General features: G+C 38.9%; 89 protein-coding genes and 6 pseudogenes. 46 read left to right on the forward strand and 49 right to left on the reverse strand.

Going from position 1 to position 114218, the window contains the following annotated elements; translation table 11 throughout:
- The 10 genes and pseudogenes from ACFIKJ_RS02600 to ACFIKJ_RS02645 all read right to left on the reverse strand — a co-directional run.
- Window positions 1-494 (reverse strand): annotated as a pseudogene (locus ACFIKJ_RS02600) (cell envelope biogenesis protein TolA); the annotation flags it as partial.
- A 105-nt stretch (window positions 495-599) separates the two neighbouring features.
- Window positions 600-1052 carry a protein TolR gene (gene tolR / locus ACFIKJ_RS02605; protein WP_375625263.1) on the reverse strand — a complete coding sequence of 151 codons (453 nt, stop codon included), beginning with the start codon at window positions 1050-1052 and terminating at the stop codon, window positions 600-602.
- Between the two features lie 15 nt (window positions 1053-1067).
- Window positions 1068-1781, reverse strand: coding sequence for a protein TolQ (tolQ, locus tag ACFIKJ_RS02610; protein ID WP_375606538.1), 714 nt, complete (start codon window positions 1779-1781; stop codon window positions 1068-1070).
- A gap of 1740 nt (window positions 1782-3521) precedes the next feature.
- Window positions 3522-3962: a tol-pal system-associated acyl-CoA thioesterase gene (gene ybgC, locus ACFIKJ_RS02615; RefSeq protein ID WP_375635534.1), complete on the reverse strand. Its 441-nt coding sequence runs from the start codon at window positions 3960-3962 to the stop codon at window positions 3522-3524.
- 212 nt (window positions 3963-4174) lie between these two features.
- Window positions 4175-5269: a Holliday junction branch migration DNA helicase RuvB gene (gene ruvB, locus ACFIKJ_RS02620; protein ID WP_375648417.1), complete on the reverse strand. Its 1095-nt coding sequence runs from the start codon at window positions 5267-5269 to the stop codon at window positions 4175-4177.
- Between the two features lie 13 nt (window positions 5270-5282).
- Window positions 5283-5897 carry a Holliday junction branch migration protein RuvA gene (gene ruvA, locus ACFIKJ_RS02625; RefSeq protein WP_375626548.1) on the reverse strand — a complete coding sequence of 205 codons (615 nt, stop codon included), beginning with the start codon at window positions 5895-5897 and terminating at the stop codon, window positions 5283-5285.
- Window positions 5894-6409 carry a crossover junction endodeoxyribonuclease RuvC gene (gene ruvC / locus ACFIKJ_RS02630; RefSeq protein ID WP_375626550.1) on the reverse strand — a complete coding sequence of 172 codons (516 nt, stop codon included), beginning with the start codon at window positions 6407-6409 and terminating at the stop codon, window positions 5894-5896. Before ruvC ends, ruvA begins: the two co-directional genes overlap by 4 nt.
- A gap of 1319 nt (window positions 6410-7728) precedes the next feature.
- Window positions 7729-7989 (reverse strand): annotated as a pseudogene (locus tag ACFIKJ_RS02635) (DUF1465 domain-containing protein); the annotation flags it as partial.
- A 12-nt stretch (window positions 7990-8001) separates the two neighbouring features.
- Complete coding sequence (locus ACFIKJ_RS02640; protein ID WP_375670225.1) at window positions 8002-8520, reverse strand: DUF1465 family protein; 519 nt, start codon at window positions 8518-8520, stop codon at window positions 8002-8004.
- A gap of 181 nt (window positions 8521-8701) precedes the next feature.
- Window positions 8702-9844, reverse strand: coding sequence for an OpgC family protein (locus ACFIKJ_RS02645; protein WP_375670226.1), 1143 nt, complete (start codon window positions 9842-9844; stop codon window positions 8702-8704).
- A gap of 366 nt (window positions 9845-10210) precedes the next feature.
- Between ACFIKJ_RS02645 and ACFIKJ_RS02650 the strand changes: the two genes are divergently transcribed.
- Window positions 10211-10873 (forward strand): thiamine phosphate synthase, encoded by a 663-nt coding sequence (locus ACFIKJ_RS02650; RefSeq protein ID WP_375670227.1) that lies wholly within the window; start codon window positions 10211-10213, stop codon window positions 10871-10873.
- 310 nt (window positions 10874-11183) lie between these two features.
- Window positions 11184-11933: a TIR domain-containing protein gene (locus ACFIKJ_RS02655; protein ID WP_375670228.1), complete on the forward strand. Its 750-nt coding sequence runs from the start codon at window positions 11184-11186 to the stop codon at window positions 11931-11933.
- A gap of 266 nt (window positions 11934-12199) precedes the next feature.
- Here ACFIKJ_RS02655 and ACFIKJ_RS02660 read toward each other — a convergent pair whose 3' ends face one another.
- Both ACFIKJ_RS02660 and ACFIKJ_RS02665 read right to left on the reverse strand, forming a co-directional pair.
- Window positions 12200-12487, reverse strand: a complete 288-nt coding sequence (locus ACFIKJ_RS02660; RefSeq protein ID WP_375653597.1) for a type II toxin-antitoxin system RelE/ParE family toxin — start codon at window positions 12485-12487, stop codon at window positions 12200-12202.
- A complete protein-coding gene (locus tag ACFIKJ_RS02665; protein WP_375653596.1) occupies window positions 12487-12675 on the reverse strand; it encodes an antitoxin in 189 nt (62 codons plus the stop codon). The genes ACFIKJ_RS02660 and ACFIKJ_RS02665 overlap by 1 nt, the downstream gene beginning before the upstream one ends.
- Before the next feature lie 497 nt (window positions 12676-13172).
- Here ACFIKJ_RS02665 and ACFIKJ_RS02670 point away from each other — a divergent pair, with 497 nt between their 5' ends.
- The 9 genes and pseudogenes from ACFIKJ_RS02670 to ACFIKJ_RS02710 form a co-directional block, all read left to right on the forward strand.
- Window positions 13173-13538: a helix-turn-helix domain-containing protein gene (locus ACFIKJ_RS02670; RefSeq protein WP_375653595.1), complete on the forward strand. Its 366-nt coding sequence runs from the start codon at window positions 13173-13175 to the stop codon at window positions 13536-13538.
- Between the two features lie 371 nt (window positions 13539-13909).
- Window positions 13910-14302 carry a helix-turn-helix domain-containing protein gene (locus ACFIKJ_RS02675; RefSeq protein ID WP_375625254.1) on the forward strand — a complete coding sequence of 131 codons (393 nt, stop codon included), beginning with the start codon at window positions 13910-13912 and terminating at the stop codon, window positions 14300-14302.
- A gap of 314 nt (window positions 14303-14616) precedes the next feature.
- Window positions 14617-15660, forward strand: coding sequence for a tetratricopeptide repeat protein (locus ACFIKJ_RS02680; protein WP_375625253.1), 1044 nt, complete (start codon window positions 14617-14619; stop codon window positions 15658-15660).
- 602 nt (window positions 15661-16262) lie between these two features.
- The gene (locus tag ACFIKJ_RS02685) at window positions 16263-16631 is read left to right on the forward strand and encodes a helix-turn-helix domain-containing protein (RefSeq protein WP_375625252.1); all 369 of its coding nucleotides are present in this window, start codon (window positions 16263-16265) and stop codon (window positions 16629-16631) included.
- 630 nt (window positions 16632-17261) lie between these two features.
- Window positions 17262-17660, forward strand: a complete 399-nt coding sequence (locus ACFIKJ_RS02690) for a hypothetical protein (RefSeq protein WP_375637572.1) — start codon at window positions 17262-17264, stop codon at window positions 17658-17660.
- Between the two features lie 338 nt (window positions 17661-17998).
- A complete protein-coding gene (locus tag ACFIKJ_RS02695; protein WP_375670248.1) occupies window positions 17999-18352 on the forward strand; it encodes a helix-turn-helix domain-containing protein in 354 nt (117 codons plus the stop codon).
- Between the two features lie 598 nt (window positions 18353-18950).
- Complete coding sequence (efp, locus tag ACFIKJ_RS02700) at window positions 18951-19526, forward strand: elongation factor P (protein WP_015856958.1); 576 nt, start codon at window positions 18951-18953, stop codon at window positions 19524-19526.
- Between the two features lie 11 nt (window positions 19527-19537).
- Window positions 19538-20329 carry an inositol monophosphatase family protein gene (locus ACFIKJ_RS02705; RefSeq protein ID WP_015856959.1) on the forward strand — a complete coding sequence of 264 codons (792 nt, stop codon included), beginning with the start codon at window positions 19538-19540 and terminating at the stop codon, window positions 20327-20329.
- Window positions 20330-20402: 73 nt separating this feature from the next.
- Window positions 20403-20769: pseudogene (locus ACFIKJ_RS02710) on the forward strand (inositol monophosphatase family protein); the annotation flags it as partial.
- 429 nt (window positions 20770-21198) lie between these two features.
- Here the strand turns inward: ACFIKJ_RS02710 and ACFIKJ_RS02715 are convergent.
- The gene (locus ACFIKJ_RS02715) at window positions 21199-22647 is read right to left on the reverse strand and encodes a hypothetical protein (RefSeq protein ID WP_375670229.1); all 1449 of its coding nucleotides are present in this window, start codon (window positions 22645-22647) and stop codon (window positions 21199-21201) included.
- Between the two features lie 723 nt (window positions 22648-23370).
- A complete protein-coding gene (locus tag ACFIKJ_RS02720) occupies window positions 23371-25161 on the reverse strand; it encodes an ABC transporter transmembrane domain-containing protein (RefSeq protein WP_375670230.1) in 1791 nt (596 codons plus the stop codon).
- A 187-nt stretch (window positions 25162-25348) separates the two neighbouring features.
- Between ACFIKJ_RS02720 and rpmE the strand changes: the two genes are divergently transcribed.
- Window positions 25349-25570 carry a 50S ribosomal protein L31 gene (rpmE, locus tag ACFIKJ_RS02725; RefSeq protein WP_015856961.1) on the forward strand — a complete coding sequence of 74 codons (222 nt, stop codon included), beginning with the start codon at window positions 25349-25351 and terminating at the stop codon, window positions 25568-25570.
- A gap of 709 nt (window positions 25571-26279) precedes the next feature.
- Window positions 26280-26528 (forward strand): annotated as a pseudogene (locus tag ACFIKJ_RS02730) (ABC transporter); the annotation flags it as partial.
- Between the two features lie 373 nt (window positions 26529-26901).
- On the opposite strand, the gene ACFIKJ_RS02735 reads toward ACFIKJ_RS02730, so the two are convergent.
- From ACFIKJ_RS02735 to tkt, 5 genes are all read right to left on the reverse strand, one after another.
- Window positions 26902-27339: a hypothetical protein gene (locus ACFIKJ_RS02735; protein WP_375670231.1), complete on the reverse strand. Its 438-nt coding sequence runs from the start codon at window positions 27337-27339 to the stop codon at window positions 26902-26904.
- A gap of 662 nt (window positions 27340-28001) precedes the next feature.
- A complete protein-coding gene (locus ACFIKJ_RS02740; RefSeq protein WP_375648187.1) occupies window positions 28002-29033 on the reverse strand; it encodes a class I fructose-bisphosphate aldolase in 1032 nt (343 codons plus the stop codon).
- Window positions 29034-29140: 107 nt separating this feature from the next.
- Window positions 29141-30334, reverse strand: a complete 1194-nt coding sequence (locus ACFIKJ_RS02745) for a phosphoglycerate kinase (RefSeq protein ID WP_375626658.1) — start codon at window positions 30332-30334, stop codon at window positions 29141-29143.
- Window positions 30335-30860: 526 nt separating this feature from the next.
- Window positions 30861-31868, reverse strand: coding sequence for a type I glyceraldehyde-3-phosphate dehydrogenase (gap, locus tag ACFIKJ_RS02750; RefSeq protein WP_375626574.1), 1008 nt, complete (start codon window positions 31866-31868; stop codon window positions 30861-30863).
- A 197-nt stretch (window positions 31869-32065) separates the two neighbouring features.
- Window positions 32066-34072 (reverse strand): transketolase, encoded by a 2007-nt coding sequence (gene tkt / locus ACFIKJ_RS02755; RefSeq protein ID WP_375653588.1) that lies wholly within the window; start codon window positions 34070-34072, stop codon window positions 32066-32068.
- A gap of 334 nt (window positions 34073-34406) precedes the next feature.
- Here tkt and ACFIKJ_RS02760 point away from each other — a divergent pair, with 334 nt between their 5' ends.
- Together ACFIKJ_RS02760 and ACFIKJ_RS02765 are read left to right on the forward strand one after the other, a co-directional pair.
- The gene (locus tag ACFIKJ_RS02760; RefSeq protein WP_005774573.1) at window positions 34407-34682 is read left to right on the forward strand and encodes a DUF4164 domain-containing protein; all 276 of its coding nucleotides are present in this window, start codon (window positions 34407-34409) and stop codon (window positions 34680-34682) included.
- 12 nt (window positions 34683-34694) lie between these two features.
- Window positions 34695-35078 carry a cell division protein ZapA gene (locus tag ACFIKJ_RS02765; protein WP_375625245.1) on the forward strand — a complete coding sequence of 128 codons (384 nt, stop codon included), beginning with the start codon at window positions 34695-34697 and terminating at the stop codon, window positions 35076-35078.
- Between the two features lie 1486 nt (window positions 35079-36564).
- On the opposite strand, the gene pyk is transcribed toward ACFIKJ_RS02765, so the two are convergent.
- Both pyk and ACFIKJ_RS02775 read right to left on the reverse strand, forming a co-directional pair.
- The gene (pyk, locus tag ACFIKJ_RS02770; RefSeq protein WP_375625244.1) at window positions 36565-38001 is read right to left on the reverse strand and encodes a pyruvate kinase; all 1437 of its coding nucleotides are present in this window, start codon (window positions 37999-38001) and stop codon (window positions 36565-36567) included.
- The gene (locus ACFIKJ_RS02775) at window positions 37998-38486 is read right to left on the reverse strand and encodes a DUF1036 domain-containing protein (protein WP_375625243.1); all 489 of its coding nucleotides are present in this window, start codon (window positions 38484-38486) and stop codon (window positions 37998-38000) included. The genes pyk and ACFIKJ_RS02775 overlap by 4 nt, the downstream gene beginning before the upstream one ends.
- Before the next feature lie 263 nt (window positions 38487-38749).
- Here ACFIKJ_RS02775 and ACFIKJ_RS02780 point away from each other — a divergent pair, with 263 nt between their 5' ends.
- Window positions 38750-39010 carry a DUF2312 domain-containing protein gene (locus ACFIKJ_RS02780; protein WP_039760779.1) on the forward strand — a complete coding sequence of 87 codons (261 nt, stop codon included), beginning with the start codon at window positions 38750-38752 and terminating at the stop codon, window positions 39008-39010.
- 536 nt (window positions 39011-39546) lie between these two features.
- On the opposite strand, the gene rimJ is transcribed toward ACFIKJ_RS02780, so the two are convergent.
- From rimJ to ACFIKJ_RS02800, 4 genes are all read right to left on the reverse strand, one after another.
- Window positions 39547-40110 (reverse strand): ribosomal protein S5-alanine N-acetyltransferase, encoded by a 564-nt coding sequence (gene rimJ, locus ACFIKJ_RS02785; protein ID WP_375625242.1) that lies wholly within the window; start codon window positions 40108-40110, stop codon window positions 39547-39549.
- Between the two features lie 558 nt (window positions 40111-40668).
- A complete protein-coding gene (locus ACFIKJ_RS02790) occupies window positions 40669-42531 on the reverse strand; it encodes an ABC-F family ATP-binding cassette domain-containing protein (RefSeq protein WP_375653690.1) in 1863 nt (620 codons plus the stop codon).
- Window positions 42531-42917 carry a hypothetical protein gene (locus ACFIKJ_RS02795; protein WP_375625241.1) on the reverse strand — a complete coding sequence of 129 codons (387 nt, stop codon included), beginning with the start codon at window positions 42915-42917 and terminating at the stop codon, window positions 42531-42533. The genes ACFIKJ_RS02790 and ACFIKJ_RS02795 overlap by 1 nt, the downstream gene beginning before the upstream one ends.
- A 104-nt stretch (window positions 42918-43021) precedes the next feature.
- Entirely contained in the window at window positions 43022-43657 is a 636-nt protein-coding gene (locus ACFIKJ_RS02800) for a thiamine diphosphokinase (protein WP_375625240.1), read from the reverse strand.
- A gap of 156 nt (window positions 43658-43813) precedes the next feature.
- Between ACFIKJ_RS02800 and ACFIKJ_RS02805 the strand changes: the two genes are divergently transcribed.
- Complete coding sequence (locus ACFIKJ_RS02805; protein WP_375625239.1) at window positions 43814-45391, forward strand: M48 family metalloprotease; 1578 nt, start codon at window positions 43814-43816, stop codon at window positions 45389-45391.
- Window positions 45392-45707: 316 nt separating this feature from the next.
- On the opposite strand, the gene ACFIKJ_RS02810 is transcribed toward ACFIKJ_RS02805, so the two are convergent.
- Window positions 45708-46619 (reverse strand): RNA polymerase factor sigma-32, encoded by a 912-nt coding sequence (locus ACFIKJ_RS02810; RefSeq protein ID WP_015856975.1) that lies wholly within the window; start codon window positions 46617-46619, stop codon window positions 45708-45710.
- Between the two features lie 582 nt (window positions 46620-47201).
- Between ACFIKJ_RS02810 and ACFIKJ_RS02815 the strand changes: the two genes are divergently transcribed.
- The 3 genes from ACFIKJ_RS02815 (at window position 47202) to ACFIKJ_RS02825 (ending at window position 50034) form a co-directional block, all read left to right on the forward strand.
- Window positions 47202-48782: a hypothetical protein gene (locus ACFIKJ_RS02815; protein ID WP_375653585.1), complete on the forward strand. Its 1581-nt coding sequence runs from the start codon at window positions 47202-47204 to the stop codon at window positions 48780-48782.
- A 21-nt stretch (window positions 48783-48803) separates the two neighbouring features.
- Window positions 48804-49145 carry a ferredoxin FdxA gene (gene fdxA, locus ACFIKJ_RS02820; RefSeq protein ID WP_375648180.1) on the forward strand — a complete coding sequence of 114 codons (342 nt, stop codon included), beginning with the start codon at window positions 48804-48806 and terminating at the stop codon, window positions 49143-49145.
- A 304-nt stretch (window positions 49146-49449) separates the two neighbouring features.
- Window positions 49450-50034, forward strand: a complete 585-nt coding sequence (locus tag ACFIKJ_RS02825; protein WP_375626593.1) for a CarD family transcriptional regulator — start codon at window positions 49450-49452, stop codon at window positions 50032-50034.
- Between the two features lie 1924 nt (window positions 50035-51958).
- On the opposite strand, the pseudogene ACFIKJ_RS02830 reads toward ACFIKJ_RS02825, so the two are convergent.
- A pseudogene (locus ACFIKJ_RS02830) lies at window positions 51959-52027 on the reverse strand (50S ribosomal protein L32); the annotation flags it as partial.
- Window positions 52028-52126: 99 nt separating this feature from the next.
- Window positions 52127-52306, reverse strand: a complete 180-nt coding sequence (rpmF, locus tag ACFIKJ_RS02835; RefSeq protein WP_005774555.1) for a 50S ribosomal protein L32 — start codon at window positions 52304-52306, stop codon at window positions 52127-52129.
- Window positions 52307-52729: 423 nt separating this feature from the next.
- On the opposite strand from rpmF, the gene ACFIKJ_RS02840 reads away from it, so the two are divergent.
- A complete protein-coding gene (locus ACFIKJ_RS02840) occupies window positions 52730-53632 on the forward strand; it encodes a polyprenyl synthetase family protein (protein WP_375626595.1) in 903 nt (300 codons plus the stop codon).
- Window positions 53633-54196: 564 nt separating this feature from the next.
- Here ACFIKJ_RS02840 and ACFIKJ_RS02845 read toward each other — a convergent pair.
- Both ACFIKJ_RS02845 and ispG read right to left on the reverse strand, forming a co-directional pair.
- A complete protein-coding gene (locus ACFIKJ_RS02845) occupies window positions 54197-55348 on the reverse strand; it encodes an MFS transporter (protein ID WP_375670232.1) in 1152 nt (383 codons plus the stop codon).
- Between the two features lie 340 nt (window positions 55349-55688).
- Entirely contained in the window at window positions 55689-56930 is a 1242-nt protein-coding gene (ispG, locus tag ACFIKJ_RS02850; RefSeq protein WP_375625233.1) for a flavodoxin-dependent (E)-4-hydroxy-3-methylbut-2-enyl-diphosphate synthase, read from the reverse strand.
- 864 nt (window positions 56931-57794) lie between these two features.
- On the opposite strand from ispG, the gene ACFIKJ_RS02855 reads away from it, so the two are divergent.
- Entirely contained in the window at window positions 57795-58079 is a 285-nt protein-coding gene (locus ACFIKJ_RS02855; RefSeq protein WP_375625232.1) for a hypothetical protein, read from the forward strand.
- A 477-nt stretch (window positions 58080-58556) separates the two neighbouring features.
- Here the strand turns inward: ACFIKJ_RS02855 and ACFIKJ_RS02860 are convergent, their stop codons facing one another.
- The 8 genes from ACFIKJ_RS02860 to ACFIKJ_RS02895 form a co-directional block, all read right to left on the reverse strand.
- The gene (locus ACFIKJ_RS02860; RefSeq protein WP_375625231.1) at window positions 58557-59564 is read right to left on the reverse strand and encodes an HlyD family secretion protein; all 1008 of its coding nucleotides are present in this window, start codon (window positions 59562-59564) and stop codon (window positions 58557-58559) included.
- A gap of 30 nt (window positions 59565-59594) precedes the next feature.
- Complete coding sequence (locus ACFIKJ_RS02865) at window positions 59595-61223, reverse strand: MFS transporter (protein WP_375625230.1); 1629 nt, start codon at window positions 61221-61223, stop codon at window positions 59595-59597.
- 24 nt (window positions 61224-61247) lie between these two features.
- Window positions 61248-61664: an ATP synthase F1 subunit epsilon gene (gene atpC, locus ACFIKJ_RS02870; protein WP_375625229.1), complete on the reverse strand. Its 417-nt coding sequence runs from the start codon at window positions 61662-61664 to the stop codon at window positions 61248-61250.
- A 108-nt stretch (window positions 61665-61772) separates the two neighbouring features.
- A complete protein-coding gene (gene atpD / locus ACFIKJ_RS02875; protein ID WP_375670233.1) occupies window positions 61773-63416 on the reverse strand; it encodes a F0F1 ATP synthase subunit beta in 1644 nt (547 codons plus the stop codon).
- Between the two features lie 19 nt (window positions 63417-63435).
- Window positions 63436-64347 carry a F0F1 ATP synthase subunit gamma gene (locus tag ACFIKJ_RS02880; RefSeq protein WP_375625227.1) on the reverse strand — a complete coding sequence of 304 codons (912 nt, stop codon included), beginning with the start codon at window positions 64345-64347 and terminating at the stop codon, window positions 63436-63438.
- A 20-nt stretch (window positions 64348-64367) separates the two neighbouring features.
- Window positions 64368-65903 (reverse strand): F0F1 ATP synthase subunit alpha, encoded by a 1536-nt coding sequence (gene atpA, locus ACFIKJ_RS02885; RefSeq protein ID WP_375625226.1) that lies wholly within the window; start codon window positions 65901-65903, stop codon window positions 64368-64370.
- Window positions 65903-66487 (reverse strand): ATP synthase F1 subunit delta, encoded by a 585-nt coding sequence (atpH, locus tag ACFIKJ_RS02890; RefSeq protein ID WP_375626606.1) that lies wholly within the window; start codon window positions 66485-66487, stop codon window positions 65903-65905. The genes atpA and atpH overlap by 1 nt, the downstream gene beginning before the upstream one ends.
- Before the next feature lie 1995 nt (window positions 66488-68482).
- Window positions 68483-70678, reverse strand: coding sequence for a primosomal protein N' (locus tag ACFIKJ_RS02895; RefSeq protein WP_375653575.1), 2196 nt, complete (start codon window positions 70676-70678; stop codon window positions 68483-68485).
- 1112 nt (window positions 70679-71790) lie between these two features.
- On the opposite strand from ACFIKJ_RS02895, the gene fsa reads away from it, so the two are divergent.
- Window positions 71791-72444: a fructose-6-phosphate aldolase gene (gene fsa / locus ACFIKJ_RS02900; protein WP_375625222.1), complete on the forward strand. Its 654-nt coding sequence runs from the start codon at window positions 71791-71793 to the stop codon at window positions 72442-72444.
- Here fsa and lptE read toward each other — a convergent pair.
- Entirely contained in the window at window positions 72441-73037 is a 597-nt protein-coding gene (lptE, locus tag ACFIKJ_RS02905) for an LPS assembly lipoprotein LptE (RefSeq protein ID WP_375670234.1), read from the reverse strand. The genes fsa and lptE overlap by 4 nt on opposite strands.
- Window positions 73024-75666 carry a leucine--tRNA ligase gene (leuS, locus tag ACFIKJ_RS02910; protein WP_375670249.1) on the reverse strand — a complete coding sequence of 881 codons (2643 nt, stop codon included), beginning with the start codon at window positions 75664-75666 and terminating at the stop codon, window positions 73024-73026. The genes lptE and leuS overlap by 14 nt, the downstream gene beginning before the upstream one ends.
- Before the next feature lie 165 nt (window positions 75667-75831).
- Here leuS and ACFIKJ_RS02915 point away from each other — a divergent pair, with 165 nt between their 5' ends.
- The 6 genes from ACFIKJ_RS02915 to ACFIKJ_RS02940 all read left to right on the forward strand — a co-directional run bounded on the left by ACFIKJ_RS02915 (window position 75832) and on the right by ACFIKJ_RS02940 (window position 83602).
- Complete coding sequence (locus ACFIKJ_RS02915; protein WP_375670235.1) at window positions 75832-76521, forward strand: YggS family pyridoxal phosphate-dependent enzyme; 690 nt, start codon at window positions 75832-75834, stop codon at window positions 76519-76521.
- A 1101-nt stretch (window positions 76522-77622) separates the two neighbouring features.
- Complete coding sequence (locus ACFIKJ_RS02920; RefSeq protein WP_375651714.1) at window positions 77623-77937, forward strand: hypothetical protein; 315 nt, start codon at window positions 77623-77625, stop codon at window positions 77935-77937.
- Between the two features lie 883 nt (window positions 77938-78820).
- A complete protein-coding gene (acs, locus tag ACFIKJ_RS02925; protein ID WP_375670236.1) occupies window positions 78821-80764 on the forward strand; it encodes an acetate--CoA ligase in 1944 nt (647 codons plus the stop codon).
- A 556-nt stretch (window positions 80765-81320) separates the two neighbouring features.
- Window positions 81321-81980, forward strand: a complete 660-nt coding sequence (ftsE, locus tag ACFIKJ_RS02930) for a cell division ATP-binding protein FtsE (RefSeq protein WP_273723097.1) — start codon at window positions 81321-81323, stop codon at window positions 81978-81980.
- Entirely contained in the window at window positions 81973-82926 is a 954-nt protein-coding gene (locus ACFIKJ_RS02935; protein WP_375625217.1) for a cell division protein FtsX, read from the forward strand. The genes ftsE and ACFIKJ_RS02935 overlap by 8 nt, the downstream gene beginning before the upstream one ends.
- Window positions 82927-82930: 4 nt before the next feature.
- Window positions 82931-83602, forward strand: a complete 672-nt coding sequence (locus tag ACFIKJ_RS02940; RefSeq protein WP_375651712.1) for a YdcF family protein — start codon at window positions 82931-82933, stop codon at window positions 83600-83602.
- 1355 nt (window positions 83603-84957) lie between these two features.
- On the opposite strand, the gene ACFIKJ_RS02945 is transcribed toward ACFIKJ_RS02940, so the two are convergent.
- The 8 genes and pseudogenes from ACFIKJ_RS02945 to ACFIKJ_RS02980 all read right to left on the reverse strand — a co-directional run bounded on the left by ACFIKJ_RS02945 (window position 84958) and on the right by ACFIKJ_RS02980 (window position 100661).
- Window positions 84958-89916 (reverse strand): DEAD/DEAH box helicase, encoded by a 4959-nt coding sequence (locus tag ACFIKJ_RS02945; RefSeq protein WP_375670237.1) that lies wholly within the window; start codon window positions 89914-89916, stop codon window positions 84958-84960.
- Window positions 89917-90885: 969 nt separating this feature from the next.
- The gene (locus ACFIKJ_RS02950) at window positions 90886-92895 is read right to left on the reverse strand and encodes a MacB family efflux pump subunit (RefSeq protein ID WP_375625214.1); all 2010 of its coding nucleotides are present in this window, start codon (window positions 92893-92895) and stop codon (window positions 90886-90888) included.
- 3 nt (window positions 92896-92898) lie between these two features.
- The gene (locus ACFIKJ_RS02955) at window positions 92899-94125 is read right to left on the reverse strand and encodes an efflux RND transporter periplasmic adaptor subunit (protein ID WP_375625213.1); all 1227 of its coding nucleotides are present in this window, start codon (window positions 94123-94125) and stop codon (window positions 92899-92901) included.
- The gene (locus ACFIKJ_RS02960; protein WP_375670238.1) at window positions 94122-95603 is read right to left on the reverse strand and encodes an efflux transporter outer membrane subunit; all 1482 of its coding nucleotides are present in this window, start codon (window positions 95601-95603) and stop codon (window positions 94122-94124) included. The genes ACFIKJ_RS02955 and ACFIKJ_RS02960 overlap by 4 nt, the downstream gene beginning before the upstream one ends.
- Before the next feature lie 61 nt (window positions 95604-95664).
- Window positions 95665-96480 (reverse strand): exodeoxyribonuclease III, encoded by an 816-nt coding sequence (locus ACFIKJ_RS02965; RefSeq protein WP_375653566.1) that lies wholly within the window; start codon window positions 96478-96480, stop codon window positions 95665-95667.
- A 30-nt stretch (window positions 96481-96510) separates the two neighbouring features.
- On the reverse strand, window positions 96511-97119 hold the full coding sequence (locus ACFIKJ_RS02970) for an outer membrane lipoprotein carrier protein LolA (RefSeq protein WP_375651709.1): 609 nt from the start codon (window positions 97117-97119) through the stop codon (window positions 96511-96513).
- A 121-nt stretch (window positions 97120-97240) separates the two neighbouring features.
- A pseudogene (locus tag ACFIKJ_RS02975) lies at window positions 97241-97488 on the reverse strand (DNA translocase FtsK); the annotation flags it as partial.
- A 731-nt stretch (window positions 97489-98219) separates the two neighbouring features.
- Window positions 98220-100661, reverse strand: coding sequence for a DNA translocase FtsK 4TM domain-containing protein (locus ACFIKJ_RS02980; RefSeq protein ID WP_375651708.1), 2442 nt, complete (start codon window positions 100659-100661; stop codon window positions 98220-98222).
- 734 nt (window positions 100662-101395) lie between these two features.
- On the opposite strand from ACFIKJ_RS02980, the gene ACFIKJ_RS02985 reads away from it, so the two are divergent.
- The gene (locus ACFIKJ_RS02985; RefSeq protein WP_375670239.1) at window positions 101396-102673 is read left to right on the forward strand and encodes a ubiquinone biosynthesis hydroxylase; all 1278 of its coding nucleotides are present in this window, start codon (window positions 101396-101398) and stop codon (window positions 102671-102673) included.
- Between the two features lie 1548 nt (window positions 102674-104221).
- Here the strand turns inward: ACFIKJ_RS02985 and ACFIKJ_RS02990 are convergent.
- Window positions 104222-104509, reverse strand: a complete 288-nt coding sequence (locus tag ACFIKJ_RS02990; RefSeq protein ID WP_015857007.1) for an H-NS family nucleoid-associated regulatory protein — start codon at window positions 104507-104509, stop codon at window positions 104222-104224.
- A gap of 129 nt (window positions 104510-104638) precedes the next feature.
- On the opposite strand from ACFIKJ_RS02990, the gene ACFIKJ_RS02995 reads away from it, so the two are divergent.
- The 16 genes from ACFIKJ_RS02995 to ACFIKJ_RS03070 all read left to right on the forward strand — a co-directional run bounded on the left by ACFIKJ_RS02995 (window position 104639) and on the right by ACFIKJ_RS03070 (window position 113985).
- Window positions 104639-105253, forward strand: coding sequence for a hypothetical protein (locus ACFIKJ_RS02995; RefSeq protein WP_375626634.1), 615 nt, complete (start codon window positions 104639-104641; stop codon window positions 105251-105253).
- Window positions 105253-105876: a TrwN protein gene (locus ACFIKJ_RS03000; protein ID WP_375670240.1), complete on the forward strand. Its 624-nt coding sequence runs from the start codon at window positions 105253-105255 to the stop codon at window positions 105874-105876. The genes ACFIKJ_RS02995 and ACFIKJ_RS03000 overlap by 1 nt, the downstream gene beginning before the upstream one ends.
- A 124-nt stretch (window positions 105877-106000) precedes the next feature.
- Entirely contained in the window at window positions 106001-106300 is a 300-nt protein-coding gene (gene korA, locus ACFIKJ_RS03005; RefSeq protein ID WP_375626638.1) for a KorA family transcriptional regulator, read from the forward strand.
- A complete protein-coding gene (gene trwL / locus ACFIKJ_RS03010; protein WP_375653558.1) occupies window positions 106263-106580 on the forward strand; it encodes a VirB2 family type IV secretion system major pilin TrwL in 318 nt (105 codons plus the stop codon). Before korA ends, trwL (ACFIKJ_RS03010) begins: the two co-directional genes overlap by 38 nt.
- Window positions 106581-106716: 136 nt before the next feature.
- A complete protein-coding gene (gene trwL / locus ACFIKJ_RS03015) occupies window positions 106717-107031 on the forward strand; it encodes a VirB2 family type IV secretion system major pilin TrwL (protein WP_375670242.1) in 315 nt (104 codons plus the stop codon).
- A gap of 140 nt (window positions 107032-107171) precedes the next feature.
- The gene (gene trwL / locus ACFIKJ_RS03020) at window positions 107172-107486 is read left to right on the forward strand and encodes a VirB2 family type IV secretion system major pilin TrwL (RefSeq protein WP_375670243.1); all 315 of its coding nucleotides are present in this window, start codon (window positions 107172-107174) and stop codon (window positions 107484-107486) included.
- Between the two features lie 111 nt (window positions 107487-107597).
- Window positions 107598-107915, forward strand: a complete 318-nt coding sequence (gene trwL, locus ACFIKJ_RS03025; RefSeq protein WP_375653553.1) for a VirB2 family type IV secretion system major pilin TrwL — start codon at window positions 107598-107600, stop codon at window positions 107913-107915.
- Between the two features lie 112 nt (window positions 107916-108027).
- Window positions 108028-108348, forward strand: coding sequence for a VirB2 family type IV secretion system major pilin TrwL (gene trwL, locus ACFIKJ_RS03030; protein ID WP_375653550.1), 321 nt, complete (start codon window positions 108028-108030; stop codon window positions 108346-108348).
- A gap of 76 nt (window positions 108349-108424) precedes the next feature.
- Complete coding sequence (trwL, locus tag ACFIKJ_RS03035) at window positions 108425-108742, forward strand: VirB2 family type IV secretion system major pilin TrwL (RefSeq protein WP_375670244.1); 318 nt, start codon at window positions 108425-108427, stop codon at window positions 108740-108742.
- Window positions 108743-108866: 124 nt separating this feature from the next.
- Window positions 108867-109187 (forward strand): VirB2 family type IV secretion system major pilin TrwL, encoded by a 321-nt coding sequence (trwL, locus tag ACFIKJ_RS03040; RefSeq protein WP_375653545.1) that lies wholly within the window; start codon window positions 108867-108869, stop codon window positions 109185-109187.
- A 56-nt stretch (window positions 109188-109243) separates the two neighbouring features.
- Window positions 109244-109567: a VirB2 family type IV secretion system major pilin TrwL gene (gene trwL / locus ACFIKJ_RS03045; RefSeq protein WP_375670245.1), complete on the forward strand. Its 324-nt coding sequence runs from the start codon at window positions 109244-109246 to the stop codon at window positions 109565-109567.
- Window positions 109568-109695: 128 nt separating this feature from the next.
- Window positions 109696-110007, forward strand: a complete 312-nt coding sequence (gene trwL, locus ACFIKJ_RS03050; RefSeq protein WP_375670246.1) for a VirB2 family type IV secretion system major pilin TrwL — start codon at window positions 109696-109698, stop codon at window positions 110005-110007.
- Between the two features lie 125 nt (window positions 110008-110132).
- Window positions 110133-110441, forward strand: a complete 309-nt coding sequence (locus ACFIKJ_RS03055; RefSeq protein WP_375653538.1) for a conjugal transfer protein — start codon at window positions 110133-110135, stop codon at window positions 110439-110441.
- A gap of 12 nt (window positions 110442-110453) precedes the next feature.
- Window positions 110454-110762, forward strand: coding sequence for a type IV secretion system protein VirB3 (locus ACFIKJ_RS03060; RefSeq protein WP_015857019.1), 309 nt, complete (start codon window positions 110454-110456; stop codon window positions 110760-110762).
- Window positions 110763-110764: 2 nt separating this feature from the next.
- Window positions 110765-113236 (forward strand): VirB4 family type IV secretion/conjugal transfer ATPase, encoded by a 2472-nt coding sequence (locus tag ACFIKJ_RS03065; RefSeq protein ID WP_375653536.1) that lies wholly within the window; start codon window positions 110765-110767, stop codon window positions 113234-113236.
- Complete coding sequence (locus ACFIKJ_RS03070) at window positions 113233-113985, forward strand: type IV secretion system protein (RefSeq protein WP_375651699.1); 753 nt, start codon at window positions 113233-113235, stop codon at window positions 113983-113985. Before ACFIKJ_RS03065 ends, ACFIKJ_RS03070 begins: the two co-directional genes overlap by 4 nt.
- The last annotated feature ends 233 nt before the right edge of the window (window positions 113986-114218 follow it).

Here is a 114218-nt window from a genome sequence, read left to right on the forward strand (position 1 = left end):
GTGCTCAAAGGCATCTCAGGCGCAACCTTAGGAGTATCCTCCGGTGTGCTCAAAGGCATCTCAGGCGCAACCTTAGGGGTATCCTCTGTTTTTGCTTCTAATAATTCTGGTTTTGTAAGTTCGGGTGCAAATGTTTCTGACGTGTTCTTGCTTGGTGGTAGCGATGCTGTTTCAACAGAACGCAGTTTTTCCTTTGGTTGAAAAGGTGCTAGACTATCTATTTGTCCCTCTCCAATATGGCGTGCATCTTCTTTCTCTTGTGGTTGCATAGTTGGTTTAACGGCAGGAATTGCACGGATGGGAGCCTTCACGGATCCTTGTTGAGAGGACAACTCGTCCACTAAAGGAGCAAGAGTGATAGGAATTGCTTCCAATGGTTGTGGTAAAGAGACAGAGCTTGTAAACTGAACGGCTCCCCAACTGAGAAAAATGACATGGACCACAAGGGATAAAGCCAAGCCTCGTTTCATGCTATGATAGGAGTCTTTGTTCATTCTTTATGCCTTATTTATGACTTATATTTTTTCATTTTTAATCACTCTATGCTCTCTTAAAATATTTTAACAACAATCGTTTATGCGGATTTTATCACTTATTATTTATTGTGCTAGACTTGCTAACGCAACTTGAGAAAACCCCGCTTTTTGAATATCTGCCAGCAGTTTTAATACTTGCTGATATTCAACAGTTTTAGCAACCCGCACAAAAACCCGTTGATCTTTTTGTGTAGCATCTTCTTCCAGAAGAGTTTTAAGGTGTGCAATCAGTGCTTGTGACGTTTCATAATAATCTTGATTAATGGCAAAACGCCCTTGCGCGTCAAGTGAAACCGTAAGAGGCGTTTTTTGAGCTCGTACGGGACCTGCTTGACTACGAGGCAAATCTAGAGGAACACCGTTCACTAAAAGGGGAGCAGAGACCATAAAGATAATCAACAAGACCAGCATGACATCCACAAAAGGAGTAACATTGATCTCACTCATCAGTTGGCTTCGTGAATGATGGCGCCTACGTTTATTTTTCCGAGAAGAAGAAGCAACAGAAATTCCCATGGGATAAGCTCCTTTTTATAAAGAGGAAGGTGCTGTGCGTGTTTCATCAATACGCCGCGATACAATTGTTGAAAATTCATCGGCAAAATTTTCTATTTGTGCAATGATGCGCGCACTTTCATGAGTCAACTTGTTATAAGCAATAACGGCTGGAATTGCTGCAAACAAACCAATAGCGGTTGCCAAAAGCGCTTCTGCAATCCCTGGCGCGACAATGGCAAGTGATGTATTTTGAGAAGCTGAAATAGAAAGAAAAGACTCCATAATACCAATAACTGTTCCAAAAAGTCCGATAAAGGGTCCCGCAGATCCCAATGTCGCAAGAAAACTTAATTTTGATTCTATTTTTTCACTTTCACGCCCCAGCGTCAAATCCATAGCCTTATCAATTCTGCTCTGCAAACTTTTCGATGTATGGGTCCCTTTTTCAAGAGATTTTTTCCATTCAACCATTGCCGCCATAAAAACTGCGGATATACTATTGGTGCGTTGACTTTTACATGATGCATAAAGATCTTCTAGCGCTTTGCCTGACCAAAATGTACGTTCAAACTGCTTTATTTCACGCCGTATTCTCCGATACGTAAAAATTTTATCAAAAATAATTGCCCAACTCCAAATGGAAGCGAGCAGCAACCCGATCATAACACCTTTCACGATCCAACTCGCTTGCATAAACAAATGCAACATTCCAATTGTTTCCGGATTCGTTAGTTCACCATGCGGCATAATTTTTGTCCCTCTAAATAAAAGGTGTATTTTTTAAAATTCTATAAAACAGATTATTTTATAGTTTCTAAATTTAAGTAAAAAACTTCAGTCTCACATAAATCCATGCGCTAAAACAAGACTTGTTTTTTAAATTTCCTTAAAAAGTGATGACGAGAGACATCCCTCAACACACACACCCCTCATTTCACAACAGCATTTATGAAAAATATAACGATAAAGCCTTCCCCATAAATGCTATAAAAATAAAAGATATAAAAATGCGTGATATCAAATCTATTATGCACCACCATCTTTACGCTCATGAAAAGAAAGCTAAACCCTCATACACGTTTTAAGCTTAAAATGCAGTGATAAGTCTTAGCACTTGAAAACATTCATAAGAGGCATTTTTATTCCTTATCTTAAGTGTTTTTGTCCCCACTCACCAAGCCCGCTTGTGACATGTAAGAAAATGTTTTTTATTAATTGGCAGCAATAGAGCTTGAAAAGAAAAAATCTTACAAGTTTCAGAGTTATCTGAAAATGACAACGCAATAAATTATCATTATAAATAAATATGTTATAATCATGAAAGATTACGCTTTACCTCAGACTATTTTTTCTCTCATTTTGCATCAAATTTAATACGGGGACACCCTCGAACACAAAAAAACGACAATAAACCACCATAAAATGCCTCACAACAATGTGCCTCACCCATGCACCCTAATGTAAGTCCCATATAATAATCTATTGTAAGTCTCATATAGTCTCATTGTATTGTAAATTAATCCCTTTCAATGCCCATCATCTCTCTGACACCATGGCATGGTATAACGTAAAAGCTTCTGTAACATGAAAAAAGCCTTTTCACATCTTTACTTCATGAAAACAGGCTTCTTCGTTCTCTTTTCTCACTTGCGATATTTGATCGTTATTGCATTGAGAATGATCTATAAAAAATATTTTTACAATTTTTCAATGATTTATATTGCTCATCTTATGATATGTAAGCAAATGATTTCAATTGTTTCAACATGTACAGATTTGAAATGAAAGTATTTTACTCTCATTACTCTATTGGAATTTGTGCCCGTGAGAAGTGATAATTTACCTTTCTGAGTCGATCTATCATATAAAATAATATGCTTTTAAAACTTTAAATCAAAAATGCATTTCTGCTTTGTATACATTGACCTCTCACTCATTCACTGCGTTTAGAAGCACAGATAAAGCCATGTATTATGGATGAAAATGGATAGGACATGCGCTCTTGTGATGCCAAATGACAATCCAGTAAAAAACAAATCAAATTGCTTAAAACACCCTTTAAGTGTTTTGAGAGAATTTTCAACCTAATAGCTTATTATTACTTTATTGCAATATTTTGCTGGGTATGTGCATTTTTATAAAAATAAATCTTAATCCATTTTTTATTTCTTTTTTTGTTTTGTCCTTTTCTGCTGTTTTCCTATGCCAACGAACCTTTCTTCAAAAGAAAGAAAAGTATTTTCAGTTTATAGCAGAAAATGGATAATAAGACATTGATTTTGAATCATAACATAGATGAAGCGTGTTTAATTTTGTGGGATATCATCTTCAATTTATTGTAGCTACTGTAGTAGAGGCGCTTTCTTTTGATGTATCGCGTGACCTTGTTGGAAAACATTTAGGCTATGATAAATGTATGTCTTAGATTGTAGATTACTTTATATCCCCTGATCTCTCCTAAAGCTGCTCGTTCAATGAACAACACTTTTAACCAAGCATTTTTGCAAAAAGTTCTTTGGGTAAACGTCGCGGTTTTGCCTCCTCATTAATCAGAGCAATTTCAACTTTGGCTGTTACCAATGTGGTCGCCTCATGCAAAATAGATTGCTCCATAAAAAAGCGTGCCCCTTGGATATGAGTAACACGTGTTTTAACAACTAAAAGATTATCAATTTTAGCTGGTCTTGAAAAATTAATTTCCATATGACGCACAACAAAAAACAGTTTTTCCCCCTCAACCCCTGCTGCTAACATCTTATTATTAAAACCGGTATCCCGTAAAAACTCTGAACGTCCTCGTTCAAAAAACTCAAGATAACGCGCATGATAAACCACACCGGAAAAATCTGTATCCGCAACATAAACGCGGACCTGAAAATTATGAAAAGCATTTGTATGATTGCTCTTAAAAGGAGTTATTTCTGTCATTGGCTTCATGTCCCATAAAATCATCTAATATAGCAAATTGTTTATCAATCAAAAGATTGAACACATTTTTGTGTTGAAGTTGTGAAAAGCAAAAGCCCCCTTAATCGTGCAAGACCTTTTTGGTCAGAATATGCTAAAAGAAGCACGTCTCTTGTATTTTATGACCTTGCTATAAAATATTCACATAGTTTCTTTTAATTAAAGAGAATGTCTTAGTCATCTTCCCCATCCCATAAAGACGTCTGAAGTGATGAATTGTCTTGAGCATCAGAAAGTTGAGAACGCCTTTGTATAGACGTTGTAGAGACAGGAGCAGAAAGCCCTAAATGGCTCCAAGCCTTTTCAGTTAGAATGCGTCCACGAGCGGTTCTTTGAATAAAACCTTGTTGGAGCAAATACGGTTCAACAATATCTTCAATGGCATCGCGTGGTTCTGATAAAGCAGCAGCAATTGTTTCAATCCCCACCGGTCCCCCTAAAAAAGTTTCCGCAATCAGGAGCAAGTAGCGGCGATCAAGCGGATCAAGCCCAAGATGATCGACCTCAAGGCGGGAAAGCGCTTCATCAGCGATTTTTTGGTCAATTTGTTTTGCCTGTTTAACCAAAGCAAAATCACAAACACGCCGTAAAAGCCGCCCAGCAATACGAGGAGTCCCCCGTGCTCGGCGTGCAATTTCATGAGCACCATCATCACTGATCTTGACGGCAAAAAGCCGTGCATTACGCTGCACAATATATTCCAATTCTTCTATAGTATAAAAATTGAGACGAATTGGGATGCCAAAACGGTCTCTCAGCGGTGTGGTCAAAAGCCCCAAACGTGTAGTTGCCGCTACCAAAGTAAATTTAGCCAGATCAATTTTCACCGAGCGTGCGGCCGGCCCCTCCCCAATGATCAAATCAAGTTGATAATCTTCCATGGCTGGATAAAGAATTTCCTCAATCGCCGGATTTAAGCGATGAATTTCATCAATAAACAAGACATCACGTTCTTCGAGATTGGTCAAGAGAGCGGCTAAATCTCCTGCTTTAGCGATGACCGGTCCTGAAGTAGAGCGAAAATTAACGCCTAATTCTTTTGCCATAATCTGTGACAGCGTTGTTTTTCCCAGTCCCGGTGGTCCTACAAACAAAACATGATCCAGCGCTTCTTGCCGCGTTTTTGCTGCTTCAATAAATATTTTTAAATTAGCCCGTGCCGCTTCTTGACCAATAAAATCATCGAGAACTTGTGGTCTTAAGGAACGATCTGGATCGTTAGGAAGGGGTGCGGAACCCAGAAGGCGTTTATCTTCATCTTTATGCATTGTTACCTTGATTTTAAGTAGGAGAAGAAAGCAATTTGAGACTATGGCGGATCAGCAGAGCAGAAGAAACAGTTTCCCCCTCAAGAGCGTTCATCGCAAGAGCAAGAGCACGGGATGCATGCTCCCGCTCAAACCCTAGCTTCATTAACGCAGAAAGCGCATCATGCGCAGGTTGATTGGTCATCTCACGCTGAGGAACCGAAACAGTCTTGAGCGCTTGTTCAAAGGGGAGTGTTTTACTTTTCAACTCACCCACAATTCTTTCACTGACTTTTTTACCAACGCCCGGCGCTCGACTAATCATCGCAACATCGTTTAAGGCAATAGCCTGTGCGAGTTCATCTGGTGATAAAGTACCCAAGATTGCCAAAGCAACCTTCGCCCCTACTCCAGGAACATTTTGTAGAAGACAAAACCACTCCTGTTCAGCTCTTGTAGCAAAGCCAAAAAGGCGGATTGCGTCTTCCCGAACATGCGTTTCAATAAAAAGGCTTAACGCCTCCCCAACAGAGGGTAAAGAAGGACGGAGCCGATTTGACACAAAAACAACATAACCCACACCGTGAACATCAAGAAGGATATGATCATCAAAGATATGTTCAAGGGTGCCCTTTAATTTACCAATCATACCGCCATCCTTGCCTGATAAGATCGGTCAATACTCTTACGGTGCATACTATGACAAAGAGCAAGAGCAAGAGCATCAGCCGCATCACTGCTATCAAATTCAGCCCGTGGGAGGAGAACTTTGACCATCATATGAATTTGTTCTTTAGCACCGTGTCCAACACCAATAACCGATTTTTTCACTTTGTTGGGCGCATATTCAAAAACAGGAAGATTGGCTTGCGCAGGAACCAGCAATGCAATTGCACGTGCTTGCCCAAGTTTTAAAGTTGCTGTAGCATCTTTGTTGACAAACACATGTTCTACAGCGGCTTCATGGGGCATAAATTGATGCACAACCTCTGAAAGACCTTTGTGGATCTGACATAGTCTGGAAGCCAGCTCACACTTTACATCAGAAGAAACGGTCCCTGCTGCAATAAACTGAAGACGATTACCCGCAACATCGATAACCCCCCACCCTGTACGCCGCAATCCGGGATCAATGCCTATAATACGAATCGTCTCTGCCATAAACTACAGTCTATACACTTTTCCCCCCTGTGAATAAAGATGTGAATAAAGATGTGAATAAAGACAAGACCACAAAGAAAACAACAGCACAAGACAAAACCAGTAAAAAGATGATCATGCCCCCCAATTATAACACGCAACGAACAGCATCTTTATGAAGCATAACTGAAATCAATCAAAACCATTCACACATCACAAGCAAGCACCCTATCAAACACCTTATAAAACATAAAAATTCCCTTTCTTTATCATGTCCAATGCCATAACAGTTAAACATCGCAAGCGAGCAAATAGAGAGTGCTGGATTGTACATTCATTAAGTGTAAAGAGACTATGCAATAGATAGTATACACTTTACGGAAACTTTTTACATTATAACATGTTGCTACCACAGTAATTCAACAAATTGATTTATAAAGATAATTCATTATTTTGTATGTTGAATAAGAATCCCGAATATCCTAAGATTTTCTCATTACAAACCTCTTTATATTGAAGCAATCAAAACCATTCGCTCACATATGAAACGTGGGATTTCCCTATGGAGTAAACCTGTGCAAGAAAGGACTAAAAATGCCTCTCATGAACCATCTCTAATGCCAAGGGCTTATCACAACATTGGGGACTGGCAAATATGATGATCGTGCCGGCTTGCTCCGTTGCAAGCATAAAGATGAGGAGGCTCAATGGATGTAAGCAAGAACTGAGAGGTGTTTTTGAATATGCCCATTACACCACAATGACATTGCATGGAGAGGGACATTATGCATGGGACACAGAGAACCCCCGAGGCATTCATTATAGAGCACTTTATTTTGGATGTTTTATTTTACGCGAGGAAAAATAACTTCCATTCAAAACAAAAGAAGCCCAAAAACTGACACAATGTGTATCATCCTCATTAACACACGCTTTACAGCAACTTTATAGGCATAAATTATAGAGCATAAATAAATTGATGTACAAGCCCCAGCTCTATCTAGCGCCTGATTATTATCATAGCCAAAACAAAATCACACGATATATCAACAGAAAGTGTCCCAGCTGCAATCAACCGAAGCCGATTTTACAAGACCAACCATACCCCACATTCCATGCCATATTCGAAATCAATACCTATACACCCCCTCCCTCTACCCCCCTCTAAGCTATAAGCTCAAGATATTGCCTACGCTCAAATAGAAATTAGGTAGAAAAAAGCACTCTAGATTAGTTTTAGTTGTGAAATTTCGGTTGTAAAAAATGGGTAGATTGCTCTAAATATCGCAAGAAAGAAGCAAGGAGCTATTCTTCTCAGAACGCCCAAAAGCTGTTTTCAGTCATTCGATTTGTTTTCCCACTAAATTATCATTTCTTAAACTACAGCCTCTCCTTATTTACCAGAGTGCTTAAACTACAGCCGCATCTCTAAACGAAAAAATGCACGCTCTTAAAAGCAATGAATGAGAAACAAATTGGCGAAAAACTTCTGGCAATTCATGCCAATGAGGGGTTTCAAGTTCCAATGTCGGTGTATGAAGTGACACTTTTACAATTTCTTTTTTTATTTGTTCTGATGACATTTCCCCTTCACGCAGAGCAAGGAAATACCTCTAAGAACGCCCAAAGGCTGTTTTGAGCAATTCGATTTGTTTTCCTACTGGATTATCATCTTCTAAGGTACAGGAGGCTGCAGTTTCCCAACCAGCACGCATATACTGTATGCGCGCTTCTAAACGCAATGAATGAGAAACAAATTGGCGAAAAATTTCTGGCAATTCATGCCAATGAGGGGTTTCAAGTTCCAATGTCGGTGTATGAAGTGATACTTTTACAATTTCTTTTTTTATTTGTTCTGATGACATTTCCCCTTCACGCTCTGCGCGAAGAAGAAGGAGTTGAGAAGCGATTTGCATCAGTCGTGTACTTAAATACATAGCTTCTTTCGCATAGATTGCAGAAACTTCTGCCGAAAGGGAACGTGCTACTAATTTCCCTTCTGAATCAATATACGCTGCGGTTTTTTCAATCAGCGCCATTGTTTCTTCATAGAGACGATTAAAAGCATTTTCAAAAGCATTATGCTCAATCATGATAATAGGTTCATCATATGGACGTTTATGTACACTCACGCTTTTATACTCCAAGTATCAGCACAAAATTATACCACTCAACGAACAGAGTATTAAAAAGTTTCTTTTGTTGCTGTGTAGAACGCTTTTTTTAAAACTGCTACCTCTTTTAATTTTTTTGCGCAACGCGCTTTTTATACTAAGGTTAACGCACCCAACAAACACTATAGGAGCGTTTTTCTTATAAACGGATCAGTTTCCTTGAAAAGGACCACTGCCAAGATCGCCGTTTTTCACAATAATAGGCGACTCCAAATTGCAGAGCAATACCCGTTATTATTAAGAGGGTATCGGAAAAAAACGTTTCTGTCATCACTGTTTTTATAATTTGTCCAAACATCGCAAAAATGGTTCCCGTTACAAAGACCGGTAAACTATGTTTTCCTAAGATTGCTAAAGGATGTTTCTGAGAGACATAAAACCATTTATTGATGCTTGGCAAAGAAAGAATGAAAAAGGCTAATGCAAGAACATGGAGTAAACGTGGCAAGCTTAAAAAGGTTTTATTAAAGTTCAGCAATGGGGAAGACCAGCCAAGCCACCCCAAAATGCCCCACCAGTTTAAGCGAACCCATAACAGTGCCAACAAGAGATAAGCTGCCGCACAAACAACCCAAAAAGACCGAAAAGCGATTTTTTTTCCTTGTTTAAGCGCTAAAGTACTGGTCAATCCTATGACAAATAAGAATTGCCAAGACAAAGGGTTTAAAAACCACTTTCCCTCTAAAGGATAAGAAGGAGGAGCAATTTTATAAAATCCGCAGATAAGATACAGCGTAAACGAGCCCAAAAGCAGCCATTTTGTCTGTTTACAACTCAAATAAAGGATAAAAGGCGCAAAAAACATCAAAACGATATAAAGTGGAAGAATATTATTATATCCCAATTGATGCCCAAAACTTAAGGTACTCAAAAATGCGATACCAGGCTCTTTAAAAAAGAGTCTCATATTGTTCATTGATAAAAGTTTTTCTGTTTTCCATAATAAAAAGGCAGCAAAAAAAAGACTTAACGTGACAAAGGTAGTAAAAAGATATGCGCCATAGAGCTGCAAAGCTCTGTACCACAGTTTTCGGATGATAAAAGCAAAGGATTTTTGCTGTAACCGTCCATGAAAGCTTAATCCAAGCGCAATCCCTGAAAGCAAAACAAACACTTCTGCACAATCAGAAAAACCGAAATTTCTATGGGTAAAAGACTCATAGATCGTTCTGGGAATATGGTTGATGAAAATCGTCAATAAAGCTAAAGAACGAAAAACATCAATACGTGTATCACGGCGAAAAGGCTGAGTATTATGCTCACGAATACCTTGGTATTTCATCAGTGGACTCCCACACGCCACAAACCCCTTGAAGTCCCATAAAAATGGTGGTTACCCTTATTGCCAACAAGCATAAACAGGATGAAATTTTAATTTTTAAGAGTCAAGTTTCATTTTAAGCGTTTATTTTTTAAAAGGCAAAATTTTTTTAAAGGTAAAAGAACGAAAAGAATCCATACATGTATCACAGCAAAAAGGCGACATAATTATGCTTAAAAACACTCTCATTTCTCATAAGCAGGCACCCACACACCCACAAATCCTTTAAATTACGTGAAAATGGTGGTCACTTTCATCGCAAATAAGCATAATAGAATGAAACTTTAATTTTAAGCATTATTTTTCTCTAAGAAACAGGGATTTGACATGACAGAACAAAAAAATAAACCAATTGATTCACCTCTTTTCCCTCAGTTGATTTTAACACTTGATGTTCGGCGCAACACCCCACACACATTTTTGCAGCAAATTTTGCAAACAAAGTCTTTTGCATGCGTCATCCTCTATGATTCTGAAAAGTTGAAAGATGATGGCTCTTTTTTACAACAACAAGCGCAAACCTACGCAGAAGATATTCAACATCATAACGCAGCCCTTCTCATCGCTGATGACAGCCGCATTGCTGGACGCATAAAGGCTGATGGATTGCACATAGAAGATGATCTTAACGCTCTTGAAAGCTTCAAAAATCAGCAAAAGGAACAAAAAATCATAGGCTTTGGCAATTTACGCAATCGCCATAGTGCTATGCTTGCAGCGGAAACAGGTGTTGATTACCTGTTCTTTGGAAAACTCGGTGCTGATAAAAAAACCCAAGCGCACCCCCGCAATCTCCAGTTAGCAACATGGTGGGCAGAAATTATGCAACCCCCCGCCATTATCCAAGCAGGAAGCGATTTTTCAACCTTTGATGAAGTCTTAAAGACTGGATGTGAATTCATTGCTGTAGAAGAAGTGATTTTTGGGAACGACAACCCCTTAATACTGCTTAAAACAATGCAAGAAAAATGTGAAAACACCCCCTTGTAATATAGGAGGAGAATTTATAAATAAAGCGTTAATAAAAATCCAAACACTCACCACTATATTACTTATATAGAACACACAATAACAGATAAAGAGGATACCTCGAAACTCAATAAAATTGCTTAATAATTCAATCAAATTGATGAAAAATCTAGCGTCTTTTTTTCATATAATATATAGAAAAAAGGATCATAAAAACTTTCTCGTTCAATGTCTTATAAAGACAAAGCATTATGATTGGGGAAAATGGTCATTTTCAATATTGGTACTGAATACCAATAGCTGATGATACAAATATGCAGGGGACATAAAAATGCAATATAGCGGAACACTTGAAGATCTTAAAAACATAATTCGCAAAGCTGGATATCAAATCAAAGAAACTAAACCTCTATCACATCCATCCCCTGAAGGATATCAGATCAAAACCTACGAAGGAGGCACTATTAATTGGTTTAAAAGCACAGGAAAACTTCAAGTTCAAGGCAAAGAAAACATAAAACAAAAGTTAATAGAAGATTTAGCAAAGCATATAGAAGAAACATCAACGATTCCTTCCTCAAAAACTGCCCCCAATCCCTCAAATAAAAAAATCTTTATCGTTCATGGCCATGACCATATTGCTCTAGAGCAACTTGAACTTATTCTTCGCAGGCTTGATCTCGAACCATACATCTTAAAAAATACTGGTGGTAATGGTTTAACCCTCATTGAAATTTTGGAAAAAGAAGCTTGTAACGATTCTATAGGATTTGGTATTGTGCTATTTACTCCCGATGATATAGGCTATGCTAGATCTGACAAGGAAAAAAAAGAACAATTTCGTGCACGACAAAACGTTATTTTCGAAATGGGCATGTTAACCGCTGCACTTTCTCGCAAAAATGTCGCTATTCTAAAAAAACAAGACCTTGAACTCCCTTCAGATTTTGGTGGGCTTAAATACATTCCTTTTAATGAACACGTAAAAGAAACACTTCCGGATCTTTGTGATCGACTATGTGAAGCCGGCTACAATTTAGATGCAAAAAAATTGCTACAGCATCACGTTAAATTTGAATAATGCTTATGTTTATTTTTTAAAGCGCACGCCCAAAACCACAAGACACCCCACCACATTCCACAGACACACACATCCTATAGGCTTAAAGAAACGATCACCCCCACTCTTATTCAAACAGCAAGCGATTGTGCAAATTTTAATGAAGGTACCGAAATTCATTACCATAGAAGAAATCATTTTAATCCCTTTGATAAACACGGAGGCTGTTGTCATGATTTTGGTAATTGTTCCAGAGAGATTTAAGAAGCAGATAGCCTCTGATTAGATTAAAGAAAAATAGGAAATTCACGTCGGGCATGCACTACAGCTACAATTTCGATTTGATGTGCAGCTACTCGATACAATATAAGGTAATTTGGATGCGCTACAATTTCTCGTAATCCTAATACCTTCTCACTCTGTCTGTATAAATATGGATGTTCAGCCAATGGCAATACGGATGCTTCCAAAAACCTTTTCATTCGGCGCGTAGCAGATGAATTTTCGCGAGCAATGTACGTTAAAATCTGACGCAAATCATCGCGCGTCGAAGACAACCAAACAACCGGAAGCATCACTTTTTCTGTTCAGCTTCAAGCTGACTGATTATAACTTCCATTTCAGCCATAACCTCATCATGCGGAATAGGAGGATATGGATTTACAAGACTGCTCGCTACCTTATCGCGCAGCCATGCAGTGTAGCTGCTTTCCTGTTCAACGGTTTCGAACTCTGAAATTAGCGGAGAAAGGGTGGTCTTCATAATATATGTCCTTTCTATTCCTGAATATTGAAGATAATTACTCTTGGTTATGTTGTCAATATTAGCGAATTGAAAATATTTAACTTTTAAGCGTCCAAAGTTCTTTTGATCTTAAAACTTAAGGCTTTTTAACCCTCTCAAAAAACACGGGGGCTAATGTCATGATTTTGACAATCATTCCAGAGAGATTTAAGAAGCGGATAGCCTCTCATTAAAAAACAAATTTTGTAAGTAAAAAACTATTTTTATTGTAAATTTCTTAAAATTACTTTATGAATTAAAAGATGTTTTGGTCGCATACGCAACGACCAAGAGGGTCTTGAAAGCCCGAAAATCTAAACATGAATTTACCCCACTTTGTGGGTATCCCGGAATTCCGGGAGTTTTTGCTATGTCCAGGTGCTCTCAGCACTAAAAGCAAAAAAAGCTGATTAGATTTCAGTACTTTCAAGCTCCCGGAATACTCATGCGAGGGCGCTCGCAACCGGCGGGGAAACATGCAATCTCAAAATCTTAATATTGATCTTTTTATTGGCAAAAAAATTCGCTTAAAACGAAAAATGTTGAAGATGTCTCAAAAAACATTAGGTCAACATTTAGGCGTCACTTTCCAACAAATTCAAAAATATGAAAAAGGCTTAAATCGTGTCAGCGCAGGGCGTTTAATGGAAATTTCTGATATCTTGAATGTTCCACTTTCCTTTTTCTATGCCAATATCATTACAAAACAACAGCCCCCATACCACCATGATGAAATCGCATCAAGCACAGAGGAATATCTGCTGCTCAAAAGATTTAGAACTCTCACAACGGTAAAAAAGAAAGCCTTTTTAAAACTGATCTCTGAAGAGAATGCAAACTAACATCACACGGATAGCACGCACTATTCAAAGTCCCCTTTGTAACACTTTATTGCTTGAATGCAAAACATACCACCCCTCCATTTTAAAAAACGACACGTTAAGAGACACTATTTTAATTTTTATTGTAAATTTCCTAAAATTACTTTATGAATTAAAAGATGTTTTGGTCGCATACGCAACGACCAAAAGGGGCCTTGAAAACCCTAGATCCGAGCGTAAAGATGAACCCACTTTGTGGGTATCCCGGAATTCCGGGAGTTTTTGCTATGTCCAGGTGCTTTAAGCACTAAAAGCAAAAAGGCTGACTCGGATTCAGTGTTTTCAAGCTCCCGGAATACTCATGCGAGGGCGCTCGCAACCGGCGGGGAAAAATGCAATCTCAAAATCTTAATATTGATCTTTTCATTGGCAAAAAAATTCGCTTAAAACGAAAAATGCTAAAAATGTCTCAAACAACTTTAGGACACGCTTTAGGTGTCACTTTCCAACAAATTCAAAAATATGAAAAAGGCTTAAATCGTGTCAGCGCAGGGCGATTAATGGAAATTTCTGATATTTTGAATGTTCCACTTTCCTTTTTTTACGCGGATATCTTAACAAAACAGCAGTCCCCATATCATCATGATGAGATCGCATCGAACACAGAGGAATACCTGCTGCTCAAAAGATTTAGAACTCTCACAACGGTTAAAAAGAAAGCCTTTTTACAGCTGATCTCTGATGAGAGTGCAAACAATATCACACGGATAGCGCGCTATTCATAAGCATTCATAAGTATTTTAAAAAGCAGCCCCCATTGTAAGCATTTTTTCATTTTAGGAGGAGATGCCCTTAATATAATAGACGATAAGCATTTTTACACACAATAACCCTTTATCATTATTATTTTTAACAGGACTATTTTCAACAGTCTGGCTCTCGTCAACATTTATGCTATTTTTTTAAACTTACCGAACCCTACCTTAACTAAGATGAAAAACTGAGAGATAAAAAGTAATATAGAAATGAAATTCTTATACGGCTTGTAATGATGAAAAAAAAATGTGAAAGTTCTGATCGGTAATGAGGAGAAAACACCATGATCAAGAGAAGCGTGAAGCTGCTTATCTTAGGCGTGCTTGGCCTTGCAAGTTCTGCTGTCAATTCAGCTGGAAACACTGAAGAATTCTCAAGTTCTGAAGACTCTTTCAATACGATTCAAGAAGCTTCAAACACTCAAGAACCTTTTCAGCCCTTAAAAGCTGGAGACTATGATCAAGCCTATGACTATTACATCCAAGGTTATTATTTAAAAGCTTTTCGTGAAGCACTCCGACGTGCTGAAAAAAATGATCCTTTTGCACAAACTCTTCTTGCCAGAATTTATATGGAGGGATGTGCTGTCCCTATTGACGGTGCGCGTGCTGCTTTATGGTTTGAACGCGCCGCAAAACAGGGGGAACCCCAAGCACAACTACGCTATGGGCTTATGTTGTTTGATGGTAACTTTATAAAACAAAATCAAGAACTTGGTGAACAGTTCATTCAAAAATCTGTCAATGCAGGCGTCAAGGAAGCCTATTTTTATTACGGACAACTGCTTCTTTATAAAGCCGCACAGGAAAAACAAGCTCTCCCTGGTGTTTCTTCTCAAAGCCGTGAAAATGAAGCAATCGAGCAAGCCTTAAAATTGTACTTAAAAGGTGCTGCTCTTGGAGATGCTGAAGCTGCTTTTTCTGCTGCAAAAATTCTTTCCTTAGGCACGTTAAAACGACCAAAGGATGATCGCAATGCTCGCAAACTCATGGAGGTAGCGGCTCAAAACAACCACTTAAAAGCTCAACTTCATTTAGCACAATGGCTTATACAGGGGCGTGGAGGAGAAACAGATTTTCCCCGTGCTTTTCATTTACTTCAAAGAAATGCTATCAACATGATAGCACCAGCACAGATTTCCCTTGCAAGGCTTTATCGAGATGGCACAGGAACAAAAGGCGATATAATAATGGCAGCGGCATGGTATATGCTCGCAAAAGAGGCAAAAATGCAAGCTCCTGATCTTGAAATAATGCTCCAAGGCATGGACAAAACACAACTAGAAAAAGCGCACAAAGAAGCAATAAAGCTCCTTCCTGTTTTTTAAAATACTCCTCTCTGCTTCAAAGAGATAAAATTTATAGAAATTCCGGGAGATTTTGCTCTGTCCAGGGGCGATAAGCACTAAAAGCAAAAAGGCTGATTTGAGTTCAGTATTTTCAAGCTCCCGGAATACCAACGCGAGGGCGCTCGCACCCCGTCGGAGGGAAATGCAAACCAAAGATCTTTATAACGACATTTCCATTGGTAAAGAAAACGCACTGGTATCATTTACTTAACAAACAATATCCAATAAGCAAAAGAACTAGGCTATCCGAAAATTCCAAAAGCTCTATTTGTTCATTCTTTTTGCTTGGATGAAAAACACACCAACTCTCATTAAAAAACTATTTTTTATTGTAAATTTGCTGAAATTACTTTATGAATTGAAAGGTGTTTTGGTCGCATACGCAACGACCAATAGGGCTCTAAAAACCCGAAACCTCGTACATAAATTTACCCCGCTTTGCGGGTATCCCGGAATTCCGGGAGATTTTGCTATGTCCAGGTGCTTTAAGCACTAAAAGCAAAATGCTGATTCGAGGTCAGTGTTTTTAGACTCCCGGAATACCAACGCGAGGGCGCTCGCACCCGGCGGGGGGCTTTAAAATGCAAAGTAAAAATCTTAATATTGATCTTTTTGTAGGCAAAAAAGTTCGTTTTAGACGAAAAATGTTGAAGATGTCTCAAAAAACATTAGGTCAACATTTGGGTGTCACTTTCCAACAAATCCAGAAATATGAAAACGGCTTAAATCGTGTCAGCGCAGGGCGTTTAAAAGAAATTTCCGATATCTTAAATGTTCCGGTTTCCTTTTTCTATGCGGATATCATCACAAAACAACAGCCCCCATACCACCATGATGAAATCGCATCAAGCACAGAAGAATACCTGCTTTTAAAAAGATTTAGAGTTCTAACCTCGATAAAACAAAGAGCCATTTTACAGCTCATCGCTGATCAGAATGAAAGCTTTTAACATTGTGATATAGGGCGCTACACTCTTTGTTCTTAACTTGCCTCCCACCCCTCAAAGGACAGAAGTCCCTTCCCTATCCAGTTGGGAAACAATCCGTCTTCTCAGAACAGAACTCTTTTAGCTTCCGATTTCATGTGGTTCATTTCACAAGATTATCCGGACAAGCCACCCTCAAATATTCACCACACACTCTCATAAAAACATCACATATGCAAAGTTTGATACCTTATAGCACCGCACCTAAAACGATAGCATTTTACAGCAAACAGAATAAGCATTCATGCGTATTTTAAAAAAGATAGCCCTCAAAAAGCAATGCTTGAAATTTTTTTGATCAATCTGGAATAACACTTAACACATCATTTTATAATAGTGATAGAGGACATGATCTTAACATGCAAACGCAAAAAATTGCTTTTTTATCATAATTACTAAAAGCAGCAGTTTATTAAAATATACACCACCAGAAGCACTTCAAGCAACCTTTACAGCTGAAACCATTATTCATTGATTAATTAACCGATTGATTAGATGCCGATATGTTGTTAATGTAACGATGAGTAAAGTTGCTCTTATTTCTGGAATAGGAGCTTCGCAAAAAAGAGCAACAATAAGTAAGGGGAATTAACGATGTTAAAATATTTATTGCTGTCACCGGTTGTGTTGGTGGCAGGTTGCGCATCTGTAGGCAATTATTCATCAAATTATGTTGATCAAAGTCTTACAAAGCGTCAGGCACAATTAGTCGCTAACAAATTTATTAGCGATATCAAGAGATCTCTACCACCCGCTACAACCACACTTCTTATAAAGAAAAATAATACAGCAGACAGCTTTACTCCTTTATTTATCAATCTGTTGCGACGGAATGGATATAATGTGATCTATACAGATCAACCTCAAAAGCAGCAAAACATGGGTGTGAATTTGAGTTATAGAATACAATTAAATAGTAGAGTTATAGTGTCTCTTCTTCAGTATAATGTGAACGGAGAACCACGTGCTCATATAAGTACTCAGCCCAGATGAACCCGCTATTTAATGTGAATTTTCTCTATATTTTACACATAAAGACTTAAAAGCTCTTGCGAAAGGCAAAGAGATTTGCACCTCAATAAAAAACCTCATTTTTAGCCAGAGTGGATAAATTTTATTATAGATTGTGACAATACAAAATAGTGTAAATTATAGCTTTGAGATTTAAGAAAAGAAGAATACTAAAAATAATGAAAATGCCCCACACCCTAGTGAATTGTTACGCGAAGATGTAAATGCAAAACTTGGACTATCTGTGATTGAAGCAGCTGAAGAGTTTTCTATATCCCGTGTAGCATTTTCTAGGGTATCGGTAAAATCCTTATAACGACATTTTCAGTGACAAATTCATTGGCAAAAAAATTCGTTTTAGACGAAAAATGTTGAAGATGTCTCAAAAAACATTAGGTCAACATTTGGGTGTTACTTTCCAACAAATCCAGAAATATGAAAACGGCTTAAATCGTGTCAGCGCAGGGCGTTTAAAAGAAATTGCCGATATATTGAATGTTCCGGTTTCCTTTTTTTATGCGGATATCTTAGCAAAAAAACAGCCTCCATACCACCATGATGAAATCGCATCGAGCACAGAAGAATACCTGCTTTTAAAAAGATTTAGAACTCTTACCACTGTAAAAAAGAGAGCCATTTTACAGCGCATCTCTGATGAGAATGAAAACTTTTAACATTATGATATAGGGCGCTACACTCTCTGTTCTTAACTTGCCTCCCACACCTCAAAGGACAGAAGTCCTTTCCCTATCCAGTTGGTAAACAATCCATCTTCTCAGAACAGAACTCTTTTAACTTCCCATTTTATGCGGTTCATTTCACAAGATTATCCGGACAAGCCACCCTCAAATATTCACCACATATTCTCAATTAAAAACACCTCATGGTTTTACGGAACTTATATCATTGCCATCAATTATATCATTGCCATTAATGATGATATTTTACGACACAAAGGGATAAAATCCCCAAAAATTCTAAAAATTTTTTGTGCAAATTTTTAAAAAGCTTGCGTCTGAGCGCTTTTTATGGTCTTGCAAAGAACTGAAAAGCAAAAATACATCAAGGTCCTTTTTTTACTCAAGCTTTTCTCTTTGCAAAAAACATGAGAAAACCTATGGAGCACACAGGACCATGAGAGAGCCGCAAGGCTAATCAAAGGAATTTGAGCCCGAAAATAACAAAAGAGCTTGACTGTTAAAGGCAGCAAAGAAAAGCGCCATAACGACAACAAGAGAGCTCTTTTTGCAAGAATAGAATTGGATAGAAACGATGAAAATTAATGGCAATGAAATTCGCCCTGGTAATGTGATCGAACATCAAGGAAGCTTATGGGTTGCTGTTAAATGCAACGCTGTAAAACCAGGAAAAGGTGGTGCATTTAACCAAGTTGAAATGAAAAATTTAATTGATGGTACAAAACTTAACGAACGCTTTCGTGCTGCTGAGACGGTTGAACGCGTGCGCCTTGAACAAAAGGATTTCACATTTCTTTATCAACAAGGGGATGCTTTGGTCTTTATGGATTCAGAATCTTATGAACAACTTGAACTTCAAAAGGATTTTGTTGGTGAACGTGCTGCTTTTCTCCAAGATGGGATGACTGTCACAGTTGAACTTTATCAAGAAAAGCCTATTGGCATCTCACTTCCTGATCAAGTTGCTGTCACGATTGCGGAAGCCGATCCTGCCATCAAAGGACAAACGGTTACCTCCTCTTATAAACCCGCCATTCTTGAAAACGGGATTCGTATTCTTGTTCCCCCCTTTATGAATGCTGGTGAACGTATCATTGTAGACACCAATGAGTTGATTTATTTGCGTCGCGCAAATGAAAAAGATAAATAAAGGAATAAAAAATGGCCCATTCTGCAGTCATGAATGTCATGGTGCAAGCTGCAATGAAAGCAGGACGCTCGTTGGTGCGTGATTACGGTGAAGTGCAAAATTTGCAAGTGTCTTTGAAAGGACCAGCGGATTATGTCAGCCAAGCAGATCGCAAAGCGGAAAAAATTATTTTCAATGAATTAAGCAAAGCGCGCCCCAAATTTGGTTTTCTAATGGAAGAGTCTGAAGAAATCATTGGCGAAGATTCCCAACATCGTTTCATTATTGACCCATTAGATGGCACCACAAATTTTCTCCATGGCATTCCTTTTTTTGCTGTTTCCATTGCCTTAGAAAGTCAAGGGAAAATCGTTGCTGGTGTCATTTACAATCCCGTAAGTGATGAACTCTTTACCGCAGAACGCGGGTGTGGTGCTTTTTTCAATGACCGACGCTGTCGCGTTTCTGCTCGACGCAGACTAGAAGATTGTGTCATTGCCACAGGTATGCCTCATTTTGGTCGCCCAAATCATGGAACCTATCTTATTGAATTACGCAATGTGATGGCGGAAGTTGCCGGACTTCGCCGTTTTGGCGCTGCTGCTCTTGATTTAGCTTATGTTGCTTCTGGCCGAACCGATGGCTTTTGGGAAGATAATCTGCAAATTTGGGATATGGCTGCTGGAATATTGATGGTTCGCGAAGCCGGTGGTTTTGTCACCGATAAAGAAGGCGGCAGCGATATATTTCGCAAAAAAAATATCATTGCCGGCAATGAACACATTCGCATCAAACTAGAAAAAACCCTCAAAAAAGGCATTTAGACCTCAGAAGTAGTGTCATTTTAAAAGGCAATGCTAATTAAAAGGCAATGCTAAAAGTTCAACTTTGCAACATCCCCATAGGGATATTCCTCATCACGCAACCTTATCTCTTATTGAATTGCGCAAGTAATGATGGAAGTTTCTGGACTTCGCCTTCTTAGCACTGCTGCTCTTAATTTAGCTTATGTTGCTTCTGGCCGAACCGATGGCTTTTGGGAAGATAATCTACAATTTTTTGATAAAACTACCGGCATACTAATGCTTCGCGAAGCTGGTGGTTTTGTCACTGATAAAGAAGGCGGCAGCGATATATTCTGCAAAAAAATATCATTGCTGGCAATGAACACATTCGCATCAAACTAGAAAAAAACCTCAAAAGAGAGAAATTCGAAAAAGAAAGGCACTCTCAAAGTGCTTCTTTAACGCCTTCCATAAAATAGTGATAATAAAGTAAGGATAATACATATACTTGATATTCTACAAAACCTCACCCTTAGCAATAAACACATTCGCATCAACTTAGAAAAAAAGCTCAAAAAGATATCATAATTTCAAAAGCAATCTTAAAAAACAGCTTGCCACCCACTGTTTATAAGAATGTTTCTCTAAATTCAGATAAAAACAATTTCAAACAATGGATTCAAAAAATAATCAATTATGATCAAGCCGCACAAAGGGTAATAAAAAAGCACAACGCATAGACAACTTCATTTTTATACTGCACATTCTTCCATATCTTATTATAGCCCCCGCTTTTCACCTTGCCATACAGCTTACATATTACTCCCAATACTCCTCAGGTTTTTTACAAAAACGTGCAATTAGCGTGATTGCAATAAACTCACAGATTAATATGATCGTTACACATATTATAATGATTGAAGAAAACCTATGAAATGCGCATAGGACTTATTGTAATAGAAATCTTTATCTTCGAAAATCGCCTCTCGCAATTTGATGTCAAAATGGTTTTTTTCTGTATCAATAGTCTCTTCCAGTTCCTTTACTTTCTCATCACCGATGATGTATCGTAGCTTTTCTCTTGAATTTTCTATTTCGATAAGCATCTTCCAAAAAACCAACTGATTACCAAATTTTTCATTTGATACCTTCATCCACTCTCTGACACCTAGTTTGTAAGCTTCTTCAAATGTTAGAGTTCTTCCAGCAATGAGACAACCTTTTTCCCTGTTTTTGTCTTGCTCTCTACAGGCATCAATTTTGCTTTTAACCGTAGAATGACAACAATCCTTATCAAAGGCAATATAGCCTTCTTTCACCGTCTCAATAAGCTCCTTATAATAAAGAAAAGTTTCTCTTGCCGCGTTATAACCATCGGAAATATTTCGCAATAACGACAAGATATCCCTTTTATTCAGCAATAGCCATTCATATTCACTGGGCAGACGATCTACGATTTTTTTTATCTTTTCATATTCTGTATTTGTAAATATGTCGTCCTGATAACTACCGATAGCTTCTTGCTTTTCACACATGCTCTTAGATTTTTCTTCTTTTTTTTGTCTTTTCAAATCTATGATCATCTCATCAATCACATACAACCACCAATGAAAAACCAACATCGCAGGTTTATATTTTGTTTCTTTCGTATGGGGATCTACCGCAAGAGGATCTCCAAACTCTTCATCAATTATCCCACTCTCTTTCATTAACTGTACTGTTTTCAGATAATTTTGCTTAAAAGTCTCAATGCCCATTAAAGTGTTTACTACATCATTAATTTTTTCATGCTGTTCAGAAGTAAATTCCTTCTTCAGCGCCTTCTCATAAAGAAGAAGTATATCTGTATATCCTTGAGCACAGATATCCTTAACCATCGGATGTTGCTGTCCGCTGGGTTCAGAAATATACTCAAGATTTTTTATTTCCAGTACACTCCTTTCCCATTGTTTCACTCCCTCATCCCATTGTTTCAACCATTCCTGCGATATTGTTTGAGTTTCTCGAAAAAGCCTTTCCTCCCATTTTTTAATGATCTCCTGATATATCGCTACCTCTCGATTTTTTAGTTGCTCGAATTGTTTTTTCTGATAATTGGCTAATCCAAGCATTAAATTCACGATAAAATACGCTATAACTGCCACACCTAACAAAGTGATCACGGAAGCTCCCAAAGACCAAAGCACCCCCATCACTATAACGAGTAAAATCATAGCTCCGAATACTGCAACCCAACATCCATTCCTTTTCCCCCAAACTCTGAGTATTGCATTCCAACATTCCTTTCCTTTCCCCAAAATGGGTAAAATTATAGGCGACATTAGGCGTGCTACCCATTCTTTGACAAAGTCATCCATTATTATGATCCCTTATTTTAACAATACTTTTACGATTCTCTTATCAATTCAGTATTATAGTATCATTATGTGGTATTTTGAGTTTTAAAATACTAGATATACAGTCTCTAAAAACAAATTGTATTTAATAATGCCGCTGTACGAATTTGGCATGTCTCAAGATGCGTTCTGAACTCCTAAAATCCGGCAAATGCGTGTTTTTGTCATCAAGAGAGAGTCTTTACCAAAAACAGAAAAATCATTCCTACAAAAAGCTGAAATAGGGCACGCAAAAGTGTCAAATAAATAAAGACACCTTACCTATTGATGAGGAATGGATTACAAAAAATACAAAATCTTGAATCCATAATAACTTTTGTGAAAAAATAACAGCTTGATACTCCAAAGAAAATTGCGTGTTAATACGCACACCTTATGCAAACCATTTGAAAGCCTCGCTTTATAAAAACCAATATATTGCCTCAGTTAATACTATAAATGATTAAACATTCACATCGTGCGAGATTATCACAAGAGTCTGTTTTCCTTACACGTCAATGTAACGCCTTAAAAAAGCGCGGTTGAATGATGCAAGAGAGTGTAGAATTTCATGAGAATTTAAAGAATATCAAACCGTATAATATATTGATACTATTCTATGCATTAAAGAACACCGCAAACCGATGTTATTCTCATAAGAATGCGGATGTTTATGTCAACAACTTACAGCTTTATAATGATCACTTACTCAGGTGAAAATTGGAGTTTTGCGAGGTAAGCATAGACGCCATTTTTTGCCACAAGTTCAGCATGGGTTCCTTCTTCCACAAGAGCCCCTTTATCCATCACGAGAATACGATCAGCTTTTAAAATTGTTGCCAAACGATGTGCAATTACCAAGGTTGTACGATTTTGCATCAATCCTTCTAAGGCATCTTGCACCAACTTTTCACTGTTTGCATCTAAAGCAGATGTTGCTTCATCAAGAAGCAACAGGGGTGCATTTCTTAGAATTGCCCGTGCAATACCAATGCGTTGTTTTTGCCCCCCAGAAAGCATGGTACCACGTTCTCCTACTTGCGTATCCAAGCCATCTGGTAAAGCTTGAATAAATTCAAGTGCATTAGCCGCTTTAGCGGCAGCAAGGATTTCCTCTTCATGGGTATTTTCAGTTCCAAAAATAATATTATCACGCAATGTTCCATCAAAAATGGCGACATCCTGTGGAACATAGGAAATTGCGCTGCGTAAATCTTGTAAAGAAAGGCGATTAATTTCCATGCCATCCAACCGAATTGTTCCACTTATCGGGTCATAAAAACGAAGGATCAAAGAAAAAATGGTGCTTTTTCCTGCTCCGGAAGCCCCAACAAAAGCAACCGTTTCGCCTGCCTTTACAGAAAATGAAAGCGAGCGTAAAATCTTCTCTTGAGGTCTAGAAGGATAGGTAAAATCAACCTGATCAAAAACAAGTTCGCCTCGAACAGGTTGTTCCAATGATAAAGGATTTTTAGGAGCTACAATAGTAGGTTGTTCTTGTAGCAATTCGGAAAGCCGCTCAGCAGCGCCTGCTGCTTGGATTAACTCTGCCCCCAGTTCCGATAATTGCGCAAAAGTAGAAGCTCCAAAAACCGCATAAAGGACAAATTGCCCTAATGTCCCGCCTGTCATCGTTCCATTCAAAACATCGCGCGACCCAATCCATAAAACAGCAACCACACTGCTAAAAACCAAAAAAATTGCAAAACCCGTAAAAAAGGAGCGCAGGATCACGGAAGCACGTGCTGTTTGAAAAGCCCGTTCTATCAATTGTGAAAAACGTGTTGCAACGAGTTTTTCTGCGGTAAAAGCTTGCACAGTGCGAATAGCACTCACCTGTTCTGTAGCAACAGCATTGGCATCTGCGAGACGATCTTGCGCCGCACGCGTACGAGAGCGAACTTTCCGCCCAAAAACCACTAAGGGAATGGCCACAACAGGAATAGCAACCAAAACCAACAAAGACAATTTAGCATTGGTAATCACCATCATCACGACGGCTCCGATCACTATAATCAACTGACGCAAAGCAGTAGAGGCGGTAGAACCCACAGCTAATTTTATTTGTGTGGTATCTGTTAGAAGCCTTGAAACAATCTCTCCTGAATGCGACCGATCAAAAAAAGCAGGAGAAAGTTTCATAATATGAATAAACACATCACGCCGTAAATCGGCAACAATCCGCTCTCCCAATGTGATAACACAATAATAACGGCCAGCAGAAGCAAATGCGAGAAGCAAGGCTAAGATAAACAAAATTCCGAAGTAAAAATTGATATGTCCATGGCTTGAAGTAGAAAACCCATGATCAAACATTTGGCGGATAGCCACAGGCAAAGCTAATGTGACAAGAGCAGCAACAGATAACGCTAGAAAGGCAAAGATAAACAACCAACGATAGCGCAAAAGATAAGGAAAAAAAATTGCAAGCGAAGAGAATGAAGATTTTCTAGGAGAAGACTTTGTAGATTTTTCTGAATGATTAAAGAGATTCATAAGGTTTCGCTCACTATATTGAATTTATAACACTTGATACAATGATGCATCTTGAACACTTGTTTTTTTATGCATGCTCAGCTATAGGAATAAATACTTTAATCAATGTATCAAAAAGACAAAGGAAGCGCACTTAAAAAATCGAGCAAGTGCTGTTTCATTCTGTAAACGCAAAAGGTTTTTACGCATGAAAGCGAATATTCATCCCAACTATCACACAATTACCGTTGTTATGACGGATGGAACCCAATATAAAACGCGCTCTACTTGGGGAAAAGAAGGCGATACTCTTAATCTAGATATTGACCCAAGAACGCATCCAGCATGGACAGGTGGCTCCCAGACACTCGTAGACCGTGGCGGTCGTCTTTCTAAATTCAAAAATCGTTTTGGTAATATTGGCATGTAAAAGCCTATTCCTGATTATAAAGAGCACAAGTTTTAAAAAATGATTGCTCTATTGTAAGTGATTGTTTTTTTATGCTGTAAAGAGTGCACTTTAAATATTAATTCAAAAACGCATCCAACATAAATAGATAGGATCTTAGGCACTAATAAATCTTGGTGGCTGCGTTTTTAAATTTAAAAATCAGTTTGAAATACGAGCATAAATCCTTCCTCTTAGAGTATAACGACCTGAAATAAAATAATTACAAACTATCCTTCTTTTTTTGGAACTGAAAAATACCCATGAAGAGAGCATTCTTGTCGCCGCTAAAGCGGCTAATACGCTTGAATTGATTCGAGCTTTACCAGATTGGCTTGGATACGTGAATAGAAGAACGTGGTACCATGCTTTCTGAGGGACAAGACAACGCATCGGTATTGTATGGTCAATTCTAAGAAATACACCCCTGTTGCTGCAAGTCGGCACCATCATTATATTTGCCAGCTCATGGGTGTTGCTACAACCTTGGCACTTGAGACAATTCATTATAGGCATTTTAAGTCCTTTCTTAATATTTTTTTATTCACGCGGGCTCTCCCCGCCTGTAACGTGCAAGAGACATGGTTTTGGTTGATTCAACATGGAACAGATTTGAAATGAGAAAATCCTATGGTATTCGGAATTCCCATTCAACATACAAAACAGTGAATTATTATTATAAATCAAAACATTGCTGCTTTATGAAGCAACATCTGCTTTAGATGCAAACAGTGAAAAGTTGGTGCAAGACGCCTTAGAAGGATTGATGCAAAATCGTACAACCTTGGTAATTGCACATCGTTTGGCAACAATTTTAAAAGCTGATCGTATTCTCGTGATGGATAAAGGCGCTCCTGTGGAAGAGGAAACCCATGCAGAACTTGTGGCAAGAAATGGCGTCTATGCCTATTTGGCAAAACTCCAATTTTCACATGAGTAAGTGATCATTATAAAGACAATATCTTTAAGGACATAAACAGCACTCCTTTTCAGACAGGCTTATCAATTTGAACTTCTCATTTTTCCATTTAACACACGATAAGGTACCATTTAGGCACCATGAGAAGCTTTCCCCTTATATCATGATTTCAAAAGCCGCATGAGAAAAACAAAATAAGCCGTTTGGGTGTCTTAAGGTCAAGGATGCCGATAGGCGCAACTTGTAAAGGGTTGCCTTGAGCTTAAGGACCAAGGCTTGTTAGCCCCTTCATTAAACGCGGGTCTGATGTTATGATCTTGGAGAGCGATTATTAAGAATTTGAGAGGCAGACAGCCTCTCATTTTGATTTATATGCAAACAAATTGCACTCTATTTATTCAGGGAGAATAAGAACATACCCAGGAGGTGCTAAACGGAATAAGAGAGCATCGTAACCCCAACTAGCAGACAGGCAGCAAATAGAAGAAACGCCTTCAAGAATTGTTAAGAGTAATGCGAACGATATACCGGCTTCATCTGCTGTTGCGTCACGGCGTTCTAAGAGGTATCCGACAAAAAAGAAAAAGCACCCTATTCCACTCACCGACCCAAAGACTTTTAATGCGGTATGAACCGGTCCACGTATGTTGAGCAAGATAATAAAAATTATGAAAGTAAATACTGTAAAGATCCCTTCGAATACCCCACGCACCATATTGCACAATTTTCGCATCATAATTGCAGAAAAGCTCTGTTCTGCGTATCGATTTTTTCTTTTGATGCTTGTATTCTTAGAAGATATACTGTTATTTTTAGAAGATATACCGTCCACAACTCCCCCCGTTTTAAGCCAAGATGCTATGAAGTTATTCATTTTTAATTATATCATCACAAAATACAAGAAAAATTTATCCATTTTAACGAAAAAATAGGTGTTTTATTGAGGTGCAAATCTATTTTGTTAGCAAGAGTTATTCAATCCGTTCGTCAATAGAAAAACTACTCCCTTACAGAGGAAGCTATCCTGACGCACAAAAACTTCATAAGCTGTATTCCAATCCGCTCAGAAATCGCAACTCTCCAATCTACCCGCTTTTCCACCTTTGAAACTGTAATAAAATGGATTCTGCTGATGACAAGTAATGATAACATGAAAAAGAAAAAATATCACAATATCAAACTCTTCAATACAGTATGAGCTTTATGATTTTCACTCAAAAAGCAAGTGCCTACCCATGAACGACACCATACTAAAGTGCTGTGCATTCACAAATTTCCTTTAAAGCACCATCTCCCCTTCCCGAAATCGCACCTCTTGCGCAATCTTATCTCTCGATAGCACCCATTAGAAACTTTTAAAAGGTCCAAGGAGAAAACTCTCTGAGAAAGCTTTCAAGCCTAAAACGCCCCCGCCATTTTTATCATGATGAGGGCACCCAAAAAACACGCAGAAACAAGCAAAATCTCTCCGCATTTAAAAACAGAGTTTGTGCTTCAAGCGCACGCTTTTTCTTGTTCTGTTGTCCATTGTCCCAAAGCCGCAAGATGATTCATCAAAGCTCGATGACTAAATGCCTTCTGTGCAACAGCAATATTCTCATCCTTTCCAGCCCATGCTTTTAAAGCAGCTGCTTGTAATGCTCGTCCATAGGAAAAGGTCAATTTCCAAGGAAATGCGCCCAAAGAATTCATAGCAGATAAATGCGCCGTTGCTTCCTTATCAGACTGTCCTCCAGAAAGAAAAGCAATTCCAGGAACAGCAGCAGGAACAGTCTGTTTAAGCACCTGGACGGTCTTTTCAGCAACTTCTTCGACAGAAGCCTTGCGCGCATCCTTACCATCAATCACCATATTGGGCTTTAAAATCATCCCCTCCAAAAGAACACGAGCTTCAAACAATTCTTTAAAGACGGTCTGTAAAACAGCTTTTGTCACCTCAAAGCAGCGTGTAATGGAATGCCCACACGATGGTCCATCCATCAACACTTCCGGCTCAACAATCGGCACAATATTGAACTCCTGACACAAGGCAGCATAGCGTGCAAGAGCTTGTGCGTTTTGTCTTATGGCGCCTCTTGTTGGCAAAGTGTGTTCATCAATAGCAATCACCGCACGCCATTTAGCAAAACGTGCTCCCAAAGCATAATAGTCTTTTAGCCGCTCACGAAGACCATCCAACCCTTCGGTAATTGTCTCTTGAGGAAAAGCGGCCAAAGGTTTTGCACCGGTATCAACTTTAATCCCTGGCAAAGCGCCTGAATCCCGAATAAGATCCGTCAACATTTTCCCAGTTGATGCTTTTTGCCGAATGGTTTCATCAAATAAAATAACCCCAGAGATGGCGTTTTCCATCGCTTCTTTTGTACTAAAAAGCATTTCACGATAAGCACGGCGCTTATCTTCATTGGATTCAACACCAATACTTTCAAAACGCTTTCCAATGGTCGCCGTACTTTCATCTGCCGCCAAAATACCTTTACCCGCATGCACCAAAGCAAGTGCAATATCTTCAAGCCGTTCATTCATAAAAAATTCCTCTTTATTTTGTCTTAATTTCTAAAAATGCGCAACACTATCAAAACACTCTACAAGACCGTATAGTTTTTCTTTAACCTTCCCTTCAAAGAAACCCCTTAAGCCTGCATAAGGGCAAGAATGCCAGGCAGAACCTTACCTTCCATCCATTCCAAAAAAGCCCCTCCAGCAGTCGAGAGATAAGTAAAATCATTGGCAACACCAGCATGATTAAGAGCAAAAACTGTATCGCCCCCTCCCGCAATTGAAACCAACTTTCCCGTCAAACTACGTTCTGCTGCATGGCGTGCAACGGCAATGGTTCCCTTATCAAAGGGAGACATCTCAAAAACACCAAGGGGTCCATTCCACACAAGAGTAGCAGCTTTATCTATCACAGTATTGATATGCGCAATAGAGCGTGTCCCAATATCCAATATCATGCCATCTTGTGGAATATCTTCAATGTCATAAAGACGATGCGGTGCATCTTTTTCAAAGCGAAATCCAACGACAGCATCCACAGGGAGCAGAAGCGTACATTGACACTCTTGTGCTTTTTTAATGATTTTTTTTATCGTGTCCATCAGTGCATGTTCACACAGTGACTTACCAACAGACACACCTTGCGCTGCTAAAAAACTGTTAGCCATGCCCCCACCAATCACGAGATGATCAACCTTTTCCACCAAATGATTGAGCACAAAAAGCTTGCTAGAAACTTTCGCTCCTCCCACAATGGCAACCACAGGACGTGCTGGATTGCCAAGTCCTTTTTCTAATGCCTGCATCTCACCTTGCAAAGAGCGCCCTGCATAAGAAGGCAACAAATGCGTTATTCCCTCCACCGAAGCATGGGCACGATGAGAAACTGAAAAAGCATCATTGACATAGAGATCCCCATTATGAGCCAAAGCTTCCGCAAAAGAACAATCATTCTTTTCTTCACCAGCATAAAAACGAACATTTTCAAGCAGTAAAACACCCCCATTTTGTAATGACTCAACCGCAACCTGCACCACCGAACCGATACAGTCAGGAGCAAAAGAAACAGGCTGATTAATGATCTTTTCCAGCACTTGCACAACAGGACGGAGTGAAAACTCTGGCTCTACCTTTCCTTTAGGGCGACCACAATGAGAAAGCAGAATAAGTTTAGCACCCCGCTTTTGCAGCTCAATGATTGTCTCTTTATGTCGCTCTAAGCGCGTCGTATCACAGACCTTGCCGTGTGCCATTGGCACATTAAAATCCACCCGCACAAGAACACGTTTTCCAGTGACATCAACATCATCAAGTGTACGAAACCCCATCACTGCTTCCTCTTCACTTTCCATTGTTTCAAATAAAAACGCATCCAACAACCCTGCCCACTTTTCTTTCCACTTATCCCCTCTTTGCTTTTACAAGAGATCCACGACAGCTTATCTCTCACCCTCTGCTTGAAAAGCCAAAGCTTCATCGTCAAATGTACAAAAGCCCACCATTGCTCTTAATCTTCATATCCCATTGTAGCAAACAAATTGTGGCAAACAAATGCATTCGCTCAACTTGATCTCTATTAAAGCTTTCCTTTTACTTCTAAGCAAGAGAGTTTACATCTCCTAATTTTCTAACGTTTTCTCAAAGGGTATCTCGTTCAGATCTTACTTTTTCAAAGTTTACTCTTTCATGCAGCTTTTAAAAGCACGTATTGACACGGTATTAAAACAAAACACATCATCAATTTTTCAATATTCTCTTCTCTCTAGCGTATGAGAACAACAGCCTCTATCTGTTTTTCTCAAAATTGTACAAAAATGAGACTTTTCCCTATAAAAAGAGGACCCTGAGGTCCTCTTATATTGTCTTAGCAAAAGCCACAGCCGTATCACTCATACGGTTAGAAAAGCCCCATTCATTATCATACCAAACCAGAACGCGACAGAGCTTACCATCAATCACTTTTGTTTGATCATTGTGGAAAATAGCTGAATGAGGATTATGATTAAAATCACAACTCACGAGTTTTTCTTCTGTAGTGTCCAAAATGCCCTTCAAAGGACCTTGTGCAGCAGCAGCAATAGCTGTATTAATTTCTTCAATTGTTGTGGAACGCTTAGCGATAAATGTCAAATCAACTACAGAAACATTAGGGGTCGGAACACGAATCGATACACCATCAAGCAATCCCTTTAATTCTGGTAAGACCAATCCCACAGCTTTTGCCGCTCCTGTTGAGGTAGGAATCATAGAAAGAGCTGCTGCACGTGCACGATAAAGGTCACGATGCATTGTATCCAACACAGGTTGATCACCCGTATAAGAATGGATTGTTGTCATGAAGCCCTTTTCAATACCCACCGTGTTGTGCAAAACTTGTGCTACAGGCGCCAAGCAATTGGTAGTACAAGAGGCGTTTGAAACAACACGATGCTCCTTGCTTAAAGAGAGATGATTAACCCCATAGACAACCGTAAGATCTGCTCCTTCAGAAGGCGCAGAAACAAGAACACGCTTTGCCCCCGCATCCAAATGAGCACTTGCTTTATCACGCGTAGTAAAAATGCCCGTACATTCTAAAGCAATATCGATATCCAAATCTTTCCAAGGCAATTGAGCAGGATCACGCTCTGCGCATACCTTTATTAAACCACCCCCCACATCAATGGCATCCCCTACCACCTTAACGGTCCCAGGAAAACGCCCATGAACTGAATCATAGCGCAATAAATGGGCATTTGTTTCCACCGATCCCAAATCATTAATTGCGACCACTTCAATATCTTGCCGTTCACTTTCCACAAGTGCACGTAAAATATTGCGACCAATACGACCAAACCCATTAATTGCAACACGAACTGTCATTTCACATGTTTCCTCATCAATTTTTTAAGCACAACATTTAAAACACAATAAATGGGTACCAATCCAAAATCATTAATTCCCACAATGTCAATATCTTGATCAATCACTCACTTATCCACAATAATGCACAAGATCATCCACAACACTGGACAGAATATGATGCCCTAAAACCACCCCATTCATGACAACACAAACTATCACTTTGTCTTTTCCTCTTTGATCTTTCCAAGCTCTTTTTCAACGGTAGCGACCACATTCTCACAAGTAATACCAAAATGCGCATAAAGGGCATCAATTGTTCCACTTGCCCCAAAGCCCTCCATACCAATAAACACACCATCACAGCCAATAAAACGATCCCACCCTTGGGCGACAGCAGCTTCAATGGCAATTTTAATCGGTGCCTCCCCAATGAGAGCACGCTGATAAGAGAGAGACTGTTGAGAAAAAAGTTCAAAACAAGGCACAGAAACCACACGCGTTGGGATGCCTTTTTCTTCTAACACCGTATGTGCCTCCACTGCAATTTGCAATTCTGAACCAGAAGCAAACAGCGTCACTTGTGCATCATCACTAGCTGTTAGGAATTCATAAGCACCGAGCATACAGAGATTTTCTTCTTCATACTCTTGACGCAAAAGCGGTAGATTTTGTCGACTCAAAGCCAAAGTAGAAGGCGTTTTGCGTGCTTTCAAAGCCAATTGCCAACACTCGACTGTCTCCATAGCATCAGCAGGTCGAAACACAAGATGATTAGGTATTGCGCGCAGGCAAGCCAAATGTTCCACGGGTTGATGGGTCGGACCATCCTCACCAAGACCAATAGAATCATGTGTCATGACATAAATCACCCGCAATCCCATAAGAGAAGAGAGCCGCATAGCAGGACGCATATAGTCAGAAAAGCATAAAAAGGTTCCCCCATAAGGAATAAAGCCGCCATAAAGGGCAAGACCATTCATCACGGCTCCCATTACATGTTCGCGAATTCCATAATGCAGATAACGCCCTGAAAAATCTTCAGCAGAGATACTTTTCATCTGGCTGCTTTTTGTATTATTAGATCCGGTTAGATCAGCCGAACCACCAATAGTTTCAGTAACGACTCCATTGATAACTTCAAGAGCCATTTCCGAAGCTTTACGCGTAGCAACAACAGGCCGCTCTTCAACCAGTTTCTGTTTATAAGTATCAATAGCGCCATCAAATCCGCCCACGAGATCGCCCCGCATCAATCTTTCAAACTCCACACGCTCTGAGACAGGAAGATCAGCAAATTTTGCTTCCCACTTTTGGCGTTTTTTAGCAGCATTGAGACTAGCCAAGCGCCAATTATCGAGAATATCGGCTGGAATAATGAAAGGCTCAGCATCCCACCCTAAAGCGATACGGGTTTCAGTAATTTCTCGTGCGCCCAAAGGGGACCCATGAACTTTATTGGTACCCGCTTTATTTGGCGCTCCAAAACCAATTGTTGTTTTACAAGCGATCAAAGTTGGTTTATCGGAATTTTGTGCCGCCTCAATAGCCCGTGCAATTGCTGCTTGATCATGCCCATTGACTTTATGTGTCTCCCAACCAGAAGCTTTAAAACGCGCAATCTGATCAGTACTATCAGCAAGGGAAATCTCTCCATCAATGGAAATATTATTATCGTCCCACAACACAATAAGCTTATTGAGTTTCAAATGACCAGCAAGGGAAATCGCTTCTTGAGATATTCCTTCCATAAGGCATCCATCGCCCACCAACGCGTAAGTGTAATGATTGATGAGATCACCAAAACGGGCATTTTGCAAACGCTCCCCAAGAGCCATTCCCACGGCATTTGCCAACCCTTGTCCAAGTGGTCCAGTGGTTGTTTCGATTCCCGCCACATGCCCATATTCTGGATGCCCAGCAAGCTTTGCCCCTAATTGGCGAAAATTTTTGAGATCTTCAATGCCAATATCTTCATAACCAGAAAGATACAAGAGAGCATAAAGCAACATAGACCCATGCCCCGCCGATAACACAAAACGATCACGATTAGGCCAGCGAGGATTTTTAGGATCATGAGCAAGGAATTGTGTATAAAGGACTGTAGCAATGTCGGCTGCCCCCATTGGTAAGCCCGGATGACCAGAATTTGCTTTTTCAATCGCATCAATAGCAAGAAAACGGATAGCATTGGCCATCTGATTCTGTTGGTGGGTATTTGTCATGAATAATCGACCATTTCGTTAAATACGTTATTCTGTTGCTTTTTCCGTATTCTCTTAAAACTCTCAAGAAATACTATTTTTTAACCATTAGTGTGAGACTTCTTGCCACCACTTCAATAACATTAATAACATTCCCCTCACGCGTCCTGTATATCCATGTCATTTATGCCAATACGCGCAAAAAATCCAGCTTTTAATTTATATCCATCCCCTGCTTTGCTTGCTAAAATATCCTACATACTTAAAAATAAAATGCGCACAATACAAGAGTGAAAGTGATTCGTTTTTGCATAACACATTGATAAAGGATACAATTACCCAAAGGATAAAGGCAATGAACCAAGAGACTACAGTTCTACAAGATGCTTTAGAGCACCTAGAAAAGGCACTTAGAACTTTAGAGATCACCATAATAAACCGCAATGCCGTTATTGATAAAAATAACGAATGGGAAGAAGAAATCCAACGAATGAATGCTGACCGCAGCCATCTTGCCCAAGCGCTTGACAAAGCTGAAGCCCAAATTGAACGCTTAGAGTCCGTAAACAAAGAAGTTTCCAAACGTCTTATTAAAGCAATGGAAACAATTCGTGTTGTCATTGATAGATAAAGGTTTGAATGTATGGAAACTGTTTCCGTTACCATTGATGGTAAAGTTTATCGCATGGCTTGTGACAAAGGACAAGAACGTCGTCTTATTGCGCTTGCTGCTCAATTAGATCAATATATCACACATTTAAAGAACAATTTTGGTGAAATTGGCGACCATCGTTTATCGGTTATGGCTGGCATAATGATTATCGATGAAATGGAAGAAATAAAACGAGAAAATAAAAAATTACAAGAAGACTACAATGCTCTTTTACGACTCCACAACGAAAGAGACCGCACCATGGGAAAAATTATGCGTGACACCACCCAACGCATTGAAAATCTCACCAACCAATTGCTCAAAGATGATCAAAACCGCACAAACATTCAAGAACAAGAACAGGAAGATTTCTAAAAAGTACATCAGCGCATAATAAACCAGAGACTTGACTTGTCCGCCACATCTCACAGGATAAAAATTCTTAAACCCACACCAGTCTGTAAACAGTCTGGTTTCTTATAGGAAGGATTCCAGCTACTCACCACTTATGGGATTAACTTAAAACTCAACAAGAAAGCCCGACCCTGAATCTTTCATCTCCGCACAAACACTTCTTATATCAAAGAGGCAACCTTATATCACCACCCTTCAAATGAGATGTCTTTAACAGTGCAACAAGATAACAAAACCAACATCATTGTAAAAAAATCATATAAATGACAACAGCAACAAACAAATAAAGCATCCTTCGAAAAAAAGAACTCTATTCATGTTTCCTCTGAATGCATACCATAAAGTCCTTGTCCTTAGATAAGGTCAAGCAGATTCAAAATATATTTAAAAAATAACCTTATCTATTATCCCGTAAAACACCGCCATTTGATAATATAAGCACCATGGAGTCTCTGCACCTAGAATGTCCATCAGATGAAACCCACCGAAAAGAACCGTATCATTTATAAACCAGCGTGAACTTTAGTATTTTCATCCTTCAGAGCCAGAAAAAAGCCAAACCCGAAGATTATGTTAATCTGCGACAACTTCAAACATCATAAACGACAATAATAGCTCTTGAAAACATCCTCTACCACCATCTTTATCCTTATAACAAACAATTCATCCATACCTCTCTCCCCACCCCTCAAAATCTCCACGCTTAATAAAAGAGCAAACCGGCACCATCATTATAAACAGCCCTCAATATTGCGACAGCCCCCTTGGCCCTTAAAAGGATTCATAAGAGGGACACCTTTCTTGTACAGTTTTTACCCACAAGAGCCCCGCTTGTGACGTGCAAGCAAATAGTTATGATTGACAAAACATAAACAAATTTAAAGTTAAGAGAACCTTGCGGTATTCAGGGTTTTAATTCAATATAAAGAACGCTATGTTATCATTATAAATCAATATGTTGCAAATGCTCAGACAAAGCATATTTTTAAAACACATTCACCCATCAATTTTTCTCATAACATACCATCATGATTTGTTAGGCACATAATTTTAATTTTATTCAATTCTGTTTGCAAAATTTTAAAATGAGAACAATTTCAAGGCTCTCATTTAAAAAGAAAAAGAATAAATTCTCATTATCAATGAACATCTTTCTCGTATAAACATCAATAAAGCAATCCCCAATATGCCTCAATGAAATAAAAGGGGGACTCCCATTCAATACCCTACCGTAAAAGCAGCCTCCTCAGAACTAAAAGAAAATCAACAGACAACATCACCGCATCTGCTCCCATCACCAAACCTTATAACCTAACGCAACACCTTGCTATCTTTACAATGGGAGGTAAAAGAATAATAGGTCTATGGAAGCATTCACAAAAAACGCACACCCGTTGTTTTTAAAGCCTGTTTAAAGGCGCATAAAAAAACATCATGCATAAACGGCTCAAATCCCTTTCGTTCCATCTTGAGAGACAGAAGCAATACGCAAGAGATTTGTCGCTCCAGGCGTTCCAAGGGGAACCCCAGCTGTCACAAGAAAGCGATCTCCCCCTTTGCAAAAGCCTTCCTGAAATGCAATGGCTGCTGCACGATCAACCATATCCTCTAAACTCCGTGCATCTTGCGTGACCACACAATGAAGCCCCCAAACTAAAGCCAAACGCCGTGCTGTTTCCACAATGGGCGATAAAGCAATAATCGGTCTATTAGGGCGTTCACGAGAGGCACGCACCCCCGTTGTTCCGGAAGCCGTATAGGCAACGATAGCTGATAGCGCAAGTGTTTCAGCAATCTGACGCGCAGCAAGAGAAATCGCATCCGTTCCTGTTGATTCTGGTGCTGGATGTTGTGCCCCAACCTGAGCGGCATAAGTGTGATCTTGTTCGATTTGCCGCGCGATTCGGTCCATCATAAGCACAGCTTCTTCAGGATAGCGACCAGAAGCAGATTCAGCAGACAACATCACCGCATCTGTTCCTGCATAAACTGCTGTAGCAACATCCGACACTTCTGCGCGTGTCGGAACAGGAGATATGATCATTGATTCGAGCATTTGTGTTGCCACCACAACAGGCTTCCCTGCTAAACGACAAGCTTTTATGAGCTCCATCTGAAGTGCAGGAACCCTTTCCAAAGGCATTTCCACTCCAAGATCACCCCGTGCAATCATAATACCATCGGATACATCAATAATTTTCTCTATATGCTCTAAGGCTTGAGGCTTTTCGATTTTAGCCATCAAAGACACCTTGCTTTTCGTCAACCGACGCACCGCCATAATATCTTCTGGACGTTGAATAAAAGAAAGAGCAACCCAATCAACAGGCTGCTGTAAAAGAGCCTGAAGATCCTCCTTATCTTTTGACGTCATCGAATCAAAAGGCAAAATTGTATCGGGAAAACTGACACCCTTTCGATCAGAAATACGTGTTCCAGCAACCACGCGACATTGTACAGAATGACCATCACAAACTTGCGCACGCAGTTCCAGTTTTCCGTCATCAATTAATAACCGATCCCCTGGTTTAACAGCCGAAAATACATCCTCATGAGGGAAAAAAACACGCTGTGCATCACCTAACACATCGCGATTATCTAACGTAAAGCTTTGCCCAACACGCAAATCTTCTTGACCCTTAGTAAAACGACCCACACGCAGTTTTGGCCCCTGAAGATCCACTAAAATACCAATGGGTCGCCGAACTGTTTTTTCAACTTCTCGTATAGACTTGACCAAATCACCCATCATATCACGGTCAGTATGGCTCATATTAAGACGAAAAACATCTGCTCCTGCCCTAAAAAGCTTCTCAATCATTTCACTGGAAAAAGAAGAAGGACCAAGAGTCGCAATAATTTTCACTTTACGTGCACGTTTCACGGTGGAGAATTTCCTGAAAGAGAAGGGACAACTGAATTGTTTAACAAAGACTCATCCGTCAACTGTATCATCCAACTGGTTTGATTTCCGGTATCGATTTCTTTAAATTCAGCCTTTTGATATCCTCGAGGGAAACAATCATGAACCCCTTGAATGGTAAATTGGCTATCTTGCACACACATGGTTACAGAGCCTGCCCAATTCCCTTTTTTTTGTGCCCCTTCCGCATAAAAATAATAAAACCGTGAAGCAAGAGGCCCTTCAATTAAGGTTTTACACTCCGTCACGGGTACCGTCCACCAGCCTTCGCTCACCCACCCTGAAAATGTACGATATCCAAGAGCAACCCCTACAGACTGTTGGGTTGTATTACAAACCCTAAAGTCAGCTTTTGCAAAAACAACAAGGGAAAACAAGAGCAAAATGCTCAAGAGAAAAACCTTCAATCCTTTCTGAAACACCCAATATCGTTTTTTTAAAATCACAAAACTTCCTCTATAATGTCAAATTCTCAAAAGAAATTACACACTTCTTTTTCAAAAGCTTTTCAAGTCTAAAACGTATATTTTTATATTTTTCTTTTTATAGCCCTTTTATCAATGCATATATCTTAAAAATTTTACAAAATATTTAAAGTCAATTTGTAAAAAAACAGTGTAGCTTGATTTGCTTTTTGTTTTTCAAGCTTTTTCAACATAAATTCGTCGTCGAAAAACAACTTAGAATATATAACTTGGAGAAAAATACAATGAACGATACAGTAACCGATCAAACACACGCCATATCCGTAAACCAATTACGCTCTTTTATCGAACGTATTGAACGACTAGAAGAAGAGAAAAAAACCATTTCTGATGATATTAAAGACGTTTACACTGAACTTAAAGGCTCTGGTTTTGATAGTAAAGCCGTTCGCAGCATTATACGGTTGCGTAAAAAAGAAGAGCATGAACGAATGGAAGAAGAAGCAATCATTGAGCTTTATAAAAATGCGCTTGGTATGAGTTAAAGCTATTGATAAAATTGGAAAATTTCTTAAGAAAAGAAAATGCAAAAAAACAAATGAATGTATAAAAATTTCACCCAATAATAAGCTGTTTGTGTAACTTGTAACGAGACTATCGGTCACAAAATACACAATATTGCAACAGCCCTCACATTAAAAGGATTTATACAGAGCATTTTTATCCCTCTCCTCCAATCATTTTTATCCACACAACCCCTCACTTGTACGCCAATCCAATTTGTGATGTGCAAGAGAGGTAATTTTTATGATTAAACATCAATAGATTTGAAATGAGAAAGTCTTACGATATTAAGGACTCTCTTCCTTCAAATTGAAGAAATGAATTATGATGATAAATCAATTCATTATCTACAAAAAGAAACATATAAAGTGGTCAGCAGTTGAAATCCGCTAAATGAGAGTCTGAACTGTTTACAAAAGAAGAGCTGGTTAAGGATCTTTATCTTTTAGGATAGGCAGAAATTCGGCATATTTACACATTTGATAAAAAGCCCCTTGATAGAACTTTTAATAAAACTTTATTCGAATCTATTAACGGACTCATACAGATCATTGATTCGAGAGGTTAGAATGTGGTCTCTCCATTTTCCAGAAATCATCAAATAGTCTTTGGCATAGCCTTCTTTTTCAAAATGAAGGCGCTTTAATAAACGTTCGCTTTTTATGTTCTCAGGTCTATAATTTGCCATCACTCTATGCAGATGATAAACATAAAAGATATGGCGTATTAGAGCCGATAAACTCTCAAACATGAGACCTTTGCCTTGTTGTTTTTCATCAAGAGAAAAACCAAGATGACAGGCTTGAAAAACACCCAGAACCACATTTGTAAAATTCACAACACCGATAATTGTGTTTTCATTTTTTAATCGTAGGGCATATCGGTATGCTTGTCCTTGTGCATTTTCATAAGCAAATGCATTGGCTCGTGTTTCCCAAGCTGTTAGGCTGTGGTAACCATCAGATCTTAACGGTTCAAAAGGACGCAGATGATTCGCATTACGGAGGTAATAAGAAGACAGTTCAGCTGCATCTTCTAAACCGATCAATGTGGAAATTGTTCGCTTTGTTTTAATTGCCATCATTTTCTCCTCCTAGACAATGTTACAATAACACGTTGATTTATCCTAACAAATCATCACTTTTGAACTTAAATCATAATGTCAAATAAAATAAGCTTTCCTCATCACAACACTTCTTACGTTAGAATCAATGAGGATCATTTACTTTTCCGTCATAAGCGGGGGTGGTATGTTTAAAGCATAAGGTAAAGACAAGGAAATGTTTTTTACGAATGCTCTCAAGTTCCAAGGAGCGCTGTAGCAACATTGGGGACTGGCAAAGTGTGTAATGGAACTGGTATACTTCCATATACAAAATTTTGAAAAAACTCACGGCAAAGATAGTTTTGTTTCTTTGCCTTGTAAACTCAGATCATGCTTATTGTGCGCTATCATATCACTGCCCACATACAAAACCCAATGACCATCACCTTGAAAAGCTATATGTTACAGTGGGATTTAAAAAGTTTCTGCCATGACTCATCAACAACACTGTTCCCGCTAAATCAGCCACAAACTCTTGTAACAAATCCAAGAAAAGTGATAATGCAATACAAATCTTTTAAAATGTTTTAGACATTACCGTGAACACGCTTCCATTTCTTCGCGTAAAATTTCAAGTTCTAACCATTCTTCTTCTTTTTGTGTGCAAGTATTTTTCTTTTTTTCCAACGCTGTTGATAAACGCTCAAAACGCTCTTTATCACTGCGATAAAGGGCTGGATCAGAGAGCTCTTGTTCAATTTTTTTGATTTCGTCCTGCAAAACAGCAATTTCTTCAGGCAATTTTTCCAATGCATAAACCTGCTTATAAGACAATTTACCTCGTGTTTTTTTCTCCCGCCCTATCAAGCCATGATCTGTTGATGTGTCCTGCTTTGAAAGCTCTCCCACATGAGATTTTGAAGATGCATTACGCTGCGATAATTCTGTTTTTTTGCGTTGTAAACTCAGAGCATGCTGGTTTTGCGCCATCATATCACTATAACCGCCCGCATACAAAACCCACTGACCATCACCTTGAGGTGCCAACATATGCGTTACAGTACGATCTAAAAAGTCTCTGTCATGGCTAACCAACAATACTGTTCCCGCAAAATCAGCAATAAATTCTTGCAACAAATCCAAAGTTTCCATATCCAAATCATTGGTCGGTTCATCAAGAATCAAAAAGTTTGCAGGACGTGAAAGAAGTCGTGCAAGCATGAGGCGTGCTCTTTCTCCCCCGGAAAATTCTTTAAGGGGAGTGCGTGCTTGTTCAGGTGAAAATAAAAAGTCTTTCATATAAGAAACGACATGCCGCTCTTGTCCATTGATCACAAGAGTGTCACCTCTTCCTCCCGTTAAATAATGCGCTAAAGTTTCTTCTTCATTTAAAATACGTTGCTGATCAAGCAATGCCATAGAGAGGTTATAGCCATGCCTCACCGTTCCACTATCCACGGCTTCTTGCCCAATTAATGCAGAAATGAGAGTTGTCTTTCCGATTCCATTGGGTCCTACCAAACCGATCCGATCACCACGCTGAATGCGCAAAGAGAAATCTTTCACGATAATGCGATCACCATAGGATTTTGAAATTTTCTTTGCTTCAAGCACCAATTGCCCAGAATCATGACTTTTCGCTGCTGTCAAAAGTGCATTTCCCGGCTGCCCTTTATAGGTTTGATGACGCTGTCTTAAGTTTTTTAATTCGCCTAAGCGCCGTACATTACGCTTACGCCGTGCGCTCACACCATAACGCAACCATTGCTCTTCACGAGCAATTTGGCGCCCCAATTTATGCTGTTCGATGGCTTCTTCTTCCAGTGCTTTATCACGCCAATTTTCAAACTCAGAAAAACGCTTTTCCAGTCTTTTGGTTGTGCCACGATCAAGCCATACCGTTGACCGCGTAACATTTTCTAAAAATCGCCGATCATGGGAAATCACCACCATCGCTGAACGCAAAGAACACAAAACAGCTTCCAGCCATTCAATGGTTGGTAAATCAAGATGGTTGGTTGGTTCATCTAAGAACAAAATATCGGGTTTTGCAGCAATGGCCCGTAACAACGAAACACGTCGCTTTTCGCCTCCCGAAAGCGTTTCCAATTTTTCCGCCCCCGAAAACCCTAAATTTGTGCGAAGCGTATTGATCCACTGGACATCAGATGTACTGTCCAGCCCCGCTTCCATATAAGCGTTAATATCTTCAAATCCTGAACAATCCGGATTTTGTGAGACATAACGGAGCGTTACTCGCGGGTGGCGAAAAATTTCGCCACCATGAGGTTCTAATATTCCTGCGGCAATTTTTAATAAGGTCGATTTTCCACAACCATTACGGCCGACCAGCGCAATACGCGCCCCCTGCTCAACCGATAAAGAAGCTTGATTGAGCAAAGGCGTTTTTCCAAAATTTAAGAAAATGCGGTCAAGCCGCAGAAGCGGCACCGCCATTAACGAACGCGGCGCGGACAAGGTGCTTTATACATCACCCCTCTTGCATCACGGTAAGCACATAATTGTCGTACAGGGACTCTTTGTGCACAAGGTGCTTGGTAAACATGCCCTCTACGACCACGATACGTGCACAATTGTGATGCCTGTCTTTGTTGTTTTCTTTGATTTGCAGCTGCACCTGTTACTGTTCCAGCCAAAGCACCAAATGCTGCACCGGTAAGTGCTGCTCCAGGAGTACTTCCAGCAATAGCAGTTCCAGCCAAAGCACCAATTGCTGCTCCTCCTACGCCGTAACGTGCAACGCGTTCATCGTTTGTGGTACAAGCAACTGAACTGAAACCAATGGCTGAAACAACAGCCACTTTAAAAATTGATTTTAGCATATCAAAACCTTTCCTTCTCAAGATCAATACATAATATATCGTTTATGTCGGCACTTAATCACTAGGCCCCCCCCTGCCTTATTCAAAATATTATTGGAAGAGCTTTATGGAATAGGCACAGACGCTAACAATATAGCTTTTCCAGAACCTAAATGGCAAGAAAAGGTTCCACAAATACGGTTAGAAAGTGTTAAAGAAGAGCCAAATGACACATTTTTGTCACAAATTGGCCATTTTACCCCTTTAAGAGTTAAGCCTTTTAAATCAGAAAAACCGATAATACTAAACAAACATCCCTTAGGCAAATCATACGAACAGGGTTTTGACAAAACCGGCCAGCCTTCTTCCAAACCGCTTGTCAACAACACTGAAATGCCCCTTTCAGCCATCATTAACGCTTGCGTCATATGAGAAAGGCTATGATCACTTCGCTCACCTCCCAAAGCACCGCACAAAATAAGCTTTTTAGCGCCATTTTGCAGCGCTCTTTCACAAGCCAGAGCACTATCTGTCATATCTTTATCAGAGGGAAAAACTTCACGCGGAACATGACTATATTTGCGTATTAAATTCTCATCTGACGAATCAAAATCGCCTAACCACAACTCAGGCGACACATTAAGCGCTGCCGCATGACGCATACCACCATCAGCAGCAATCACCCGACTGTTTTGAATTTGATTAAGCAAACGATCAGTGATATGAACATCTCCATTTAATAATATCGTAAATGTTGTCATGCCATACTTTGCCTTTCACAAAATTTCCTTTACAGCGCATCCTTTTATAAGTGAGAGTCATTTTTTATAAACAAAAAGCGTGATATAGCCCAACGAATCCTTATCCCTAATGTCTTTCTTAAAGAAACATACGATACAAAGATACAAAAGATACAAATGCAATTTGCCAAATTACTCCGCAGAAATAATGTGCACCATGGTCCAACACACCCCATTTTTCAACGCAATTTTCTTTTTCACTCGTGCCTGTATAAAGCCACTCTCATAAGTTTAACGTTTCTCCTTTCGGCTTGTCATACGCCCCTCTCTCAAAATGATAAGCTTTCTTCCACTTCTTCTAAAACAATCAAACGTACCAACAATCACAATATCTATGTCACATTAAGCGCTTTGCAACACCCGCGTATTTTGCAAATGTATGGCGGCGCTTATTATAATGCAAAACTTGAACACCTTTTAGCAAAGATTGTCCGTAAACTGACAGTTGCATCCCATAGTTCTCATCAAAACTATTCTGTAACAATTTTAAACTCAGAAAGTATTAACGCATTTGCGCTCCCCAATGGCGCAATCTACATCACTCGTGGTATGCTGGCATTAGCCAATGATTCTTCAGAAGTTGCAGCCATTTTAGCCCATGAGATAGCACATATTAGAGCCAATCATGGCATTTTACGCCTGCAAAAAGAAGCCCAATTAAAGATGGCAAATCACATATCTTCACATCTTCTTTCTTCTATTGGCAAAAAACTTCATAACCCTGTGCAAAACAAGCAACAACTCGCGCAATTTTCCCGCAATCAAGAGCTGGAAGCTGATTCCCTTGCACTTGAAATGCTCCAACAAGCAGGATATGATCCATTTGCTTCACCGCGCTTTCTTCAAACAATGGAAGCCTATAGTGCTTTGCGTAATATCTCCGGCACTCAAAATGCTTCTCTAGATTTTCTAGCTTCTCACCCAACCACCCCTCAACGCATTCGGCTTGCGATAGAAAAGGCGCGTAAAATCAGTAAAGGGAATAGTAAAACAACCGATCGCGATTCTTTTCTCAAAAGCATTGATGGCATGATTTTTGGAGGAGGGTTTTATACAGGTTTTGTACGAGGTAACCAATTTATTCACCCACAGTTGCGCATAGCTTTTTCTGTTCCAAATAATTTTACAATAGAACATTCAGCACACACTGTTTGGGCCAGTGGACCAGATAAAATTGCGATTCGTTTTGATGCTATTCCGCATCCTACTGGAATATCTGCGAGTGATTATTTGAAAAGCGGCTGGATTATCGGGCTAGACCAATCATCTATCCGCCCCATCACAATTCAAAGTCTCCCCAGTCAAGAGTTTACGCATCAAGGATTCCAAAGCCAAAGTTTACTTGGAGCACGAGCCCATGCTACCAATGAGCAATGGCAATTTGATGTAGTTGTCATTCCATTCAACAACCACATCTTTCGTTTTCTGACAGCCGCCCCACATAATTCTCAAAATTTTGTAGAGGTTGCCCAAAAAACGCTACAAAGCTTTCATTCTCTTTCACCTTCACAATTAAAAAAACTGAAGCCCTTAAAAATCCGTGTTGTCCGCGTTAAACAAGGAGAAAACGTTGCAAACCTAGCCAATAAAATGCAACACACACCAGATAAAGAAAAACTCTTTCGCATCCTCAACGCCCTCTCACCAACACAAACTTTACCCGCAGGTACAAAAGTGAAAATTATTACAGAATAAGCCTTTTTCTCATCTTCTACAGCTTTGATTCTTTTCTATCTGTATCATGTCCTCCCCCTTAAAGCATATTCGAAAATAAAGAGAAACACTTTAAAATCCAACTTCATCATGCTTTTATAAGGTCTCCGTTTGATACATATTTCCTACCAACCAACATCACCCCCAATCTTCCTCTGTTCATCAATAGCACCAAAAGCATCCCCAAGGAGGCATATTCCTAGACAAATCTGGTAATCCCCTAAATCCAACTTCATCATACTCTCATATGCCCCCACTTATACGTTCTCTCTCTTCCTCCCACAAAGCCTTTTACTGCTTATATATCGTAAGCATCTTCTGAATGAACCGTAAGAAGAGCAGAACGCAACTTTTGCAAAGCCCTAGCTTCAATTTGACGCACGCGCTCTTTCGAGATTCCTAACTTTTCACCCAAAACTTCAAGAGTCGCACCCTCTTCATTTAAGCGACGAAAGCGAATAATTTCCAACTCCCGTTCATTGAGAATTTGCAACGCATCGTAAAGCCATTGTGTACGCCTTTGACCATCAATGACTTGCTCAATTAAAGCATCAGGAAGAGGACTATCATCCACCAAAACATCCATCTTAGCAATGGGATTATCACTGTTCTCAGAAACAGAAACACTCAAGGAATTATCAGAACTGGAAAAACGAAAATCCATCGTTTCAACATCGCGCACGGAAACGCCAAGCTTTTCAGCGATTGTGCGAAAGATATCCTGTTTTGACAAAGCACTATCATCTTGTATCAGTTTTGCACGCAACCGCCGAAGATTAAAGAAAAGTGCTTTTTGCGAAGAACTCGTTCCCCCTCGAACAATTGACCAATTTCGCAAAATATAATCTTGAATAGAAGCGCGTATCCACCACGTTGCATACGTTGAAAAACGCACTTCCCGATCAGGTTCAAAACGTGCAGCTGCTTCCAATAGTCCCACATACCCTTCTTGTACCAAATCCCCCAATGGCATTTTGAAACGTTTAAAGCGGTTAGCAATAGCAATCACTAAACGCATATGAGCTGCTGCAATTTGATGCATGGCATCATCATCACGTTTGTCTTTCCACCGCAGAGCCAAATCATGCTCTTTTTGCCGTTCAAGATAAGGCGCTTGCATAGCAGAACGCATCATATTACGTCCTAAGCTTTTGTCTGCATCGCTATAATTTTTGCTGCTTTTATAAACAGCATTTGAAAGATTACCCATAATAACCCCTTGCGATTAAAATTATCAAAATTGATTTGGCAACGACATCATTGTTCTTTGCTTAAAAAGAACGCAAAAGTTGTTAACTTCTGTACCCACTACTTTAACGTGTATTTTTATAATCGCAATTGTTTTTTTTGACTGTCATGGTAAAAATTCTTGTCATAAGACACAATTTCACCTGCAAAATGCCTTTACAATATGCCTTTTAGCCTATGAAATATTTGAAAAAACTTTCTCTTCACTTTTCATGACAAAACAACAAAAAAAATAAAATGATCATGTAAAACAAAAGCTGTTTTTTGATAACCGGTTCTGTTTCCTTTTAAATTGAAGAATTTATTTATGCTTTCATCCTTACAATACAACCAATAAGTGTAATTTGCAAATATAAAGCATCAAAACTGAATGAAAACTGAATAAAAAAAAAGAATCATCCAAGTTTTAAAGACGCAAAAAGAAACAGCAAAAAACGACAAGAGTGATTGAAGCAAACGCAACAAACGTGTTAAAGAAAGAGAAGCATTATGAAATTGTCGCAAAAAGCTTTTGACCAATTTCGCACTGAGAAAGAAAATGATCATGGATAGCAAGATTGTTCAACAGGATGAAATTCTTCAAGATGATATTCTCATTGAAAAACACGGAAGGGGTAAATTTGAAGGTTTTCGTTTTTATGCCAACAAAAACAGTAGCGATCAAATAGCTGAGAAGCAAATTTCAACAGAGAATGAAAATTTGATTCTTGCTTTTTCCAAACGCGCAACACGTTTTTGTGCTTGTGCAAATGGAGATTTTACCCTCAGTTCTGATGGAATTGTGCGCTGGATTGGTCAACCCGTAGGACAGCTTGTAGCAACAGAAGATTTTTTCAAACCAAAACTGATTGTTTTAGCAGATGAACAACTCACTGGAGAATCCCGCAATAACGTTGTGAAGCGATTAGAACGCTTTGTCACCTTTCATTTTGAAACGACTTTAAAACCCCTGTTTGATTTGCGTAATGCTGATAGTTTAACGGATTCAACAAACAGTCTTGCTTTACAACTTTTTAACTCTTTAGGGATTTTACCACGCCGCGAAGTCTTAGACATTGTCAAAGAACTTGCGCAAGAATCACGTGCCGTGCTTCGGCGTCTAGGCGTACGTTTTGGCGCTTTTCACATCTATGTTGCCGGAATGCTTAAACCTGCTCCGGTTCAAGCCATTACTCTCCTGTGGAATCTTCAAAATGCGGAACAAGATCAAACTGGTGTGGGTGAAATTTTGTCAGCATTATCTGCTGGTCGAACCTCTTTGATTGTTGACCCTACCTATAACCGCCAATTTTATCAATTAGCCGGCTACCGAATCTTAGGACAACGTGCTGTAAGGATTGATATTTTAGAACGTCTCGCCAATCTCATCCGCCCCGCACTTCATTGGAAACAAGGAAATGATCCCAAACCCGATGGCGCCTATGATGGCAAAAGTTTTTTTGTTACACCAACCATGATGTCCATTCTTGGGGCCAATGGAAACGATATGGAAGAAATCCTCAAAGGACTTGGTTATCAATCGTACAGCATAAGCAATACTGTTTTTGAACAAAATCTCCTTGCACACCAAGCCTCTTCCTCTGTCAATGGAACAATGCAAGATGTTCCTGCAGCAGAATGCGTTGGCAGTCAATGGAAAACAATAAGCGATTCAGAAACAACACGAGAAGAAAAAAATACCTCATACCCAAATACTTTATCCTCTGGTATTGAAAAATATCCCCATAAAACCAATCATTTACCGGCAGCTGAACCTGTTGGGAATTTTGCCCCCCCCCCTCTCCCTACACAAGAAGATAAAGTTATTTTACTATGGCATTATAGACATCAATTTCACCACCACGCACAAAAAAAACGTGATAAATTAGGAAATAAGTGGCAAAATAAATCGAAGAGCGCTGTAAAAAAAGCGGAACACACAAATGAAAATTCCCCTCAAGAAGCTCCATCACAAACAAAACGCTCTCATAAGTTCCACAAATCCCAAGGCAAACATGCAAATCATAAGCCTTTTCAAAAAGAAAAGCGCTTTAATCCTGATTCACCTTTTGCGAAACTAGCTATACTACGCGATCAACTCACCAATCATAAAAACACGCATACACTTTCCTCTAAAGAGAATTAAAGTAACAAATGGAGTTTGATCTTGACCCACGTAGTAACCGACAACTGCATTCACTGCAAATATACGGATTGCGTTGAAGTCTGCCCTGTTGATTGTTTTTACGAAGGGGAAAACATGCTTGTTATTCACCCCGACGAATGCATCGATTGTGGTGTTTGTGTGCCAGAATGCCCAGCAGAAGCAATTTTACCTGATACAGAACCAGGATTAGAAAAGTGGTTAGAACTTAATCTTCATTATGCAAACAAATGGCCTAATATAACCACCCAAAAAGATCCTCTTCCTCAAGCAAAAGAAATGGATGGCGTTCCAAATAAATTAGAAAAGTATTTTTCAGAAAATCCAGGAAGCGGCGAAGACTAATGATACAGTGCGAACCCTCCTCCTTCAACAATTGAAAGACTTCCCTTTTAAAAATAAAAAAATCCTTAAGCGAAATGATTGATTCTTTGGAAGTTTGATGTTAGTGTTATTTTAACATGATCATCTTTCTAAGTATTTTTCTTTGCTTTTTATAGTAAAGCGGTGTATTTTTTTTGGATTTAAAAGTACTCGGCTTTTATGCTCACTTAATTGGTACAATATACTTGGTTAAAGAAAACTCAACCCTCAGGTTTATAACCTGTTTTCCGATACATTTGTTGATCATAAGGGAGTAAACTAAAATATGGCATCCCAACATGGAGCGTCTTCCAAGACCAAAGAATTTGCAACCTCTGAATATATCGTCTACCCTACGCATGGAGTAGGACAAATTATAGCGATTGAAGATCAAGAAGTTGCAGGACATAAATTAAAACTTTTTGTCATTCATTTCGCGAAAGATAAGATGGATGTCAAAGTCCCCATTGCAAAAGCCCTTTCCGTTGGAATGCGTAAATTATCTGCTAGTGACTCTGTCGAACGCGCCTTAAAAGTTTTACGTGGAAAAGCACGCGTTAAACGAACCATGTGGTCACGTCGTGCGCAAGAATATGATGCTAAAATCAACTCAGGAGATCTTATTTGTATCGCCGAAGTGGTCCGTGATCTTTTTCGCTCTAATCTACAGCCTGAACAATCTTACTCTGAGCGCCAACTTTATACAGCTGCTCTTGAAAGAATGGCCCGCGAAATTGCAGTTATTAATAGTCTTTCTGAAACAGAAGCTATCAATCTCATAGAGATGCATCTCTCCAACAAGCCAAAATGCGAATTTAAAACTGAGAGAGAAGAAACAGATGAAAACAGTAAAGCTGTCTACGCTGCATAACACACTCTTTCATCATAATGAGATATTTTGATAAAACCAGCTTTTCGCTGGTTTTATTTTTTTAATATCCTCTCTGCCCTTAAGGACAAAATTTCTTAACCAGCGCCAATCTATAAACAATCTAACTTTTCGACAAATCCCTCCTCCTCATTTTCTTGCTTCATAGATAAAAAATTGATTAATCATCATAATCTAGCATTATTCATATTAAATTAGAATCTTGAATATCGTAAGATTTCTCATTTCAAATTTCTCTCATGTTGAATCAATCAAAATCACTTGCTTGTCAATCACAAGCGGGGCTGATCTGTGGGTAAAAACTATACAAAAAGAGCGAGAAGTGTCTCAAGTGCCAAAGGATATACCAACATTGGAATCTGGTAAGATGTGTAAGGGTGCGGGCTTGCTTTTTTATTAAGCGTAAAGATCATAGTGCCGTTTATACACTGCACCGAGACTTTACCTTTTGCCCTTCTACAAAACCATTAGAACATTCAAAAACGCCGTCATAAATGGATGCAACAAATATTGAAAATATTCTTTTTCAAAAACGCGTAACGGTACAGCATAAATATATTTTGTCTTGGGCGCTCTATTTTGCATGAGAAGCATTCCCCCATTAAAAAACGCGATAAACAAAAGCATGAAATAAACCATCATCTCCATTCTATAAAAGGCATTCCAAATATTTTTGAAAGCTGTAAAGTTAACTTAAAAAATAACAATACAAACGAGCGTTGGTATTATCCCTTGCAACTTCATATTTTTCCAAAATAGGTTATATTCTCATTTAAGAGATTACGAGATATACGCAATATTCTTACTCCAATCGGACACACAAAATCTAGAACGATTCATAGAACTCTTAAAAGTCTGAACCTCTGTTTTAAACAGACCGCTAAAGATTAGATATTGATGAACAGATAACAAAAAAATCACAAACTTAGGTAAGTAACACCATAAAACCATTTATAAACCAGCTATGAACTGGAGAATCATATTAGCTTTGATAAAATACTTTGCTCAACCCCATACATAAAACATCTGGTTTTAAGTTTACTTATTTTACAAGCTGTTCGTAACAAATCCCTTATATTCACAAAAATATGAAAAGAAAGCGTGATATTCACAGAAAAGTCTCATATGTCTTTATCATCAAAAGCACTAAAGAGTATTGAATGTGTACACCTTTTGTCTTGTAACGGTTTTCTCTTTTCTGCTTATAAGAAAACACGCTGGCATCATCATACACTTAACCCCCAATGTTACAACAATCCTTACATTTGAAAATATTCATTATAGACATTTTTTCCTTTCTTATAGAGTTTTTACCCACATGCCAGCCCCACTTGTGAGCGAAAAGCAAGTCATTGTCATTGATTCAACATGAGAGAAATTTAAAATGAGAAAATCCTACGATAGACCTTTCATTAAAGGCGTAAAAAAAAACGAATGATCTTTATAAATCAATGTGATGTAAATCTTTATTTTTTTACTGAGAATCACATGTCACAATATAAGCCTATAGACAAACCATTGCCTTAAATATTCTCATAAAAAACACCAGTATGCTTAAAGCCTTACATGGGTCAACCGCCTTAAACGACGATATTTTACGATCTAATAGGATTCCCTCTACAGTAAGCAAAAATTAAGTGCAATACAAAATGATTCCATTACTGAGCTAACTTATATCAATACCCCAGCTCTTAACAAAATCATCATAAAAGACACTGACACAAGCAATCCTTTATAACCTCTCAAAAAAACAAAAAAATCATCTCTCACAATAGAATCATTTTTCTATGGCAAAGCCTTATCCCACACATGTTCTCAAGAAAAAGCGAAAAACGCATCTTACCCAATGCATTCACTCATGAATCAAAAGAAGCTTACTACCGGAAAAGAGATAAAACGCTAAAGTTTTAACCACTAAAACGGAACGCCCGCGATACATTCCCGTTTTCAAATCAATGTGATGAGAGCGATACAAAGACACCTCAACATTCATCTTAAAGCGAAAATGCACGCCACAAACGTGCATTCACTCATGAATCAAAAGAAGCTTACTACTGGAAAAGAGATAAAACGCTCAGTCTTTAACCACTAAAACGGAACGCCCGCGATACATTCCCGTTTTCAAATCAATGTGATGAGGACGACGTAATTCACCAGAATTTTTATCTTCGATATAAGTCGGCGCCTTCAGAGCATCAGCCGAACGGCGCATGCCCCTCTTCGCTGGAGAGGTTTTTCGTTTAGGTACAGCCATAAAAAGACACTCCAAATCCATTAAAACAGAAAAAGCAATGTCAAAAATGACAATGCTTCATTTAAAAACACCATAAAATTTGAGGATATTATACACTGATAAAAAAGAAGAGGCAATGTCAAAATGACCCTCCTCTTACCAAAATGACCTTCTTTTCATCAAAAATGGTGTCAAAATGATCAAATGAATATCCAAAACACCGCAAAATTTGAGAATTTTATACACCAATGAAATCTTTTTTATAAGACCTTCATTCAATTTTTATTTAGTTTAAAAAGGGATTTGCGCATACAATAGAGATACGGATAAAAAGAGAAATTGATTTTAATAAAAAACGACGCCAATTTATGAAAAAAAGAAAAAGCGACAACCTTTCTTTTTAAACTTCATAATTTCATTTTTGTAAAAACAAAGGAAGCAAGAATGCACGAATTTACCACCCTTCTTGCAAAACATGGATACACCGTTGAAAAGCGGCTTGATACCCTGTTAAGTGATCAAATCCAAAATGGTGAAATTTCACGCCCTAAAAACTTAATCAAAGCCATGCGCTATGGTGTGCTGAACGGTGGAAAACGCCTGCGTCCTTTTCTTGTGATTCAAAGTGCTGCACTTTTTGATGTTCCTGTAGAACATTCTCTTGATGTTGCATGTGCCTTAGAATGTATCCATTGTTATTCGCTCATTCATGATGATCTTCCCGCTATGGATAACGATATACTCCGGCGTGGAAAACCCACCGTCCATATAGCATTTGATGAAGCAACAGCAATTCTAGCAGGCAATGCCCTCTTAACATTTGCCTTTGAAATCATTGCCCATAAAGCCAGTACTCTATCGACAGACATTAGAATAAAGCTGATCACGTCTCTTGCACAATCGGCAGGACTTGGCGGTATGTTAGGTGGACAAATGCTGGACCTCGAAGCTGAAAAAAGACCGCAAGAAAGTACTGACATCACCACTCTACAACGCATGAAAACAGCAGCCCTGATAAGCTTTGCTTGCCAAGCAGGCGCCATCATTGGCAATGCATCTAAAGAATTAACCGAAAAGCTTACTGATTTTGGTACCTATCTTGGTTTAGCCTTTCAATTAACCGATGACCTTCTTGATGTCACCGCCAACACGCAAACCCTAGGAAAAACGGCTGGGAAAGATGAAACGGCACAAAAAGCAACTTTTGTTCATCTTTACGGCATTGAAGAAACCCAAAAAAAGCGAGATACACTCATCAGTAAAGCAGAAGCATTCTTACATCCTTTTGGCGCTAAAGCACTCCCGCTCCAACAAGCAGCACACTTTAGTGCACTACGCAAAAATTAAACTTCATCCACCCTATTGCACATAGTGTAAATCGTCATCTTTGTTAAATGCATAATAGACTTTTCAAAGAAACGTTACCATTAATCTCCATTATAGTCCTTATCATGAAATGGATGCGACAAATCTTGAGAGGAATTTCATTAAAACAAGCCGCGTGAATTTATAACACAAGTGTATTCTGGGTATCCTATTTTGCATGAAAAGTGCCTTCCATTAAAGAATGAAAAAAGAAAATGTGAAATAATGCGCAATCACCATTCCTTAATAAGCATATAATCCGGCACAATCATTTTCTTTATCAGCGTCCAATCTTGTCAGCAACTCTTGACACAATATTCATGAGAAGCATTTTTATTTCCTTTTTAATGATTGTTATGCCATGCCCACTTATAACGTATAAGCAGATGACTTTGATTGCTTCAACATACATAGATTTTAAATAAGAATAACTGACACTATTCAGCTTTCTCATTCAACATGCAAAACAACGATGCGCCTTAATAAATAAAAGCCTTGCTCCACTATGAAACCCTATAAAACACGTATCGTAATAAGTTAATATTCTCACTGAACTTTTTTGAGAGTTCCTTCTAAAAAAAATACCGTCAACAAGTAAATCAATAAATAAATAGCAAAAATATAAACGAGTGAGAAAAAGCCAAATATATTGACCATATACGCACTCATGTAAAAAAATACCAATAAGCTAAATCTCCCAACGGTTGACAAAAAAGATTCATATGTAGCCCTGAAATGATCACTAATACTATCGTGCAAAATAACTTCTACACGAAGATATGTATACTTAATTAAGTAAAAAATCATACAGACTAAAATAACAGCAATTTCTTTTCTTGGCTCAAAGAAAACCATTGTAAAAATCAGTGAAGCCGAAAGAAACAGTATTAAAATAAAATTCACTCTTTCACTTAGTTTTGTAAAGAGAAAACTAGCCAAGAGCTGAGAGAGCAATATCAGTGAAAATGTCACACCAAGATCAAAATAAGTGACATTAATATTATGATCTTTAAATATCCACTGCCAATACTGCGAGAATATATTGAAAAAGATCAGTGAAAAATAAAAGCATAAAGAGATATAAGGAACTTTAATAAAAATAGACAACATCTCTTTAGCATCATAAATGAGAGAATTCGCTTTATTTGGTTGTTTTTCTCCTTTCAGGTCATCAAGAAAAAACAAACCAAATAGTGTTGTCATCAACATTAAAAACGCCGCGATATACCATATATATTGGCTAGAATAATCAGCAAAATATGCGCCGATTAAACTGAATATAAACATGCCGATGTAATTATATTGAGAGCTAGAACCAAGCACTTTTTTAGTCGATGTCAATTTTGCTTTTGCATATTGAACAAGTAAAGCATTATAGGCGCCAGCAATCAATGTCAGCGATAAGGCATTAAAAGATTCTGCCAAAAGAAAACCATAAAAGCTTGTAGAAAATCCCATGAGACATAGCCATGTAGCAGCAAAAGCCGCTGCCAAAACGATAGATATTTTATAACTTTTTCTATCGGCAAAATATCCCAGAGGAATATCTGTAACCATCATAATAAAAGCCTGAAACGACTTAATGATCCCGATATCAATAAGAGTTAGCCCTTTTTCAAGCATATAAAATACAATAAAGGCACCTGTTAAAATTCTTATACCGTTAAATAAAAATCCAAACGCTAATATATTTGTCATCTATTCCCCAATAACACCACGAAAGGTGTCAATACATCCTTTTATATAAAGATAAAAGCTTAAATTTTATAACAAATATGGCAATAGCCGCTATATAGAACTCCAATCCTATCAATTTGATATTCTGAAAATTGCTGGAAATAATGTCACGTTTAGTTTTCTATTGGATCTGTTTGAAGACAGTATTATCAAAGAGAAATACTTGAAAACAATGAAGAAGCGCCTCAATTTATGAACGATCATCTTGTTCTCAACATGCAACCACAATGAGGACTGAATATTGATTTACAAGCAAAAACACAGCCTTTAATGAAGAAAAAATGCACTCCAAGAATTTATTTCAACCCTGTCCAAAGCGTGTATGAATATAATCACTCAAAAGCGCTTCAAATTCTTCAGCAATGTGATCACCCCGCAAAGTTTTTACCTTTTGTCCATCAATAAAAACAGGTGCCGCAGGACTTTCCCCCACTCCAGGCAAAGAGATTCCAATATCTGCATGTTTTGACTCCCCCGGTCCATTGACGATACATCCCATCACGGCAACCTTCAAACTTTCAACGCCAGGGTATTTTTCACGCCAAACAGGCATATTTTTGTATAAATCTGCTTCAATTTTTTGCGCCAATTGTTGAAAGACCGTTGAGGTTGTGCGCCCACAACCAGGACAAGCCGCAACCACAGGCAAAAATTGCCGAAAACCCATTACTTGCAAAAGTTCTTGCCCCACCTTTACTTCTCGTGTCCGATCACCACCAGGTTTTGGTGTTAAGGAAATTCGTATTGTATCGCCAATCCCTTGTTGTAATAAAATGCCCAAAGCCACCGAAGAAGCAACAACGCCCTTTGTTCCCATCCCAGCTTCCGTTAATCCCAAATGAAGAGCATAATCACAACGCGCCGCCAAGGTGGTATAAACAGCAATAAGATCTTGGACATCACTCACTTTAGCAGAGAGAATAATTTTATCACGTCCCAACCCCATCTCTTCAGCGCAAAGAGCCGATTGCAGAGCAGACTGCACAACAGTTTCCCGCATCACTTCAGCAACCGATAAAGGATTTTCTTGCTGTGCATTTTCATTCATAAGCCGTGTTAACAATGCATTATCAAGAGAGCCCCAATTCACGCCAATGCGAATAGGTTTATGATACCGACAAGCAATCTCTATAATTTCTGCAAATTGACGATCTTTTTTTGCGCCAAAACCAACATTTCCAGGATTGATGCGATATTTTGCAAGCGCCTCAGCACACGCAGGATGATCAGATAAAAGCTTATGTCCAATATAATGAAAATCCCCAACCAAGGGTACAAAAAATCCTAACCTCTCCAATCGCTCCCGTATTTTTGGTACAGCTGCCGCCGCTTCATCACGATCAACAGTAATCCGAACCAATTGTGAACCAGCTTGCCAAAGAGCAGCCACTTGAGCAACAGTTGCATCAACATCAGCTGTATCCGTATTGGTCATTGACTGTACAACTATCGGGCTCTGCCCCCCAATGATCACATCACCAACAGCAACACCAACAGATCGACGACGCTCAAGTGGTTTAGATAAAAAATAGGTCGTACTCATCAAGTCCTCAAATTTTTAAAACCTGCGCTATCAATCATCATTTACATTGACTTCCTCCACGCTTCAAAGGACGAAAATTACACCGCCCCCCAATCTTAACAGATTACTCTCAAAAGGTTCCACCTACTAACCACTGATGCAATTCAACTCATAGGTGCGATTCATCCTATAGACGCACCGGATAAGTTCTACTACTTCTGTTCAAGTTTATACTTCTACACTTGGTTGATTCAAAAAGAAACTGAAACCAAACAGAGACAATACTGTATTTTTAAGTTGCATGCCGATACCTTACATCCACGTCATCGCAAAACAGTGCTTTACAACACAACAGATAACACCTATCAAAGCGCAATTTTTAAAAATGCATGAAAGACACCGCCCAATTAATCCAACACATTGATTTATAATAATCAATTTTTTACAAATTTGAATGGCAACCCCAAATATCGTAAGATTTTCTCATTTTAAATCTTCTTAATTGAATCAATACCACTCCCTAAAGCCACAAAAGAACAAGTAGATAAAAATTCCTTATAAACTATTTCAAGTGCCAAAAGCTATCCCAACACTTTAAACAAACAAAAAAATGAAGACACCGACTTACATCTTTATGAAATAAAGATGATAGAATGAATTTTACACCATTTTGTAAAAATTTTTACCTTAAATCCTTAACAAACACCATCACGAAATGAACTCGAGCACATTAAGAAATGCCTCATTAAAACCAAACTCTTAATTCTCATCTCACCCACGCGCGGCATTATCAATGCAACCTTTCAATTTTCAAGCCGTTATAGCAAAACCCCAAACACAATTCCAACTGTCACACAACAATTTAACACATGAAGGAGTCAATAAATGTGTCTATTTTCACCCCATAGAAAAAATGCTAAAATTAAAAAACGTATAGCACAATTAAAAAGAGAGCTGGTCCCCGTAAATCATTGGAGTTCTCAAAATGATAACTTTGAAAACATTTCTGAGCTGTTTAACACATGGAAACAAAAAGGCCGTCACGCGCTTTATCACCTCAACGAACATGCTGCAGAATTAAAGAAAAAAGCGAAAGAAAATCCTAAAAAAACCCTCGCACTAACAGCAGGAGTCGTTTTAGTAAGCTTCTTGCTGATCCGTAAAAATTAACAACACAACCAACAACCTTCCCTTTTAATGCCCGACTCAAAGCGGGCATTTTTTATAGTTTACAAAATATAAACTTTACATCTTTCCCCCTAACTTTACGCTTTCCTCCAAAAGATAAGTTTTCCATCCATTCCACCAATCTATTATCCAATTTTCTATCTGGCAGTCTCCTTACCCCTATCCTCAAAACACGCGGTAGCACCACATCTCAAAGGACAGTGTTGTGAGAAACTATAAGAAAAGTTTTCAACATTGCATCTATCCCCCCTACTGAGTTATTTCAAAAGAAATGGAAGTCAGTAAAGATGCATGCGCTTTAATATTTTAAGGAACATTATTTTACATCATGATATAGAAGATTAAGGAGCCTAAGAGCTTTAAAAGATGTATTATAAAAAACCAAACGAAATCTTCCAATGTGAATACCCATTTGCTATAAGTAAATGACACAAGAATTAAACTGAAAAAACCCAAAATTTATCCTCCAGAATCGACCCGCTGCGAAGTATCCACATACGTAACCACAGACATCCCAGGAATGAGCTTTTCAATCCCCTCCTGCCCAGGATCTAAAGAAATCCGTACTGAAATACGTTGCGCAATTTTGATAAAATTACCAATTGTCGTATCTGTTTTTAACAATGAAAACTCTGAACCTGTCGCCGGAGCAAAACGAACCACACGCCCCGTTAACTTTTTGTTGTTCAATGCATCAACAGAAAAAACAACCGGTTGTCCAACACGCATCTGAGAAAGTTGCGTTTCCTTATAATTAGCAATAATCCAAATATCATCAGAAATAACAGAGACCAATTGCGTACCCGGCATAACATATTGCCCTACCTTAGCGCCAACCAATCCAATATAGCCTGTTCTAGGAGATAAAATCTTCGTATGATCAAGATTAAGTTTTGCCAACTCAACACTCACCTTTGCTCCCGAAACTTCTGACTGTAAACTTTGCCGTTCAAGATTTAATTGTTTTTGCAATTGTCGTTTTGTTTCTAGGGCTGCCAAGAGTTGTGAAAGAGGGCGAGAAACAGAAATTGCAGCATCACCAAAGCCTAACTTTTTACTATCAGGAACAACATTAGAGAATGCTCGTGAACGCGTTAATTCTGCTTCTGCAGCATTAACTTCTCCCTGTAAAATCTGAGCTTGCAATTCAATACTTGCCAGTTTTGCATTTTTTGAATCGAGAACAGCCTGTGCCCGTGCAAGCTGCTGACGAAGAAGAGAATCATCAAGCTCAAAGAGCAGCATTCCTTTTTCAACACGTTGATAATCTTGCACATAAATCCGTGCAATCACCCCAGAGATCTGTGAACTAACCAGAGTAACATTGCCCTTAATGGAAGCATTATCCGTTATTTGAATGTTACTCACAAAAGGAGGAAGTCTCCAAGCCCACAAAATCAGCAAAACACCCGTAACACCTGACAAGAATGCAACAATCGTAGCTTTTGACCGTAATGCTTTTATCATTTTTTGCACCCCTCTTCTATGGGCATCATTCTACTTTTCTAACGCCTGCAAAGAGCATGACTTAACAACCATTGTGACAAGAAAAATAATGAATACAATCATTGAAATATAAAAATAAAGCCGAAAAACGTCATCATAAGCAAAAATATTTGCTATTAACTTAAATTTTTCTATCAACATAGAAGTACCCTGTTCACTGCTCAAGCCATGGGGAACAGAAGCACCATAAGAAGGCGAAAACAAAGTATTCATCTCACCAGAAATAAGCGGATCAGTCACAACAATATTTTGTGTTAAGGACTCAAAGTTTTTATGGGCAAAATAAAACTGTAGGCTGCCAAAAAAAGCCGATCCCATCAATCCCCCTGTCACTTGTGTTAGCAAAAAAACCGCAATAAAACTCAAAACATAACGCGGTCCTCGCTCACCAGCAATCACAAACCCTTTGAAAAGAGCAGGAGGCAAAAAAAGTGCATAACTAAAACTCACCAACCCTTGGCTCAACATCATATCTTTCGGACGTGTTAAATAGTTTACACGACTGTCTAAATAAGCTCCCAGCGCCAAACAACCTAAAGATAACAAATAAAAATAATCTTCACGCCCCGCCCGTAAAAAAAAGACACAAACAGCCCCCCCTAACAGAGTACCCAATGTCACCGCAAGATACATGGGCGCCATCTCACGATTAAGCAAACCAAAAAGATTAAAAAAACCTACGGGCAAATTTGACCGTTCCAACAAAAAAACATGAAAGATCAATAAAATAAAAACAGATTGAACCATTTCTTTACTGAAAATCCAACGTAAATCAATCAGCGGTTTTTCTCTATTAAGCTCAATAATAATAGCAATAGCCAACGAGAAAATAGCAAGTGCAAGCCCCCAACCAATCCATGGCGCTTCATACCACCAATACAATATGCCAACAGACATAATCACGGCATTTAATCCAAGACCAAGAGCAATCAAACCATAACTTATCCAATCTAACTTTTGAATAACCTTACTGCGGACAACAGGCGTTAAAGGCAAAGTATAGATACAGACCAAGCTGATGAGAACCAACCCCATTTCCAAAGCGGAAAGACTAGAAAAACCACCATTTTCCAGCAAATCAGGAGAAATCAAACGCGATAAAGGTGCCGCTAAAGCCGCATTCATATAATTCAAACTAAGACCAACAGTAAACTTCTTTGCTGGAGCAAAAGCCTCCATCATATAAAGCAGCGCAAGTGAAGCCAAAGGAGCAGCAGCAATCCCAGCAAAAAAGCGAATAATCAATGCAGAACGCAAATCCGTAACAAAGAGTTGCAACACGCAAACCAAAACGAAACCAAGGATTGATAATTCAGCAAAAGCACGCAACCCAAATTGATAGCGGATTTTGATCAACATAATCGCTACACTCACATTTGGCGCCATATAGGCCGCTACCAACCATGTTGTCTCGGTCAAAGTTGCGTGAAAATCACCCGTAAGATGGACAATGTTAGACTGAACAATATTAGCCCCTAAACCATAAGCCCATTGCAAAATAAGAGAAGCAAAAATATAAACAAAACATTTCGGCAAAGGTCCTGCAAAAACACGACCAGGACGAGGAAAAGGTTTTCCGCCCCTTTTAGCAAACACAACCGTACTCTTTTTTCCGCTCATGTCACCTTTTTCCTGTATACGCTGCTACGCTTCTATCAACACAGCACCATCAGCTGACAATTGCTGGAAAAAAGCCTCTATTTTGTGATTATCCTCATCTCTTGTCCCACCTTCTAATGTCGCTTGAACCTGCAAAATCCGCTGTTCCAATACATCAAAAGAAAGATGCTCTACAGCCACAACGTGCTCTACCAATAAAGAGCAGCCCGAAAAGGTGATATTTGCAACGCCCCCACATACAGCAAACAATTTTTCACCCAAAGAGGTGCGAACACGCACACTACCCAACACAATGCTTGCTACCAATGGCGCATGATGCGCCATAACTGTCAAATAACCTGAAGCTGAAGGAAGAACAACAGACACTACCTGCTCTGAAAACACAATTTTTTCAGGCGATACAAGCTCAAATAAAAAATGCTCTTCTCTATTGTTTTCCACAAAAGTCTCCACAATACCCGATATAAGGACTCTCTGTTTTCTTCAACGACTTGTCCTTTTTAACGAAAAATATTCATGACAGTTTTCTCTTGAACAAGAAGCTTCTTATTAAGACGCCTCTGCCATGAGACGCTTTCCTTTTTCAAGTGCTTCATCAATCGAACCAACCATATAAAAAGCAGCTTCTGGCAAATCATCATAATCGCCAGCACAAAGACCTTTAAAGCCTTTGATTGTCTCTTCTAAAGGAACGAGTTTCCCTGGCGAACCAGTAAAGGCTTCCGCAACATGGAAAGGTTGCGAAAGGAAACGTTCAATTTTACGCGCCCGTCCCACCAGCAATTTGTCATCTTCAGAAAGTTCATCCATTCCAAGAATAGCAATAATATCCTGAAGCGCTCTATAACGTTGTAAAATGGTTTGCACTTGACAAGCAACAGTGTAATGCTCTTCTCCTACAATCAATGGATCCAACATACGCGAGAAGGAGTCAAGCGGATCAACCGCCGGATAAATTCCCTTTTCCGCAATAGAGCGCGAAAGAACAGTTGTTGCATCCAAATGAGCAAAAGACGTTGCCGGCGCTGGATCCGTCAAGTCATCGGCAGGAACATAAATTGCCTGAACGGAAGTAATAGAGCCTGTTTTTGTACTGGTAATACGTTCTTGCAAAGCCCCCATATCCGTTGCCAAGGTAGGCTGATACCCCACAGCAGAAGGGATACGCCCTAAAAGCGCTGACACTTCAGCACCAGCTTGCGTGAAACGGAAAATATTATCTACAAAGAAGAGAACATCTTGTCCTTCATCACGGAAACTTTCTGCAATTGTCAATCCTGAGAGAGCCACACGCGCACGCGCTCCTGGTGGTTCATTCATTTGCCCGTAAACAAGGGCACACTTCGACCCTTCCGTTGAACCATTATTCTCTTTTGGATTCACATTCACGCGGCTTTCAATCATTTCATAATAAAGATCATTTCCTTCCCGTGTACGTTCTCCCACACCAGCAAATACAGAATAGCCACCATGAGCCTTTGCAATATTGTTTATAAGCTCCATAATAAGAACGGTTTTTCCAACACCAGCGCCACCAAACAAGCCAATTTTACCTCCTTTAGAATAAGGAGCTAACAAATCCACAACTTTAATACCGGTGACGAGAATTTCTGAAATGGTTGATTGCTCAACATATGCAGGTGCATCTTGGTGAATAGAACGCGTTTTGGTCGCAGGAATTGGTCCCACATTATCCACCGGCTCTCCAATCACATTCATAATACGTCCCAATGTTGCTTCTCCTACAGGAACGCTAATTTGCGTGCCTGTATCCACAACCTTTTGGCCCCGCATCAAACCATCAGTGGTATCCATAGCAATCGTACGCACGGTATTTTCACCCAAATGCTGCGCAACTTCTAATACCAAGCGATTGCCCAAATTCTCTGTTTCCAAAGCGTTAAGAATATTTGGCAATTCACCTTCAAATTGCACATCAACGACAGCACCAATAACCTGCTTGATCTCACCAACAGCGCCTTGTGCACGCTCTTCTTTTTTTGCGGATGCATCTTTTTTTACAGGTGTATCTTTAGCTGCACTACGCGCAGGCGCAGAGGAAGCCTTTACATCCACTGAAGCCGTTACATCCACTTGAGACTTCGAAGCGGCTTTTTTCACGCCGGAACGAACAGCTGGTTTCTTTTTTTCACCTTTTTCTGTTCCTTTGCTTGAGGTTACTGCTTTTACCATCAATCCTTACCTTTTCCATTTAAAGCGCTTCAGCGCCCGCAATAATTTCGATCAATTCTGTCGTAATCTGTGCCTGACGTTGACGATTATAAGCTACCGTCAATTTATTAATCATTTCACCTGCATTGCGCGATGCATTGTCCATAGCTGTCATCTTGGCACCCATTTCACCAGCAATATTTTCTAGCAAAGCCCGAAAGATTTGCACCGAAAGATTGCGTGGCACAAGCGCCTCTAAAAGAGAAGCCGCATCAGGTTCATACTCATAGACAATTGATTGTGAACCTTTGCTATGATCTGTTTGCTCCTCAACATCTATTGCCTCAACAGCTGCTTTTGGAGCAATCATCGGAATCAAGCCAAAAGCTGTTGGACGCTGATTAATCACAGAAATAAATTCAGAATAAAACAGCGTACAGACATCGAAAGCGCCTTCATTGAATAAATCAACAATCCGTTGACTAATCATCACCGCCTCTGCAAAACCAATGCGCTTTACAGCATGCAAATCGATATGATCAATTATCAAACCTTTGTAATCACGCGATAAAATATCCGCACCTTTTTTGCCCACAGTGATAATTTTCACTATTTTACCAGATGCCAACAATGCCTTAATCTGTTCACGTGCACGACGAGCAATTTGCACATTAAAAGCACCACACAAACCGCGCTCAGCAGTACACACCACCAAGAGATGCACATCATCTCGCCCCGTACCACGCATAAGAGCAGGCGCATCAACACCATCTACATCAGCAGCAAGACTGGTCAAAATATCAGCCATCTTCTTCGCATAAGGACGCGCAGACTGCGCTGCCTCTTGAGCACGATGCAACCTTGCCGCTGCAACCATCTGCATAGCTTTGGTGATCTTTTGTGTTGCTTTAACCGAAGCGATACGGTCTCTAAGATCTTTTAGTGAAGCCATTCAAGCATTCCATCAATTCATCACGAGAAATTTTTCGCATAAGTATTAAGAACAGTTATCAACTTATCTTTCAGCTCGTCTGTTATTTGCTTTTGCTCAGCAATTGCCTTTAAGAGATCTTGATAATCACTACGCAAAAGCACCAAAAGTCCCTGCTCAAACCGCGCAACATCAGAAACCGCCAAAGCATCAAGATAGCCATTCACACCGGCGAAAATAACCACCACTTGTTCTTCCGTTTTAAGTGGAGAAAATTGCGGCTGTTTCAACAACTCTGTCAAGCGTGCACCCCGATTCAATAGACGCTGAGTTGACGCATCCAAATCAGAGCCAAACTGCGCAAAAGCTGCCATTTCACGATATTGCGCCAATTCACCTTTAATCGAGCCAGCAACTTGCTTCATCGCCTTAATTTGTGCGGCAGAACCAACACGCGACACAGAAAGACCAACATTTACAGCAGGACGAATTCCTTGATAAAACAAATTAGTCTCTAGAAAAATTTGCCCATCAGTAATCGAAATCACATTTGTAGGAATATAGGCAGAAACATCATTTGCTTGCGTTTCAATAACCGGCAAAGCTGTCAACGACCCAGATCCATTTTCCGCATTCAACTTCGCAGCCCGTTCTAAAAGACGCGAATGCAGATAGAAAACGTCCCCCGGATAAGCTTCACGACCTGGAGGACGACGCAATAAAAGAGACATTTGACGATACGCCACCGCCTGTTTTGACAAATCATCATAACCGATCAAAGCATGTTGCCCATTATCACGGAAATACTCACCCATAGCACATCCAGAAAGAGGTGCAATAAATTGCAGTGGTGCTGGATCAGAAGCGGTCGCTGCAACAATAATAGAATATTCCAACGCTCCACGTTCTTCTAAAACTTTAACGAATTGTGCCACCGTCGAACGTTTTTGACCGATAGCCACATAAATACAATAAACTTTGTCTTGCTCTCGTCCAGCCCCTTTTTCATGAAAAGGTTTTTGGTTTAAAAATGTATCGAGCAAAATCGCTGTTTTTCCTGTTTGGCGATCACCAATCACCAATTCACGCTGTCCCCGTCCGATAGGGATAAGTGCGTCAATCGCTTTCAATCCGGTCGACATCGGTTCATGGACAGACTGACGCGGAATAATTCCAGGAGCCTTAACATCAACACGACGACGCTCTGTTGCTTTAATGGGCCCCTTACCATCGATAGGGTTTCCCAACGCATCAACCACACGCCCGAGCAAAGCGGGCCCCACAGGAACATCGACGATAGTGCCCAATCGCTTTACACAATCACCTTCACGAATATCACGATCTGAGCCAAAAATGACCACACCAACATTATCAACTTCCAAATTGAGGGCCATACCGCGCACACCGTTTGGAAAGGCGACCATTTCCCCTGCTTGGACATTATCCAAACCATAAACGCGAGCGATACCATCCCCTACAGAGAGAACCCAACCAATTTCTGAAACCTCAGCCTTTTGGTCAAAGTTTTTGATTTGCTCTTTTAGAATTTTTGAAATTTCAGATGGTCTAATATCCATCAGCTGACCTCTTTTTTCAATGCAAGCTTAAGCGAAGACAATTTTGTGAGAAGAGACGTATCAATTTGAGACGACCCCACACGAACGATTAATCCACCAAGAATTGTTGGATTCACAATGCTGTGTAGCAAAACTTTTCCTCCAACGACACCTTCCAAAGCCTCACACAACTCTTGTCTTTGTTGAGAACTTAAGGGGCGCGCAGAAATAATTTGCGCAGTAACCTGCCTACGAGCGCGTGCAACACAACGCTGAAAAGCATGTAAAATACCAAATACGGCACTAAGCCTACGATTTGTTGCAATAACGCGTAAAAAATTACCAATAACCTGACCTGCGTTTTTATCAGCAAATTTGATGTTTGCACAAACAGATTGCATCACCTTAATTTGCTCTTTAACTGAAAAGAATGGACTAAGCACAAAGCGTTTTAAATCTTTATTTTGCTCCAAAACAAGCAAAAGATCTTCCACTGCCTTTTCAACCTTTTCAACATTTCCAGCTTCTTGAACGCAATCAAAAAGCGCTTGCGCATAGCGTTGATCTACCAACGGCAGCGGTATGAGAGAAAATGAATCCGACACGAAATACCGCCTCTTTCCCTTGAGCGACTCTCTGATAGTTATCAGATGAAATGAAACAGAAATTCTCAATCTTAAGAATCTTCTTCTTAAAACCTAGAACAAAAACCTCTTGGTTTCTAGCATAGACATAGCCGACTCGCAACACCACAAATCGCTGCTTTTTAAAAATTTTAATAAAATATTCAAAATATTTTTGAAAAGAATTTTTTTTAGATATACAAGATGGCAACACAGTTTTTTTATGCCTCTTTTTGACATTCTCTGAGCGATTTTTTCACTCTCTTTGATTTTGCTTCAAATGCTCTTGCCACCATAATAAAACACTTCTTCTCTAAAAAACACTCCCTTTATCACCACAAGACCTTTAACGAGATGCGAATGCGACTGAAAAAGTCTATTATTGCAAACTGATAAGAAAAAAAGTAATGAATATCCTCCTAAAAATTAAAGAAAAAATTGATCTTTTTTCTTCAAATACCCACTCCTTTTAAAAAAATTCACCAAGTATATTTTCTTGTAAACACACTCTTTAAGCATACAATGCATTGATTTATAATGATAATGTATCATTTTTCATACCAGATGAGCCCCAAACATCGAAAGATTCTCTTATTTCAAATCTTTCTATCAAAATCACTCCCTTGCTCCATCACAAACAAAAAATGAAATGATTAAAGAAAAAACACCTCGTATAAACGCTCTCAAGTACCAAGAGCTTTCGTAATCCTAAAAGCTAAATAATAAATGGCGCCATTTTATACCTTTATGAAATAAAAATGGGAAACCTTAACGCGGTGTTTTCATTCATAAAAGCTTTTACATTCTACACTCGAGAAACATCGTAAAATGAATTCGAGCATGCTGAAAAACATTTGTTTAAACAAGCATATGAATACAGTAATACAATAGATGTTCTGTAATATTCCGTTTTGGACGTTCTGCTTTACATGAAAAATGTGCCCCCATTAGAGAACGAAAGTAACAAAAGCATGAAACAATGGAGAATCTCTATTTCACGACAGCACCCATAAATGCTATAATGATAACTCCATTGAGCAACCTCATCTTCACACTTATGAAAGAACAAGCTGGCACCATCACATACTTTGCCATCTCCCAATTTTACGACAACCCTTAACACTTGAGATGATGAGGTATTTTAGTCCTTTCTTATATAGTTTCACTCGACACAGGCTCCCCCCATCTGTAACATGCAAACGAATGGTTTTGATTGATCAATATAAACAGATTTGAAATAAGAGAATCCTAAAATAGTTGAGCTTCTAAAGCGAATAACGGCATATTATCACTATAAATCAATATGTTATTATTTATAAAATTATAATTATGGGCGCTTTTGAAAATTCTAGAGCCATAAATAAGGACGACAACGATAAATGCTCATTTTAACCTTTACGCTCCCAAATGAGTCTGTGTGCTCGTCAAAGATAAATAAAATAGATATATGCAATACTCTCGCCCTAATCTAACATACAAAAGCAAGTACGACTCATACAGCGCTGATACATCTTATGAACGCTGCTGCATAAGGTTTTAAGGTCAAATAATATCAAAAACACGACCTTCATTAAGCCCACGTAGCTTCACTTTATACGGCACTATATTATATGGCACTATATTGCACTGATTTTAGAAAAAGCATAGATAAATATCAATTTGAACCCGTATAAAATTGGATATTTTGGGTGTACAGCTAAGCATTTTCAGACCCTATAATCCGCCCTTATAAAAAGAATCCGCCTATCAAAAGGGTACTGTCCCTAAAACAAAAAAGGAGTAAAAGCCGAAATGATAGTGTCCTCGAATAATAGAGACGCTTCTGCTGGTTCCATAACAAAGATATTTTTTCCCGTAGCTCTGCTTAATGCAATGCACATGTATCATATTCTGCTGCTAGGATGCTTATTCTGAAATATATAATATTAAAGTAAAGCATCTTAAGCAAAGAGACCTTCACTTTATGCGATACTGGTTTTAGAAAAAACTTTGCGGATCAATATCAATTTGAACCCGAACAGAACTGGGCATTTTGGGTGTACCACTAAGCATTGCACGTATAAACCCTTGTATATCAAAGGAGCGCTGTCCTTGCAGCAAAAGCCGAAAACGATAACGCCCCCGAACCAAAGCCAAAGGCGCTTCTGCTGGTCCCATAACCGAGATATTTTTTTCCCGTGGCGCTGCTTGACGCAATGCGCGCGCATAATGTTCTGCTGCTTGGCGCTGTTGTGCAGACACAATCAAAGAGGCAAGCCGCCCATAGGGAGGCAAATGATAATGCTGACGCGCTGTAATCTCACGTGTGTAAAAATCTTCTGGCTGACATGAAAGTAGGGCTTTGATGACAGGATGATCTGGTTGATAAGTTTGCAATAATCCTAAACTTTTCAATCCCACACGCCCTGCTCTTCCGGTAACTTGAGAAAGCAGCTGATAGGTACGTTCACTTGCGCGTAAATCGCCATTGGCAAGACCAAGATCAGCATCAATAACGCCAACCAGAGAGAGCTTGGGAAAATGATGTCCTTTAGCGACCAACTGTGTTCCAATAATAATGTCCACATCGCCATTTGCAATGGCTTGTAATTCGCTTCGCAATTGCCCAATCCCTCCTTTGAGATCTGTTGAAAGAATCAATGATCGCGCTTGAGGAAAAAGCATTTGTGTTTCTTCTGCAATTCTTTCCACACCCGGTCCACAAGCCACGAGATGATCTAATGTCCCACATTCAGGACAGGCTTGAGGAAGTGGTTCATGATACCCACAATGATGACATTTCAATTGCCCTTGCGCACGATGTTCTACCAACCAACTTGAACAATCAGTACAATGAAAACGATGTCCGCAAATTCGGCATAAAGTTAAAGGTGCATAACCACGACGATTAAGAAAAAGAAGAGCTTGTTCGCCCTTATCAAGCGTTTGTTTTAAAGCCCTTTCAAGAGCAAAGGAAATAAAGCGCCCCTTTTGCACCCCTCCTTGGCGCATATCAACCACCCGCAACTGTGGAAGTGCTACTTCTTTAAAACGGGAAGGTAAATGCACCTTTTTATAACGCCCTTTTAAAACATTAGCTTGGCTTTCAATCGACGGTGTTGCTGAAGATAAAATAACAGGAAAATGCTCAAAAGAGCCCCGAGCAACAGCCATATCACGCGCATGGTAAAAAATGCGCTCTTCTTGTTTATAAGCGCTATCATGTTCTTCATCAACAACAATCAAGCCAAGCTCATGAAAGGGAAGAAAAAGCGCTGAACGAGCCCCCGCAACAACACGCACCCGCCCTTCTGCAACTTGCCGCCAGACACGTTCTCTACGACGTGGCGTCAAATCAGAATGCCATTCTGCTGCTGCAGCTCCAAAGCGTGCATAAAAACGATCTAAAAACTGCTGTGTTAAAGCAATTTCCGGCAATAAAATTAAAACCTGCTTGCCCCCTTTGAAGGCTTGAGCGACCGCTTCAAAATAAACCTCTGTCTTTCCTGATCCCGTAACACCATCAAGCAAAAAAACTTGAAACTGAGAAGATAAAACACCTTCCCGCAATATTGTTGCTGCTTCATTTTGCGCTCCCTGCAACTGAGGAGGACAAAAGTCAGGATCAGGCATTGCCACAAGATCAGGAGCAGGAACTATAATATCTTCAAAAACCCCTAGCGCTTTTAAACCTTCAACAACAGAAACCGAAGTTCCAGCCGCATGCGCAAGACCAGAACGTGTCCATATCTTCTCATTACGCACCAATTCCAAAACCCGTAATCGCGCTGGTGTGAGACGTTCTACATTTCCACCACAATATCGCAAACCCAGCATTTGAGCTTCCGGCTCTAAAGCAGCCGGTACAGACAAAACCAATCGCGCCACAAGACCAAAAGGCGCCATTGTATAGCGACTAACAAAACGCAAAAATGTGATCATTTCTGCCTTTAAGGGGGGACAATCAAAAACATGAAGCAAAGAGCGTAATTTTTCACGCGCCACCGAACCAGACCTTTGCCCATCGGCTGCCTTCTCTCCAACATCCACAACAAAACCGCAAAGCTCACGCCCCATCACCGGAACCCGAACAAAGGAACCAACATTCACCTCCATAGAAGATGGAACTTTATAACTATAAGCGTGAGCAACAGGAAGAGGAACCAATACGGATACAATCTTTTCCTCTATCATGTTTGAATTCATCTTTTAAACCAATCTACGACCTCTTAAACACCAACAGGTCTAAACCTTACCTTTAAACACTCTTATAAAATTCATTGCAGGATTCAATCTCTCCCCCTATCATAACTCTTTTCTCACAAAAATTCTTTTTAACACTCATTCCATCACCAAAGTGTCAATAAAAGAACCAATCTCATCCTCTATAACAAAAAACTTTATAGCAAAAAAACTAGCGCCTTTCTTCTGTGCAAATAAAGCGCATCACTATTAAGCATTCAACATGATATCGTCAGTGCGCTCTTCAACAAAGCGATCCCATAGTGTAACTTCTTCCCAACACACACGTTTATTTTTTTACCGCTTCATATCTCAATTTATCTTCAACAAACTGATTTATAAAAATATAATCATCATTATACCTATTGTAATAAAAACCATCAGTACGATGAATTTTTCTCATTTCAAACTCATCGAGGAACATTTGTAAATCCTTATCAATGAGAGAGTCTCCTATGATTTGAATTACAGGGAGAATAGTATTGCAAATGGAACCGTTACAATATTCACCTTGGCTTTGTGCCAAAAAGTGAAAACACGTGCCTACATCTTTCAGCTTGATTGAGAATCAAGCAACAATACAAGTAGCACAAAAGCGTATTGTTGAAGAATGGGTAACACAGAATAAATCAATGTATTGACCATAAAAAAACACTTCATATGTAAAATTTACATGCCTTCTTCAATGGTGTTTTACGATAAAATAAATCCATTCACTTCTATCAAAAATGAGGTTAAACGTACCCCCCTGAAAAAAGGAGGTATCTTATGATGCTCTCTCAAATATCAAGAGCAATCGCAAATAGGAAATGAGCAAAGTGTGTGATAATGCTAGCTTATTTTCATAAGTATAAAAATACCGCTACGCAAAGATTCCAATACGCAAAAATGTTGGTACGCAATGAGCCCTATGCCTTATCAAGAGCAACGATATAAAATGGGTACATGGTTAACATCATAGCATTCTTGTTCTTTATACAGAGATTAATTCTTTCTCTTGCTTTTGCAATCAACAATAGCGCATAACAAAAAATATGATAAAAGCTAACAAGAAGAGGTTAGAGATGAAGTTTTTTGTGGATAGCGCCAATATTGAAGAAATTCAAGAGTTACAGAATTTAAGCCTTGTTGATGGTGTCACCACCAATCCCTCTCTTATCCTAAAATCAGGACGCAATATTCTTGATGTTACAAAAGAAATTTGTGCTCTCATTAGCGGACCTGTTTCTGCTGAAGTTGCAGCAACGGAATTTGAAAGCATGATGAAAGAAGCGGCTGTTTTAGCAAAGATTGCCGACAATATTTGTATCAAGCTTCCTTTAACATTCGATGGATTAAAAGCCTGTAAAGCCCTCACAAAAGAAGGACTAAAAACAAATCTCACACTTTGTTTTTCTGCCAATCAAGCCTTACTTGCTGCCAAAGCAGGCGCAACATTCGTTTCACCTTTTATTGGTAGACTTGATGATTGTGGAAATGATGGAAGTGAACTGCTTCATGAAATTCGCACAATTTATGATAACTATAACTTTGAAACACAAATCTTGGCCGCTTCAATCCGCACCGTTAATCATGTCAAAGAAGCAGCACTCAGTGGTGCTGACGTTGCAACAGTTCCACCAGCAATATTAAAAGCACTAGTCAAACACCCTCTCACTGATAAAGGGTTGCAAATATTTCTCAACGACTGGAAAAAAACAGGACAAAATATTGCTTAATATCTAGAGTTTTTATTGGAAAGATCTTTTGAAAGTAACAAAAAAATCTGTTCAGCCAACTCTTCAGCAACCCGTTTTTTTGCATCTTCTTCTGCTTGCATCGTTGCATATTCTTGACGAAGTCGGTCAAAAGATGCATTCATCATTGCTGTTCCTTTTGCAACAAGAGTATTTTTCATATCCTGCAAAGTATAAGAAGCTCTGCTCATAACAGTTCCAACAGAAGGTCGTCCTTTTCGTTTTTTCTCGAAATCAACCTCTATCTGCATAGATTCTCTTGTAGATACAGATATCTGCAATGCCAATCGATAAGCAGGTAGAGAAGGTTTAGCACCATTTCCATACAAAAGAAAAAGCAGATGATTGCGCACCATTTGACCAAAACGATCCGAAGGCTCTTCCACAACAATAGAAGCAAGCTTTTGCGCAAGCCCCAAAGAAGCTTGCCCAGAAACAAGATTCCCATAAGAAGCAGAATTCATTGTCATTGCACTCTGCAATTCTTGACGATAAAGCGGTTCAACTTTGCATCCACACAACAGTGTGAATACACCAGCTAAAACAACAAGAATCAAACTTTTAAAAAACGACATTCACAATCCTTTTTGGAACAACAATGATTTTTTTCACAGGCTTTTCAACCAGCTGCGCCTTTACAAAATCTAAAGCCAAAACCGCTTCTTTAATCATCGCTTCATCAGCAGTTGCTGCAACGCTCACCTCACCGCGTTTTTTACCATTAATTTGTACTGGCAAAGTATAGCATTCCGCAACGGTTAACGCGCTGTCATAAACAGGCCAAGCAAGCGCAGACATTAAAGTTTTTCCCCCTAAAGCAGCATGACATTCTTCTGCTAAATGAGGCATCATCGGTGCAATCATGGCAAGAAAAAAATCCATGGCTTGACGTAAAGAAGCTTTCATTTCATCGTCAACACTTGCTATCTTGTTGAGCAACGGTGCCATAATATTCAAGAATTCATAAAGGCGTGCAATAGCCCGATTAAAAGCAAATTTTTCCAAATCATCTTCTACAGCGCAAAGCGTACGATGTGCAGCTTTTGAGAGTTCCAAAGCTGCCCCCTGATGCCCTGCACAAGGCGCCACATCCTTTAAAACAGAAGCACTCAAAGCCACATGGCGCCAAACACGCTGTACAAAGCGATGGGCTCCTTCAACACCAGATTCTGTCCAGATGACATCCCGATCAGGAGGAGAATCTGACAACACAAACCAACGCACAGTATCCGCGCCATAGGATGCGATAATATCATCAGGATCAACGACATTCTTTTTGGATTTCGACATTTTTTCAATCGAACCAATCATCACTTCACTTTGATCAGTCAATTTATAAGCCTGTCGTTTTCCATCCTTTTCAACAATGGAAATTTCTGCTGGAGAAACCCACCCTTGATCATCCCGATAGGTTTCATGAACCACCATACCTTGGGTAAAAAGCCCCTTAAAAGGCTCATCAACAGTCGCATGGCCGATCAATTTCATGGCACGCATAAAAAAGCGCGCATAAAGAAGATGCAAAATGGCATGCTCAATTCCACCAATATATTGTTGCACAGGCAACCATTCAGAGATTGCTTGTTTGTCGACAGGTTCCTGCGCAAAAGGAGCCGTAAAGCGTGCATAATACCAAGAAGAGTCAACAAATGTATCCATAGTATCGGTTTCACGTTTGGCAGGTTGACCACAGGAAGGACAAGTAACATTCTGCCACCTTTCATGCCGTGCAAGAGGATTTCCAGGTTGATCAAAAGTAACATCATCAGGCAACACAACCGGCAAATCAGTACGCGGCACAGGAATCACTCCGCAAGATGTACAATGGATCATCGGAATGGGGCACCCCCAATAACGTTGCCGCGAAATCCCCCAATCACGCAAACGAAATTGCACTGTTTTTTTCCCTTGCGGTTGCCCATTGAGCATTTGTTCTTCAAGCCTTTTGGCTGCTTCTTCAAAAGCTTGTTGAGGTGTCAAACCATCCAAAAAGCTGGAGTTGATCATCACACCATCACCCGTATAAGCTGTTTCAGCAATGACAAAATCTTCTGCTTGCTCTCCTTTTGGCAAAACCACCGGTTTTATTGGAAGATCATATTTACGCGCAAAATCAAAATCTCTCTGATCATGAGCCGGACAACCAAAAACAACCCCTGTTCCATAGTCCATAAGCACAAAATTAGCGATATAAACAGGAATATGTACTGTTGAATCAAAAGGATGAACTGCCAAAAGGGGCGTAAGAAATCCTTGTTTTTCAGCTGTTTCAAGTGCTGCTGTTGTCGTCCCACCACACCGACAATTTTCAATAAAAGCACTCAACGCTTTGTCTTTTTTTGCCAAAGCTTGTGCAATAGGATGATCAACAGACAGAGCCAAAAAGGAAGCGCCAAACAGTGTATCAGGACGCGTTGAATAACAAACAACCTCATCAAATTTCTCACAAACATCATCAACACCACCCGCCGACTTTAAAGCCCAACGAATCAGCAAACCTTGTGATTTTCCAATCCAATTTTTCTGCATAGTGCGAACTTTTTCGGGCCACTGCTCCAGCTCTTCAAGCCCAGCCAAGAGCTCTTCACTAAAGTCGCTAATTTTGAAAAACCACTGCGTCAATTCACGCTGTTCCACCAACGCACCAGAACGCCAACCCCGCCCATCAACAACCTGCTCATTGGCCAAAACGGTGTGGTCAACAGGGTCCCAATTCACCTTAGCCACTTTACGTGCAACCAACCCCTTTTGATAGAAATCAAGGAACAACATTTGTTGACGATGGTAATATTCCACATCACAAGTCGCAAATTCACGCGTCCAATCTAAAGAGAGCCCTAATTGCTTTAATTGCCCGCGCATTACAGCAATATTTTGATAAGTCCAAGTTTTAGGATGCACTTTACTTTGCAGAGCAGCATTCTCAGCCGGCATACCAAAAGCATCCCACCCCATAGGATGAAGCACATTAAAACCCATTGCCCTTTTATAGCGTGCCACCACATCCCCCATGGCATAATTGCGCACATGCCCCATGTGAATGCGGCCTGACGGATAAGGAAACATTTCTAAAACATAATATTTTTCACGAGCATCTTCTTGAACAGTCTGAAAAATTTTCTTTTCATCCCAAATTTCTTGCCATTTTTTTTCTCTCGCACGTGGATTATAGCGTTCGCCTATATTATAATGTTCAATCGTCATTCCCATTATACTCTTTTAATAAAACAGAACCAAAAACTTGTTTTATTATGCTTGACCATGGATTAAGCTCATCGTCAACATTTTCGTGAAATATTTCCCTAAGTATTTTATAAAACTTTTAAAAAAACGACCAACTCTTGAACAAAAAAGGTAAAGCACAAAAATATGAATACACAAACGCCCCTCAATGCCCCTTCCATTGAAGCATGGCAAAACCTTCAAAAAGACATTGCTGAAACATGTCAAGAGCTACAACGCCCTATAGAAGAAATTGAACTTATCGCTGTTTCAAAAACTGTTTCTGCCGCTGATATACGTCCCCTTTTACAAGCAGGCCAATCTTTGTTTGCAGAAAACCGCGTACAAGAAGCGGCACAAAAATGGCTCGGGTTACGTCAACAATTTGAAAATATTAAGCTTCATCTCATCGGTCCCCTACAATCAAATAAAACAGCAGAAGCGATCAAACTTTTTGATGTTATTCAAACGGTTGACCGTGAAAAAATAGCAAAAAGCTTATCTGAAGAAATGGAAAAACAAAAAAGGCATCTTCCTTGCTATGTTCAGGTTAACATTGGCTTAGAACCGCAAAAAAGTGGTATCGCACCACAAGAAGCGACATCTTTTGTCAACCAATGCAAAAACAACTATGGACTTGATATCATCGGTCTTATGGGCATCCCCCCTGTCGATGAAAACCCCGGACCCTATTTCGCGCTCTTAGCAAAATTAGCAAAACAAGCAGGTCTTCCAAAGCTTTCCATGGGTATGTCCAGTGACTTCAAAACTGCTCTACAGTTTGGCTCTAACGTCCTTCGCATTGGCTCCGCTTTATTTGGAAAACGCCCTGTGTAAAGCAATTTCCTCTCATATAAATTCATTCCCCCTTCATATAAATTCCCATTGAAAATTCTACGAACAAGCCAAAAACAACAGAAATGAGAAAAAATATTTCCTTCAATATCAATAAGAGCAATTCTAGCAAAAAAGATTCCAGTCCCTCTTTCATCCTGTTAGCAAAATAAGCAAAAAAGCTGGTCTTCTCAAAATTCTCACCAGCACATCCACAACACGTACAATAGATTTAAGATAGCATTGCAATTTGGCTCTCATATTCTCGCACATTGGTTCTACTTCACCTCCCCTCTGACCGCCTCTCCAGCAAAAGCAACGTAAAAAATAAATCCTTATATAAAGGCAAAATGATAAGAGGGGCGTTGCGCATGAATGAAAAACTATCGCGAAATAAATAATTGCAAAAGAATATTCAATACGATTATCGCAATGATTTCCATTAAAAATCATGAATTCTCTTAAACTTCTCCAACACGCGTAAACAATTTCCCCACATGCCAATGGCGTAAAGCAGGCAAAAAGAGGCTTATGGCTGCATAATACAGTAACAAAACTCTTTCATGTAAGCCACTTGAGAAAAATAAACATCTCAATTGCCCAATAGAGCACCAAGAGCTGCGCTAAACAACATGAATAGCAATCTATAAGGTCTCCAACAATAGCATAAAGACTTTCTATGCTCTACAAAGCGTAAAATACGGTCAATATTCGCCTGAAAAATAAAAGAACGAATCCCGTTCATATGCACATAATACATGCAGGCAAAACAATGGCAATGAAACCGATTTCAATAACGATATTTCTTTATCGTTCTCATAAACAAAGAGAAAAACACCAATTTTTTCAGATGCACATTTTTCTAATTTTAAACTTTAATTAATAAAAAATATGATGTCATTTCTTGTGTTTAAAAATATTATAAATAATATTATTATATTATAAAGAATAATATTTCATATACATAATATAGTTATTATTTATACAGTATTTTATTGCCATTTTTAAAGTTTATATTTTACATTTTTCTAAAAATACGCGATAGCCATTTCAAATGTATCATTATGATACTACTTTTAATGTGGATAATTAAGGAGAATTAATATGTTTGGTTCATTCAACACATTCGGTCATATGGTGACAAAGCCTTCTTTTGGTCATTCGCACAATTCAAGACCTTTTCATGGAATATCAAAACATACTCATGGAAATGCATGTAGCTTTAATGGTTTTGCTAATAACATGATTTCACACGCCTCTACACTAGGAGTTCAGGGAGGGCTAACAGGAGCAGCAGGGGGAGCTCTGTTTGGAGGACTAGGAGGTGCTCTTACAGGTGGAACTGTAGGTTTGGGAGGGGGACTCATTGGAGGCGCTATTTATGGCTTTGGACAGTCAGCTTGGAATTATTGGTTCTAATTTATAAGAATTGTTGGTTCTAATTTATAAAAAGTAGCTACAAAGATATCTCTGAAGATAAATAATTCTGTAAATATATTCGAAAGAATATACCAAAATTAAATATCTACATCTGTGGACAAAATAGTTTTCGGAGATATCTATTGTGGATCACATCTTATAATCAGGATTTTGTTATAATGAATATTCTTTATGAAATCATAAGACTGTTTTGCATTCTCATTGTATTCATCCCTATATATGCTATTGGTTTTAAAAAAATTGGTGGTTACAGTTGGAAAGTATCTATAAAATCAACATTATATACAGTAATTCTGTTCATTATTTCTGATATTTTGTGTAGATACTTCGGTTTATATTAATATTTATTGGATGAGTCCCAAGTACACTGAATAAAGTAGCTATGGTGCTATTAATGAGAAATTATCATTTATAATCACAGATTTTACTCATAAAATTATTGAATCGCTTATAGCAACGTTTTTTTCTGGTTTTATATATATTTTTTATTATAAGTTTATTTATTACAATTGGGAAGATTCTCTAAAAAAGTCATTATTAATAAGCTGTATATTCTTTCTTGTTAGTCTTTTATTTAACGATATTGGTTTATATCAACTTATAAAAAATATTTTATAATAGACATTTTTAAAATGTCTTTATGCGTTTATAAAAAGCTCTATACCGCAATAGGCTTTGCCACATTTGAGTATCCTAAAAACATAGAATACCCTCTTTAATATCATCACATCAGATTTTAAAAATTGACTATTCTAATCTTTGTCATTTAGTCTAACCTCACAATGAAAAGCTTTAGGGACGACTCTGCCACAAATATAAAAATACAATGGCTGATTTTTCTAAAAAATAAAAAGAGGGAAACATGACTGAAAAAATCTATCCAGTATCAGAAGAGATCAAAAAAAATACTTTGCTCGACGAGGAAACTTATCAACAATGGTATCGAGAAAGCATCGATGATCCAGAAAGCTTCTGGGCCAAACATGGTCAACGCATTGAATGGTTTAAACCTTTTACAAAAGTAAAAAACACTTCTTTTAACGGAGATGTCTCCATTCAATGGTACGAAGATGGGATAACAAATGTTGCCTATAATTGCATTGATCGCCACCTGAAAACCCATGGAGACAAAATCGCGCTTATTTGGGAAGGAGATAATCCTTATCATGATAAAAAAATAACCTATAACGAGCTTTATGAACATGTTTGTCGTTTTGCCAATCTTTTGAAAAGTCGTGGCATTAAGAAAGGCGATAAAGTAACCATTTATCTTCCCATGATACCCGAAGCAGCCTATGCTATGCTCGCGTGTGCCCGCATTGGTGCTGTTCATTCGGTTATCTTTGCTGGCTTTTCTGCAGAGGCAATAGCAGGACGCCTTGTTGACTGCGAATCAACCTTCATCATTACCGCTGATCACGGCTTGCGTGGCGGCAAACGGATCAACTTAAAAGACAATGTTGATCATGCTATTGAGATAGCAGCACGCCAAAACGTGCATGTAGACCAAGTCATGGTTATACGGCGGACTTGTGGACCCATTCAATGGATAGAGGGGCGTGATTTTTGGTACCATGAAGAGATAACTCATGCCAAAACAGATTGCCCACCAGAACCAATGAACGCTGAAGATCCACTTTTTATTCTTTATACTTCAGGCTCCACCGGCACCCCCAAAGGCGTTTTGCATACCACAGCGGGCTATCTTGTTTATGCCGCGATGACACATCAATACGTTTTTGATTACCATCCCGATGAAGTTTACTGGTGTACAGCTGATATTGGTTGGATTACCGGTCATTCTTACTTGGTTTATGGACCTTTATGCAATGGTGCGACTACTTTAATGTTTGAAGGCACACCAACCTTTCCTGACAAAGGAAGATTTTGGCAAATTGTCGACAAACACCAAGTTAATACACTCTATACCGCACCAACAGCTATCCGCGCCTTGATGGGAGCAGGAAATTCGTTTGTTGAACACTCAAACAGGACATCGTTGCGTCTTTTAGGCACGGTAGGAGAACCGATTAACCCAGAAGCATGGGAATGGTTTTATCATACAGTTGGAAATGACCGTTGTCCGATTCTCGATACATGGTGGCAAACGGAAACAGGAGGGCATATGATCACGCCCTTGCCTGGTGCAACCCCCCTCAAAGCAGGATCAGCCACACGTCCTTTTTTTGGTGTTCAACCCCAAATTGTTGATGCCCAAGGCAATATTTTAGAAGGTGAAGCAGAAGGCAATCTTTGTATCAGTGATTCATGGCCAGGACAAATGCGCACGCTTTATAAAGATCATGAGCGCTTTATTCAAACTTATTTTTCCTCCTATAAAGGAAGATATTTTACAGGCGATGGTTGTAGGCGCGATAGTGACGGCTATTACTGGATTACAGGGCGGGTTGATGACATACTCAATGTCTCGGGGCACAGGTTAGGAACTGCTGAAATTGAATCAGCCCTTGTTTCTCATCCCGCTGTATCAGAAGCAGCCATTGTGGGTTACCCGCATCCCATTAAAGGACAAGGAATTTATAGTTTTATCACCTTAATGGAAGGGACAGCTCCAAGTGAAGAGTTACAAAAAGAGCTTATTAAACATGTGAGAAAGGAAATAGGCTCCATTGCCATATTGGATAAAATTCAATTTTCCCCACAGCTTCCCAAAACGCGATCAGGAAAAATTATGAGACGTATTTTACGAAAAATTGCCGAAAACAATTTTGATACTCTCGGAGATATCTCAACTCTTGCCGAACCACAAGTTGTTGAAGATCTGATTGCTAACCGACAAAATTAAAGAACCCACGAAGAAATATAACATACGGTGGTTTTTGTTTTTTGCTAAAATTATCCTAGCATTGTTACGAAAACCACCGATGAGAATAAAAAACAAAACAATTCATGGGAAGCTCAACAACTCTAACAACAAACGCCTTTCTTCATAACAAATCAGAAACAATTGAAGAAAAAACTTCAAGATTGGAAGATACCAAGATTGGAATATGAATACAGATAAGAATAAGAAAGTAAGATAAAAAGAGCAACATAGCTTTTTAAAATCGCCCAGTACCCACTCAATGCAAAAAAGCCTCTGAGAAAGAAGGAAAAATAGTTCTGATGTTTATGCTAGAATCACTTTGAAATTCCTGCTAAAATCATAAATAAAGCTAAAAAGAGAAAGTATACGTGATAATATTCTTGAGCAAAAATATTTATCTATAACGAGGGTGTATAAAAAATATTGAAAACCATGAAATCTAAAATAAACAAGCTTAAAACAAAAATCTAAAGTAATGAAAGTAAGAGTTCTTAGAATAAATGATGCAATATAAAATCAGGAGTAATAATAAAAAGTGATTCATTTTGAAAATGTCGGTCTACGCTATGGAATGGGACCTGAGGTCCTTCGTGATATTAGCTTTCATATTCCTCCTGGATCATTTCAATTTCTCACTGGCGCCTCTGGAGCAGGGAAAACGTCGTTGATGCGTCTTATGTTTTTGGCACTCAAACCCACCCGCGGTCATATTGATTTATTTGGAACAGACACAGCATTACTCAAACGGCAAGAGCTCCCTGCGCTGCGACAACGTATCGGTGTAGTTTTTCAAGATTTTCGTTTACTCGACCACATGACCACTTATGAAAATGTCTCCTTACCTTTACGCATTAAAGGACAAGAAGAAGCAACCTATCGCAGTGAAGTGGAAGATCTTCTCTGTTGGGTAGGTCTGGGAGATCATATTCATGTTTTACCACCAGTTCTTTCTGGCGGAGAAAAACAAAGGGTAGCCATTGCACGCGCGCTCATTGATCAACCTGAAATTCTACTTGCCGATGAACCAACCGGAAATGTCGATCCGCCCTTAGCAAAACGCCTACTCCGTTTGTTTATTGAATTAAATCGTTTTGGAACAGCTGTGATCATTGCTACCCATGATATTGCCTTAATGGAACAAGTTGCAGCACGACGTATGCTTCTCCATAACGGACGGATGACGATTCATGAATAAGTCTTTCCCCATTTTTACAAGCAATAAAAAAAATACAACAGCGATTATTCCCAGTGGTAATATTTCTGGAAAAGCATTGGTTGCCGTTATTGCTATTATGACATTTCTTTCAAGCCTCACCTTAATCGGTGTTGATTTAGTCCAACGTGCCGCCCAAAATTGGAGTAATCAGATTAGCTATGAAGCAACAATACAAATACGCCCCATTGACAATGTTGATATCAACAAAGCTCTCCGTGATGCCGTACAATTGGTCAAAACATTTTCTGGTGTACAAGATGCAAAAATTGTTGACCAAAAAGCTACAGAAAAATTACTGGAGCCATGGCTTGGAACAGGTTTCAATATCAATGAACTGCCCCTTCCCCGCCTTATCATTGTGACTCTGAAGAGAGATGAAAAAATCAATTTTGCAGCCATTAATCACGCCATTAAAACCCAAATTCCAGGAGGTCAATTTGATGATCACCGTGTTTGGGTCCATCGTTTTGCGACCATGGCATACACCACTGTTTTCATTGGCTTTTCAATTTTAGCATTGGTTCTAGGCTCTCTTATTCTTACCATCATTTTTACCACCCGCAATGCATTGGCAGAAAATGCGCATATTATCAATGTCTTATATTTCCTTGGTACTGAAACTATTTTCATTGCCCGCCAATTTGACTGGCATTTTTTTAAAACTGCACTGCGTGGTGCTTTATATGGTGGTCTCACAAGCATATTTCTGTTTTTAGCCTTTTGTCTCTGGACGAATTATAACTTGGGAAGAGTGGAAGCTAGCCAAGTAACAGCTTTGTTTGGACATATTTCCATAAGTTCCGTTCCTTACGGAAAAATCATTTTTCTTATTATTTTCGTTTCTTTTCTTACCACCCTTACAAACCGCATGACTATTTTAGCGCAACTGAAAAAAATCGATCAATGTGAAAACGGTTTATTTTAATTTTATGACTCACCACTCCTACCATTCCAACTCATTGACGCAAAATGATTTAAAACGTCCTCTTCCAAAACGACCCCATTATCGTTGGTCTATGCGCTTTTTATTTTGCTATTTTCCACCGACAACACTTACTCTTGCAATCATTGTTTTTATTTTCTGGGGTGGTTTTATTGTTTTTTCTGAAAAAACTGAACGACTTTCTCCCCCAAAGCCTCTCCCCAAAGCTGATGCCATCATTGTGCTGACAGGCGGAGAAAACCGAATAGAGACAGGACTTAATCTCTTACAAAGGGGGCTTGGTTCACGACTCCTTATCAGTGGCGTAAACAGCACAACCAATCTGAAAGGTTTCATGCATAACAGGCATATTAGCCCACGACTTGTCTCCTGTTGTATTGACATTGGGCATCAAGCGATTAACACCAGAGGAAACGCCGAAGAAAGTGCTGCTTGGATCAAAAAACACCACTATAAGACCCTTTATATCGTCACCCATGATTACCATATGTGGCGCTCGATGCGAGAACTTAAGTATTTAATGCCTGATATCCATTTCATTGCTTATCCTGTTAAAAAGAGCGATGCTGAAAGCGCAATACAACAAATCAATCAAATCCGCATTCTCATATTCCAATATATTAAAACGCTCCAAGTCTATATCAGAACCGCATTCTAATCTTTATCCTTCTGACTTTTTTAAAAACCTTGCTACCCACGAACTGCTTCATACCGTTCTTTCCATATCCTTCCACACGAGGTTGCCTCTATAAAAGCTCGACAGAGCTACCCTCATATAACACAGAATACCCCAATACACGTATCACTGTATTGCACATTCACCCAAAGACATCTCTTACATCTCAAACATATCTCACAGCACGGAATCTGTACATGCCATCCCAATATATAAGCTCTTGTAAATAAAGCTCCCAGACAACTATAAGATCTCCAGACTTGTTATAAAGATCTATTGATACCACCGTCTTTACGCTTCATAAAAATACAAACCGCCCCATCCTATATTTTACCGCCCCGCCCAATATTACGATAGCTCTTAAGCCACTTGGGATGATTAGTAAGAGGCATACTTTACGCCTTTCTTAAACACGCACACACCAAACTCATATGACATGAAAAGAAGTAATTTTAATAGGTTTAAAATAAGAAAATTTATGATAATTAGATTTCTCATTCAACAGAGAGAAGGTTAAACTATCATGATAAATCAATATATTAGTAACAATCTCTTCATTCAACAAAGCACCTTCATAAGAGCATTTTAGATCACAGATAGGAATAAGCTCAAAACGCACACCGCCACGAACATCCCACACTTTTTATAGCAATATCTTTTGGCATAAATCATTTCCCTCTAAAAACACTTTTTGTTTGGCAGCCTCCCCAAAAAAGAACAAAAATTTTTAAACTCTAGCGATCTGTAAACAATAACAATCCAGCTTCTTATCTAACGCGTTCTCCCTGCTCACTTCCAATCACCCCTGCTCAAAGGACAGATTTCATGAGAGTTGTGATTTCCTTCCAACATCTCAAAGGACGATGACTCCTATCAGCAAAGGTTTGTAAACAATTCTACGTCTCTGGGCAAGTTCCTCTCTGCTTCCCCATTTATATGGTTTACTCACATAAGACTCAACGAACAAGCTCTGCTTAAAGCTATTCATCACGGTCGCTAAAGCGCATGCGTCATCATTTTATCCGTCTACTACCTATGATGTTTTATCACATGCAACATATTGATTTATAAAGATAAGTATTCTTCATCTTAAATAAGGATTTTGAATAGCATAAAACTCTCTCATTTTAAATCTATTCTCTGTTGAATCAATCAAAACCATTTTCTTGCACATCATAAAGGACTTGCACATCACAAGGGAAGAGAGCCTGCGTGGCGTAAAACTGTACAAGAAAGGCATGCCTCTTATGTACCGTCTCAAGTGCCAAGAGCTGTCGCAATACCCACGAGCTGGCAAATTATATGATAGTGCCAGTTTGTTACGACACAGCGCTGTTTTACCGCACAATGGATAACTTCACTTTTTCAGTTTCTCTCACTTCCAATTTTGGAAGACTGCGCACAATTTTCATTGTTTCCAAGCTTACTGTAATAACCCGCTGAAACAATTCCAATGGATAAGCTGGATTACCCACCGTTTCAACAGCATAGCGATTAGCATCATTAACAAGACCGCTCGCTTTGTCCGTTTTGACAATCTGCCGTTCCATAACCCATTCAAGAGCAGACCTGCCATTGACCACATAATCATAAGCTTCAAGAGGAATATTCTGCATCGTGATATGCGCATTATAAACCACGGTGCTTTTGTCAATAGCACCACGCTTACCAGCAAATTTCATCACCTCAACACGATAGAAACTCTTCTCATCAGAAATCATCCAAGTTCTTGGATCACCCTGTTTATAGGTAATGGGATAGGGCTCAACCTCCTCATAATTCATATGCAAATCACCAAGCTTTCGCCCCGCTGTTACAAAAGCCCAAAAATCCTCTACCTTTTTAACTGTTGGGATACGTGGCAATTGTTTGAACAAATTATGTGCATAACGCGCACGATAATCTTCTGAATGCAAAATCCCATAAACATAATAAAACAAATCATCCTTTGTTATCATTTCACCAGGATATGCTGCATTAAAATAAGCCAACCCTTCATCCGTGAGAGCATCACGCCGCTCTAAACCAGTTTCTTTGCTTTCCTCTGCAAAATTTGCAAATAAATGAACCTGCTCTTCCTTTTTATTTTTCAAGGACGCAGAATCCTCATAAACATACCGTGGAAAACACTGACCTTTTTCCATTGCATCTAAGCTAGGCAAAACCCTGCTCATAAGGACAGAAAAACCACTGCTTGCTCCTATACCGGTAACTTGTATTACCCTATTCTCAACCGCTTGCTTCATAGGAAATATACGCGGCATTTGATAAACTCTCTCATTAAAGATGCGGTTATAATAAAGCCATTGCTGTGTAAAAGGACGATGAAGACCTTGAATTAAGCAATCACTTTCAAATTCAGAAAACTTTCCTCTTACCAGTTCTTCTTTAAGACTACTGCTCCAACTAATCTTTTTGGCATCCGTGTTAACAAAATCATTCACGGCATTCGCACGCGCCTTGCGATCAGCATGTGTGTAGGCATTATTAAAACGCTCTACTTCACCGTTATAAAAAGTAATCATATTGCTCATATTTTTCGCTAAAACTTCACGGCTTGAGTTGTATGCCCAAGCATCACGACCAGTTTGTATACCACGAGAAAAAATTTTGAATAGCTTTTTATCACTGCCCTTCTTATCACCTAAGGCTAGAAATTTTTCAAAATCATTGTTGCGCTGATCCAGCCAATCACCATGCTCATCTGGTGTAATCATCTGCCAACCGTGTTCACACTTGATACCACCAACACTACTCAACCGCTGAAGTTGAGATAATTTCTCTTTTGTCGTGAGATTATCACCAATATCGTAATAATGAATTTTGCACTGCTCCGTAACATTTGGATTTTTAACAAATAGTGTAACAGCAATTCCTGTCATGCTTCCACTGCCGAAAACATTTTGCCCTTCTTGAGCACGTCCTTTGCTCAACATATTTTTGCGAATATCACCACGCAAATTGAGAACATAAATGCTCGAGAATTCTTCACTCAATTCTTTTCGTAAGCCATTCGTAGAGTATCCATTGATAAAACCTGAATTTGTCACAAAACCAATAACACCACAGTCTTTTATGCGATCACTTGCCCACCGAATGGCACGAATATAACTGTCATAAAGTCCATTAACATTGCTTGCTTTGGATTGAGCGGCATAGGTTTCACGAATGCGACGATCCAATTTAGGATAGGCAATATTTTGTGCATTGTCGTTTTCACTTTTTTGTCCAGAAGAATAAGGGGGGTTGCCAACAATAACACGAATATCCAGTTCCTTCTGGTGTGCCCGACGTGTACTGTTATCCACCAGCAAATCACTGATCAGGTCTTTTTCTTGCTCATAAAGCTGGAATGTATCGGTCAAACAAATTCCCTCAAACGGAACATAACCTCCCCCCATCAGACCATGATAGGTTGTCTCAATATTAATGGCTGCAATATAATAGGCTAAAAGCACAATTTCATTGGCATGAATTTCATGACAAAATTTTTGTTTCATCTCCTCTGGTTTTATCAAACCCGATTGCAAAAGCCGCGTGATAAAAGTCCCCGTTCCTGTAAAGGGATCCATGATGTGCACACCCGATGAGCCAAGCGTTTGCGCAAACTCTTGCTCTAAGACATCATTGACAGAGTGCAAAATAAAATCCACAACCTCAACGGGAGTATAAACAATGCCTAGTTTTTCTACAGTGCGTGGAAAAGCATAACGAAAAAACTTATCATAAAGCTCTATAATTAACCTCTGTTTTGCTTTTGGATCCGTAATGCCACTGGCGCGTAATTTTACACTTGCGTAAAATTTTTCCAGATCTTTGGATTCCTTATCAAGATTCGCCTTATCAAGCACATCAAGAATACGCTGCATAGCACGCGAGACAGGATTTTCACGTGTGAACTGATACTCCTCAAACAACACCTGAAAGACAGGACGCGTGATAATATGTTGTGCCAACATCTCAATCGCATCAGCCTCTGTAATCGCATCATTTAAATCATCACGAAGTTCTGCCATAAATCTGTCAAAGGCTTGACGTGCCTCAGTATCTGGCTCTGCCAGAATACCTGTTAAACGCGTAATATGATTCTTAGCAATTTCAGCAATGTTGCTCGCCCAATCTTCCCAATAATCACGTGTCCCACATTTCTTGACGATCTTTGCCAAAATCGCACGAGAAATTTCATCCACCGGGAAAGAAAACTCCTTGTTTAGCTGATCTGTACGAGTTAAATCATATTCCGGTGCTCCAATTCCCGCTCGTGCAGGCTGTGAGCGTAGTGGAAGATTGTCTACAACAGCTGTAACAGCCTGTAACTCCGTGCTCTGTGTGACGCCAATAATCTCAATCACATTGCTGATATCTTGGCTCAGCGATGCCTTATTAATCGTCGCATCAAAACGATCATCATGCGCACGCAAAGCATTTAAAATTTGCCAAACAACCCGATATTTATCATTGTTGTTCAAAGCCTGTTCCACTGGAATCCCAGAGGGAATGCCAATTGGCAAAATGACATACCCCATCTTTTTGCCCTCAGACCGACGCATCACCCGCCCAACCGCTTGCACAACATCAATCTGGCTCTTACGTGGATTTAAAAACATGATCGCATCCAGAGCCGGAACATCCACCCCCTCAGACAAACACCGTGCATTGGTCAAAATACGACAAACATCTTCACCACTATCAGCTTTCAGCCAATCAAGTAATGCACCACGATCCTTCGCATTGAAAGTGCCATCAACATGCTCAATTTCACACTTCAGAAAGTGCTCATTTTCCGTATCCTCTTTCGTATAATCAAGATATTCTCTAACAACCGCAGAAAATTCATCACGCACCAGTTCAGAACTTTTAATAGTTTTACAAAACGCTAAAGCACGACGCATGGGGTGTGGATCCGCACCAACATCAGCCTTCAGATCTTGTTTTGTCAGCGCCTTATAACAGCCAATAATCTTCGTTGCATCATCAAGAACAAGCTCAGACTGGTCATCACTAAGACGCTTCTGAACAGCGGAACTGACCAATTTTTCGTCCACTGCTAAGACAATAACCTTATAATCTGTTAAAAGATCATTCTGTACTGCCCAAGAAAAACCCCGATAAAAAAGTGTTTTACCAAAAAGCTTTTCATCATCCATCGAAGCAAGAACGGCATTAACCTCATTCGCACGACTTTTTGCGTTATCACCAAAAATGCGTGGTGTCGCTGTCATATAAAGGCGCTTCTTGGCACGAATAACATCATTAGAATGCACCTTAACAAAATTGGATTCATCCTCTCCAACCAGCGTTGCCCCTGTTGTACGGTGCGCTTCATCACAAATGATAAGATCAAATATTGGCAAACCATACTTTTTCTGAGCATCCGCAACCACCTGAATCGAATGATAGGTTGCAAACACAACGCTCATCCTATCTGCAACACTCTTACCCGCCTGTTCTGCAAGTTTAGCAGCATCGGTTGTCGCCGGAAAAGCAAGATCAAACACATCAATTTCAGCAACATCATCACTATTTTTACGACGCTTTCCCACTTGTGTATCTGAACAGACAGCAAAGGATCTCAATCCAATTTCTGCATCCGTTGTCCATTCACGAACCGTCTGTGACATCAGTGCCAAGGAAGGAACAAGAAACAAAACAAACTTGCCTTCACCCGCAAAATCCTCAGCAATTTTAAGACTGGTAAATGTCTTACCAGTACCACAAGCCATAATAAGCTTACCCCGATCTGCTTGAGCAAGCCCAGCACGCACATCACGCAACGCCTCCTGCTGATGTGGACGGATTTTCTTTTTATCCTCCAACACAATTTTGCCTTGGGCTGCAAAAGTTTCCCAACGGATCGGACTTTGTTGTATATCGGAAAGATTAATCCGTATAACGGGAATATCCTGCCCCCGTATCATTGTTTCAGCGTTATCACTCCAAGCACTTTCAGTACTATCTATAATAACACGCCGCTTGAATGGAGCTTTCCCTGATGCCGAAATAAAACTATCAATATCTGCTTTTTTAATCCGATATGCGGCATCATAAAATTTACATTGGATTGCCGCAAAACCCTCTTCATTACGAATCTTTGCCACAAGATCGATACCAGTATCACGACCATCCCAATCATTTTCACGAGCCCAATCTTTAAAGGTTTGAACCTTTTCATAACATCCAGACTGAAGAGGATCATGTGTCAGATAAGCAAGAGCAAAACGCTCAAAATACGTACCTTTGTCCCGTTCGGTACGCGCTTCGTCACGATATGTCTGTAAAAGCGATTGCAGCGTCATGCTTCCCCCCAATGAAAAATACTTTCAACTATCGAGTCTAGCCAAACTGGTTAATGCCTATTGTTTCACCCAAAAGACTTTAGATAACTCGATTTACTGAATAAACCGACTATTTAATAATGGAATATGTACTAAGCAAAACAAATGAATAAAGTTTTACTTATCAGCAAAAGAGTGGAATCTGCTTCCTACTCATCTCTGATAAATATCATGTAATCACTTACAAAAATGTAGAGATTTACTTTATTATTTGGGTGAGCTTCTTCTTGATATTTATCTATTGAAAGAGTATAAGTTCATACTCAGAAGGTGCTAAACGCAATAAAAGCATATCATAAAACCAATTACCAGCTATACCAATACACATAATAATGAATGCAGTAATTAACATTCCCAGCAACATGAGCCCGTAAGTGCATTCATCTCATTCTCCCTACAAAATTGGAGCTTCGTGAAAACCTATATCTCCGTCGCATAAAGCCATAAAGAATCTTAAAACCAAACGTTACCAATACCAACGCCCCTCCCTTTGCCATACAATTTGTGACAAAAAACAGGGGCACGAATAAACAAAAGGAAAAGGAAAACTATAGAAGACCAACTCGCCTCGTATACCCGTTCGTTTTTTTGAGATATAAGCTGTTTTTCGTTTAAATTTTCTTCTTTTTTATCTTGTTTGTTAACAGATATACACTCCCCTTCCCCTCTTAACTTTTAGGTTAAAATCCTAAAGTTATCGCGCCTTGTATTTTGTATAGTTATAAAAATACAAGGGAAATTTATTCATGATACGTTGGGCCGTAAAACGTCATCCTTTAACGTTATATAGAGCACGCTCCACTTAACGAATAAAGCGTTTTCTAAAATGGAACAGCGAATAATGCTAAACTTTTCCTATCTATGTTTCGCTTCATAAACGCTTCTTCCAAGTGGAAAACATCTCAACAAATATGCTCCAATTGATAAAGCTTAATCGCGTGAAAGAGCGACAACAGGATCAAGCCGTGAAGCTTGCCGCGCTGGAGAAAAGCCAAAACATATTCCAATGAGGGTCGAAAAAGTAAGGGATAGGATGATCGAATCAATCGTATAAACCAAGTGGATAGGCGCCTTAAACAGAAGAAATAAACCACCGATAGAAAGCCCAAACAGAATCCCCAAACCACCACCAATGACACAAACCAAAACCGCTTCAATGAGAAACTGCTGCAAAATATCACTTTGGCGTGCACCAACTGCCATACGCACACCAATTTCATTGATCCGCTCAGAAACGGTGACCAGCATAATATTCATCACCCCAATACCACCCACAATCAGGGAAATCGCTGCAATTGAAGAAATTAAAAGTGTTAAGATATGTGTACTCTCCATGATACGTTCACGAAAGAATTCTGAATTTCTAATGAAAAAATCCTCTCCACCATGCCGCATAATGAGAAAACGTTTCACCATGTTTTCCGCTAAATGTGAATCGACATCATCAGCAATCCTAACGGTAATCGCACGAACTTCTGTTGTGCCAAGAAAACGCGTTTGCACTGTTGTATAGGGCAAATAAAGCTGTAATGTATTTGATGTATTTCCATTTGCGTTATTTTGTGAATCAACAACACCAATAATACGTGCTGGAACATTACCCACAAGCACCACTTTGCCAAGGGGGCTTTCATGGCTATGGGGAAAAAGAACAGACAATGCTTCTTTCTCAATCACGAGATCAACCGCCCGATCCTGCACACTTTTTTGATCAAAAAACTGTCCTTTGAAAACCTTAAGCCCCTGTGTCTGAAAGAATTGTTCTCCCACCCCCACAATGACGGCATTGACTTCAACTGCACCAAAACGCACTTTCGAGCTTGTTGAAATCTGAGGTGTTACACCAGAAACATAAGGTAACCCAGACAATGCTTCTGCATCAGCTTCAACAAGAGTTGTTATTTTCTCTGCTTGTGGATCAGAAAAACTTTTGCCAGGTAAAATTGTTAATGTATTAGCACCCAAGCTTTTAAAATTTTCCAAAATTTTCTCTCGTGTACCATTTCCCAAAGCGACCATAGCAATAATCGCCCCAATACCGATAATCACCCCAAGCATTGTTAAAAAAGTTCGCATTCGATGTGCATTCATTGCCAACAAAGCCATAACAAATGCCTCACGAAAACGTTCAACAAAAGACCGAAAAGAGCCAAGCTGTTGTTTAACTTTTAGTGTCTGTTTTTCGTAAAAAGACTGACTATCCGTTTTTATCTTTGCCCCCGCTGCTCTTTTCTTCGCAACCTTTGTCATACTGTCAGCAATAATTTCTCCATCACTGATTTCGATAATACGCTCCGCTCTTTTGGCCACCTGCATATCGTGAGTTACAATGATAATAGTACGACCTTCTTGATGAAGCTCATCCAAAATACGCAACACTTCCTGTCCACTCTGTTTATCCAGTGCACCTGTTGGCTCATCGGCAAGAATAACCTCCGCATTATTCATCAACGCTCGAGCAATAGACACCCGTTGTTGTTGACCACCTGAGAGTTGATTTGGACGATGATTCACCCGATCGCCCATGCCCAAGCGCGTTAAAAGATCTTGTGCACGCTTTTTCCTTGCTTCCACAGCACATCCTGCATAAATAGCCGGAATTTCAACATTCCCAAGAGCTGTCAATTCATTCAACAAATGATAGCGCTGGAAAATAAAACCAAAATGATTGCGCCGCAAAGCCGACAATTCATCAGCTGAAAGAGAGGCTGTTTCTTTCCCTGCAATCCAATAACGACCAGAAGTTGCCCGATCAAGACAGCCTAAGATATTCATTAATGTAGATTTTCCTGAACCAGAAGCTCCCACAATCGCTACCATTTCACCGCGCTTAATGGTAAGATTGATATCCTTCAAAACAGTAACAAATGTTTCGCCCGCTGGAAATTTACGTACAATATTTTCCAACACAAGGACAGCATCTGCTTGGTTTGTGTTCATGGCTTAAATCTCGTCTTCACTATGCACGTCAGAAGGTTCTGGCATCACCCCATCAGGCGAGCCGGTGATAACAACATCACCCTCATTAAGTCCTGAAACAATCTCTGCCATCACTTTATTATTCAAACCAACGCTCACCTGTTTAGTAACCACCTTGTTCCCCCCCTCCAAAACAGAAACCCATGCCTTATGCTCTTTTGTCTCATCGCGTAAAGCATCGCTTGGAACCAACAAAACATTTTGAGCACGCCCTAAGATAATATGAACTTGAGCAGTCATATAGGTTCGCAAAAAATTGTCCGCATTATCAACATGTAAAATTCCGTTATAATAAATAGCTGATGAGATTAAAGCACTAGACCCCCCTACCATACCAGGATTAATACTCACATCAGCACGAATTGCTTCAGGAGCCGGCTCTATCTTTTCTAAAACGCCCTCATAACGACGCTGCGAATTCCCTAAAACTGTAAAATAAAGTGGTTGTCCAGCTTGAACTTTAAGAACATCAGCTTCTGAAATTTGCGCCTTGATCGTCATCTTTGACAAATCGCCCAAAATAACAATTGTTGGCGCCGACTGAACCGCATTCACATTCTGTCCTTCTTCCACAACTGTTGCCAAAACCGTTCCCGCTGAAGGAGCAATGATGCGTGTATAACCTAAATTGACCTCTGCACTATCCACATCAATTTGTGCTTGCACAATCTGCTGTTGAAGTTGAGCAATTTGTGCCTCACGTATTTTTACTTGTGTCGCAGCATCATCGAGATTAGCCCGTGAAACCGCACGTGACTCGATCATTTTTTTCTGACGTGCTAAATTTTTCTGCGCAAGAGAAAGATGGGCTTCTTGTTCTACCAAACTCGCATAATAGTGAGATAATGCTGCTTTTTTTCTTTTTAAATCATTTTCTTGATCTGTAGGATCAATTTCTGCCAAGAGATCGCCTTCTTTCACAACACTCCCAGGAGAAACGCGCATTGACACCACACGCCCTGTTGCACGCGCACCAACAGCCACCAACCGATAAGGACGTACAAGACCAGAAGCTAAAACACTTTCCTCAATATCCCCACGCTTCACCACCGCAGTTATATAAGTTGGGCTAGATGTTCCAAAAACAACAGAACGCAACCATAAAAACAAGAGAAGAAGAAATATAGCAGCTAAAAAGAAAGAAAGTTTTTTGTGTTTTGTAATGAAATTTTTGAGTAGACTTTTTTTCATTTTCCTACCTTTGCACGCGAACGAGGTGCACCATCAACGACTTCCGGACGTGATACATCAACAACGCCATCCCAGCCCCCCCCCAATGCTTTCATCAACGTGATATATTGCGTAACCAAAGAAACACGGCTATCTTTAAGTGCCATTTGTGCAGAATAATAAGAGCGATCAGCGTTTAACAATTCAAGAAAACTGGTATTTCCATTCTCAAAAAGACTCCGTGAAAGTTTTAAGGAATGAAGAGAAGCTTTATTCGCAATGATCAGCTTTTCTAAGCGTTGATGTTCTTTAGTTAATCTTACCAGCGCATTTTCTACATCTTCTAAAGCTCCCAAAACAGCAGCCCGATAAGTAATAAAAGCTTGATCACGCTGTGCACGCGCTACCGCAATAGAAGCCTCAACCTGACCTCCATTAAAAAAAGGAAAACGCAAACCAGGCCCAAAAGACCAACCAATCGTTGAATTTTTCCATAACTGATCTATCGCCGTTGCGGCTGTCGAAATATTACCTGTTAAAGTAAGTGAGGGATAGCGATCTGCTTCACGTTGACCAATCCGCGCTGTCGCTTGCGCATATTGACGCTCTGCCCGTCGTAAATCCGGACGTGTTAACAAAATATCAGCTGGAATTCCTGCTGGTATCGGCCAGTGCGGTTGTGGAATCTTTGTATGCTTAGCATTTTTTTGTAAAAGAGCCTTCAATGCCGTAGGCACACGACCAGTTAAGACAGAAAGACGATGAACGCTCATTGCTAAATTCGCTTCCATCTGTGATATATCTGCTTCTGTATTTGCCATTTGTGCTTGCGCATTTGAAACATCGAGCTCAGAAACATCACCAGCTGTTAATCTAGCACGCATCAATTCATAGGTTTTACGTTGTGATACTGCAATTTGCCGCACAATTAACAATTTCTGTTGCCAACCACGCATTTGTACATAATTTGTTGCCACATCTCCTAACAATGTCACCATGGTAGCGCGCATATCTTCCACAGCCGCATCAAGACCATAACGCGCTGCTTCAACCGCTCGTTTATGCCCACCAAAAAAATCAAGCTCCCAGCTTGCGTCAAAACCACTATGATATTGGTTTAACAATGCATCAGACTGTCCAGAATAACTACGGGTTCCTGAAATTGAATTGGACACATTTGGCAAAAGAGTTCCCACAACCTGTCCTAAACCCGCACGTGCCTCACGTACCCGAGCTTTGGCAACAGCAACATTATTATTTCCAGAAATCGCATAATCCATTAATGCATCTAGAACAGGGTCATTCAAACGCCGCCACCATCCGGCAAGCGCAACTGGCTGTCCTGCAGTCTGTGCAGATTTTTCTCCCCAAACTGCTGGAACACGAAAAGATGTTTTCTGGTAATTAGGACCAACCATACATCCTGACAAAAGCAAACACAACAAGACACAAGAAAGTAATCCACGAGAAGCGCCCCTTTTGAGATTTCTGATATACATCTAGTCTCCCGCATTCTTTCAGAATCATTATTTAATATTAATACTTTATTTACCTCTTATTTCAAACTTGACGTGAAAAATCAAATACAGTTTGCACAGGAATATGATCTGAAGGGCGTTCCCATCCGCGCGCATCACGAAAAATCGAAAGATCTACAACAAAAGGTGCTAAATCAGGAGAAGACCAAACATGATCAAGCCGCCGTCCATAATCGGTAAATGCCCAATCGCGTGCACGATAACTCCACCATGTATAAAGCTTGGTAGGAGCAGGAATATGAAACCGCATCAGATCAACCCATCCACCTTGACAACACAAGTCCTGTAAACGCTCGGTTTCAATGGGAGTATGGCTTACAACCTTCAACAATTGCTGATGAGACCAAACATCCTCTGCCAAAGGAGCAATATTTAAATCGCCCACCAAAAGAGAAGAAAGACCATCTCCTTGATCCGCACGTATAGAGGACATTTCTTCTAAAAAATCAAGCTTATGCCGAAATTTTTCATTCACATCAGCATCTGGAATATCTCCCCCAGCAGGAACATAAAAATTATGAATCCGCAAGCTTCTCCCATGGGCTTCCACAATAACTGAGATATAGCGGCAATCTTGGTTTTGGCAAAAGAAACGCTTTTCTACCTTTTTAAAAGGCAAACGAGAAATAATAGCCACCCCGTTATAAGATTTTTGTCCACTCAATGCGATATGCTTATAACCCGCTGCTTCAAAAGCCCCCACTGGAAATAAAGCATCTGGACATTTTGTTTCCTGTAGACACAAAACATCTGCGGAAAAGAGTTCCAAATACTGAAAAACCTGTGCAAGACGCAAACGAATAGAATTAATATTCCAAGTTGCAATACGAAATAACATCCATTTCAATCCCAATGAAACAACACCGCACTATTTCTTCGAAGGAAGTGCAAACATTCCATTAGCGAAACGGACGTCTGTCCGCACATTCATAATCTGCACAGTAGTTTCCAAATTTTGTTGGTCAACAATTGTCCACTGCCGCAAAGCAGAGCCTTTAGAATCAAAAACCATCCTTATTTGCCCTGCCCCAATCGTTTTATCACGCAGAACAATCGTCACAGCCCCTGGATCTTCGCGAAATGCCAACAAGCGCCCAGAAGATATATCAATTTTATCAGCCAACAGAAACTTCATTGGCGTTTGCGAAAGTTGTGAAAAGTTCCAAGTATTCAAAGCCCGATTGTTAATACCTACAAATTGGCCATCTGCAATAATCTGTAAAGGCATTTTCTTATAAATAAAACGAATTTTCCCTGGGCGCTCTAAATAAAATGTCCCTTGGGACATTTTTCCCTTTGGACTAAACTGAATAAAATCACCCGTCATTGTTTTGATTGCCGCAAAGTGATTTACAACATTTTGCGCCTTTATCACTTTATTAGACGCTTGCGAAAAAACAGGAAAAGTTAAACACCAAAAGATAATAATTCCCACCAACCCAAAGACTCTTCTTTGCGGAAAAAAAGACGTTTTCATAAAAAATGCTCCCAAGCAATGTTTAATTGACTTTATAATTTATAACTTAAGTGATCAACGATGAATAAATACCCTTCTTTATAAAATAAAGATATTGTTTGAAAAAAATATCAAAATATTTTTAACAGTATTCTTCTTCGACAATCTCCAAAACTTTTTGCTTACCCATATCATTTGCTGGACTAATAATGCCTTCTTCTTCCATCTTTTCAATCAATGTTGCGGCACGGTTATAACCAATACCTAAACAATGTTGAATATGAGAAGTTGAAGCACAATAGCAACAGCTTGACTATAGGGATCATCTGCTAAAGAAAAAGCCAAAGAAACATCCTTCTTTATTGCCTGCGGTATCGTTTCCAAATAATCAGTCTGCGTTTAAATTTCCGAAGGCATTCAAATTTCCCGCTTTTCTGCTGATTTTCTAAACGCATAATATATTCTTTATATATTCTTTCCCACCCCTAATCTGTGAAGCAATATAAATTATAGTCAATACATAACGGATTAAGTACTAAACATATATTGCTCGCGAACCTGAAAACTCCTTTAAGTGGCAAAAATGCTTTTTTGACTTCCTTCCAATCCAAAAGAATAAAAATTTTCACTCGAACCAGTCTGTAAACAGTTTGGAGTTTAGCAGATTTCACTTGGCTTCCCACCCCATATGATTCATCTATATAAGGCTCCACAGATAAGCCTTGCCCCTAAATATTTAGAGCGCACTTAAAAAGACACTTAAATATCAAGCCTTACATGCTTTTATACCCCTACACTCGCAATAACATTATTTTATACCAAGATATTGATTTATAATAAATTATCTTTTTAACTTAAATCATAACGCCAAATACAGGAAGATTCTCTCATCACATACTCTCTCATATTGAATCAATTCAAATCATTTGCTTGCACGTTACAAGCAAGGTTGGTGTATGGATAAAAGTTATATGAGATAAAGAATCCCCTTATAAAGAGTCTCAAGTGCCAAGGAGCTATCGCAAATCGAGAACTGATATATGAAAATACAGACTTTCTACGATACAGTAGGATAAACACTTGTTTTATAAGATGTTATAGAAAGCAACTATAAAGATTTTTCAAAAGCGTTCTTCTTCGGCAGGCACTAAAATTTCTCGTTTCCCTGCGTGATTTGCTGGACTAATGATACCTTCTTCTTCCATCCTCTCAATCAGTGTCGCAGCACGATTGTAACCAATGCCTAAACGGCGTTGAATATAAGAAGTCGAAGCCTTACGATCACGAAGCACAATAGCAACAGCTTGGCTATAGGGATCATCTTCTGAAGGAGAAGCTAAAGAAACATCAGCACCATCCTCTTCAACTTCTTGCGTAATTGTTTCCAAATAATCAGGTCGTGCTTGCGCTTTGAGATGCGCAACAACCTGCTCCACTTCATCATCTGCAACAAAAGGACCATGCACACGTTGAACACGTCCTCCTCCCATCATAAAGAGCATATCTCCTTGTCCCAATAATTGCTCAGCCCCCTGTTCGCCCAAAATTGTTCGGCTATCGATTTTTGAACTTACAGAAAAAGAAATACGTGTAGGAAAATTGGCTTTGATCGTCCCAGTAATAACATCGACAGAAGGACGCTGCGTCGCCATAATCACGTGGATACCGGCAGCACGTGCCATTTGTGCCAAGCGTTGAACCGCGCCTTCAATGTCTTTACCAGCAACCATCATCAAATCAGCCATTTCATCAATAATGACAACAATATAGGGCATAGGACTAAAATCAAGTGTTTCCGTTTCATAAAGAGGCTCACCGGTCTCGCGATCAAATCCAACTTGAATTGTCCGCGCCATTGTCTCTCCCTGACTTGCTGCTTCCCTAAGACGTGCATTAAACCCATCAATATTACGAACGCCTAATTTTGACATTTTACTATAGCGCTCTTCCATTTCACGAACAGCCCACTTTAAAGCAATCACGGCTTTTTTAGGATCTGTCACCACGGGTGTTAATAAATGAGGAATGCCATCATAAACCGAAAGCTCAAGCATTTTCGGATCCACCATAATGAGACGACATTGTTCAGGTGTCATACGATAAAGCAATGATAAAATCATTGTATTGATAGCAACAGACTTTCCCGATCCTGTTGTACCAGCAACCAAAAGATGGGGCATTTTTGCTAAATCTGCAATAACAGCTTCCCCCCCGATTGTCTTACCTAAAGCAAGTCCTAGCTTTGCTTTGCTGTCAATAAATTCTTGCGCCTGCAACATTTCTCGTAAATAAACCATCTCACGCTTTGCATTAGGCAATTCTATTCCAATCACATTGCGTCCTGGAACCACCGCAACACGCGCTGAAATCGCACGCATCGAGCGTGCAATATCATCTGCCAAACCAATAATACGGGAAGACTTAATGCCAGCAGCCGGTTCAAATTCATACAAAGTCACCACAGGTCCAGGACAAGCATCAATAATTTGCCCTTTAACTCCAAAATCTAACAAAACCCCTTCAAGTTCCTGAGAATTTGCTCTTAAAACAGCAGGAGAAAGTTTTGCATCTCTAACAGACGGCGGTGGAACCGAAAGATAATCTACAAGAGGAAGAACAAAACCACCATTTGAAGAAGCTGTTAAAGACTTTCGATTTTTAACAGAAGAAACATAGGTTTTATTTTGATTTTCCTCACACTTTACTTTTTCACCCAAAAAAGTTGGCTCAATCCGATCAAATGGCTTTCCTTGCACCTTACTCTGAAAACGCCTTTTGAAACAGAAAAAACGAAAGAAACGCGCTTGTAAAAAATAAAAAAGATGTAAAAGAGCGCCAAAAGTTGTCGCAAAAAAACCATGATTTTCACGATCCTCCTCTGCGGCATATTCCGTATCTTCTTCCAACTCAAAAATTGGATTAACGATTTCGTCTTTGGGAATGCTTTTTTCTTTTCTTTTCTTTGTTCGACGCCGCCATATCACATTGCCAGCAAAAGCAGCAGTGAAAAAACCTAAAAGAATAAAAACAACACTGAAAAACACCGTGTAAAGAGGAGAAAGAAAAAGAGGAAAAACTGAAGAAGCAACACTTAAAGCTTTATCTCCTAAAACCCCTCCCAATCCCATTGGCAATGGCCAATAAGTAAAAGAAGCAACAGGTGACATAAGGGCAAAAGCAATTAAAAAACAAATCGTTGATAGCGCCCATAAAAAAAAGCGCAAAGTCAAATTGTAGATATTCTTTTGCGCCAACAAGAGAAAAGACCAAAATAATGGCGGTAACAAAACAGCAAGACTTGCCAAGCCAAAAAACTGCATAATAAAATCTGAAAAAATTGCCCCCATCCACCCCATAAGGTTTGTAACCTCATTTGTACTTGCATGGGTTAAAGATGGATCCTCAACATTCCACGTCGCCAAAGCAAATACACAAAAAATAATAAAGCCCAAAAGCCCAAGCCCAATAAATACCCCTATCTGACGTAAAAACATCTCAATAAGACGCGAACCTTGAGAATTTCGCACTTCTAATGAATCATAAGGAGAAGAACTTCGGTGCATCTATCAATTCCAAATACAAAACTTTCATATTTTAAAGAGTTATAACTCTCTCTCGTAAAAAAGGATGAAGCTTAAACTCTGTGCCAATCTGTAAACAAATAGCCTGTAAACAATCCGGCTTTTTATCTAGTCTAGCGCATTCTACCTTCTAACCACTTCATATCACTCATACATCACCACCCTAAGAGACTATCCTTCATAAGGCGCACAAAAAGCTCTCGCTGAATATTTTATCACACGATCAACCAAAAAACACCTCATGTGTAAAGTTTTACATGGGTCCTATAGGCACCTCCTAAACAGACGATGTTTTTTACGCTACATCATGATAACGGCAAAATATGAATACTGTTTTAACCATCACGAATGAACACAGTTTTTTATTTATCATACTAACTAAATGTCCCCCTTCAGGACAGGCATACTAAAGTAATTCATACAACTTAAAAAAATACACGACCATCTTTGGTTATTTTTAGTTTTCTTTTTTATCAACCAAGTGTAAAAAGAATTGAAGAGGACATTCAAAAAAGCTTATCCGATAAATCTGTAAAATGAATCACATAAATGATTAAGCAGAAGAACTCTGAAAAACCAATCTGTCATCAGATTGGTGCCAAAAAGAAACCTCGTTTTGTAAAGTAGAAAGAAAAGTAAACGTTAAGATATTTTAGGCAATTTAAAAAGATATTCTTTTTTAAAAAAAGCAAACTGTAAACAATGGAAGAAGTATTGTGTGTTCTAATCGCAATAAAGACGTACAACCCAATAAAAAAATTAAATCTCATAAAACGAAACAATGTGATCTTCTCATTGCAGGGGGGGCGGCTGTCGGTTTAACCTTAGCGATAGCACTCAAACAAACAGCCCCTAATCTGAAAATAAAAATCGTTGATGCTGCTCCACAAGGAGATACCCCTGCTTCTAACATACGAGCCATTGCCCTTGCTGCTGCTTCTATTCGTATGTTAAAACAATTACAATGTTGGGAACCTATAAAACCCTATGCGCAACCCATTCATTCAATGATCATCACAGACACAAGCACAAGTGATCCTGTCAAACCCACCCTTTTAACCTTTGAAGGCGATATTAACCCTGGTGAGCCCTTTGCTGCTATGGTAGAGCAGAGAGAACTCATCAACACTTTAAAAAAACGTGTCAAAGATCTCAATATTCCTGTTATTGCAAACAAGCGTGTCATTGATTTTCATCAAGAAGACCAACATAAAACCGTCACTTTAAATAATGAAGAGGTTTGGCAAACAAAATTGCTTATTGCAGCCGACGGAGCCCATTCGAAATTACGCCAAAAAGCAGGTCTTAAAAACTTTTCTCATCCCTATAAACAAACAGCAATCATCTGCACAGTTGAACATGAAAAACCCCATAATGGTCAAGCAATTCAACATTTTTTACCTGCCGGTCCTTTTGCTCTTCTCCCTCTCAAAGGCAACCGATCTGCCATTGTGTGGAATGAAGATCATAAAACTGCGCAATATTATCTCAAAGCTAATGCCCTTATTTTTGAAACAGAACTCGAAAGACGCATTGGCCATCGATTAGGCAAACTCTCTTGGAATGGCGAACGTCAAGCTTTTCCTTTAAGTCTTTCTTTAACACGTCAATGCGTTAAACCACGTTTTGCTCTCGTTGGCGACGCCGCCCATACCATCCACCCCATTGCAGGACAAGGACTCAATTTAGGATTACGCGATAGCGCTGCCCTCGCTGAAGTGATTATTGAAGCAGCACGACTAGGTCTTGACATTGGCTCCCTCACTGCTTTAGAGCGCTATCAAAGCTGGAGACGTTTTGAAGTTGTCCGTATGGCTTTAAGCAATGATTGGCTTAATAAACTCTTTTCTAATGATAGCCTTCTTTTACGGATGCTCCGCGATACCGGCCTTGGTATCGTTAATCAAGCGCCAAAAATAAAAAAATACTTCATTCAAGAAGCTGCCGGTCTCACTCCCAATGCCCCACGTCTTCTACACGGCTTCCCACTTTAAGCAAAAATTCATCCTATTTCACTTTTTTACAACCTTTGCCTTCCTCCTTCAAAGAACAAAAAATTCCTATCTCATCCAATCTGTTTACAAACCAGATTCCTGTCGAGTAATTTTCTCTTGACTTCCTCCTCCCATATTTCACTTAACATAAGACTCGACAAGCGAGTACATTCTAAGAATATTCACCACGCACTGAAAAATAATGTCTCAAAGAGGTTGCCTTATATCACCACACCTTAAAAGAAGCCATTTCACGTCATAACGAAATAAACAAGACTTTTTAGCACACAACATTTTATTTATAATAATAAATTCATTGTTCTCATATTGAGTGAGAAATCTAACGATCATAAAATACCCTTATTTCAAATCTCTCTCATGTTTAAGCAATCAAAATCATTCACTTGCACATCACGAACGAGAGTGTCGTATAAATAAAAAAAATTAAACAAAGCAATAAAAAACCTCCCTCTCTCAAGAACTAAGGACTTTAGCAATATTGGAGGCGAGTAAAGTGTATAAGGACGCCGGCTTATATTTTTTATTGAAATAAAAGCTGGTGTACAAAAATGGATTTTATGTAATCATAGGGACTTTCACGTTATACTATTCACGAAAAGCATCATAAAATAAGCTTCGTTGCATTGAAAAATTTTTCTTTTAAAACAAGCGCGTAAATTGGTAACACAACTGTATTCCGTTTGGGGTATTCTGTTCCTCAGACAAACCCTTTAACTTATTGTGGAATACCACACAATTTTAGAAAAAATATTCCGATATATAACAAAGTGTTCCGTACTCTATACCATCACACAAAATTGTAAACCTGCATATCACCCCCCTATTTCACACCATAAAAGAAGATAAACCGCAATAGAATGGCTTAATCCTTTTATTTTCAAATACGCTCTTTATTCATAATTCATTATTCATAAATGCTCATAAATGAATTTTAATCACAAACGCTCAGAAATATGTCATAAATTCTATAAAACTCATAAAAGCCATAGAGATTTTCATTTCCTACACACTCACTCATCTCAACTAAACGAACGATAAATCGATAAATAAAGTAAATGCCTCATATATAATCTTACAGAAAAAAGACCAAACAAAATCTATAACATCAGGCTTGTTTTACAGAACAATATTTCAAAAATATAAGTATGCTAATTTATTAACATATTAATTGATAAAATTATCATTTTACATATTGAGTGAAAATCCCTATGCAATAAATCATTCTCATTTCGACCATTTTTGTAAAGAGTCAATAAAACTATAAAAAGAAGTAAAATATCCCCCTCTCTCAAATGCCAAAAGCAATTACAATATTTTAATCCGGCATCATCATTATGCTTGCCAGATTATAACAACAAGACTTTTTCACTTAAATACATTTGTTCATGCCCCCTATCATTTTATTTGATCACTCAATACTTTAATATATTTGTTCAGTATGTTTATACAATCAAATTACCCAAAAGAGCATACTTCTTGCATTTACATTCCCTAGTATTCCCTTATCTTGTAAATATCGCACACGTATTATGTTACTTCAAGTTCATCAAGTGTATACCCATTCTCCAACCACTCTTTAATCCACTTAGGTCTACGTCCACGCCCATTCCATAATTCCCATTGGTTATTAGGATTTCTATAATGGCGCTCTTTGCTCACAAGATCAGCGATATCAATTCCATGGGCATTAGCAATTTCAAGAATTTTTCGTCGCGCATTTTGCTTTTCCTTTGCTTGCCGTTTTTTTAATTCCACATCGATTTGTGTACGCATCTCTTGTAGTTCATCAAAATTCATATTTTTGAGATCATTCACCTTAATTACTCCCCTTGCAAAAAAGAATTTTTTTCTTGCCATATTTTAAACACAATTATAGACAATTTCTGTCCATTTATTATCGAAATTAAAATTACGATGCATATATCACTTTGACGGAGATGTGCTTTGGACCACAAAGAACTGTTTATTGGTACATCAATTACCATCACTGCATCTTTTTTCAGCTCAATCGCTGAAACTACTAAATGCAGTGCTCAAACGCCATCACACCTCTCTGACTCTCATGAATCAGTAGTCAAAAGTAAATATAAATCGTCACTCTATAAGTTATGGCAATACGCAACAAAGAACAAGCCCTCTCTGTATAATGATAGTGTAGTTCATTATGACAATAAAACCTCCCCTTACACACAACGGCTTTTTACTTCGTATAAATTTTTTTTGAAAAGATTTTTGCAACCAGAGAATTATGTAAAACAAGCAGCTTCAATACAGTATCAAAGATTATTATTTTTTAAAAGCAGCGCCTTTTTTCGTGATTCCAATAATATTGGTTGGCATAACGTGCTCTATTTTATTCCGCACTTTTATCTTGTTGGTTGGATACTCGCATATATTAGAAATATTTTTAGAAGAGAACAAAACAATAATCACAAGGAATATTCTAAGCTAAACAATCTCGTTCTGCAAATTTATAAAATCAAAAAACAACGAGAAAATGCACCACAAAGAATGAGCATTTGTATTAATAAAATTCTTCATAATAAGGTGTATTGCTAATGATTGTTCCAGATTTCACATTTTTTACTGCTGCATACATATCCAATACGCCCCTCATAACATTTTCAGTTATCGCCGAACAAGAAGCGCGGGACAATGTCTACGTAACAGATGATAAAGATAACTTGTTCTATCAATCATCTCAGCTTAAGGAAACAATCGCAACAACTGAACAGAGAGAACATAATTTTAACATAATTTTAGGGCAAATTGGTGTTGGAAATGTGAAATTGTTTTCTCTTTTTGATGCATTTGATTTTTGCGGAAATCTTACAGCTGTACAAAACGCTCTAACTTACTGCTATGAACAAACAACATCAAAGTGCATCTTTGAAAAAGCGACTTTGCAATCTGTGCTAAATTTCTACAACACAGAAAACTCAAACCACACCTCTATACAAAAAGTTACTTCATATATTGGAGTAAAAGCTGCTGTACGAGAAAATGAAGATTTGCAGGAGCCTGTAAAGCTTAAAAAAGAAGAACTAGAACAGGCAACTAACGTAGATTCTCTTCCTCTCTCTTCAAAAGGAGAAGAAGATGCATTTACACATAAAGAAAGTGGCACCAACGATGCTTTTTCGATTGAAGATTCTTCTTCATCGAGAGGCTCGCTAGAGTGACAACTGATATTTTCACGAAACTCTAGAATTTTGATAGGATATTATAATGAAAGGTAGATAAGAAAATGTTAAAGCTCTAATTAGTAAGATTGGACAAAATCTCTTCTAATTGAGGGCAAAGATAATGAAAATGATAGAACAAAACAGCGTTGACATAGCATTTAGTCAAAAAGCAGCACGTGAGATTACAGTCGTGATGCTTTCAGAAAGAGAATGGTATTTTACGTTTATTTCCGATGATCCAATCACCGGAAAGCCAAATAAATATACGTTACTTACACAAAGAGGAAAACTAAGAACTTGGGCTGATCCAAAATATCTCTTTAAGTTTCTTCATGAACGAGGGGTCATTTGTGGGAGTTTTAATCTTAATCAGGATAAACAACATGAAACAATTAAATATTCTTCACACAACAGCTCGTAATAAAATTGCTGCATTTTCAGCAGCTTTAACTGTGTTTTTTATGGCCAATCCTGCATCTGCCCAAGCAGCGGGTTTAGATCCTGCAAAAAAAGCTTTAACTGCACTCCAAACAGACTTGAAGACGATTATCCCTATCGCTGCTGCCGTTATACTTTTGTGCTTAGCGATTGGTTATGCAGGACGCTACATCGGAAAAGACACATTTGTACGGTGGGCAATTGGTGTTGTTATCGCTGGTTCAGCAGCTGAACTTGCTGGTTTATTATTTAAACCAAACTAATAAATATATTAAACACGAAGTGTTTATTAATGAAAAAAGAAAGTTAGATTTCTGTGTTTTTATTTAGTGCAATAAAGAACTATATCGAAAAAAGAGATTATTTATACCAACTGTAATCTAAATTGGAATAAACAATATGAAACAATCAAATACCCTTCAAACAATAATTAGAAATAAATCTACTAAAATCTCTGCAGCTCTAACTGTATTTTTTATGAGCAGTCCTGTGTATGCTCAAGCAAAATTAACAAATGCAAAAACTGCTTTAGAGGCGCTCCAAACAGACTTGAAAGTGATTATCCCTATTGCTGCTGCTGTGATCCTTTTGTGCTTAGCAATTGGTTATGCAGGGCGCTATATCGGAAAAGATACATTTGTACGGTGGGCGATTGGGGTCGTTATCGCTGGTTCAGCAGCTGAACTTGCTGGTTTATTATTTAAACCAAACTAATAAATATATTAAACACGAAATGTTTATTAATGAAAAAAGAATTTTAGACTTTAATACTTTTATTGCACATCAATGAAATTATTCCTTAATTTTATGGAAAAACTACTTACACCTAATACAATGTGATAAGGTTGAACAATATGAAAAAATTAATCAATTTTCAATTGAAGGATAATAATAAAATTACGGCAATCTCTGCAGCTTTAACTGTATTTTTTATGAGCAATCCTGTGTGTGCTCAAGCAAAATTAACAAATGCAAAAACTGCTTTAGAAAAACTCCGAGATGACTTAAAGCTACTTATCCCTATTGCTGCTGCTGTGATACTTTTGTGCTTAGCAATTGGTTATGCAGGACGCTACATCGGAAAAGATACATTTGTACGATGGGCTATCGGTGTCGTTATCGCAGGTTCAGCTGCTGAACTTGCCAAGTTATTATTTCAAACTGCATAAACTTTTCATGAAAGAAAACTTAAATTTCAGTATTTTCATTGTATTAAATAAAAAATATATTGAAGAAAAGAAATTACTCATACCAATGTAATATAAATTGGAATAAACAATATGAAACAATTAAAAAATCTTCAAACAATAATTCGGAATAAAACTATTAGAACCTCTGCAGCCTTAACTGCATTTTTTATGTCCAATCCTGTGTTAGCCCAAGCAGTAGTTTTACAGCCTGCAAACAAAGCTTTAACTGCACTCCAAACAGACTTGAAGACGATTATCCCTGTTGCTGCTGCCGTTATACTTTTATGCCTAGCAATTGGTTATGCAGGACGCTATATCGGAAAAGATACATTTGTACGATGGGCAATCGGTGTTGTCATCGCAGGTTCTGCAGCGGAGCTTGCTAATTTATTGTTTAAATCTGCCTGATAAATCTTATTAAACACGAAATGTTTATATAATAAAAAGAAACTTAGATTTTGTGTTTTTATTTAGTACAATAAAAATTATATCAACTGTAATCTAAATTGGAATAAACAATATGAAACAATCAAATACTCTTCAAACAATAATTAGAAATAAAACTACTAAAATTTCTGCAGCTTTAACTATATTTTTTATGGCCAATCCTGTGTATGCTCAAGCAGCAGCAGCATTAACTCCTGCAGACACAGCTTTAAAAGCGCTCCAAGCAGATTTAAAAGCAATTATCCCTATTGCTGCTGCCGTTATCCTCTTGTGCTTAGCAATTGGTTATGCAGGGCGCTACATCGGAAAAGATACTTTTGTACGCTGGGCAATTGGTGTTGTTATCGCTGGTTCAGCAGCTGAACTTGCCAATTTGTTATTCAAAGGCGCGTAATGAGAATGACTATTAAAGTCATGCTGTATAAAATATTTTTTTATTCTAAAGAGAAATCTAAATTGAGATAAACAATATGAAACAATTAAATATCATTCAAAGAATAATTCATAATAAAATCATTAAAAGCTCTGCAGCTTCAGCTGTCTTTTTTATGGCCAATCCTATGTTAGCCCAAGCAGTAGTTTTACAGCCTGCAAATAAAGCTTTAAATGCACTCCAAACAGACTTAAAAACGCTTATCCCTATCGCTGCTGCCGTTATCCTCTTGTGCTTAGCAATTGGTTATGCAGGGCGCTACATCGGAAAAGATACATTCGTACGATGGGCAATCGGTGTTGTCATCGCTGGCTCGGCAGCTGAACTTGCCAATTTATTATTTAAACCTGCATAAATCTTTTGGAATATGAAATATTTTTTGTAAAAGAAACTTTGGATTTCAATGCCTTCATTACGCATCAATGAAATTGTTTCTTATTTCGTAGAAAAATATTTATGATAAATCAATGAAGCTAAATATGAGAAAATTAACTAATTTCCAGAAAAATAATAATCAAATCATCACAATTTCTGCGGCTATAACTGCATTTTTTATTAGCAATCCTGTGTATGCTCAAGTAAAATTAACAAATGCAAAAACTGCTTTAGATGCTCTGCAGGGTGATCTTGTTAATAATATTATTCCTGTTGCTGCTGCTGTTATACTTTTATGCTTAGCAATTGGTTACGCAGGGCGCTACATCGGAAAAGATACATTTGTACGATGGGCAATTGGTGTTGTTATCGCAGGCTCAGCAACCCAGCTTGCTAAACTGTTATTCACAGGTACGGTTAATTAAAATTAAAGATGACCACTATGATACAAAATGTTATTTAAAATTTTAATGAGAGAAATATGCAAAAACTAACTAATTTCCAATCAAAGAACAATAACAAAATCATCACACTTTCTGCAGCTATAATTGCATTTTTTACGATACATCCCGTATGGGCCCAAGCACAAGGTTTAGCTCCTGCAAAAAAGGCTTTAGAAGAACTCCAAAAAGATCTTACTACTAATATTATCCCTATTGCTGCTGCTGTTATACTTTTATGCTTAGCCATTCTCTATGCAGGGCGCTACATCGGAAAGGATACATTTATACGATGGGCAATCGGCGTTGTCATCGCTGGATCGGCAACACAACTTGCTAAACTGCTATTCACGGGGCAAGTGTAAGTCTATATAACATGTAATGTATTTATAATTAATTGGTTATATCTAATAATTGTAAACATGTAAAAATACCATATGCTTTACAATAATAAATATAAAGTATTAATAAAATCATTAATTAAGAGTATAATATGAAACAATTCAGTAATTTCAAATCAAAAAACAACAACAGAATCATAGCAATTTCTGCATCTATAAGTGCATTTTTTATAGCACATCCTGCGAATGCAAAACTAAAAGCTGAAGATGCTTTAACAGCTCTGCAAACGGATCTTACTACTAATATTATCCCTATTGCTGCTGCTGTTATACTTCTGTGCTTAGCAATTGGTTATGCAGGGCGCTACATTGAAAGGGATACATTTATACGATGGGCAATCGGTGTTGTCATCGCAGGTTCTTCAGCCCAACTTGCTAAACTGCTATTTACAGGTAATGCATAAATTAGTATAATACGTAACGTTTTTAATGTTCGTTGATTATAGATTTGTACCAGTAATAATGTCGCTCATACTACGAAAAAAGGAATATTATTTATAGCAACTTTAATTAAAAGGGGATAAAAGATATGAAACAATTAAATACGCTTCAATCAAAAATATGTAAGATTAGTGCTATTTTTATCACTTCGATTATGTTATTAATAACTCAATCTGCATATGCTCAGACGGAAACAAAGAGTTTAGATGTTTTCATAGGGATGCAATATGGATTAAGTATAGTTATTCCTGTCATTGCTGCTATCATTCTTTTATTACTTTTGCTTATTTATATATTTCGCATCATCGCAAGAGCTACATTTATGCGATGGGCGTTCAGTGTCATTATTGCTGGTGCAGCTTTTTATATTAGCCACATATTATTTCACCTCCACTAACAAGAGCACCCTATGAAATCACAAGAACAAAAAGAATTCCCCCTATTCAAAGGAGCAACACGTGTTCCAACTATATGGGGTGTCCCCATGATGCCATTTATCGTTATGGTTATGGGAGTCGCTGTTATTGCTATGACAGTAAGTATCTTTTTGTGGATTATAGCACCTCCATTATGGTTCATTATGGTGCAAATTACTAAAAACGATGATAAGGCATTTCGTATCTGGTGGTTATGGATCGATACTAAATTTCGCAATCGAAACAAAGGTTTTTGGGGCGCATCAAGTTATAGTCCCTCTGATTACAGTAAAAGGAGATAAACATGACAGTTGTTGAAAGTAGCAAACGCCTTGCATCAGAGACACCTGTAAGCCTATTTCTGCCTTATTCACATCATATTACAGATACGATTATCTCTACTAAAAATGCGGAATATTTATCGATTTGGAAGATTGACGGGCGTTCACATCAAAGCGCTTCAGAAGAAGATATCTTTCAATGGATAAAAGAGCTTAATAATACTCTACGGGGTATTTCATCAGCCAATTTATCATTTTGGACACATATTGTGCGCCGCCGTGTTTATGAATATCCTGATTCAACATTTGATCAAATGTTTTGCTATCAACTTGATGAAAAATATCGGCAAAGCTTTACTGGTTATAATTTGATGGTCAATGATTTATATCTGACTGTCATTTTTCAGCCGATAGCGGATAAAATTATGTCGTTCTTTTCTCAACATGAACGTGAAACGCTTGACCAAAAAAAGATGCGACAAGACTCATGTATCAAAGAACTCAATGACATCAATCGTACTTTAGGCCAATCTTTAAACCGTTACGGTGCAGAACTTCTTGGTGCTTATGAAAAAAATGGACATGCTTATTCTTCTGCACTTGAGTTCCTTGGAATGCTTGTCAATGGTGAATATCGCCCCATGCCAATTTGCCATGACCGTTTTGCTGACTATATGTCTATCAATCGACCTTTTTTCTCAAAATGGGGTGCTCTTGGTGAACTGCGAACAACCAGTGGAATGCGTCGATTTGGAATGCTGGAAGTTAAAGAATATGATGCAACAACCAAACCGGGACAATTAAATGTTTTGTTGGAAAGTGACTTCGAGTTCGTATTGACACAGAGCTTTTCAGTACTCTCTCGACATGCTGCTAGAGACTATTTACAACGGCATCAGCGTAATCTTATTGATGCACGAGATGTGGCAACGAGCCAAATTGAACAAATTGACGAAGCACTAAACCAGCTTATCAGTGGGCATTTTGTCATGGGAGAACATCACTGCACATTGACTATCTATGGTGATACAATTCAACAAGTTCGCGACCATATGGCCAAAGCGAGTGCAGCATTACTAGATGTTGCGCTACTCCCCAAACCTGTAGACTTAGCGATAGAGGCTGGCTATTGGGCACAACTTCCTGGCAATTGGAAATGGAGACCACGTCCTGCTCCGATTACATCATTAAACTTTTTATCATTTTCATCTTTTCATAATTTTATGTCAGGAAAACCCACTGGTAACCCATGGGGCCCAGCCGTCACAATTCTTAAAACAACCAGTAAAACACCGCTTTATTTCAATTTTCATGCCTCCAAACTTGAAGAGGACTCGACAAATAAACGTTTACTTGGTAATACCGCACTTATCGGACAATCTGGTTCCGGTAAAACCGTGTTACTCGGCTTTTTGTTAGCACAAGCACAAAAATTTAAGCCGACAACTGTTGTTTTTGATAAAGATCGTGGCATGGAAATTGCCATTCGGGCGATGGGTGGAAAATATTTAACATTCAAGCCAGGCAGGAGAAGTGGTTTCAATCCTTTCCAACTCCCACCCACACAAGAAAATCTTATTTTTCTGAAACAATTTGTTAAAAAATTGGCAGAAGCTGGTGGTGAGGTCACGCATCACGACGAGGAAGAAATTAACAAAGCGGTTATGTCTGTTATGGGCAGTAACATTGACCAATCACTCCGTCGTTTGTCCTTTCTGGTACAATTTTTACCAAATCCGCGTTTAAGTGATTATAATGCTCATCCTTCTGTTCATGCTCGCTTACTAAAATGGTGTGAAGGTGGTGATTATGGATGGTTGTTTGATAATCCCCATGATGCTCTTGATCTCTCAACACATCAAATTTACGGCTTTGATATCACGGAATTTTTAGATAATTTTGAAACTCGCACTCCAGTGATGATGTATTTGCTTTACCGCACAGAAGGCATGATTAGCGGACAGCGATTTATGTATATCTTTGATGAGTTTTGGAAGCCTTTGCAAGATCCGTACTTTGAAGATTTAGCGAAAAATAAACAAAAGACTATCCGTAAACAAAATGGTATTTTTGTTTATGCAACACAAGAGCCTAGCGATGCCTTGGAAAGTAATATTGCCAAAACACTCATTCAACAGTGTGCAACTTACATTTTTCTAGCCAACCCCAAAGCAAACTATGAAGATTATACAAAAGGCTTTAAACTAACAGATACTGAATTTGAACTCGTTAAAGGACTTGGTGAGTTTAGTCGCCAATTCCTCATTAAGCAGGGTGATCAATCTGCGCTTGCAGAACTGAATCTTGGTAAATTCCATCTGACACGCGATGGAAAAACCATCGAACACGACTTTAGTGACGAGCTCTTGGTGTTATCAGGTACACCTGATAACGCAGAATTAGCCGAAAGCATTATCGCGGAAGTTGGTGATGATCCAGCAATATGGTTACCAATTTTCTTACAGCACGCAAAAAATGACAGGAGGGAAACATGAAAAAAAAGGTCATTTCAATAGCAATTGTAATAACTTTAGGGATTTCAAACCCAGCAATGGCTTGGGTTTGGGGCGCTGGAGCAGCAGATTTGTCGGCATCAGTTCCGACGACGTGGCCCAATTTTTTTGGAGGTTCATCTTCGAATACATCAACGCCTAAAAAACCTTCACAACCTGATACCCAACTTCTCGATATGCTAAAAAAACAACTTGAGAAAACAAAAAAGATATACGAGTCTATAACGGGAAGCCAAAAGTTCGACACTAAAAAACTTAAAAATGCACAAACAGATCACAGCAGTTTTTTTCTCAAAAATCCAGAAACGCTCTACAATAGAAATGAATCTTCAGCGCTATCTACATCACTTAAAAAGATTTTAAAAGAAGAAGAAATTCCTATCTCTGTCCATGAATCTAGCAGTTTTATCAACGATCGTATTCAATATGCAGCCATCACTGATAAAGCCGTAAGTTTAAAGACTTTTGAAGAAGCAAATAATCGTTTTCAGCAAATTGAAGAACTATTAAATGAAATCAAGACAACAAAAGATCTAAAAAGTATTGCTGAGTTACAAGCACATATAATTGGAATGCTCGCTAAGCTACAAAATGAAACAGCAAAACTACAAATGGTCACACATTTACGCAACGCTGAACATGCACTTATTAAACAGCAGAAGGACAAACATAACATAAAAATTTTGAATAGTAAAAACGCGAAAATGCCTACCATAAGATTTATTAGATAAAGCTTTTTATAACAATATTTCGTTGTATTATTTTTCTTGTATGCTCGTAAAAAGCAAAAGTTAATGCATAATATTCAGTTATCTCTCATAAACTGAAAAGGTCTACGAAATTTAATTCTATCCTAAAAAGCTCAACGAAAAATGCTTAAAAAGCATATAAAAAGTTGAAAATTCATTAAAGAGGAATTCCATGGACTTTACAGTGTTCACGCAACTTTTCACTAAAATTGATC

It is taken from the genome of Bartonella sp. PS7NMGDW, assembly GCF_042193585.1.
Taxonomy (GTDB): domain Bacteria; phylum Pseudomonadota; class Alphaproteobacteria; order Rhizobiales; family Rhizobiaceae; genus Bartonella; species Bartonella grahamii.

Excerpts from the sequence above, each read along its gene's own strand:
- tolR (WP_375625263.1), bottom strand. The coding sequence starts at position 1,052 with ATGGGAATTTCTGTTGCTTCTTCTTCTCGGAAAAATAAACGTAGGCGC.
- tolQ (WP_375606538.1), bottom strand. The coding sequence starts at position 1,781 with ATGCCGCATGGTGAACTAACGAATCCGGAAACAATTGGAATGTTGCAT.
- ybgC (WP_375635534.1), bottom strand. The coding sequence starts at position 3,962 with ATGACAGAAATAACTCCTTTTAAGAGCAATCATACAAATGCTTTTCAT.
- ruvB (WP_375648417.1), bottom strand. The coding sequence starts at position 5,269 with ATGCATAAAGATGAAGATAAACGCCTTCTGGGTTCCGCACCCCTTCCT.
- ruvA (WP_375626548.1), bottom strand. The coding sequence starts at position 5,897 with ATGATTGGTAAATTAAAGGGCACCCTTGAACATATCTTTGATGATCAT.
- ruvC (WP_375626550.1), bottom strand. The coding sequence starts at position 6,409 with ATGGCAGAGACGATTCGTATTATAGGCATTGATCCCGGATTGCGGCGT.
- ACFIKJ_RS02645 (WP_375670226.1), bottom strand. The coding sequence starts at position 9,844 with ATGAAATACCAAGGTATTCGTGAGCATAATACTCAGCCTTTTCGCCGT.
- ACFIKJ_RS02650 (WP_375670227.1), top strand. The coding sequence starts at position 10,211 with ATGACAGAACAAAAAAATAAACCAATTGATTCACCTCTTTTCCCTCAG.
- ACFIKJ_RS02655 (WP_375670228.1), top strand. The coding sequence starts at position 11,184 with ATGCAATATAGCGGAACACTTGAAGATCTTAAAAACATAATTCGCAAA.
- ACFIKJ_RS02660 (WP_375653597.1), bottom strand. The coding sequence starts at position 12,487 with ATGCTTCCGGTTGTTTGGTTGTCTTCGACGCGCGATGATTTGCGTCAG.
- ACFIKJ_RS02665 (WP_375653596.1), bottom strand. The coding sequence starts at position 12,675 with ATGAAGACCACCCTTTCTCCGCTAATTTCAGAGTTCGAAACCGTTGAA.
- ACFIKJ_RS02670 (WP_375653595.1), top strand. The coding sequence starts at position 13,173 with ATGCAATCTCAAAATCTTAATATTGATCTTTTTATTGGCAAAAAAATT.
- ACFIKJ_RS02675 (WP_375625254.1), top strand. The coding sequence starts at position 13,910 with ATGCAATCTCAAAATCTTAATATTGATCTTTTCATTGGCAAAAAAATT.
- ACFIKJ_RS02680 (WP_375625253.1), top strand. The coding sequence starts at position 14,617 with ATGATCAAGAGAAGCGTGAAGCTGCTTATCTTAGGCGTGCTTGGCCTT.
- ACFIKJ_RS02685 (WP_375625252.1), top strand. The coding sequence starts at position 16,263 with ATGCAAAGTAAAAATCTTAATATTGATCTTTTTGTAGGCAAAAAAGTT.
- ACFIKJ_RS02690 (WP_375637572.1), top strand. The coding sequence starts at position 17,262 with ATGTTAAAATATTTATTGCTGTCACCGGTTGTGTTGGTGGCAGGTTGC.
- efp (WP_015856958.1), top strand. The coding sequence starts at position 18,951 with ATGAAAATTAATGGCAATGAAATTCGCCCTGGTAATGTGATCGAACAT.
- ACFIKJ_RS02705 (WP_015856959.1), top strand. The coding sequence starts at position 19,538 with ATGGCCCATTCTGCAGTCATGAATGTCATGGTGCAAGCTGCAATGAAA.
- ACFIKJ_RS02715 (WP_375670229.1), bottom strand. The coding sequence starts at position 22,647 with ATGGATGACTTTGTCAAAGAATGGGTAGCACGCCTAATGTCGCCTATA.
- ACFIKJ_RS02720 (WP_375670230.1), bottom strand. The coding sequence starts at position 25,161 with ATGAATCTCTTTAATCATTCAGAAAAATCTACAAAGTCTTCTCCTAGA.
- rpmE (WP_015856961.1), top strand. The coding sequence starts at position 25,349 with ATGAAAGCGAATATTCATCCCAACTATCACACAATTACCGTTGTTATG.
- ACFIKJ_RS02740 (WP_375648187.1), bottom strand. The coding sequence starts at position 29,033 with ATGAATGAACGGCTTGAAGATATTGCACTTGCTTTGGTGCATGCGGGT.
- ACFIKJ_RS02745 (WP_375626658.1), bottom strand. The coding sequence starts at position 30,334 with ATGGGGTTTCGTACACTTGATGATGTTGATGTCACTGGAAAACGTGTT.
- gap (WP_375626574.1), bottom strand. The coding sequence starts at position 31,868 with ATGACAGTTCGTGTTGCAATTAATGGGTTTGGTCGTATTGGTCGCAAT.
- tkt (WP_375653588.1), bottom strand. The coding sequence starts at position 34,072 with ATGACAAATACCCACCAACAGAATCAGATGGCCAATGCTATCCGTTTT.
- ACFIKJ_RS02760 (WP_005774573.1), top strand. The coding sequence starts at position 34,407 with ATGAACCAAGAGACTACAGTTCTACAAGATGCTTTAGAGCACCTAGAA.
- ACFIKJ_RS02765 (WP_375625245.1), top strand. The coding sequence starts at position 34,695 with ATGGAAACTGTTTCCGTTACCATTGATGGTAAAGTTTATCGCATGGCT.
- ACFIKJ_RS02780 (WP_039760779.1), top strand. The coding sequence starts at position 38,750 with ATGAACGATACAGTAACCGATCAAACACACGCCATATCCGTAAACCAA.
- rimJ (WP_375625242.1), bottom strand. The coding sequence starts at position 40,110 with ATGGCAATTAAAACAAAGCGAACAATTTCCACATTGATCGGTTTAGAA.
- ACFIKJ_RS02790 (WP_375653690.1), bottom strand. The coding sequence starts at position 42,531 with ATGGCGGTGCCGCTTCTGCGGCTTGACCGCATTTTCTTAAATTTTGGA.
- ACFIKJ_RS02795 (WP_375625241.1), bottom strand. The coding sequence starts at position 42,917 with ATGCTAAAATCAATTTTTAAAGTGGCTGTTGTTTCAGCCATTGGTTTC.
- ACFIKJ_RS02800 (WP_375625240.1), bottom strand. The coding sequence starts at position 43,657 with ATGACAACATTTACGATATTATTAAATGGAGATGTTCATATCACTGAT.
- ACFIKJ_RS02805 (WP_375625239.1), top strand. The coding sequence starts at position 43,814 with ATGCAATTTGCCAAATTACTCCGCAGAAATAATGTGCACCATGGTCCA.
- ACFIKJ_RS02810 (WP_015856975.1), bottom strand. The coding sequence starts at position 46,619 with ATGGGTAATCTTTCAAATGCTGTTTATAAAAGCAGCAAAAATTATAGC.
- ACFIKJ_RS02815 (WP_375653585.1), top strand. The coding sequence starts at position 47,202 with ATGGATAGCAAGATTGTTCAACAGGATGAAATTCTTCAAGATGATATT.
- ACFIKJ_RS02825 (WP_375626593.1), top strand. The coding sequence starts at position 49,450 with ATGGCATCCCAACATGGAGCGTCTTCCAAGACCAAAGAATTTGCAACC.
- rpmF (WP_005774555.1), bottom strand. The coding sequence starts at position 52,306 with ATGGCTGTACCTAAACGAAAAACCTCTCCAGCGAAGAGGGGCATGCGC.
- ACFIKJ_RS02840 (WP_375626595.1), top strand. The coding sequence starts at position 52,730 with ATGCACGAATTTACCACCCTTCTTGCAAAACATGGATACACCGTTGAA.
- ACFIKJ_RS02845 (WP_375670232.1), bottom strand. The coding sequence starts at position 55,348 with ATGACAAATATATTAGCGTTTGGATTTTTATTTAACGGTATAAGAATT.
- ispG (WP_375625233.1), bottom strand. The coding sequence starts at position 56,930 with ATGAGTACGACCTATTTTTTATCTAAACCACTTGAGCGTCGTCGATCT.
- ACFIKJ_RS02855 (WP_375625232.1), top strand. The coding sequence starts at position 57,795 with ATGTGTCTATTTTCACCCCATAGAAAAAATGCTAAAATTAAAAAACGT.
- ACFIKJ_RS02860 (WP_375625231.1), bottom strand. The coding sequence starts at position 59,564 with ATGATAAAAGCATTACGGTCAAAAGCTACGATTGTTGCATTCTTGTCA.
- ACFIKJ_RS02865 (WP_375625230.1), bottom strand. The coding sequence starts at position 61,223 with ATGAGCGGAAAAAAGAGTACGGTTGTGTTTGCTAAAAGGGGCGGAAAA.
- atpD (WP_375670233.1), bottom strand. The coding sequence starts at position 63,416 with ATGGTAAAAGCAGTAACCTCAAGCAAAGGAACAGAAAAAGGTGAAAAA.
- ACFIKJ_RS02880 (WP_375625227.1), bottom strand. The coding sequence starts at position 64,347 with ATGGCTTCACTAAAAGATCTTAGAGACCGTATCGCTTCGGTTAAAGCA.
- atpA (WP_375625226.1), bottom strand. The coding sequence starts at position 65,903 with ATGGATATTAGACCATCTGAAATTTCAAAAATTCTAAAAGAGCAAATC.
- ACFIKJ_RS02895 (WP_375653575.1), bottom strand. The coding sequence starts at position 70,678 with ATGATAGAGGAAAAGATTGTATCCGTATTGGTTCCTCTTCCTGTTGCT.
- fsa (WP_375625222.1), top strand. The coding sequence starts at position 71,791 with ATGAAGTTTTTTGTGGATAGCGCCAATATTGAAGAAATTCAAGAGTTA.
- lptE (WP_375670234.1), bottom strand. The coding sequence starts at position 73,037 with ATGTCGTTTTTTAAAAGTTTGATTCTTGTTGTTTTAGCTGGTGTATTC.
- leuS (WP_375670249.1), bottom strand. The coding sequence starts at position 75,666 with ATGACGATTGAACATTATAATATAGGCGAACGCTATAATCCACGTGCG.
- ACFIKJ_RS02915 (WP_375670235.1), top strand. The coding sequence starts at position 75,832 with ATGAATACACAAACGCCCCTCAATGCCCCTTCCATTGAAGCATGGCAA.
- ACFIKJ_RS02920 (WP_375651714.1), top strand. The coding sequence starts at position 77,623 with ATGTTTGGTTCATTCAACACATTCGGTCATATGGTGACAAAGCCTTCT.
- acs (WP_375670236.1), top strand. The coding sequence starts at position 78,821 with ATGACTGAAAAAATCTATCCAGTATCAGAAGAGATCAAAAAAAATACT.
- ACFIKJ_RS02935 (WP_375625217.1), top strand. The coding sequence starts at position 81,973 with ATGAATAAGTCTTTCCCCATTTTTACAAGCAATAAAAAAAATACAACA.
- ACFIKJ_RS02940 (WP_375651712.1), top strand. The coding sequence starts at position 82,931 with ATGACTCACCACTCCTACCATTCCAACTCATTGACGCAAAATGATTTA.
- ACFIKJ_RS02945 (WP_375670237.1), bottom strand. The coding sequence starts at position 89,916 with ATGACGCTGCAATCGCTTTTACAGACATATCGTGACGAAGCGCGTACC.
- ACFIKJ_RS02950 (WP_375625214.1), bottom strand. The coding sequence starts at position 92,895 with ATGAACACAAACCAAGCAGATGCTGTCCTTGTGTTGGAAAATATTGTA.
- ACFIKJ_RS02955 (WP_375625213.1), bottom strand. The coding sequence starts at position 94,125 with ATGAAAAAAAGTCTACTCAAAAATTTCATTACAAAACACAAAAAACTT.
- ACFIKJ_RS02960 (WP_375670238.1), bottom strand. The coding sequence starts at position 95,603 with ATGTATATCAGAAATCTCAAAAGGGGCGCTTCTCGTGGATTACTTTCT.
- ACFIKJ_RS02965 (WP_375653566.1), bottom strand. The coding sequence starts at position 96,480 with ATGTTATTTCGTATTGCAACTTGGAATATTAATTCTATTCGTTTGCGT.
- ACFIKJ_RS02970 (WP_375651709.1), bottom strand. The coding sequence starts at position 97,119 with ATGAAAACGTCTTTTTTTCCGCAAAGAAGAGTCTTTGGGTTGGTGGGA.
- ACFIKJ_RS02980 (WP_375651708.1), bottom strand. The coding sequence starts at position 100,661 with ATGCACCGAAGTTCTTCTCCTTATGATTCATTAGAAGTGCGAAATTCT.
- ACFIKJ_RS03000 (WP_375670240.1), top strand. The coding sequence starts at position 105,253 with ATGATTGTTCCAGATTTCACATTTTTTACTGCTGCATACATATCCAAT.
- korA (WP_375626638.1), top strand. The coding sequence starts at position 106,001 with ATGAAAATGATAGAACAAAACAGCGTTGACATAGCATTTAGTCAAAAA.
- trwL (WP_375653558.1), top strand. The coding sequence starts at position 106,263 with ATGAAACAATTAAATATTCTTCACACAACAGCTCGTAATAAAATTGCT.
- trwL (WP_375670242.1), top strand. The coding sequence starts at position 106,717 with ATGAAACAATCAAATACCCTTCAAACAATAATTAGAAATAAATCTACT.
- trwL (WP_375670243.1), top strand. The coding sequence starts at position 107,172 with ATGAAAAAATTAATCAATTTTCAATTGAAGGATAATAATAAAATTACG.
- trwL (WP_375653553.1), top strand. The coding sequence starts at position 107,598 with ATGAAACAATTAAAAAATCTTCAAACAATAATTCGGAATAAAACTATT.
- trwL (WP_375653550.1), top strand. The coding sequence starts at position 108,028 with ATGAAACAATCAAATACTCTTCAAACAATAATTAGAAATAAAACTACT.
- trwL (WP_375670244.1), top strand. The coding sequence starts at position 108,425 with ATGAAACAATTAAATATCATTCAAAGAATAATTCATAATAAAATCATT.
- trwL (WP_375653545.1), top strand. The coding sequence starts at position 108,867 with ATGAGAAAATTAACTAATTTCCAGAAAAATAATAATCAAATCATCACA.
- trwL (WP_375670245.1), top strand. The coding sequence starts at position 109,244 with ATGCAAAAACTAACTAATTTCCAATCAAAGAACAATAACAAAATCATC.
- trwL (WP_375670246.1), top strand. The coding sequence starts at position 109,696 with ATGAAACAATTCAGTAATTTCAAATCAAAAAACAACAACAGAATCATA.
- ACFIKJ_RS03055 (WP_375653538.1), top strand. The coding sequence starts at position 110,133 with ATGAAACAATTAAATACGCTTCAATCAAAAATATGTAAGATTAGTGCT.
- ACFIKJ_RS03060 (WP_015857019.1), top strand. The coding sequence starts at position 110,454 with ATGAAATCACAAGAACAAAAAGAATTCCCCCTATTCAAAGGAGCAACA.
- ACFIKJ_RS03065 (WP_375653536.1), top strand. The coding sequence starts at position 110,765 with ATGACAGTTGTTGAAAGTAGCAAACGCCTTGCATCAGAGACACCTGTA.
- ACFIKJ_RS03070 (WP_375651699.1), top strand. The coding sequence starts at position 113,233 with ATGAAAAAAAAGGTCATTTCAATAGCAATTGTAATAACTTTAGGGATT.